Source organism: Actinopolymorpha sp. B11F2 (assembly GCF_040195635.1).
Taxonomy (GTDB): domain Bacteria; phylum Actinomycetota; class Actinomycetes; order Propionibacteriales; family Actinopolymorphaceae; genus Thermasporomyces.
In genome coordinates, this window is sequence record NZ_JBEFTX010000026.1 from 1 (window position 1) to 98,004 (window position 98,004).

The 98,004-nt window shown below is 66.9% G+C and carries 91 protein-coding genes and 2 pseudogenes; 43 read left to right on the plus strand and 50 right to left on the minus strand.

The annotated features are described in order from the left end of the window. Positions 1-655 precede the first annotated feature (655 nt). Positions 656-1,729 (plus strand): IS110 family RNA-guided transposase, encoded by a 1,074-nt coding sequence (locus ABN034_RS31740; RefSeq protein ID WP_349694653.1) that lies wholly within the window; start codon positions 656-658, stop codon positions 1,727-1,729. Positions 1,730-1,864: 135 nt separating this feature from the next. On the opposite strand, the gene ABN034_RS31745 is transcribed toward ABN034_RS31740, so the two are convergent. The 6 genes from ABN034_RS31745 to ABN034_RS31770 all read right to left on the minus strand — a co-directional run bounded on the left by ABN034_RS31745 (position 1,865) and on the right by ABN034_RS31770 (position 12,410). Then, positions 1,865-2,047 carry a hypothetical protein gene (locus ABN034_RS31745; RefSeq protein ID WP_349694654.1) on the minus strand — a complete coding sequence of 61 codons (183 nt, stop codon included), beginning with the start codon at positions 2,045-2,047 and terminating at the stop codon, positions 1,865-1,867. A gap of 767 nt (positions 2,048-2,814) precedes the next feature. Further along, positions 2,815-7,575 (minus strand): stalk domain-containing protein, encoded by a 4,761-nt coding sequence (locus ABN034_RS31750; protein WP_349694655.1) that lies wholly within the window; start codon positions 7,573-7,575, stop codon positions 2,815-2,817. 39 nt (positions 7,576-7,614) lie between these two features. Beyond that, a complete protein-coding gene (locus tag ABN034_RS31755) occupies positions 7,615-8,925 on the minus strand; it encodes an FAD-dependent oxidoreductase (RefSeq protein WP_349694656.1) in 1,311 nt (436 codons plus the stop codon). Continuing rightward, positions 8,922-10,544 (minus strand): extracellular solute-binding protein, encoded by a 1,623-nt coding sequence (locus tag ABN034_RS31760; RefSeq protein ID WP_349694657.1) that lies wholly within the window; start codon positions 10,542-10,544, stop codon positions 8,922-8,924. Before ABN034_RS31760 ends, ABN034_RS31755 begins: the two co-directional genes overlap by 4 nt. A gap of 76 nt (positions 10,545-10,620) precedes the next feature. Next, positions 10,621-11,514: a carbohydrate ABC transporter permease gene (locus ABN034_RS31765; protein WP_349694658.1), complete on the minus strand. Its 894-nt coding sequence runs from the start codon at positions 11,512-11,514 to the stop codon at positions 10,621-10,623. Next, a complete protein-coding gene (locus ABN034_RS31770; protein WP_349694659.1) occupies positions 11,511-12,410 on the minus strand; it encodes an ABC transporter permease subunit in 900 nt (299 codons plus the stop codon). The genes ABN034_RS31765 and ABN034_RS31770 overlap by 4 nt, the downstream gene beginning before the upstream one ends. Positions 12,411-12,708: 298 nt before the next feature. Here ABN034_RS31770 and ABN034_RS31775 point away from each other — a divergent pair, with 298 nt between their 5' ends. Next, the gene (locus ABN034_RS31775; RefSeq protein ID WP_349694660.1) at positions 12,709-13,740 is read left to right on the plus strand and encodes a LacI family DNA-binding transcriptional regulator; all 1,032 of its coding nucleotides are present in this window, start codon (positions 12,709-12,711) and stop codon (positions 13,738-13,740) included. A 55-nt stretch (positions 13,741-13,795) separates the two neighbouring features. Beyond that, positions 13,796-16,252, plus strand: a complete 2,457-nt coding sequence (locus ABN034_RS31780; RefSeq protein ID WP_349694661.1) for a family 78 glycoside hydrolase catalytic domain — start codon at positions 13,796-13,798, stop codon at positions 16,250-16,252. A gap of 890 nt (positions 16,253-17,142) precedes the next feature. On the opposite strand, the gene ABN034_RS31785 is transcribed toward ABN034_RS31780, so the two are convergent. Next, entirely contained in the window at positions 17,143-17,736 is a 594-nt protein-coding gene (locus ABN034_RS31785; RefSeq protein ID WP_349694662.1) for a dihydrofolate reductase family protein, read from the minus strand. 413 nt (positions 17,737-18,149) lie between these two features. Continuing rightward, positions 18,150-18,842, minus strand: a complete 693-nt coding sequence (locus ABN034_RS31790) for a DUF998 domain-containing protein (RefSeq protein WP_349694663.1) — start codon at positions 18,840-18,842, stop codon at positions 18,150-18,152. Positions 18,843-18,880: 38 nt separating this feature from the next. Here ABN034_RS31790 and ABN034_RS31795 point away from each other — a divergent pair, with 38 nt between their 5' ends. Beyond that, positions 18,881-19,465 carry a PadR family transcriptional regulator gene (locus ABN034_RS31795; RefSeq protein WP_349694664.1) on the plus strand — a complete coding sequence of 195 codons (585 nt, stop codon included), beginning with the start codon at positions 18,881-18,883 and terminating at the stop codon, positions 19,463-19,465. Between the two features lie 277 nt (positions 19,466-19,742). On the opposite strand, the gene ABN034_RS31800 is transcribed toward ABN034_RS31795, so the two are convergent. Both ABN034_RS31800 and ABN034_RS34700 read right to left on the minus strand, forming a co-directional pair. Further along, positions 19,743-20,057, minus strand: coding sequence for a hypothetical protein (locus ABN034_RS31800; protein ID WP_349694665.1), 315 nt, complete (start codon positions 20,055-20,057; stop codon positions 19,743-19,745). Further along, the gene (locus ABN034_RS34700) at positions 19,961-20,593 is read right to left on the minus strand and encodes a class I SAM-dependent methyltransferase (protein WP_502879128.1); all 633 of its coding nucleotides are present in this window, start codon (positions 20,591-20,593) and stop codon (positions 19,961-19,963) included. Before ABN034_RS34700 ends, ABN034_RS31800 begins: the two co-directional genes overlap by 97 nt. Before the next feature lie 315 nt (positions 20,594-20,908). Here ABN034_RS34700 and ABN034_RS31805 point away from each other — a divergent pair, with 315 nt between their 5' ends. Together ABN034_RS31805 and ABN034_RS34705 are read left to right on the plus strand one after the other, a co-directional pair. Beyond that, entirely contained in the window at positions 20,909-21,046 is a 138-nt protein-coding gene (locus tag ABN034_RS31805; RefSeq protein ID WP_349694666.1) for a hypothetical protein, read from the plus strand. Positions 21,047-21,082: 36 nt separating this feature from the next. Next, a complete protein-coding gene (locus ABN034_RS34705; RefSeq protein ID WP_502879129.1) occupies positions 21,083-21,313 on the plus strand; it encodes a VOC family protein in 231 nt (76 codons plus the stop codon). Positions 21,314-21,840: 527 nt separating this feature from the next. Here ABN034_RS34705 and ABN034_RS31810 read toward each other — a convergent pair. From ABN034_RS31810 to ABN034_RS31840, 7 genes are all read right to left on the minus strand, one after another. Continuing rightward, the gene (locus tag ABN034_RS31810) at positions 21,841-22,116 is read right to left on the minus strand and encodes a DUF1905 domain-containing protein (RefSeq protein WP_349694667.1); all 276 of its coding nucleotides are present in this window, start codon (positions 22,114-22,116) and stop codon (positions 21,841-21,843) included. Beyond that, positions 22,113-22,490, minus strand: a complete 378-nt coding sequence (locus ABN034_RS31815) for a VOC family protein (RefSeq protein WP_349694668.1) — start codon at positions 22,488-22,490, stop codon at positions 22,113-22,115. The genes ABN034_RS31810 and ABN034_RS31815 overlap by 4 nt, the downstream gene beginning before the upstream one ends. A gap of 24 nt (positions 22,491-22,514) precedes the next feature. Next, a complete protein-coding gene (locus ABN034_RS31820; RefSeq protein ID WP_349694669.1) occupies positions 22,515-23,291 on the minus strand; it encodes an ArsR/SmtB family transcription factor in 777 nt (258 codons plus the stop codon). A 748-nt stretch (positions 23,292-24,039) separates the two neighbouring features. Beyond that, a complete protein-coding gene (locus ABN034_RS31825) occupies positions 24,040-24,276 on the minus strand; it encodes a hypothetical protein (RefSeq protein ID WP_349694670.1) in 237 nt (78 codons plus the stop codon). Between the two features lie 12 nt (positions 24,277-24,288). Then, entirely contained in the window at positions 24,289-24,534 is a 246-nt protein-coding gene (locus tag ABN034_RS31830; RefSeq protein WP_349694671.1) for a sortase family protein, read from the minus strand. Positions 24,535-24,987: 453 nt separating this feature from the next. Then, positions 24,988-26,844 carry a hypothetical protein gene (locus ABN034_RS31835; RefSeq protein ID WP_349694672.1) on the minus strand — a complete coding sequence of 619 codons (1,857 nt, stop codon included), beginning with the start codon at positions 26,842-26,844 and terminating at the stop codon, positions 24,988-24,990. 174 nt (positions 26,845-27,018) lie between these two features. After that, positions 27,019-27,276 (minus strand): hypothetical protein, encoded by a 258-nt coding sequence (locus ABN034_RS31840; RefSeq protein ID WP_349694673.1) that lies wholly within the window; start codon positions 27,274-27,276, stop codon positions 27,019-27,021. Between the two features lie 371 nt (positions 27,277-27,647). On the opposite strand from ABN034_RS31840, the gene ABN034_RS31845 reads away from it, so the two are divergent. The 4 genes from ABN034_RS31845 to ABN034_RS31860 all read left to right on the plus strand — a co-directional run bounded on the left by ABN034_RS31845 (position 27,648) and on the right by ABN034_RS31860 (position 29,278). After that, a complete protein-coding gene (locus ABN034_RS31845; RefSeq protein ID WP_349694674.1) occupies positions 27,648-27,908 on the plus strand; it encodes a metallothionein in 261 nt (86 codons plus the stop codon). Positions 27,909-28,423: 515 nt separating this feature from the next. Then, on the plus strand, positions 28,424-28,642 hold the full coding sequence (locus tag ABN034_RS31850) for a hypothetical protein (protein ID WP_349327343.1): 219 nt from the start codon (positions 28,424-28,426) through the stop codon (positions 28,640-28,642). Between the two features lie 13 nt (positions 28,643-28,655). Further along, positions 28,656-28,889 (plus strand): hypothetical protein, encoded by a 234-nt coding sequence (locus ABN034_RS31855; RefSeq protein WP_349694675.1) that lies wholly within the window; start codon positions 28,656-28,658, stop codon positions 28,887-28,889. A 248-nt stretch (positions 28,890-29,137) separates the two neighbouring features. After that, positions 29,138-29,278 (plus strand): hypothetical protein, encoded by a 141-nt coding sequence (locus ABN034_RS31860; RefSeq protein ID WP_349694676.1) that lies wholly within the window; start codon positions 29,138-29,140, stop codon positions 29,276-29,278. A gap of 680 nt (positions 29,279-29,958) precedes the next feature. On the opposite strand, the gene msrA is transcribed toward ABN034_RS31860, so the two are convergent. Both msrA and msrB read right to left on the minus strand, forming a co-directional pair. Continuing rightward, on the minus strand, positions 29,959-30,465 hold the full coding sequence (gene msrA / locus ABN034_RS31865) for a peptide-methionine (S)-S-oxide reductase MsrA (protein WP_349694677.1): 507 nt from the start codon (positions 30,463-30,465) through the stop codon (positions 29,959-29,961). Beyond that, the gene (gene msrB / locus ABN034_RS31870; RefSeq protein WP_349694678.1) at positions 30,462-30,953 is read right to left on the minus strand and encodes a peptide-methionine (R)-S-oxide reductase MsrB; all 492 of its coding nucleotides are present in this window, start codon (positions 30,951-30,953) and stop codon (positions 30,462-30,464) included. Before msrB ends, msrA begins: the two co-directional genes overlap by 4 nt. A gap of 474 nt (positions 30,954-31,427) precedes the next feature. Here msrB and tkt point away from each other — a divergent pair, with 474 nt between their 5' ends. The 5 genes from tkt to pgl all read left to right on the plus strand — a co-directional run bounded on the left by tkt (position 31,428) and on the right by pgl (position 38,074). Further along, entirely contained in the window at positions 31,428-33,566 is a 2,139-nt protein-coding gene (gene tkt / locus ABN034_RS31875) for a transketolase (RefSeq protein ID WP_349694679.1), read from the plus strand. Beyond that, positions 33,563-34,636 carry a transaldolase gene (gene tal / locus ABN034_RS31880; RefSeq protein ID WP_349694680.1) on the plus strand — a complete coding sequence of 358 codons (1,074 nt, stop codon included), beginning with the start codon at positions 33,563-33,565 and terminating at the stop codon, positions 34,634-34,636. Before tkt ends, tal begins: the two co-directional genes overlap by 4 nt. A gap of 78 nt (positions 34,637-34,714) precedes the next feature. Then, complete coding sequence (pgi, locus tag ABN034_RS31885; protein ID WP_349694681.1) at positions 34,715-36,343, plus strand: glucose-6-phosphate isomerase; 1,629 nt, start codon at positions 34,715-34,717, stop codon at positions 36,341-36,343. Positions 36,344-36,376: 33 nt separating this feature from the next. Continuing rightward, entirely contained in the window at positions 36,377-37,405 is a 1,029-nt protein-coding gene (gene gnd / locus ABN034_RS31890; protein ID WP_349694682.1) for a phosphogluconate dehydrogenase (NAD(+)-dependent, decarboxylating), read from the plus strand. Positions 37,406-37,411: 6 nt separating this feature from the next. Next, positions 37,412-38,074 (plus strand): 6-phosphogluconolactonase, encoded by a 663-nt coding sequence (gene pgl / locus ABN034_RS31895; RefSeq protein ID WP_349694683.1) that lies wholly within the window; start codon positions 37,412-37,414, stop codon positions 38,072-38,074. A 59-nt stretch (positions 38,075-38,133) separates the two neighbouring features. Here pgl and rpiA read toward each other — a convergent pair whose 3' ends face one another. After that, positions 38,134-38,826 carry a ribose 5-phosphate isomerase A gene (rpiA, locus tag ABN034_RS31900; protein WP_349694684.1) on the minus strand — a complete coding sequence of 231 codons (693 nt, stop codon included), beginning with the start codon at positions 38,824-38,826 and terminating at the stop codon, positions 38,134-38,136. A gap of 90 nt (positions 38,827-38,916) precedes the next feature. Here rpiA and ABN034_RS31905 point away from each other — a divergent pair, with 90 nt between their 5' ends. From ABN034_RS31905 to ABN034_RS31920, 4 genes are all read left to right on the plus strand, one after another. Further along, positions 38,917-39,855: a 2-deoxy-5-keto-D-gluconate 6-phosphate aldolase domain-containing protein gene (locus tag ABN034_RS31905; RefSeq protein ID WP_349694685.1), complete on the plus strand. Its 939-nt coding sequence runs from the start codon at positions 38,917-38,919 to the stop codon at positions 39,853-39,855. Further along, a complete protein-coding gene (locus tag ABN034_RS31910) occupies positions 39,852-40,742 on the plus strand; it encodes a Cof-type HAD-IIB family hydrolase (protein ID WP_349694686.1) in 891 nt (296 codons plus the stop codon). Before ABN034_RS31905 ends, ABN034_RS31910 begins: the two co-directional genes overlap by 4 nt. Then, entirely contained in the window at positions 40,732-42,108 is a 1,377-nt protein-coding gene (gene zwf / locus ABN034_RS31915; protein WP_349694687.1) for a glucose-6-phosphate dehydrogenase, read from the plus strand. Before ABN034_RS31910 ends, zwf begins: the two co-directional genes overlap by 11 nt. Positions 42,109-42,206: 98 nt before the next feature. Continuing rightward, the gene (locus ABN034_RS31920) at positions 42,207-43,718 is read left to right on the plus strand and encodes an NAD(P)/FAD-dependent oxidoreductase (RefSeq protein ID WP_349694688.1); all 1,512 of its coding nucleotides are present in this window, start codon (positions 42,207-42,209) and stop codon (positions 43,716-43,718) included. A gap of 294 nt (positions 43,719-44,012) precedes the next feature. Here the strand turns inward: ABN034_RS31920 and ABN034_RS31925 are convergent, their stop codons facing one another. Genes ABN034_RS31925 through ABN034_RS31935 form a run of 3 tightly spaced genes read right to left on the minus strand, consistent with a single transcriptional unit; the run spans position 44,013 to position 45,995 of the window. Continuing rightward, positions 44,013-44,222 (minus strand): hypothetical protein, encoded by a 210-nt coding sequence (locus ABN034_RS31925; protein WP_349694689.1) that lies wholly within the window; start codon positions 44,220-44,222, stop codon positions 44,013-44,015. Beyond that, positions 44,219-45,160, minus strand: coding sequence for an IS3 family transposase (locus ABN034_RS31930; RefSeq protein WP_349694690.1), 942 nt, complete (start codon positions 45,158-45,160; stop codon positions 44,219-44,221). Before ABN034_RS31930 ends, ABN034_RS31925 begins: the two co-directional genes overlap by 4 nt. After that, positions 45,153-45,995, minus strand: coding sequence for a transposase (locus tag ABN034_RS31935; RefSeq protein ID WP_349694691.1), 843 nt, complete (start codon positions 45,993-45,995; stop codon positions 45,153-45,155). The genes ABN034_RS31930 and ABN034_RS31935 overlap by 8 nt, the downstream gene beginning before the upstream one ends. Positions 45,996-46,014: 19 nt before the next feature. Between ABN034_RS31935 and ABN034_RS31940 the strand changes: the two genes are divergently transcribed. The 4 genes from ABN034_RS31940 (at position 46,015) to ABN034_RS31955 (ending at position 49,373) form a co-directional block, all read left to right on the plus strand. Continuing rightward, positions 46,015-47,336, plus strand: a protein-coding gene (locus ABN034_RS31940; protein WP_349694692.1) for an IS3 family transposase whose coding sequence is annotated in 2 segments (ribosomal slippage) — positions 46,015-46,306 and positions 46,306-47,336 — 1,323 coding nt in all. Because the reading frame shifts where the segments join, the coding sequence is not laid out codon by codon here. A gap of 84 nt (positions 47,337-47,420) precedes the next feature. Then, on the plus strand, positions 47,421-47,666 hold the full coding sequence (locus ABN034_RS31945; RefSeq protein ID WP_349694693.1) for a hypothetical protein: 246 nt from the start codon (positions 47,421-47,423) through the stop codon (positions 47,664-47,666). 148 nt (positions 47,667-47,814) lie between these two features. Next, a complete protein-coding gene (locus ABN034_RS31950; RefSeq protein WP_349694733.1) occupies positions 47,815-48,846 on the plus strand; it encodes an alcohol dehydrogenase catalytic domain-containing protein in 1,032 nt (343 codons plus the stop codon). A gap of 398 nt (positions 48,847-49,244) precedes the next feature. Next, complete coding sequence (locus ABN034_RS31955) at positions 49,245-49,373, plus strand: hypothetical protein (RefSeq protein WP_349694694.1); 129 nt, start codon at positions 49,245-49,247, stop codon at positions 49,371-49,373. A gap of 254 nt (positions 49,374-49,627) precedes the next feature. Here ABN034_RS31955 and ABN034_RS31960 read toward each other — a convergent pair whose 3' ends face one another. Beyond that, positions 49,628-50,725, minus strand: a complete 1,098-nt coding sequence (locus ABN034_RS31960) for a glucose 1-dehydrogenase (protein ID WP_349694695.1) — start codon at positions 50,723-50,725, stop codon at positions 49,628-49,630. Between the two features lie 710 nt (positions 50,726-51,435). Here ABN034_RS31960 and ABN034_RS31965 point away from each other — a divergent pair. Then, entirely contained in the window at positions 51,436-53,262 is a 1,827-nt protein-coding gene (locus ABN034_RS31965) for a glycoside hydrolase family 15 protein (protein ID WP_349694696.1), read from the plus strand. Positions 53,263-53,382: 120 nt separating this feature from the next. Next, positions 53,383-53,691 carry a hypothetical protein gene (locus ABN034_RS31970; RefSeq protein WP_349694697.1) on the plus strand — a complete coding sequence of 103 codons (309 nt, stop codon included), beginning with the start codon at positions 53,383-53,385 and terminating at the stop codon, positions 53,689-53,691. Between the two features lie 124 nt (positions 53,692-53,815). Here the strand turns inward: ABN034_RS31970 and ABN034_RS31975 are convergent, their stop codons facing one another. Both ABN034_RS31975 and ABN034_RS31980 read right to left on the minus strand, forming a co-directional pair. Then, positions 53,816-54,733 carry an NADP-dependent oxidoreductase gene (locus ABN034_RS31975; RefSeq protein ID WP_349332364.1) on the minus strand — a complete coding sequence of 306 codons (918 nt, stop codon included), beginning with the start codon at positions 54,731-54,733 and terminating at the stop codon, positions 53,816-53,818. 63 nt (positions 54,734-54,796) lie between these two features. Further along, positions 54,797-55,054 carry a hypothetical protein gene (locus tag ABN034_RS31980; RefSeq protein ID WP_349694698.1) on the minus strand — a complete coding sequence of 86 codons (258 nt, stop codon included), beginning with the start codon at positions 55,052-55,054 and terminating at the stop codon, positions 54,797-54,799. A gap of 443 nt (positions 55,055-55,497) precedes the next feature. Here ABN034_RS31980 and ABN034_RS31985 point away from each other — a divergent pair. From ABN034_RS31985 to ABN034_RS32000, 4 genes and pseudogenes are all read left to right on the plus strand, one after another. After that, positions 55,498-55,653: pseudogene (locus tag ABN034_RS31985) on the plus strand (transposase domain-containing protein); the annotation flags it as partial. Between the two features lie 1,067 nt (positions 55,654-56,720). Continuing rightward, the gene (locus ABN034_RS31990) at positions 56,721-57,362 is read left to right on the plus strand and encodes an NAD(P)-dependent oxidoreductase (protein ID WP_349332366.1); all 642 of its coding nucleotides are present in this window, start codon (positions 56,721-56,723) and stop codon (positions 57,360-57,362) included. Between the two features lie 704 nt (positions 57,363-58,066). Continuing rightward, complete coding sequence (locus ABN034_RS31995; RefSeq protein WP_349332367.1) at positions 58,067-58,468, plus strand: cupin domain-containing protein; 402 nt, start codon at positions 58,067-58,069, stop codon at positions 58,466-58,468. Between the two features lie 331 nt (positions 58,469-58,799). Next, the gene (locus tag ABN034_RS32000) at positions 58,800-58,976 is read left to right on the plus strand and encodes a hypothetical protein (RefSeq protein WP_349694699.1); all 177 of its coding nucleotides are present in this window, start codon (positions 58,800-58,802) and stop codon (positions 58,974-58,976) included. Positions 58,977-59,497: 521 nt separating this feature from the next. Here ABN034_RS32000 and ABN034_RS32005 read toward each other — a convergent pair. The 4 genes from ABN034_RS32005 to ABN034_RS32020 form a co-directional block, all read right to left on the minus strand. Next, positions 59,498-59,845, minus strand: coding sequence for a hypothetical protein (locus ABN034_RS32005; protein WP_349694700.1), 348 nt, complete (start codon positions 59,843-59,845; stop codon positions 59,498-59,500). Between the two features lie 129 nt (positions 59,846-59,974). Further along, positions 59,975-60,235 (minus strand): DUF6510 family protein, encoded by a 261-nt coding sequence (locus ABN034_RS32010; protein WP_349694701.1) that lies wholly within the window; start codon positions 60,233-60,235, stop codon positions 59,975-59,977. Positions 60,236-60,278: 43 nt separating this feature from the next. Then, on the minus strand, positions 60,279-61,025 hold the full coding sequence (locus tag ABN034_RS32015) for a ferredoxin reductase (protein ID WP_349694702.1): 747 nt from the start codon (positions 61,023-61,025) through the stop codon (positions 60,279-60,281). Next, on the minus strand, positions 60,995-61,594 hold the full coding sequence (locus ABN034_RS32020; RefSeq protein ID WP_349332372.1) for a sulfite oxidase-like oxidoreductase: 600 nt from the start codon (positions 61,592-61,594) through the stop codon (positions 60,995-60,997). Before ABN034_RS32020 ends, ABN034_RS32015 begins: the two co-directional genes overlap by 31 nt. 55 nt (positions 61,595-61,649) lie before the next feature. On the opposite strand from ABN034_RS32020, the gene ABN034_RS32025 reads away from it, so the two are divergent. Next, positions 61,650-61,862, plus strand: a complete 213-nt coding sequence (locus tag ABN034_RS32025; protein ID WP_349694703.1) for a hypothetical protein — start codon at positions 61,650-61,652, stop codon at positions 61,860-61,862. Between the two features lie 414 nt (positions 61,863-62,276). Here the strand turns inward: ABN034_RS32025 and ABN034_RS32030 are convergent, their stop codons facing one another. Both ABN034_RS32030 and ABN034_RS32035 read right to left on the minus strand, forming a co-directional pair. Beyond that, positions 62,277-63,476: a cation:proton antiporter gene (locus tag ABN034_RS32030; protein WP_349694704.1), complete on the minus strand. Its 1,200-nt coding sequence runs from the start codon at positions 63,474-63,476 to the stop codon at positions 62,277-62,279. A gap of 202 nt (positions 63,477-63,678) precedes the next feature. Next, positions 63,679-65,151, minus strand: coding sequence for an FAD-dependent oxidoreductase (locus ABN034_RS32035; protein WP_349694705.1), 1,473 nt, complete (start codon positions 65,149-65,151; stop codon positions 63,679-63,681). A 411-nt stretch (positions 65,152-65,562) separates the two neighbouring features. On the opposite strand from ABN034_RS32035, the gene ABN034_RS32040 reads away from it, so the two are divergent. After that, positions 65,563-66,399, plus strand: a complete 837-nt coding sequence (locus ABN034_RS32040) for a GNAT family N-acetyltransferase (RefSeq protein ID WP_349694706.1) — start codon at positions 65,563-65,565, stop codon at positions 66,397-66,399. A gap of 73 nt (positions 66,400-66,472) precedes the next feature. Here the strand turns inward: ABN034_RS32040 and ABN034_RS32045 are convergent, their stop codons facing one another. The 4 genes from ABN034_RS32045 to ABN034_RS32060 all read right to left on the minus strand — a co-directional run bounded on the left by ABN034_RS32045 (position 66,473) and on the right by ABN034_RS32060 (position 71,054). Beyond that, on the minus strand, positions 66,473-67,879 hold the full coding sequence (locus tag ABN034_RS32045) for a sugar porter family MFS transporter (RefSeq protein WP_349694707.1): 1,407 nt from the start codon (positions 67,877-67,879) through the stop codon (positions 66,473-66,475). A gap of 145 nt (positions 67,880-68,024) precedes the next feature. Then, positions 68,025-68,408 (minus strand): NAD-binding protein, encoded by a 384-nt coding sequence (locus ABN034_RS32050; protein WP_349694708.1) that lies wholly within the window; start codon positions 68,406-68,408, stop codon positions 68,025-68,027. Between the two features lie 409 nt (positions 68,409-68,817). Continuing rightward, positions 68,818-69,771, minus strand: coding sequence for a glycoside hydrolase family 6 protein (locus tag ABN034_RS32055; RefSeq protein ID WP_349694709.1), 954 nt, complete (start codon positions 69,769-69,771; stop codon positions 68,818-68,820). Positions 69,772-70,643: 872 nt separating this feature from the next. Beyond that, positions 70,644-71,054, minus strand: coding sequence for an SAM-dependent methyltransferase (locus ABN034_RS32060; protein ID WP_349694710.1), 411 nt, complete (start codon positions 71,052-71,054; stop codon positions 70,644-70,646). 343 nt (positions 71,055-71,397) lie between these two features. On the opposite strand from ABN034_RS32060, the gene ABN034_RS32065 reads away from it, so the two are divergent. The 3 genes from ABN034_RS32065 (at position 71,398) to ABN034_RS32070 (ending at position 73,971) form a co-directional block, all read left to right on the plus strand. After that, positions 71,398-71,577, plus strand: coding sequence for a hypothetical protein (locus ABN034_RS32065; RefSeq protein WP_349694711.1), 180 nt, complete (start codon positions 71,398-71,400; stop codon positions 71,575-71,577). Between the two features lie 499 nt (positions 71,578-72,076). Then, on the plus strand, positions 72,077-72,676 hold the full coding sequence (locus ABN034_RS34710) for a circadian clock KaiB family protein (RefSeq protein WP_502879130.1): 600 nt from the start codon (positions 72,077-72,079) through the stop codon (positions 72,674-72,676). Between the two features lie 125 nt (positions 72,677-72,801). Then, complete coding sequence (locus tag ABN034_RS32070; RefSeq protein WP_349694712.1) at positions 72,802-73,971, plus strand: patatin-like phospholipase family protein; 1,170 nt, start codon at positions 72,802-72,804, stop codon at positions 73,969-73,971. Between the two features lie 408 nt (positions 73,972-74,379). Here ABN034_RS32070 and ABN034_RS32075 read toward each other — a convergent pair whose 3' ends face one another. Beyond that, positions 74,380-74,790, minus strand: a complete 411-nt coding sequence (locus ABN034_RS32075; protein WP_349694713.1) for a cupin domain-containing protein — start codon at positions 74,788-74,790, stop codon at positions 74,380-74,382. Positions 74,791-75,098: 308 nt separating this feature from the next. Here ABN034_RS32075 and ABN034_RS32080 point away from each other — a divergent pair, with 308 nt between their 5' ends. Both ABN034_RS32080 and ABN034_RS32085 read left to right on the plus strand, forming a co-directional pair. Continuing rightward, entirely contained in the window at positions 75,099-75,356 is a 258-nt protein-coding gene (locus ABN034_RS32080) for a hypothetical protein (RefSeq protein ID WP_349694714.1), read from the plus strand. A 675-nt stretch (positions 75,357-76,031) separates the two neighbouring features. Continuing rightward, positions 76,032-76,220, plus strand: coding sequence for a putative signal transducing protein (locus ABN034_RS32085; protein WP_349694715.1), 189 nt, complete (start codon positions 76,032-76,034; stop codon positions 76,218-76,220). A 1,128-nt stretch (positions 76,221-77,348) separates the two neighbouring features. On the opposite strand, the gene ABN034_RS32090 is transcribed toward ABN034_RS32085, so the two are convergent. The 9 genes and pseudogenes from ABN034_RS32090 to ABN034_RS32130 all read right to left on the minus strand — a co-directional run bounded on the left by ABN034_RS32090 (position 77,349) and on the right by ABN034_RS32130 (position 85,150). Continuing rightward, entirely contained in the window at positions 77,349-78,746 is a 1,398-nt protein-coding gene (locus ABN034_RS32090) for an LLM class flavin-dependent oxidoreductase (RefSeq protein ID WP_349694716.1), read from the minus strand. Next, positions 78,698-79,501, minus strand: coding sequence for an ABC transporter ATP-binding protein (locus tag ABN034_RS32095; RefSeq protein WP_349694717.1), 804 nt, complete (start codon positions 79,499-79,501; stop codon positions 78,698-78,700). Before ABN034_RS32095 ends, ABN034_RS32090 begins: the two co-directional genes overlap by 49 nt. Then, on the minus strand, positions 79,477-80,325 hold the full coding sequence (locus tag ABN034_RS32100; protein WP_349694718.1) for an ABC transporter permease: 849 nt from the start codon (positions 80,323-80,325) through the stop codon (positions 79,477-79,479). The genes ABN034_RS32095 and ABN034_RS32100 overlap by 25 nt, the downstream gene beginning before the upstream one ends. Beyond that, positions 80,322-81,413: an ABC transporter substrate-binding protein gene (locus tag ABN034_RS32105; RefSeq protein ID WP_349694719.1), complete on the minus strand. Its 1,092-nt coding sequence runs from the start codon at positions 81,411-81,413 to the stop codon at positions 80,322-80,324. The genes ABN034_RS32100 and ABN034_RS32105 overlap by 4 nt, the downstream gene beginning before the upstream one ends. Before the next feature lie 333 nt (positions 81,414-81,746). Then, entirely contained in the window at positions 81,747-81,926 is a 180-nt protein-coding gene (locus tag ABN034_RS32110) for a hypothetical protein (protein ID WP_349694735.1), read from the minus strand. A gap of 689 nt (positions 81,927-82,615) precedes the next feature. Then, positions 82,616-82,900: pseudogene (locus tag ABN034_RS32115) on the minus strand (LLM class flavin-dependent oxidoreductase); the annotation flags it as partial. Beyond that, the gene (locus tag ABN034_RS32120) at positions 82,830-83,558 is read right to left on the minus strand and encodes an ATP-binding cassette domain-containing protein (RefSeq protein WP_349694734.1); all 729 of its coding nucleotides are present in this window, start codon (positions 83,556-83,558) and stop codon (positions 82,830-82,832) included. The pseudogene ABN034_RS32115 and the gene ABN034_RS32120, both read right to left, overlap by 71 nt. 24 nt (positions 83,559-83,582) lie before the next feature. After that, positions 83,583-84,455: an ABC transporter ATP-binding protein gene (locus ABN034_RS32125; protein ID WP_349694720.1), complete on the minus strand. Its 873-nt coding sequence runs from the start codon at positions 84,453-84,455 to the stop codon at positions 83,583-83,585. 182 nt (positions 84,456-84,637) lie between these two features. Then, a complete protein-coding gene (locus ABN034_RS32130; RefSeq protein WP_349694721.1) occupies positions 84,638-85,150 on the minus strand; it encodes a flavin reductase family protein in 513 nt (170 codons plus the stop codon). A 517-nt stretch (positions 85,151-85,667) separates the two neighbouring features. On the opposite strand from ABN034_RS32130, the gene ABN034_RS32135 reads away from it, so the two are divergent. From ABN034_RS32135 to chrA, 5 genes are all read left to right on the plus strand, one after another. Beyond that, complete coding sequence (locus tag ABN034_RS32135) at positions 85,668-86,390, plus strand: LLM class flavin-dependent oxidoreductase (RefSeq protein WP_349694722.1); 723 nt, start codon at positions 85,668-85,670, stop codon at positions 86,388-86,390. Between the two features lie 82 nt (positions 86,391-86,472). Continuing rightward, a complete protein-coding gene (locus tag ABN034_RS32140; RefSeq protein WP_349694723.1) occupies positions 86,473-87,066 on the plus strand; it encodes an NADPH-dependent FMN reductase in 594 nt (197 codons plus the stop codon). Between the two features lie 85 nt (positions 87,067-87,151). Beyond that, positions 87,152-87,655, plus strand: a complete 504-nt coding sequence (locus tag ABN034_RS32145) for a Chromate resistance protein ChrB (RefSeq protein WP_349694724.1) — start codon at positions 87,152-87,154, stop codon at positions 87,653-87,655. Then, positions 87,652-88,101 (plus strand): chromate resistance protein ChrB domain-containing protein, encoded by a 450-nt coding sequence (locus ABN034_RS32150; protein ID WP_349694725.1) that lies wholly within the window; start codon positions 87,652-87,654, stop codon positions 88,099-88,101. The genes ABN034_RS32145 and ABN034_RS32150 overlap by 4 nt, the downstream gene beginning before the upstream one ends. After that, positions 88,098-89,531 (plus strand): chromate efflux transporter, encoded by a 1,434-nt coding sequence (gene chrA, locus ABN034_RS32155; protein ID WP_349694726.1) that lies wholly within the window; start codon positions 88,098-88,100, stop codon positions 89,529-89,531. The genes ABN034_RS32150 and chrA overlap by 4 nt, the downstream gene beginning before the upstream one ends. 358 nt (positions 89,532-89,889) lie before the next feature. Here chrA and ABN034_RS32160 read toward each other — a convergent pair whose 3' ends face one another. The 4 genes from ABN034_RS32160 to ABN034_RS32175 all read right to left on the minus strand — a co-directional run bounded on the left by ABN034_RS32160 (position 89,890) and on the right by ABN034_RS32175 (position 95,965). Continuing rightward, positions 89,890-92,049, minus strand: a complete 2,160-nt coding sequence (locus ABN034_RS32160) for a glycosyltransferase family 2 protein (RefSeq protein ID WP_349694727.1) — start codon at positions 92,047-92,049, stop codon at positions 89,890-89,892. Positions 92,050-92,342: 293 nt separating this feature from the next. After that, a complete protein-coding gene (locus tag ABN034_RS32165; protein ID WP_349694728.1) occupies positions 92,343-93,419 on the minus strand; it encodes an LLM class flavin-dependent oxidoreductase in 1,077 nt (358 codons plus the stop codon). A 923-nt stretch (positions 93,420-94,342) separates the two neighbouring features. Continuing rightward, positions 94,343-94,849 carry a GNAT family N-acetyltransferase gene (locus ABN034_RS32170; protein WP_349694729.1) on the minus strand — a complete coding sequence of 169 codons (507 nt, stop codon included), beginning with the start codon at positions 94,847-94,849 and terminating at the stop codon, positions 94,343-94,345. Between the two features lie 219 nt (positions 94,850-95,068). Continuing rightward, positions 95,069-95,965, minus strand: coding sequence for an aminoglycoside phosphotransferase family protein (locus ABN034_RS32175; protein ID WP_349694730.1), 897 nt, complete (start codon positions 95,963-95,965; stop codon positions 95,069-95,071). A 151-nt stretch (positions 95,966-96,116) separates the two neighbouring features. Here ABN034_RS32175 and ABN034_RS32180 point away from each other — a divergent pair, with 151 nt between their 5' ends. Together ABN034_RS32180 and ABN034_RS32185 are read left to right on the plus strand one after the other, a co-directional pair. Continuing rightward, positions 96,117-96,683, plus strand: coding sequence for a hypothetical protein (locus ABN034_RS32180; protein ID WP_349694731.1), 567 nt, complete (start codon positions 96,117-96,119; stop codon positions 96,681-96,683). Between the two features lie 638 nt (positions 96,684-97,321). Continuing rightward, complete coding sequence (locus tag ABN034_RS32185) at positions 97,322-97,894, plus strand: phosphotransferase (RefSeq protein ID WP_349694732.1); 573 nt, start codon at positions 97,322-97,324, stop codon at positions 97,892-97,894. The last annotated feature ends 110 nt before the right edge of the window (positions 97,895-98,004 follow it).

Here is a 98,004-nt window from a genome sequence, read left to right on the forward strand (position 1 = left end):
CGGTGATGAAATCACCCCGCGCCATCGCCTCCCAGAACCGCTGATGCACCTCCGGAACCATCCGCACAGAGAACCGCACCCACAACACCCCTCACCCATCGGGTGTTGCGATCACCGCTCGAACCCGCGGATCCCTATCCGTACGTGGCAGGTTCCCCTTTCGGAGCGCTGTCTCCAGCACATTCTTGGTGAACAACTTCAACAACCCGTCCGGCCCAGTCAACGCCAGGCCACGCTCCCGAGCCTGCGCCACCATCGCCGCAGCGGCGGCCTGCTCAGCAGACCGCCGCTGCACACCATCATCCGTCTTCGGCTGTCGAGACCCCATGGCCCCAGATGTCATCACTGTCCGTGCCCATCCCGCCGGACCCAGCCCGGCGTGTCGAGCCCGGAAACACCAATTTGTTCAATACCGGCAGGGAGCATGGTCTGCAGCCATGATCTTCCTAGGCGGTGGCCAGGTTTGGCTCGGGAAACACCTGTCGCCTCATGTTGGGTTGACTCGCGAACGGCTTGCGGCCCGGCCATCGCCGCCGGGTGTGGGAGTGGCTGAAGAGAGGCCTGCGTAGCCGATAGTTGGTGTGCCCTCCTCGCTCACATGGTCATCTCTAGAGGAGGTTTTCCTTTGGCACGCACGGCTTTGCGATCTGCCCCTGTGGTGATCGCGATCGATCCGCACAAGGCATCGTGGACCGCAGCTGCGGTGAACTCGAACTTGCAGCCGCTGGCGACGCTACGGGTCCCAGTCAGCCGGGACGGATACCGACAGTTGCGCCGTTTTGCCCGTCGCTGGCCAGCCGTGACATGGGCAATCGAGGGAGCCACCGGATTGGGAGCGCCGCTTTCCAACCGGCTCAGCGGCGACGGTATTGACCCCGTTGACGTACCGGCGAAACTGGCTGCCCGGGTGCGCGTGCTCTCGTCCGGCCATGGACGCAAGAACGACGACGCTGACGCGATCTCAGTCGGCATCGCAGCGCTGACCGCAGCAGGGTTGCTGTCGACCAGCATCGATGACGCCATCACCGCACTGCGTGCTGTCGTCGAGCACCGCGACGATCTGGTCAAGCAACGCACCCAGACCATCAACCGGCTACATGTGCTGCTCACCAAGCTCGTCCCGGCCGGCGCACCCACCCAGCTGAGCGCCGATGCCGCGGCCGGCGTGCTGCGCGGGGTGCGGCCTCGCGATGTCGCGGGAAGAACGTTCCGGCAGCTGGCGGTCGACCTGGTAGCCGAGGTTCGTCGTCTCGACCGCCGCATCTGCACTGCAGACGCCGACATCGCTACCGCACTCGACCACACCGGCAGCACCCTGACCGAGCTGTTCGGTATCGGCACCGGCCTGGCCGGCAAGATCCTGGCCCGCGTCGGCAACGTGCACAGGTTCCGATCCGCCGCAGCGTTCGCCGCCTACAACGGCACCGCACCCATCGAAGTCTCCTCCGGTGACGTGAAACGACACCGGCTGTCCCGGGCCGGGGACCGTCAGCTCAACCATGCGCTGCACATGATGGCGTTGACCCAGATCCGCCACGACACCGAAGGCCGCACCTACTACCAGCGCAAGCGAGCCGACGGTAAGAGCCACAAAGAAGCCATGCGATGCCTGAAACGGCGCCTATCCGACGCCGTCTACCGCCAGCTTCTCCACGACGCAGAACACAAGCTAACGGCAGGTCCAGGAGGACACTCGGGGACGGCTCAAACGTCCAGCGTGGCTGACTGAAACCCCGAACATCAGCTCTTCGGACAAGTCACTTCCCGGACCCACCAGGAACACCGTACAACGCCGAAAATCAAGATCAACTTGACACAGAGAGGCGCCGTTCAGTGCACAGTCCCCCGGTGCCAGTTCAGGTGATCACACGCAGCCGCCATTCGGACGGAAGTAGTCCTTGCCGTCGCCTAGCGCCGACAGCAGGGTGCACGTGGGTTCCTTTCCACGCGCTTGCTCGATGCGTATCAGATCATGAGCCTCAAGCCACTGCATTGCGTCGCGAACCCGTCGGTCACCGTTGGTCTCGGCTTCCGGCACGTCGAGCATCTGGGCCCAGCTCATCGGGGAGCGAGTGACGTCGTGGGGAGGGCTGAGGGCGACCAGGTGCATCGACATGAGCAGCTTGAGGCGAACCGCACCACCGCGACCACCGCAGAGAAGGCGCGGCAGGGTCGGGCCAGGCTCCGGCTCGTAGCGGACAAACTCGAGCGGGAAGAAAGGCGACGCCGGCCTTGCGCTTCGAGCGGCCAACGAACGACTCCAGCATGGTGAGTGCCCGGGCAGAGGGCTGTGGCGGAGAAAGTTGACCCTTTGCACAAAGGCTATGACCCACGGCTGCAACCGTCAGACCACCCCGCCGGCAAGGTCCTCTATAGGCGTAGCAACCGCGTCATGGCACCGGGGCAAGGGCCGGAACAAGACGGTGACTGTTTGCTCGACCAGTGCTCTACTTCGCTCGCAAATTTCGCCGCCCCTCTGGCTTCCATTTCCGTCCCTTGATCCGATGGCCCGGGCGTTCGCCGAGACCGAGGCGAAGGCCGGATTCCTCGGCGTGTTGACCGCACTCCCGGTGCTGTGGGTTAGCCATCCCGCGCGGGAAGCTGCCGCAACGAAGCCATACCAACTGCAGATCGCCCACGACGTGGGGCTGGAGCCGCCTCGCAGTCTGATCACCAACGACCTGGCGGCGGCGCGCCGGTTCGCCGACGAGCTCGGGCGACCGATCGTCTACAAGACACTCGGCACCACCAGGCTCGACGACGGGGAACGCGCGGGCTCCCAACAACGCCGGTGTGATGAAACTGCCGCTCTCGTCACGCTCCCACGTCGGCCCCAGATGCCGGGCGGTGACGACCGGTTGGGCCGATTGACCTGGCTAGGTCGAAAGCGACCCAGTCGGTTGCGACGGCGGTGCCCAACTTGTCCGAACCGGTGAGCGAGAGGACCCCGGGTCGGCTGTCGTCAAGGTAGACGGCGGTACCGGGGGGTAGTCCGGTGGCGTCTAGACCAGCGAGTTGGTAACGGCCAAGGATGCCGGTCCGCAGCACTCGGCCCTCATTTCCCGGGGGGATCTGCTCCAACGCAATTCCGTATGCGGCTCCGTTGTGACGCAATCGCACTCCGCCGACGGCGTTCTCCACCACTGCCCAGCGCGGGATGCCGGTGCTTCCGGCGTTGGCTGCTACCTGCTCCTTGTCGCCGACGGTCGGGTAGGTCTCACCGGCGCCGACGTCGTACTCCTCGGCAGTTGCTAGCCCCGCCAACGCGTCATCGATGATCGCGATGAGCTCAGCGTTGGGTGCCGCGGTGTAATCCTGATCGAAGGTGATCGTCACCTGCTCTTCGCCGACGGCGACCGTGAGTTCGGCTGGGCTATGAGTACGGTCGCCTAGGCGGCGCCCGATCGTGTTGGCAACGGTGACGTCGTTGCGGAGGCCGACGGCGATGCCGGAGATGTCCCACGTGCCGAAGAGATAGCTCGGCACTCCCCCGCCGCCAGCACGACGTACCGGTTCTTCTCCGAAGAGGAGCGATGCGGCCGGTCCAGAGACACCGATCGGGGTATCTGTATCGGCCTGCGAAGCTACGAGGCGCAGGGCGCGGCTACGAAGGTTGGGCAGGAACCCTAGTGGTGTGCTGCCCTGGAGCGAGATCTGGGTCTCGGCATGGTCGCTGAGCTGCGTTGCGGCAGCTTCAGAGATCCAGGGGCGGTCGTCGTGACGAAGTAGGACCCCGCCGTCGAAGGTGCAGTCGGTGAAGGTGACGGAATCGGTCCGGCCGGATCCCAGCGACTGAACGGTGACGGTCGGGGCTGTTTTGTCACCGGTGTGGCGGAAGGTGCATCCATGCAGCACGTTGATCGTGGGCGCCGAGAAGTCCTTGTTGGTATGGATGTACCAGGCCTCCTTCACGCCGACGAGCTCGCAGTCGGTCATCTCCAGCCGTAGGCCGCTCGCCGATCCATATCCCCATGGTCGGTCCGAGGCCCAAACCGTCTCGGGCGACATCCCAGCGGAGGGATTCTCACGGCGCCACTGGCGCGCTCCCTCGTTGCCTGAGTGGACGATGGTGCAGTTGCGGATGGTGTGGATGGCGTCGATGTTGCTCCCAGACTTCTCCGAATGCACCGCGTAGCGCGTGTTGACGGCAGTGATCGTCAGGTTCTCCAGCGTGGCAGTACCTTGGAGCCAGAGGGTGGACGTGACGCTGATCGCCGAGTCGGGGGCGTTGTCGGGTAGCGATCCCGCGAGGATGCAGGCGGCACGGTCGTCACCTCGTAGCGTGACGTGCGGCGGTACGATCCATTCCGTCTCGGTGTAGGTGCCAGGCGCGATCGTGATCACGTACTCCCGGTCAGGCCCGGAATCGGTGATAGCGCCAATCGCTTGGGCGGGTGAGAGGAAGTCGGCGCTACCGTCGGGATTCACACGCAGGTTCTGGCTCAGGGGTGCTACGTCGATCGAAAGGGTCTCGCTGGGCTCGTCCCAGGACCAGCCCAGGTCCAGTGCCGTCGCAAGGTCGTCGATCGAGAGGCGGACGGTGCCGTCGGTGTCGGCATAGGGCGCCTTGGTCAGCGCGTGGTCGGTCCCGTTGCGCTGAGCGGCCGTCTGTCCGATCTGACACTCGAGCGTGACCCGCCCGACGACGACGGCGAACTCGTGTCCGTCCGCTGACCGTTCGGCTCGGCCTCCGAGCCCACGTGCGACCGCCTCCAGCGGTACGTCGTATCCGCCGATGCCGTCGGCCGTGGCGGCCGGAGTCCGTGACAAGACGCCTGCGATCATCAGCCTGGGTGCGGGGAGAGGCACCTTCATGAGCCGTATGTGGTCGATCTCGAAACTGCCGGGCACGTGATTGATCGGGTCGAAGCGCAGTTTGCGGATCTTGCCGGTCCATGTGCCGCTGCGCCACAGTGGCAGTTCGACGGTCTGGAACTCGGTGGTGTCCGACTCCACGCGCACGGTGACGCAGCGGTTCGCGTGATAGTCGGCGTCGCCGTCGCGGATCCAGAACAACTGCGCTCCGACCGCCGGCTGCATCCGCAGCCGGACCTCGGCGTAGGGATACTCGGCGGCATGCAGGTCGAGCGTCGCCTCTTGCTCGATCACCGGGTCGCTGGTAGTGGAGCTGCCGATCAGAGCGCCGCCGATGGCCTGGAGTCCGTCGATCTCCTTCATGACGACCCACCCCTCGGTGTCGCCGTCGGTGTCGAACTCCCACGCGGGGGTGAAGTCGGTGCTGCGCTTAGGTCCGACCGTCACTGCCTCTGGAAAGGTTCGATCGGGCGGGTAGAGCCACTGCAGTCGGTCCAGCTGCGCGGTGGTGGGTGTGATGTTGGGGGCGCTGGACTGACCGAAGACATTGCGGACGGCGTTGAGGTAGCCGAACTCGTGCAGGGTTGAGGGCATGAGGAAGTGGCCCTCGCCGTACTCGTTCCAGTTGTCCAGAATCAGCAGCTTGCGACCGATCGCGTCGACATCCAGGGTGTTCAGGTAGTTGTCGCGCAGCCACTCCAGGAGGTCCTGGTAGTCGCCGGGGTCGACGAAAGCGCCGGGGTTGCCGGTCCATGGTTCGCCGTCCAGACCCATGCCGATGGTGGAGACGACTGGCACCGTCCCGGTGTCGCGCTGTCGCTCGAGGTCGAGCTTCTGCGTCGAGGGGTACACCGAGGTGCTGTATCGGTGCTCCCCCACCAGCCCCATGTCGTCAGCGTCGGCAGTTGCCAGGGCCGTGATGACGTGCACCCCGTCGAATCCGTGCTCCTGCAGTGCTTGGTCCAGGTAGTCGACCTCGGCGCGCACACCGGCGACGGTCCCAAAGGAATTCAGCAGCGCCGCAGCTCGGAAGACCGAGAGCACCGGCTTGTTGTCGATAACCAGGTAGCGAGGGTCGGTGAAGTAGTACTCCATCCAGAACGGGACGATGTTGGTGCGGAAGTCCTGGCTGTTGGTGCGGCCGCCGTTGACGTTCTCCCACATGATCGCGAACGACATCTGGTCGCTGTAGCGGGCGTTGAAGAAGCCGTCGTGCAAGGCGTGGTGCAGCCGCGGCAGCTTGATCGCCGTGCCGGTGCCGTCGTGCGGCCGGAACCAGCAGGCCATCCGGAAGGAGACGCCGTTCTCCACCATCCACTTGATCTCCCAGTCGGTCACCTCGACTGAGCCTTCGTCGTACCACCCGAGCAGGGGCTTTCGCTGCACTCGATAAGGGTTGAGGATGTCCCAGCCGAAGTGGTGGCCCTCTCGCCAGCCGGCGAACTCGGTCACTCCGACGGCGACGCCGGTCTGGTGCTGCACCGCTGGTGGTGCGGGGTAGTTCGCCGGGGTGGCGTCGTTGCGCTTGATGATCACGTCATCGACCAGTGCGCCGACGCCGCGCGGCATCGTGATGCTCACCCCGGTCGGGTCGGTGGTGCCGGAGACGGTGCCGGTGTCGAACCCGGACGCCGCGAGCTTGCCGTTGATGCGGATGTCGGCCATGCCGGTGGAAGAGTTCATCTCGGCGCGGATGTGCAGCCAGACGTTGCTGGTATAGGGCTGCAGGACGGTGGACTGTCCGTTGGCGTCCAGGGCTCGGAGGGAGTCTGAGGCGATATCCACGGTGAGATGGCGCTCCTCGTTGAGCCGGAACCGCACCGTGAGCCCGTTGGCGTTGCCGCCGACGAAACAGCGTGCCTCGCAGATCACCAGGTTGGTCACCGCCGGCGCGGGCACGGTGAGGGTGGCTGCCGCGGAGGCTTGCGTGGTGTCCACCCGCAGCGAATAAGGGTCTGCGTATCCCTGACTGAGCCGACGGGTGATGACTGATGTCGCTCCAGAGCCGGTCAAGGTCCACCGGTCGGGCTGCACTCCAGCAACTGCCGGTACGAAGGTCTCGCGCAGCAGGTAGCCGCGGTAGAGCCGCACCGGCCCGAAGTACATGTCGCTGGTCTGGTCTCGCCCGGAGGAGACCAGCAGGTTGTTAACGCATTTGACCAGCGCGACCTCGGCGTCCTGGACGACGCTCTGGCCGTTGATCTCGACCGAGACGCTCTGGTTGGGAATGTCGTGGACGACACGGACGCCGACTTCAATACCCACGGCACAGGTCGCGAGGTCCACTCTGGTGTCGTCGGCGAGTATGAGCCGCAGGTCCTCGCCCTCGACCACCAGCGCTACCGCTGTTGTGTCCTGCCAGCGGAGCTCCCACCGGCTGCCGTCCATCGGGCCCAGTGGTGTGAACCGGAACTCCAGAGTCAGGTCGGAGCTTCGCTGGGGGTGGAAGGCCCGGGTCATGGTCACTGGGAGGTGGACGTTGCTGTCGGCGACGCGGAACCACTTGCCGTAGGAGTAGCTGGTTGCTCCGCCGGCCTGGCGCACGTCCCACCCGCTGGGGTTGATGCCGTTGCGATCCAAGATCACGAAGAAGTCCTCGTCGATCAGATCGCACGCCAGCGGCTGCCGGCCGGTGAGCGGTGAGCTGCGGATCGCCTGGGCGGGCGAGTCGGCGAAGCCGGCTGCCGCGGCGGCCGCGCCGACTGCGCTGGCGACCTGGAGGAATGTGCGGCGGCGCATAGTGGGTTCGTCACTCGTCATTGAGCAAAGCCTTTCTGGGGAGGGACGTGCCGAACGGGTCTAGGGGTGGGCTGTCAATCTGTGGCGGTGGGGGACGATCGCTCCGTGCTCGCGCAGCACGCGATGAAACGTTTCGAGATCGACCTCGTCGATGCGTGTCGAGTGCCGGGCGGCCAGTGCAGCCAGCGCACCGGCTGCCTGACCAGTGGCCATGGCCGTGGCCTGGACGCGGAACGCGGAGTGGGCGGCTTGGTCTCCTGAGATCGCGCGCCCGGCGACGATCGCGTAGGGGTTGTCCCGGGGCACCATCGCACTACGCGGAATGGTGGGGATGATGCCCGGCTCGAGGTAGACCTTGTGGATGCCGTCCCCGTCGGGGCGGTGGATATCGATGGGATAGAAGCTCTGGCACACGGCGTCGTCGAAGTGGCGGCCGGCCAGGTACTCCTCAGCGGTGACCTGCCGTTGAGCCACGATGGTCATCGACTCGCGGATGCCGACCTCGGCGGCGCAGTAGTTCACGGTGACGCCCTCCAGGCCCGGCTGCTGCCGCAGGAAGCGCAGCACCCGCAGCATGGACTCACGCCCGGCGGCTTCTGCGGCGGATCTCCCCTCGCTGGTCGCGCCGTAGACGCCCGGCAGGTGCATGGCGGTGTCGCCGTACTTGCGCAGGAAGCCGCGTAGCGGCCGGTCGTGAGATCCGAAGTCGCTGGCCACGAGCGTGCCGGCAGCAACGGCCCGCTCGTACTCGGCGTCGAGGCGCTCGTAGTCGAGCTCGGACGGGTCGTAGCCGGCGAGCCGGTAGACCAGCGTGCCTGGCTGCAGCTCCCGATTTCGCACCCGAGGCAGACCGGCCAGCCCGATGGCGTCCGCGTCGCCGGTGCAGTCCACGAGCCTGGTCGCGCGCATCGGAGTCAGTCCCTCCTTACCGCAGACCTGCAGCTGCCAGGCGCTGCCATCCCACTGCGCCGCGGCGAGGATGGTGTGCAGTCTCAGCGTCACACCGGCCGCTGCCACCGATTCCATGAGCATGGCGCCGTAGATGTAGGGGTTGACCCGCACCTGGAGCAGGTAGTGGGGGCGGTCGAAGTCGGCGAAGTCGGGCAGCGTGTCGCCGCTCAGCTCGACGGCCTGCTTGAGGATCTCCCAGCCGATGCCGGCGATCACTTGCTCACCCCATGCGTGGAACAGCCCGGGCAGGCTCACTCCCGCGGTGGTGGTCGTTCCGCCCAGGCCACCGTTCTTCTCGATGAGAAGGACGCGTGACCCCAGTCTGGCGCCCTGGATGGCGGCAGGGACGCCGGCTGGTCCGCCTCCGACGACGACGAGATCGAATGTCGCTGGCGCCCTTGTCGCGTTCCCACAGCTCACTGGGACTGCTCGTAGGCCTGGTTGTACTCGTCCAGGATCGTCTGCAGCTCGCCGGCGAGCAGGCTGTCGATCTCGCTGGTCCAGTCCGTGACCGCCCTGCGACCACCGATGATGTCGGCCTCTAGGGCTTCGACGCTCTGCATGATGCCGGCGAGGTTGCGCGATCCGGTCTCCGAGTGCAGTCCGACGGTAGGGTCCGCGACGGCGTTGGGCAGCATGATGCGCTGGTGGTCCTGCGGCTCTCGGGAGATCTCGGCTGACCCGGGGTAGTAGAAGACGGTCGGGCCGGCGGACAGATAGATGTGTCCGAGCCCGAACTCTCCCAGGTGCTCGTCGAGCAGGACCGGATTGCCGTCGCGGATCTCGTGGTGGATGCCCTCCTTGCCGTATTTGTTGAGCAGGTACTCCTGGGTTCCGAACGGAGCAGCGAGCCAGTCAGCGATCTTCAGGATCGTCTCGATGCGGTCCTCACTGGCGGCGCTGATCGCGGAGACCGCGATGTTCGGGGCGCCCAGGACCGCCTGACCCTTGCCACCGTCGAAGCCAGGGACGGGCAGGCCCTGGACGCGGAAGCCCTCGACAGTGGAGTAGACATAGAACCCGGTCCACGCACTGTAGGTGTCCCACTTCAGCGCGGCGGTGCCAGCGTGGAACCACTCGTTGGTCTGCGACGGAGGCGCTGCGAGCACGTCAGGGTTGAGGTAGCCCGCCTCGTACAGTCCCCGGGCCGCCTCCAGAGCCTCCAGCTGCTCCTTACGTGTCCAGTTCAACACGATCGCGTCGCCATCGATGGCCCACGGGCCGGCGATGGCCAGCATCGAGCGCACGTACTCCAGCGGCAGGTTCGCCAGTGCCCATCGGTTGGACTGCGGTGCGCTGAGCTCGGCGCAGAGGCTCTCGAAGTCCGCGAAGTTGGTCACCTCGGAGTCGGCCCCAAGCGACTCGGCGATGTCGCGCCGCAGGTACATGAGCTTGGTGGTCTGCAGACCGCGCTCGATCGGCAGCGCACGGATCTTGCCCCCAAACACGCAGCCCTGCCAGCTGGCGGTCGGGATGTTCGCCAGCGACGGGTAGGCCGAGATCGCGTCACCGCTCAGGTACGGCGTCAGGTCGACGGCCTTGGCCTCCAGCAGCTGCGGGATGGCAGGCAGCGTCGGCAGGATCGTGAACATGTCAGGCAGGGTGTCCCCCGCTGTGACGGTCGCGAACTTGCTGGCGTACTCCGCCGCCGGCACCACGGTGATCTCGAGATCGGAGCCGAGCGCGGCATTCATCCCCTGCCAGTACAGGTTCTGCTCGAGGTCGGGACGCAGCGAGGCGTTGAAGTAGGACAGACCAGTCAGCGGCTGCCCGTCACCTGGTGCGTCGGCGTACATCTGGACCCGGGCGGCCGGGTAGTTCGCGTAGGCGTCGGTGAGCAGCCCGGACTCGCCGGGGAAGTCCGGGGTGACTCCGTCGTAGCGGATGTAGTCCGGAAGCGTGGCGGTGCTGCCGTCGCCGGTCGCTGTGCCGGACCCGCTGGGGCCGCTGTTGCAGCCTGTCAATGTGCCCAGGCCCAGCAGGGCTGCGCCGCCGAGGGAGGCATGAAGCAGGCCGCGGCGAGAGAGGGTGGGTCCCATATCGGTGGCTCCTTTGTCGATGTATGGGTGAGTGCGGGGATGTGCAGAAGCAGGGAGGCCCGCGACGGAGACGGGATCAGCCCTTGACGGCGCCGGTGAGCACGCCCTTGGTGAAGTGGCGTTGGAGGAAGGGGTAGACGAGCAGGATCGGGACCATGGCCAGGATGAGAATGGCCATCTGGACCGATGGCTGAGCCGGCAGAGTCTCGGTAGCGGCGAGATCCGACTGCCCGAGCTGGCCGTCGTTGACGACGTACATCCGCAGCACCATCTGCAGCGGCCACTTGGACGGGTCGTTGATGTAGAGCAGCGCGTTGAAGAAGGCGTTCCAGTACGAGACGGCGTAGAAGAGCCCGACCACAGCGGTCACGGCCTTGGACAGCGGGAGCACGATCCGGGAGAAGATCTGCCACTCGCTGGCACCGTCGATGCGGGCGGCGTCGGTGAGTTCGGCCGGCAGGTTCATGAAGAACGCCCGCAGCACGATGACGTTGAAGCTGGAGATCATCGACGGCAGGATCAGCGCCCAGATGGAGCTCAACAGGCCGACCTGCTTAACCACCAGGTACAGCGGAATCAGTCCGGGTGTGAACAGCAGGCTGAAGAGCACGAACAGCACCAGAAACCGCTGCCCGATGAGGTTGGGTCGCGAGAGGCCGTAGGCCAGCAAGGTGCTCGTGGTCAGACTAAGCGCCGTCCCCAGCACGGTGACCACCACGCTGATGCGCAGGGCCTGCGCCACCACACCGCCGGCGAGCACTGCCCGATAGGCCTCAAAGGTGATCTGCTCTGGAATCAGGACGAAGCCGCCCTCGGCCTGTACCTGCGACCGTGGTGCCAGGCTGGTCGAAACGATCCCCAGGAACGGCAGCACCACCAGCGCGCAGACCACGAGCAGGACCACACCCTTGAGCACCCGCATCGGCCACGACGGCAGCGCTTGGCCGTTGTGCATACGTATACCACTCATCGCTGGTACACCCCCGCCTCCCCGAGTGCGTGCGCTAGTCGGTTCGCACCGACGACCAGCACGACCCCGACGACACCTTTGACCAGGCCCACCGCCGCGGCGACGCTCCAGTTCCCCCCGACGACGCCGTTGTTGTAGACGTAGGTGTCCAGAACCTCGGAAGCACGCTGACCGACTGCGTTCTGCTGGAGCAGGATCTGCTCGAAGCCGACCGTCAGCGAGTCACCGAGCTTGAGGATCAGCAGCAGCACGATGATGCCGCGCATCGCCGGCAACGTGATGTGCCATCCCTGGCGCGTCCGTGAGGCGCCATCCACGCTCGACGCCTCGTACAGCTGGGAATCGATAGTCGACAGCACCGCCAGGAACAGGATCGTGGCCCAGCCGGCGTCCTTCCAGATCACCTGGGAGGTGATGAGCCCGATGAACGCATCAGGGTTGGTGATGATGTCGAGCGTCTCGTAGCCGCGCGCACGAAGCCAGCTATTGATCATCCCGCTGCCTCCCAGCACGTGCTGGAAGACGGCCACCACGACCACCCACGACAGGAAGTGCGGCAGATACGTGATCGACTGCACCACTCGCTTGACCCGCTCCGACAGCAGCGAGTTCAGCAACAGCGCGAACGCGATCGGGATCGGGAAGACGAAGACCGTCTGGACCAGCGTGATGATCAAGGTGTTGACCAGGGCGCGGACGAACGCCGGATCACCGTTGACAAGCACCTCGAAGTTCTCGAAACCCACCCACGGACTGCCCGAGATTCCCAGGAACGGCAGATAGTCCTGGAACGCGATCACGTTCCCGAGCAGTGGCAGGTAGTGGAACAGAAGCAGCGCGGCGATCCCCGGCAGCACGAACAGCGTCAGGATCCCGTCCCGGCGCAGTCGGCTCACCCATCCAGATGAGCGCGAGCCCGTCCCGCGACCTCCCCCACCGGTAGCGCTAGTCACCTGCTGGTGGGTGCGACTGGTGGAGGCGGGTCGGCCCGATGTGGGCGCCTGAGGGTCAGCCGCTAGCCGCTTCATCTGCACCCTTCCTGGTGATGCGTCGTTCCCGAAGATGTGAAGAACCGGTTGTTTGAACCGGTTCACGAGTGGTAGTTTGAACCGGTCCAAAGATGTTTGTCAACCTCATGGCTTCCGGCTAGCGTTCCGGAGCGCGGAGCCTTGTTCCGAGGCGCAGGAGAGAGGTATGGCCGCACCAACGATCCGCAGCGTTGCGGCGCGAGCCGGGGTGTCCGTCGGCACGGTGTCGAACGTCATCAACAACCCGAGCGCCGTGCGAGCGCCGCTACGTCAGCGGGTGCTCGTCGCGATCGACGAGCTGGGATTCGTCCCCGATCGCCGGGCCCGGGAGTTCAGCCAGGGCCGCAACCGCGTGATCGGGCTGATGTTCATCGACGTCCACGATCCGTTGTTCGTCAACTTCGTCGACGGATTGAGCACGGTCGCCGCCAAGCGCGACTACCTCATCACGCTTGCTCCACCCAGCGGTGATGTCGCCGACCAGCAACGATTCCTCCAGACCTTCGAGAGCTACCGTTACGCAGCCGTCGTCCTCTCCCCTGGACGAAGCCTGATCCATCTCACCGACCACATCCAGCGCCTCCAGCAGCGCGGCACCGCAGTGCTGCGGCTCGGCCACAAGCCCGACTTCCCGGGGATCTCCGCTGTGCGCATGGATGAGGTCAAGCTCGGCAAGCTCGCGGCTGAGCACCTCCTGGCAGCGGGGCACCGCGACCTGGCCATCGTCTCCGCCGGCGGCGCGATCCGACGGAGCAAGGACCGCAGCAAGGGGTTCCACTCAGCGGTCACGCGCGTATCTGGGGCCCGTGTCGTGGAGGTCGTCGCCGACGACCTCAGCCCCGAGGCCGGGGCTACCGCATACACCAGGATCCGCAACACCCGCCCGGAGACCACCGCGGCGTTCTGCGTCCACGACCTGCTCGCCTACGGCTACATGCTCGCCGCCCAGGCTGCCGGTCTGCGCATCCCCGAGGATCTGTCGATCATGGGCGCCGAAGACCTCCCGGCCTCTCGTCTGGTGAACCCGCAGCTCACCTCGATCACCTCTCCAGGGACGGAGATGGGCGAGGCGGCCGCAACGATGCTGATCAATCAGCTTGAGTCAGGCTCGGCAAGCTCGACCGACGACCGGCTGTTCGAGGGTCAGATCATGACGCGCGGCAGCACCCTGCCGATCCCCGATGACAGGGCGGGGTGACGGTGACTAGCGTCGCGGCGCTGAGGTCCAACCCTCACCTAAAGACGTCGTCACAGTGACGCTGCGCATCCTCGCGGTGGACGCGCGCCAACACCCCGTCGACGTCGACCCGACCGAACCGCTGCACCTGACGCTCGCCGAAATCAGCGACGACGCCCCAGCAGTCGACCTGAGCATCACCACGCTGGAGCACCTCGACCCGATCTGGCACCGCCAGGTCCGGCCAACCGACAGCCAGATCAGTATCGACGACCTCCGCCTGTCCGGTGAGCAGGCCTACCTGGCCACAGCCACGCTCCCCGGCCAGCCTGAAACCACGACGTCGCACGGCTTCCGAACCGCGCCGGACGGTCCCTGGTCAGACGCCCACAGCATCTGGGCACCTGGCCGTCCGACATGGTGCTTGCTGCGCCGAGAAATCCAGCTGCCCGACGAGCCCATCGCCTGGGCCACACTCTTCGCCACTGCGGCCTCCCCGGAGCCGTACCGCCAGTACGTCCACGTGACCTCCATCAACGGCAGCGTCATCGGGTCCGGACCCACCCGCAGCATCGCCGACGAGACTCGCTTCGACGGCTTTGACGCCACCCCCTACCTGTACCCGGGGGCCAACGCGATCAACGTCACCGCCTGCACCACCCAGGGCCATCAGTTCCTGGCACGGCTCGTGGTCGCCTACCACAACGGCCTGAGGGTCGAGATCGGCACCGATACCTCTTGGCGTGCGCACTCCGCCGGCCGCATGTTCCACGCCGCCGGCGACCTCGGCACCATCTGCTACCAGCTGCCCGCCGAGAACCTCGACCTGCGGCGTTATCCCTGGGGCTTCGAGCGGCCCGGATTCGATGACACCGCCTGGGCCGAGGCGGAGATCAGACCTCCCCTGAAGGACCTGACACCTACACCGACGCAAAAGGTCGAGCACCACGCCGTCCAGCCGCAGACCGTCACCCACCACGCCGACGGCCGCGTTGTCGTCGACTTCGGCAGAACCTGGCTGGGAGGCCTTCGCCTTCGCACCAACCATGCGACCGGACCGATCACGATCCGCTACTCCGAGCGGCTCCACAGCGACGGCACTGTCCGCCACCAGCTACACAGCGGGAACATCTACGAAGAGACCCTCATTGCAGACGGCACCGACCGCACCGTGCAGCCATGGGGCATGCGCGTGTTCCGTTACGCCGAGATCATCGGCCTGCCGGCTCCTCCTGAGTCCACAGACTTGGCCGCCGTCGCACAGATCTACCCGCTCTCCCCCACCCAGGCCGCTTTCACCAGCTCCGACCCGATCCTCAATGAGATCTGGCAGCTGTCGGCCCACAGCATCCGCGCACTCAACGGCAACCTCTACGTCGACTCCTGGACCCGCGAACGACTCGTCTACGAGGCAGACGTCTACCTGCAGCAGCGCGCCCACCTGTGCCTCGGCCCGGACCCGTCCCTTGGCCGATACAGCACCGCCTACGTCGCACACAACCGCACCTGGCCCACCGAGTGGCCCTTCTACACCGTTCTCGCCTGGCACGACAACTGGATGCGCACAGGCGACACCAGCCACGCCTCGCGCATGTTCGACCAGGTACTCGACCTCCTCCCCGACAGGTACCTCGACCCGGTCAAAGGGCTGGTCACCAAACTTCCAGGGGAGAACTCCGCACTCGACGGTGACCTCGTCGACTGGCCACCCGTCGAACGGCACGGATACCAGTTCGGCCACGTCAACACCGTCGTCAACGCGCTCGCCGCTGCGGCGTACCAGGCTGCGGCCGAGCTCGCTGCGGCCACCGGTCGAACCGAGGCCGCTCGGCTCGCCTCGACCGCCTCGACGCTCAAGGCGAGCATCGGCACCTACCTCTACGACCCAGAGCACGGAGCATTCGTCGATGGTCTGGATCAGCGCGGGAACCGACTGTGCCACCACAGTGTCCATGCCTCGGCCTTCGCCCTATGGTCAGGAGTCGTCCCCCAACACCACAGCGACCAGATCGCCGCCCACCTGCAACGGCACGGCCTCGCCTGCAGCGTCTACGCCGCCGCCTTCGTCATTGACGGCCTGTTCGCCCACGGGAATGGACAAACCGCACTCGATCTGCTCACCAGCACCGGTACCCGGAGCTGGGCGCGCATGCTCGAGCTCGGCGCAGGAGCGACGATGGAGGCGTGGAACGAAACGATCAAGCCAAACCTGAGCCACTCCCACCCATGGGGAGCCTCCCCCGCGTTCCTCGCCCTCGAGGGAGTGCTCGGGCTCCGGCCGCTGACCCCCGGATACCGCACCTTCTCCGCGCAACCGCAGCTCGGGCACCTCGACTACGCCTCAGGCGCACTACCAACAGTCGCCGGCACCATCGCAGTCGAAGCCCGACGGCGGGGTACCCACCTCCTCGTCGACCTCACAGTTCCCACCGGCCTAGAAGCGACGCTCCGGCACGAAGACGGCACCGAAGCCCTACGAGCTTCCGGTGGACATCACCAATGCCTCGTCCGCGCGGCCGCGCCACTGCGCTGAGACCATTCGTCCGCGGCGGGGACGGCGCCACGACCTCGAGCCAAGTAGCGTCCACCGCACGCAGCCAGACGACAAACACCGCGGTCACAGGCAGACAACGCACCAGAACGGAACATGCAGCACGTCCTGGTGGGTCGCCGCCGAACTCAATGACCGGCCCCGCAAAAGACACGACTACGCCAAGCCCGACGAACTCATCGGCCCGCTGCTGCAGGCATAACCCGTGGATACGCCACACGGGAGTGGCCGCCCGATAGCCAGCCGATCATAGGGGCAAGGGCTCGCAGTCAAGGGTGGGGCGCAGCCCAATCGCGTCAGCGACGCCGCAAGGCGCCCTTGACGGCGAGACCTTCCCCTCATCCTCCCCGATCGGGCGGCCACGGCCTTCTCCTTGACGCCCAAGCCTTTCTGACAGCGCACGCCCCAGATAGGTACGCGTGTCACCCACCAACCGGCGACCCAGCCCTTCCGTTCGCTACCCTCACCGCAACAAGCAGCCGTGTTGCGACCACCGCCAGAATCCGCCGATCTCCATACGGACACGGCCCGGTGGGAACGGTGCTCCTCTGATACGTCATCGCGGTGTTCGGGCGCCGTTCCCTACTGGACACCAGCGAACTCGGCCGATTGCCGAATAGCCTCTCTATGGATCAAGCCGCCGCTGACGCGGCACGACTGTTCAGGGACCCGTACTCATCGAAGACCTCCTGGGCAGGAGTCGCAAGGCCAGGCCGCAATCGTTCTCCGATGTCGAGCTTTGCAACCCTGCGACGGCACGAGATCCACCGGCAGGGCCTAGACCTTTGGTACGGACAAGCTGTCCGACCGACGGAAGGGGGCCCTCCAGCTACGGGTGCGATCTGCCACCTGCAACCACAGCCAGGTGATGTCTATCGCGTGGGCCGGTACTTCAGGTGCGTCACTGCCGGACCGGAGGCCACGTGGACGAGATCGAAGTCCAGGGCGCCAACTCCGTCGAACGGCCGTTCGCCGCCGCCTAGCGTTATCGGCGCGACGTGCAGCACCAGCTCATCCAGCAGCCCGGCCCTGAGGTATTGCCGCACGGTGCTAGCGCCACCGGCGACCTGCACGTCGCCGGCATCGGCCACCTTACGCGCCTGTTCCAGTGCCGCCTCAATGCCGTCAGTGACGAAGTGAAACGTCGTGCCGCCTTCCATCGGCAATGGCTCGCGCGCAGAGTGACTGAGCACGTACACCGGGGCGTGAAACGGCGGCTCCTCACCCCACCACCCGCGCCAGGACAGGTCCCACTCACCCCTGCCCGGGCCGAACATGTTCCGCCCCATCACGAACGCTCCAGTCGGGTTCGGGGTGCCGGTAAAGGGAGACGCGTCCAGTTCGGAGCCATGCCATGCCATCGTCCGCATCCCGCCCTCACCGAACGGGTTCTCCAGGCTCTGCCCCGGAGCCGCCATGCACCCATCAAGGGACACGGTGACATCGCACCTCACGATCCCCATCATTGCTCCCATCCTCGACGATCCTCGACGATTCCGGCCCTGAGCATGCCAGGCTCCGACCAAGCCCGAAACGAACCTCGAATCTAACGCCCCGGATCGACACAAGTTGATCTACAGCATGTCGCACAAGTACACGGAGTACGCATTAGAAGGGTTCAGCCCCGCCGGCTGCTGAAGACGCTCAGCTCGCAGCGAGCGACCGGTAACGTCGCGCCTCGGACTCGTCCGCATGGGGATCCTCCAGCGGAGGTACTCCAGTCGCAACGGTCGCCTTGGAGCCACCTTCCGTCGTGCCCGCCCGGCTTACTCGATCGGGTAGGCGACGTCACACACCTGGTCGTCGAGATGAGCAGTGCGTTGCCTGCCCCGTCCGCGCTGCACGCTCGGTGGCCGCGCCACCCCGTTCGGGATGCTGTCTAGCGCCGTCGGTACGCCAGCCATCCCATGGTGACGAACCACGCGTGCACCTGCACCGCGCCGATTCGCTGGACGAGGCCGGCGATGCCGTGTTCGGCGCCGTCGGCGGTGGGTTGGAACGTGATGAAGAATGCGACGAGTAGTGCCAGGGTGAGCGGGCTGCCGACCAGCAGCCAGGTCCCGAACCGCCGCCAGCCGGGGACGTGGCGGAAGTAGCGGCCAGCGATCAGGAAACCGACGATCGGGGTGCCCAGCGCCAGGAGGAAACCCAGCGTGTGCGGCATCATTGCTTCGAGGTTGAACAGGCCGCACATCACCTGACCTACACCGCTGCAGGCCAGCAGTATGAGGGCGGTCCGGCGCAGGTTGGTCCACTCCGCGGCGCTGGTGGTGCGGAACACGCCGATGAGGCCAGCGATCAGCATCAGACCGCTGAGGATGAATGCCGCGTTCATGTACGGGGCGGTGGCGCCCATGCCCAGCCCGCTGATCGGCTGGCTGATCGGCGAGTAATCGGTGAACCGGTGGTCGAACAGGGTGTAGCCGTTGCTCACGGAGCCGAGGACGAGCCAGGCCGCCGTGAAGAGAGCCGGACCGACCACGGCGCCGAGTGCGAGCCACCGCATCGGGGAAACGGATCGGTCGAGGATCTCATTGCGGGGCTCAGAAGTACCCATAAGTGGACTAGTCATGTTGTGACTATAGACCTCGCAGCAGCTACGCTCAATGGGTGTCCGCACCGCGCCGCTCTGTGCTTGCACTGGCCATGCTGTCGATGCTCAGCGAGGAGCCGATGCACGCGTACCGGATGCAGCAGCTGATCAAGGAGCGTCACAAGGACGACGTGGTCAACGTGAGCCAGCGCAACAGCGTCTACCAGACCATCCAGCGGCTGGTCCGCGACGGCCTCGTAGAGATCGCGTCCACCGAACGCGCCGAGAACCGACCGGAACGCACCACATACCGGATCACCGACGCCGGCCGGACGACAATGAGCGAGTGGCTGCGCACCATGCTGTCGACACCGGCGCCGGAGTACCCAGAGTTCCCCGCCGCACTCTCGTACCTGCCGAACCTCTCTCCCTCGGATGCGACCGCCGCGCTGACCGCTCGCATCGGCCGGCTAGAGCAACGACTGACCGTGCTCGACGGGGAGATCGCCAACGTCGCCAGGTTCCTGCCGCGCCTGTTCGCTGTCGAATCCGAGTACCAGCGCCAGGTGGTGGCGGCCGAGCTGACGTACGTCCGGAGCCTGGTGGAGGACCTGCGCGCCGAACGAATCACATGGCCGTTCGTGGACGGCGCGCCCGCCTGACCCGAACTCACCAGGCCGCGACCTGCAGGCGGCATTCGCATAAGCCCGACCACAGGACCGACTCGCCACGTCCGTGACCACGATGCCCAATCACCCTCATCTGCCGCGGAACGTGCGGGTCTCTCGTCTCGAGGGACGCCGACCTCCCCTCGTCGATGTCCGTATGGGGAACGGCGCCCGAACACCGCGATGACGCACAGAGGATCAGCGTTCCGACCGGGGCCGGGTTGTATGGGGATCCTTAACGACCAGACGACGACAGCCGGGACATTCGGCATCATGATCGGTTTGGCTTCTGCCAGATGGAGATGCTGGAGTAGCTCTCGCCGGTGAACTCTGCTTGGTCCCATCCGCCGTAGCGGTTCACCAGATCGAGCCCTGCCAGCTTGGCCATGACATCCATCTCGGAGGGCCAGACATAGCGGTGGTGACTCGTGCCTGAGCTGACCACCACGCCGTTCTCCAAGGCATAGTGGTGGCACAGTAGGCGTTGGGTTACGAGGTTGTAGCTGTTGAAGATGAGCTCGGTGGCGGTGGCGGTTGCGGTGGCGGTGGCGGTTGCGGTGGCGGTTGCGGTGGCGGTTGCGGGCACACGGTCTGACCTGGCGGGAGCTGACGCAGCTGTGGGACCCATACCTGGATCACGAAGTAGCCGCCTGGGCGCAGATGGCGCCCAGCGTTCTGGAAACAGGCGATCTGCTCGTCCTGGTGCAGCAGGCACGTGATCGCGTTGGCGATCAGGAAGACGAGCTGGTAGTCACGGCCGGGCGCGTCGGCCGTGGCCATGCTTCCCACGGTCACGGGCAGCTCGGCGGCAGGCATCGCGGCCTGGAGCACCTCGACCATCGCCGGCGACACATCGATACCGGCGACCGGAACGCCGCGTCGCGCAAGCGGAACCCCGATCCTCCCCGCGCCGATAGCGAACTCCAAGGCTGGACCGTTTCCCGCCAGCTGAGCGAGAAAGTCAATCATGGGAGCGGTGGATGCGGTCTCCACTGCCTCGTCCGGGCTCCAGTCGGCAGCGATACGGTCCCATCTCTCACGCTGTTCGGCACTCGATTCCATCACCTCGTTGGCCCCCTCGCCAGATCGCCATGATGGCGAGCGATACTCGCAAACGGGCATCCGGACTGGCCACTGAGTTTCGCGAACAGGTCAGAGGGTGTCCTAATCGGTGCGTCATATTGCGGGAATGCGTCACGATCTCGTTGATGTTGCGCGCCCGACGGTCGAGGCGACGGAGCGCGGTGACATCGCCGATTCCGTGGACCGTCCAGAATGCTCATGGCAGAGCAGCAGCCGCAGCGGCGCGTACGGGTGATGTTTGCCTGAAAGTGATGCGGCTCAAGATCTGATGGGCGCTCTTCCGCTCGCGGAGGTCAAGCAGCGGGATCATGCCGCCTAGTCACACGGCTACGGGCTTCGGAAGGAGCGACCCCGGTGGAACAGGTACACGCAGACAACGTGATCGAGTTCGGTGGCGTTTGTATCGACTGCGGACCGGATCAGTTTGAGAGCATGGTCGCGTTCTACGTTGCCGCGCTCGAGGCGGAGGTGGTCCACCACGAGGAGGACTAGGCTTCGCTCTGCGATCCACGCCGCACTTTCATCAACATTCAGGCCCAGGACTGGTACGTGCCACCTGTGTGGCCAGAACACGTGGCGGGGCAAACGAGGATGATCCACTTCGAGTGCGGCGGCGTTAGCGACATGGAGGCGGCGGTCGCGCTAGTGGTCCAGTCAGGTGGGATGGTCGCGCCGTACCAGCCCTACGACCGCGACCCAAGTCGGCTGGTCGTTGTGCTCGACCCAGCTGGCCATCCGTTCTGCCTCCTGGCCTCGTGAAGGTCGATCGGCGGTCGCCGGAGCATCCGAGCTGGGAGCCAAACCCGTCCGCCAACAGTGCGCGAATCCAGACATGCACGCACCCTGCACTGCCCGGCTGAGCATGGAACGGGCCGAGCAGGGCCCCGATCCACGGCTGAGCGAGACCTACGGAGCTGTGAGTGCCTCGGGTGGCAGTCCACCCAGACCAGGGTCAGGACATGGCGGCGCCTCCTTCCTTCCTACGCCACACGCTCGCCGAGCTGGGAACGTCCTGACCGGTCGTTCCCTCCGTCGCAGCGCCATGTTTCTGGTCGTGTTCCTCAGCGTCCTCCGCGGCTCGAACCTGCATGAAGACGCGCCACTTCTCGCTGGAGACACACTCCTCGGCCACGGCCGAAGCACGTCCGGATGGCCGGCGAGACAGGGTTAGACCGCCGCTGAAAGCAGCTGCCCGGACCGGTGGCGGGAGCAAAGGCGTGAGGTCGAGGTGGGTGTCCAGGTCGAGGAGGAACCGGCCGTAGGGGTTGATGTGTCCCGAGAGCAGATCAACGGCGTTTGGTGAGGTGGATGGTCACGGTGCTGCCAATCTCCTTGCCGAGGCGTTCGCGGAGTTCGGTCTTGATCGGGAGCTTGTGGGTTCCGTCTCCCATAGCCATGAACGACGCCTCGAACGGGTGGCCGTCCATGGTCCCGGCTACCTTGACGAGGCCGTGGGTGCCGAAGAACTCGGCGCTCCAGTTGGTGCGTACGTAGGTCCATCCGCCTTTGGCGTCGCTGCGTTCCACGACGGCGGTGAATGTGTGATCCAGTCGGGTGCTCATCGTGAATCCTCCTCGACCTGCTCTACGACCACGAACTGGTTTCCGTCGGGGTCGTCGAAGGTGAACATGGGTGGTACGCCGGGCCAGGCCAGCAGCTCGCCGACAGACACGCCGCCGGTACGCAGCGCGGCGTGCTCGGTGGTGGCGTCGGGTACCACGAACCTGATCCCGGTCTCCCGATTCGAGGTGGTCTCGCCGGTGGTCAGCGCCAGCGACACCCTGGCGCCAGGCGGTGCGACCTCGAGCCATCGCATGGCTCCGGCCATCCCGTCGAGGCGGACCTCGAAGCCCAGGGTTTCGCGGTAGAACTTCAGTGCCTGGTCCTGATCGGCGACAGCGATGCCGATCGTGCGTACGTCGGTGATGGTGGTCATGGGCTTTCTCCTTGTTCACATGGGTCATGCGGGGTTCGACGGATCGGTGCTCCCGTACATCAACGAACCGGGGGTGGTCAGCGTCCTGCCCGTCTCGAGCCACGTCTTCAGCCCGGAGAGGATCATCGGCCAGCCGCCGTAGAGCTCGGGTGGGGCGTTGCCAGCGAGCTGGTCGTGGGTCACGATGAGCCTGCACGCGTTGCCGACCGGCTCGATCTCCCACGTCACCCTGGTCGTGCCCTGTCTCTCGGCGTCGTCTGACCACAGCGTCCGCATGGACTGCACGAGTCGCCTCGGCGGATCCACCACGACGTTCTCACCTTCGGCCAGCGGGCGTTCCGCGCCGGGATGGTCGAGGGAGAATAACGAGCCCGTGGTCCAGTCCGAGTGGACCGAGGCACCGAAGTGGTACTTGGCCCGACTGGCCGGGTCGGTGATCGCGTGCCACAGCCGTTCGGGTGTGGTGTCGATGTAGATCTCGAACACCTTCTCCATGCCTTGCTCCAGGTCTCTCTTCAGGTCGGACAGGCCCGCCGACCATTCCTCGGTGTACTTGGTGATCCATCGGTCATGGACTTGCCGGATCGGCACGACGTTCAGGAAGTGGTGCTTCTCGCGGCCCCGCCGGCGGGCCACTACCAGACCAGCCTCCTCGAGGATGCCCAGGTGCTTGGCCACGGCCGGTCGGGTCATCTGGAACCGCGTCGACAGGGCAAGCAGGGTCTGCCCGTCCTGCTCAAGCAACGCGTCCAACAGAGCCCGCCGGGTCGGGTCGCCCAGCGCCTTGAACACAGGTTCCACCCCACCGAGGATAGGAAACCGTTTGGTTTCCTGTCAAGCCCGCACGCCCTGCCCCGGCAACCTCGCTGCGGACGTGAGAACCGGACCCAGGAACGCGTCGACACCACAGCCGTCCGCTGTAGACGAGTCCGCGGCCGGCCGGCTGCGGGGCGTCGATTCGCCGTCCAGCGGTGACTTCCGGTGCCACCAGGGTCGACGCAACATCTGCCAGCTGGTCTGGAAGACCGAGGTAGCGGAGAAGCGACCGGGATTAAGCCCTGCCCTGGGAGGTTGTCGCTGAACGCGTACCCGAATCGGCGGTCACCTGATCGAGAACCGGTGAGTCGCACCGCGGCGATGCTCGCCGACTGTGACCAGCGTCCGAGCGCTCTTTGCGCGGTCGCCCCGTATGCGGTCCTGGCGTGTAGACCGATCCATCAGAGCCGCGCTGCGATGCCGATGACAGGTCATCGATGCCCAGTCTCAGGCCATGGCCTTCGTCGGGTTCTCGTGTCGCCTGATCCAAAGGATGATGGATTCGTCGTCGGTTGTGAGCGTGAGCATGCCTTGATTCCCGGGGGGGTCCCCATCTGCGGCGGACAGATGCATCGTCGAAGACACCGCCGAAGTCACTTGCTCGCCACCACCTGAGTGGCCACGGTCGTTATCACCGATCATCTACTACGCGATGTCTTGGCCGGTGAGCGGCTGCGGCCCGGTGCCGACGTGCTGCTGCCCGTCCAGCTATCTGTTGGCTCGCCCAACAGGCCTAGTGTCCGGCCAGCTCAGCCACGACCGGCGCGAGCGCCTCGGCGAAGTCGGCGCCGAAGACGAAGTAGGAGAAGCCGATCTCCTCTCGTCGCCGCTGGATCTCCTCGGCGGCAAGGCGGAGACGCGTGTGGATGGCCGCTTCAGGGTCATCGGATTCGCGAACCCCGGCCACAACCGCCCCATCGCGCAATGGTCCCGCACCAGCGAGCCGGTCACCGAGGCGGGAGTGCCCCACCACTGACGGACATCAAGATACAACCACCACCATGCGGCGGTGCGGCGCCCGGTCATAGTGCCGGCACAGGTGACGAGCCGCAGCTCCCACGTGTTGGTCGCCTTCCGAATCTTGTCGTACGGCAGCTCGTCCTTGTTCGACCCGTTCCAGCCGCACAACCGTGAACCGGTACTTGGCGCCGGCCCGGTCGGTGACGGTGATGGCGTCGCCGGCGCGGAACTCGCGGAGCCAGCAGAACACGTCTGGCCCGGACTTCAAGTCGACGGGCGTCCGCGATCATCGCTGGGCCCCTCCGGGCGCCGACCTTCGGTGTACCAGCCGGCCTGGTTCGAGTCGTAGGCCGGCGTCTGAATCGACCCGTCCGGGTAGGTCCTCGAATCTGGTGGCGAGCACGGACATCGGCTCGCGCAGCCATATCGACAGAGTTACAACCTTGCTGATGTTGTTCAGACGTGCACTGACCGTCGAAACCGACGTGCGATGTGTCCTGGCCGCCTCTGGGACGCACGCGCAACGATCGCGTGCGAATAGGCGGAGCCGACGGTTCTACAGACCAACAGCACGACCCGCTCTGACCTCGCCCTACGCCTCTCCAGGCTCATACTGTGGGGCCGATTTGGAGGAGCTGCTCGCCCTCAGCGTCAGTGGACGTGTTCCCCAATCCCTCAAGAGCCTCGGCCGTACCAACGTCCGCGCCCTATGGGGTCCCCGTCAGAAGCCTGCGGTGTCCGACACCACCGGAGCCGGTCGCCGGGCCAGTGCGCGGGCGGACCAGATGCCTGATACCAGGCCGACGCCGGCCGCGCCGTTGACACCGAGCACGGCCCGTTCGGTCGCACTCGCCCGCGGGCCGCCCAGCGCCAGCAGCGCACCGGTCACGGATCCGTAAGCGGCGAGCTGGACACCGCGCCGGGATACCGTCGCGGCGGTGGCGATGGAGTCGAGCAGGAAACAGGCCTCGGCCAGGCCGGGGCCGCAGAGGACATGCGCACCCCACGGAGGTGTCCGGTCAGCCGCCAGGATGCCGATGCCGCAGTCCGCGGCGGCCAGCGCGGCTCCCGGTCCGGCCGAGACCAGCGCCACGACCCGTCCCTCGGCCTGGAGCTCCCGGATCTCCGCCGACAGACGGGTTCCGGACGAGATCATCCGCCCGGAGGAGAGTCGCCTGACCACTCCGGCGACGTTGCCCGCGATGAGGAGCTCACCTGCCGCCCGCGCGGCCGAGAGGAGGGCCCCCGCGAGCGGCGACATCCCTGGCTCGGCGGCGAGGATCGCCTGCAGGGTGCCGTGCCGGGTGAGCCCGAGCACGACCGAACCGGGTCGGCGTACCCGCCGGGCGGCCGTCTGTGCCGCCGCCGGGACGCCCGGTGCGACCGCGGCGAGCGGGCCGAGTGCCCAGACCCGACTGCGCCGTAGCACCCGTGGTGCTTCCGGTTCGAGTAGGACGCCGACCCTTTGACGTAGCCGGCCTTCGGTTTCGGTCGCGCCGTCCAGGGCGACGAGCGGCCCCGCGACGAACTGGGCGGTGTGGAGGACTCGAGCGTCGATCACCACGGTGTCGATCCGGTCGAGCCTGCGCAGCGCGTCGCCGTCGACGACGAGAACCCTGCGCTCACCGAGGACGCGGGTGAGTTCGGCCGCGAAGCATTCGCGGGTCAACCGCGCCGCTTTGGGCGCGCTGGCGGCCAGGAATGCGGCCGTCTGGCGTAGGTCGCCGGTCGCGGCGAATGCCGTACCGCCGGCAGCCAGACCGACCAGGCCTGCATGGTCGCCGTACCGTTCCACCGGTCCGCGCGGCAACGACGCCGGGCGCGGTGGCAGATGGATCGGCGCGCAGCGCTGCCGACCCGAGCAGAGCTCGGCCTCGCGCTCCTTCCAGACCCGGCGGCGAGCCTGGACCTCACCCACCAGTGCCATCCGGTGCGCGGCGTCGATGATCAGGCCGATCGGGCCCTGCGCAAGTCCCTGCGCGAGCGCGTTGACGAGCGCGAGGCTCATTTCGGCAGAGGTCCAGCCGAGCAGTGACTCGACCTGGCTACGCAGGCGAGGCGTGTGCTCGACAAGCGGAACGAGCGCCGCTATCTCGAGCGGCAGCCGCGCCGACCGGGCGATCTTGCCTGCCACGCTCACGCTGAGACCGGCCAGGTCGGCGCCGAGCATGATCAGCTGACGCTGCAGGGGTTCGACGTCGCCGGGGTGCTCGGGCCGCTCCAGGAACCTCTCGTCCGACATCTGGTGCCGGTCCTCGACGGCGTCGATGGTCGCGACTAGGGCTTCTATCGGTACGTCACCGCCGGCGAGGTCGACCACTACCCGGCCGAGGACCGCGTTGACGGCGGCCCAGTCGACTCCCGCCACCTTCCGGAGCGCCGTTTCGAGGTCCGAGACGAGAGCCTCGGCGTCGATCCGGTGCAGGCCGCGCACTTCGATGTGCGCGCGACCGCGCCGCACCCACCAGCGGCGGCTGTCCCGATTACGGCGTGCCGGCAGAGCGGGCAGCGGCGGCAGCGACGGGAAGGAGGGCAACGACGGTAAGGACGGGAGCAATCTCGACAGCGGACCGAACACCGACCACACCTCCTCGTCGTAGGCGCTGCCAGGCCGCCCGGCCGAGACCGCTACCTGTCTGCCTGAGAGAAACCCCGCGGAACGCCACAGCGAAACCACCCGGTCCGGGTGGTCCGTATGCTGGTCCGTCCCGAGTGGTCCGTCCGGGTCGCCGCCGTTCCGCGGTCAGGAAGCTCACGGTGTCGCGATCCGCGCGCGGCAGCGGCACCTCGAGCCGGTCGAGTAACCCACCGCCTCCCGGATGTCGTCGAGGAGCAACGACGCCAGATCGAGCGAGACGCCATTCCGGACGACGATTCGCATCACGATGGTGCCCTTCGGGTAGCGGTACGCCAGCACCAGCCAGCCGCGTTCCCGGTGCCGGTCGGACAGGTCGAACAGATCCCAACCCCGGCAGTCGTGGTCCGCGAGCCGCCAGACCACCACCAGCAACTCGGTGCGGCCACCACCTCGAAACGCCCCCCAAGGTCGGCAGGTACGACGCAACCCTGCGGCAGGCGCCCCGCACCCGAAGCCGCACCGACCCCGCCGCAGAGTTGTAGTACTGCAACAGCACATGGCCGCCCGGCCGGGAAAGTTGAGCGCGTACTCCGTCCGGATTCAGCACGCCGGCGGCCCGAGGCGCCGCCTCATCGCCTGTCCGAGGGATCTGACTGCGACACGGCCCTGGCTGATCCCCTCGTGTCCCTGCATCGGTGTGGCCGCGCTGTTGATGGGGGCACCTCCGGACGGGTCCGGCCTTCGCGGGCCGAACGCGGTGCGGGAGAGTCGAAGGTTTCGGGCAGATGAGGTAGGAGCCGTTGATGGCGACGTGTGAGGTGTGCGGGAACGACTACGCGGTGCCGTTCGAGGTGCACACCGCTGTCGGGAAGGGGTACGTCTTCGACTCGTTCGAGTGTGCCATCCACCTGCTCGCGCCGATCTGTGAGTACTGCGGGTGCCGGATTGTCGGCCACGGCGTCGAGGTCGACGGCCACTTCTTCTGCGGCGCGCACTGTGCCCGCTCATCCAGACTGCCGCACGCCGCGGAGATCCAAGACGCTGCCGGGACCCGACCCAACTGATCCGGGTCGACCCCAGACACCACACCACCGGGCTGAAGCAAGCCCACCACCGTCTCGATGCGCCGGGGCGACGCCGCTCCGTCGCTTCTTGGTGTCCTGCCTCCTGCCTGACGCGCTGTTGCCCAGGCGGAACCCCGCGGCGGGCCGCGTCGCGGGCCTCTACCCATGGCATCGGCGAGCGCGGGCACGCCAGCATGAAGTTTCATTCATGCCTAGACAAGCTGGTGGGAGTTGCTGCAGCTCGACGAAACGGCCGTTAACGTATTACATCACTGGTCATCGCCACACGGCGTTCTCGTGCAGTGACTCCGGCAAGGACGTTGGGCGGGCTTGCTATGGGTCTTTGGTCCGCACTCCCAGGGCCGGCACGTTTCCCGTGGCCCCACTCCAGCTCGATCCCTGGTGCTGGGCCGCGAACTGCACGGCACAGAAGGTCCGATAAAGGGGCGCCCGTGGGGATGGGACAGGACCGTCAGCGGTACGGTCGCAGGCACAACTCGGAACAGGGGTAAGAAGTGGAGGATTGGCCAGCTTCGACGTCCGGGTCGACGCTGCAGCCGGATGCGCAGCAGATGCTGGTCGAAACGGCTCGACGGGTGGTGGGGATGCTGGTTGCTGGCTTGGCGGGCTTTGATGCGGGCATCGCGCAACGCAACGCCTGGGAGGCGACGTGCGCTGATCTGCAACGCCTGCGGATTGACACTCACCCGAATGATGTGCGGCCGCCCGAGTGACCACTGCCTCGAGATGAGTGAGCTTCACGCGGCTCTGGTGGCCAGAGAACACGCGGAGTCTGATGTCCGCAAAGCCGTCGCCGCGCTGCTCGAACGTCCGCAGAACGTAGACGTGCAGGGGACCGTCAGGCTCAGCCAGATCAGGGAGAGGGTCGCCCGCATCCGCTACGCGACGGCGTTGCAGGCCGCCGGATGGGCGGTGCCGGAGGACTTGCTCGACGACGTACCCGACTGCCAGCGGCCGTAAGAAGGAAGTCTGCCTCCGGGTCTTACTCCGGCCCGGCCAACTACGCCGGCCACTGGTTCGGTCACCTCGCTGGCGCGCTACGCCCCTACGCTGTCCTGGATCTCGTCGGTGTTCTAACCCGGATGCACCACGGTTGCGGGGTGCATCCGGGCTTAATCAGAAGCATGTCCGCCGCGGGATTGCCGTCCCGCGGCGTGGCTCGTTACAGGCCTGCCTCGTGGTGACTTCTCACCCTGGGCCGAACCTCCGTGGCTGACTCCTACCGGAACGTGGTCGGGGTCGACACCCATGCTGCGACCCACAGCTACACCATCGTCGCCGCCCCGAACGGCGCCATGATCGACCGGGCCACCTTCCCGACGACCGCAGCCGGCCTGCGGCGCGCGTGACTGGATAGGACGCCGCACTGGCGGTGGCCTCGACGGCGCAGCTGCTCACCTTGACGAGCCTTGCCGCCAGCGCTTTCCAACCGAATGAGACGGCCCGCCCCCGGTGATGAGAAAGGGAAAGCGCTTCCGATGGATATGAAACTCGAAGTTGTCGTGATCCCGGTCGCTAGGTCAGCGAAAATCGGACCGTGAGTTGAGCCCGGTTGGCGGCCCAGCCCTCGCTACGGGGTGGCTGACGCGAAACCAGACTCCTCTTCACCCTTTACTGTATCCAGGCGCAGGCTGCCGGAGCGGACTTGAACACTCGTTCAGGAACTGCTCGGCCACTCCACGAGAGCGGTCACCGGCGACACCTACGCCCACGTCCTGCCGGACACGCCCGCGACACTGCCGAAGCCGCCGCCTTCATCGTGCCGCGCCGTCCCGTGAAGCCCACGCCGTCTGGCCTACCAGGGAAAGAGCGTCGCGCGGCGGGTCCACGCCAGATGCAGCGCTGCGGGCCGCGCACTTGAGGGCTGGAAGATTATGGAGGGCATGGCGTGGGGCATTCCACCGCCTCCGGCCATCGCCCGGAGCCGCCGCGGGACGGGCTCGAGGTGGCCGATCCCGGATCATCGCCTGGGGAAGTCACGCATGGGGCTCTCCTCGCCCACGCTTTTCCCGGATACGCGCCGGAGGTGTCAGGCTGTCGCCCGCTTCGGGAGCTTCCATCCGGGGCGGGGGAAGTGGCAGGTGTAGCCGTGGGGGTACTTCTGCAGGTAGTCCTGGTGCTCGGGCTCGGCCTCCCAGAAGTCGCCGGCCGAGGTGACCTCGGTGACGATTTTGCCTGGCCACAGGCCCGAGGCGTCGACGTCGGCGATCGTGTCCTCGGCGACCCGCTTCTGCTCGTCGCTGGCGTAGAAGATCGCCGAGCGGTAGCTGGTGCCGATGTCGTTGCCCTGCCGGTTCTTCGTCGAGGGGTCGTGCACCTGGAAGAAGAACTCGAGCAGCGCGCGGAAGTCGGTTTTCTCGGGGTCGTAGACGACTTCGATGGACTCCGCGTGGGTGCCGTGGTTGCGGTAGGTGGCGTTCGGGACGTCGCCGCCGCTGTAGCCGACGCGCGTGGACACGACGCCGGGCTGGTGGCGGAAAAGCTCCTCCATCCCCCAGAAGCAGCCGCCGGCGAGGATCGCCTTCTCGGTGGTCACGTCGGCTCCTTACTCTTCGTCGTGTCAGTGTTGGCATCACTCGTGAACAGGGTGCGGTATTCGGCGTACCCTGCGTTCTCCAGGTCGTCGAGGTGGATGAACCGCAACGACGCGGAGTTGATGCAGTAGCGCAGTCCACCCTTGTCGAGGGGACCGTCGTCGAAGACGTGGCCGAGGTGGCTGTCCCCGTGCAGCGACCGGACTTCCGTCCGGATCATCCCGTGGCCGACGTCTTCGCGCTCGACAACGTTCGTCTCGGCGATCGGCTTTGTGAAGCTCGGCCAGCCGGAGCGGCTGTCGTACTTGTCGACCGATGCGAACAGCGGCTCGCCGGACACGACGTCGACGTAGATGCCGGGCTCATGGTTGTCCCAGTAGGCGTTGGCGAACGGGCGTTCGGTGCCGTCCTTCTGGGTCACGCGGTACTGCTCCGGATCGAGCCGCGAAACGGCTTCCGGGTTCTTGTGGAACTGGGTCTGCTGGGGCACAGCTCTCCCTTCCCGGCCTTACGGCGCCAAGCTGGGACCAGGTGAAACGCACCTGGACGTGCAGACATACAGACACCCTACGGACCGGTTCTATTCCCCCGGCGGCCGCTTGCCGGCCGTTCTTCTTTGGTGAGGACCGGCTCTCGGTGATCAGGTCGAGCAGCGGCCGCAGGGCCCGGCTGAGGGTGTCGCGGCGTAGGTGACGATCGAGAGCGGCCCCGTCGGGCCGGGGTCGCGCAGCGGCACCTGGACGCACAAAGCCGGAACGCCAGGGTTTCGCTATACCGGGAGCCGGGTTGTCGCAAGAGACCATGTCGCAGACAGTGGCACCGCACTGACACGGTATCCGGAGATTCGGTGCCCTACGCGCGGTGACATGCCCGGGGACCCACAGGGGTCGTCGGGTCTTTGGCCCCGGGCGACGCGAGCCGGCGGGCCCCTGTTAGGTGGGGCCGAGCGGAACAGCCTGTCCGTATGACGGATTTCGACTCGCTGTCCATCAACACGATCCGTGGCCTGTGTATGGACGCGGTGCAGAAGGCGAAGTCGGGGCATCCTGGTACGCCGATGGGTATCGCGCCGGTCGCCTACACCCTGTGGCAGCAGTACCTGAGATTCGATCCCACTGATCCGATCTGGCCGAACCGGGACCGGTTCGTGCTCTCCGAGGGGCATGCGTCGGCGCTGCTCTGGTCGCTCCTGTACCTCACCGGCGTACGTGCGGTCGACCCCGACTACGAAGTGCTCGGCCCGGCGGTCACCCTCGAAGACCTCCGGACGTTCCGTCAGCTCGGCTCGCATTGTCCAGGTCATCCTGAATACCACCTGACGAGCGGGGTGGAGGCGACGACGGGACCGCTCGGCCAGGGCGTCTCCATGTCGGTCGGGATGGCGATCTCCGGCCAGTGGCTCGCCGCCCGGTACAACCGCAACGATGCCACGCTGTTCGACTTCGACGTCTACGCGCTGGCCGGGGACGGCTGCATGATGGAAGGCATCTCGTCCGAGGCGGCCTCCATCGCCGGGCACCAGCAGCTGTCGAACCTGTGCTGGATCTACGACTCCAACCGGGTGACGATTGAGGGGCACACCGACATCACGTTCACCGAGGATGTGGCTGCCCGTTTCCTCGCGTACGGCTGGAACGTCACGACCGTCGCTGATGCGAACAACCTGGACGCGATCAGGCGGGCCATCCAGTCGTTCAAGGCCGAAACCGCGCGGCCGACTCTGATCGTCGTCCACAGCCACATCGGGTACGGTTCGCCGCTCGAGGATTCACCGAAGGCCCACGGTGCGCCACTCGGTGCCGAGGCGGTGAAGGCGACCAAGCGAATGTTCGGGCTGCCCGACGACAAAGATTTCTACGTGCCGGACGGCGTACGCGACTGGTTCGAGGGCGGGATCGGCGCCCGTGGGCAGGCGACTCGGGCCGCTTGGGAGGCGACGTTCAAGGAGTACGCCAATGCCTACCCGGACCTGGCCGACGAGGTTGAGCGGATGCAGCGCCGCGAGCTGCCGGCCGGGTGGGACGCGGTACTTCCGGACTTCCCGGCCGACCCGAAGGGGCTCGCCACCCGGGACTCCTCCAGCCAGGTGCTCAACCAGCTCGCCGAGGCGGTGCCGTGGCTGCTCGGCGGTTCGGCCGACCTGGCGCCGTCGACGAAGACGTTGCTGCGCTTCGAAGGTGCTGGCGACTTCCAGCCCGACGAGCGCGGTGGCCGGAACCTCCACTTCGGCGTACGTGAACACGCGTCCGCCGCCATCGCGAACGGGATGGCGTTGACCAAGCTCCGGCCGTACTGGTCGGGATTCCTGATCTTCTCCGACTACGCCCGGGGCGCGATCCGGCTGTCGGCGTTGATGGAGGTGCCGGTCGTGCACATCTTCACGCACGACTCGATCGGGGTCGGCGAGGACGGGCCGACCCACCAGCCGGTCGAGCAGCTCGCGTCGTTGCGGGCGATGCCGGGGCTGTTCGTGTTCCGCCCGGCCGACGCGAACGAGGTGGTCGAGACTTGGCGGGTCGTCGGTGCGCTCCGCCACGAGCCGGCCGCCCTGGTCCTGTCCCGGCAGTCGCTGCCGACCCTCGACCGATCCGTGCTGCACGGGGCGGAGGGAGTCGAGCGCGGGGCGTACGTGCTCGCGGACCCGCCGTCAGGTGGTACGCCGGACGTCCTGCTGCTGGCCACCGGCTCGGAGGTGGCGCTCGCCCTCAGCGCACGGGACGAGCTGGCCGCCGACGGGATCGGCGCCCGGGTCGTGAGCATGCCGTGCTGGGAGCTGTTCGACCGACAGCCCCGGGAGTACCGCGACGAGGTTCTCCCACCGGCGGTCACGGCCAGGGTCGGGATCGAGCAGGCATCGACGCTGGGTTGGGACCGGTACGTCGGACCGGCCGGCGCCGTCATCGGCATGGACACGTTCGGTGCCTCGGCGCCATTGAAGCAGCTGCTGACGAAGTTCGGCTTCACCCCGGAACGGGTGACCGAGGTTGCCCGGGCACTCGTCGCCGAGCAGCCGCGCCGTGCCGGCACCCCTCAACCCACCGCGCCGCCACCCGCCGCGGGACCAGCCACCGCACCGCCGCCCACCGGAAAGGACCCCCAGTGACCGCAACCCAGCAGCTACACGCTCGCGGGCAGAGCCTGTGGCTGGACAACATCACCCGCCGGATGCTCGACGACGGCGAGATCCAGCACTACATCGACAGCTACTCGATCACCGGACTCACCTCGAATCCGTCGATCTTCGACAAGGCGATCGAGAGCGGCTACTACGACGACGCGATCCGCGCGTGCGCGGCACCGGACCGCTCCGACGAGGAGGTCTTCTTCGACCTGGCGATCGAGGACCTGCGGCGGGCCGCGGACCTGTTCCTTCCAATACACGAACGCACCGACGCCGTGGACGGCTGGGTGTCGCTCGAGGTGTCACCGCTCTTGGCGTACGACACCGACGCGACGATCGTGGCCGCCCAGAGTTTGCATGCGCGCGCGGCCCGCCCGAACCTGCTGATCAAGATCCCCGGTACTGCCGAAGGCCTGCCGGCGATCACCGAGACGGTCGCGGCCGGCATTCCCGTGAACGTCACCCTTCTGTTCTCCGCCGACCACTATCGCGCGGCCGCGCAGGCGTACCTCGACGGAGTGCAGCGGCGAGTCGACCTCAACCTTGACCCGGCGGTCGGTTCGGTCGCGTCGGTGTTCATGTCCCGGTGGGACGCGGCGGTGGCCGACCAGGTGTCCGCGCAGTTGAAGGACCAGCTCGGCCTGGCGGTCGGCCTCGACACCTACCGCGCGTACCGGCAGCTGCTCGACTCCGACGAGATGCAGCGGCTGCTGAATGCGGGCGCGCGGGCACAGCGCCTGCTGTGGGCGAGCACCCGGACGAAGGACCCGGCCGCGTCGGACACGTTGTACGTCCACGGGCTCGCGGCGACGTTCACTGTCAACACCATGCCGGACTCGACGCTGGAGGCGTTCCACGACCACGGCGAGGTCGGGGAGCCGATGCCCGCCGACGGCGGCGAGGGCGACCTGATGCTGGCCCGGTTCGCCGACGCCGGGGTCGACGTACACGCGCTCGCCGAGCGACTCCAGCGGGAGGGTGCGAAGGCGTTCGTGGCAGCCTGGAAGGACCTGCTGGAACGGATTTCCACCCAGCGCACCGCGCTCACCTGATGCACTGACAGCTCGACGCCGACACGTCGATTAGCGACACCCGCCGGCCGGCGTACACCATCACCGGAGGAGCGACCGATGCCGACCACTCCACTACGTGAACGACCCGCCTGGAAGGGGCTCGAGCAGCACCATGCCGAGATCGGCCCCCGGCACCTACGTGAGCTGTTCGAGATGGATCCGGATCGGGGCGAGCGGCTGACCGCCGAAGCCGCCGGCATCTACCTCGACTTTTCCAAGAATCGAGTCACCGACGAGACGCTGCGGCTGTTGATGCAGCTGGCGGAGGAGTCCGAGCTGGAACGCCGGCGCGACATGATGTTCGCCGGAGAGCCGATCAACACCTCCGAGCACCGGTCGGTGCTGCATGTCGCGCTGCGGATGCCGAAGGAAAGCTCGCTCGTCGTCGACGGGGTGGACGTCGTGGCGCAGGTGCACGAGGTATTCGACCGGATGGCCGAGTTCGCCCGGCGGATCCGCTCCGGCGAGTGGACGGGCCACACCGGCAGGCCGATCAGGAACATCGTCAACGTCGGCATCGGTGGCTCCGACCTCGGCCCGGTGATGGCGTACGAGGCGCTGCGCCACTACAGCAACCGCGAGTTGACGTTCCGGTTCGTGTCCAACGTCGACGCCACGGACTTCGTCGAGGCGACCCGCGACCTGACCGCGGAGGAGACGCTGTTCATCATCTCCTCGAAGACGTTCGGCACGCTGGAGACGCTGACCAACGCGCACAGCGCCCGGGACTGGGTGGTCCGCGAGCTCGGCTCCGAGGACGCGATCGCGAAGCACTTCGTCGCGGTGTCGACGAACGCGGAGAAGGTCGCGGCGTTCGGAATCGACACGCAGAACATGTTCGGCTTCTGGGACTGGGTGGGCGGTCGCTACTCAATGGACTCGGCGATCGGCCTGTCCACGATGGTGGCGATCGGCCCAGTGCAGTTCGCGGAGATGCTGGCCGGTTTCCACGAGATGGACGAGCACTTCCGGACGGCACCGCTCGAGCAGAACCTTCCGGTGCTGATGGGGCTGCTCACGTGCTGGTATGTCAACTTCTTCGGAGTGCAGAGCATCGGCGTGATGCCGTATGACCAGTACCTCAAGCGGTTTCCGGCCTACCTCCAGCAGCTCACCATGGAGTCCAACGGCAAGCATGTGACGCTCGATGGCCGGTCCGTCGACTACGACACCGGTCCGGTCTACTGGGGCGAGCCGGGCACGAATGGCCAGCACAGCTTCTACCAGCTGCTGCATCAGGGCACCCGACTGATCCCGGTCGACCTGATCGGCTTCGGCCGGAGCCTCAACCCGCTCCGGAACCACCATGACCTGCTGACCTCGAACGTATTCGCGCAGGCGCAGGCACTGGCGTTCGGCCGGACCGAGGAGGACGTACGCGCTGAGGGCACGCCGGCCGACGTCGTGCCCCACCGGGTGATGGAGGGGAACCGGCCGTCGAACGTCCTGCTGACCAAGGAGCTCACGCCCCAGCTGCTCGGAGCGTTGGTCGCGCTGTACGAACACAGCGTCTTCACCCAGGGGACGATCTGGGGCATCGACTCCTTCGACCAGTGGGGGGTCGAGCTCGGCAAGGTCCTGGCCACCCGGATCGCGCCGGAGCTGGAGAGCGACACCGAACCCGAGCTCACGCACGACTCGTCCACCAACGCCCTGATCCGCCGCTACCGCGCGATGCGCACCTGACCGAGCACCACCCGAGCCGAGGGGGGACCAACCATGGCCACGGACAGACCCATGCAACTGGGCATGATCGGGCTTGGCCGGATGGGGGCCAACCTCGTCCGCCGGCTGACCCGCGACGGCCACCATTGCGTGGCGTACGACCGCAACCCGGCCACCGTGGAAGCGCTGGTTGCCGAGGGCGCTCGCGGCGCCAGTTCCCTCGAGGATCTCGTGGCCCAGCTGGACCGGCCCCGGGCGGTCTGGATGATGGTCCCCGCCGGCGTCGTCCAAAACGTCCTCGACCAGCTGGTCGGTCAGCTCGACGGCGACGACATCGTCATCGACGGCGGGAACTCCTACTACCGCGACGACATCGCCCGGACGAGACAGCTGGCGGAGCGGCAGCTGCACTACGTGGACTGCGGGACCTCGGGTGGCGTGTGGGGCCTGGAGCGCGGCTACTGCCTGATGATCGGCGGCGAAAGTCGCACGGTGGAGTGGCTCGACCCGATCTTCGCCACCATCGCTCCCGGCAGCGGGAGCGCCGCACTCACACCGGGTCGGACCCGCGACGGGACCGCGCCGCAGGGCTATCTCCACTGTGGCCCGAGCGGTGCCGGGCACTTCGTGAAGATGGTTCACAACGGTGTGGAGTACGGCATGATGGCCGCAGTCGCCGAGGGACTGTCGATTCTGCGGCACGCGAACATCGGCGAGAAGGGCCGCCAGGTCGATGCAGAGACCGCCCCGTTGCGCGACCCGGAGGCCTACCAGTACGACCTCGACGTGGCCGAGGTTGCCGAGGTCTGGCGCCGTGGCTCGGTTATCCAGTCCTGGCTGATCGACCTGCTCGCCGAGGCTCTGGCCCGTTCCCCTCAGCTGGACGGTTTCGCCGGTCGGGTCTCCGACTCCGGTGAGGGACGGTGGACAGTGATCGCGGCGATCGAGGAGAGCGTTCCTGCCGCGACTATCACCGCCGCATTGAACGAGCGGTTTGAATCCCGCGGGCTCGGCCAGTTCGCCGACGCCGCGATGTCGGCAATGCGCGCCGAGTTCGGCGGCCACGCCGAGAAGAAAGACTAAAGGCCCATGCAGCACGAGCTCGAAGTCCTCACCACTCCGGACGCGGTGGCCGCAGCGGCCGCTGACATCGTGGTCCAACGCAGCCGGGCGGCGATCATCGACCACGAGCGGTTCACGTTCGCGGTGAGCGGCGGCCACACCCCGTGGGCGATGTTCGCCGAACTCACCACCCGGGACCTCCAGTGGGAACGGATCGTGATCTTCCAGGTCGACGAGAGGGTCGCCCCGGACGGCGACCCCGCCCGCAACCTGACCCACCTGCGCGCCAGCCTGGGACGGGCGCCGGCCGAGGTGGTCCCCATGCCGGTGACCGACCCCGACCTGGACGCCTCCGCCGACCGGTACGCCGGGCTGCTGCCGCACCGCTTTGACCTCATCCATCTCGGTCTCGGACCGGACGGGCATACTGCATCCCTCGTCCCCGACGACCCGGTGCTCAAGGTGACCGACCATCTGGTCGCGGTCACCGGCGACTACCAGGGCCATCCGCGGATGACGCTCACCTATCCGGCACTCGCTCGGGCCGACCAGCTGCTCTGGCTGGTGACCGGGGCGGAGAAACAACCGGCGTTGGCGAAGGTGCTCGCCGGTGACGAGTCCATCCCGGCCGGCCGGGTCGAGGCGCGGGAGTCACTCATCGTCGCCGACCGTGGAGCCTCGGGCTCATGACCGGGCAGGCGAGCCTGCGTGTACGGGGGAAACGGCCGCCGCGGAAGCCGGCACGGGTGTCAGCGGCTCGGTCCGCCGATCGTACGGTGCTCGACCGAGTCTCCGTGTCCGATGAGGATTTCTGCTACCAGGTCGGGCGGGAACAGTCCGTGTTCTACGAGTCCCGGTGTCGCGGCCAGCCGTGCCGCGAGCCGGGCGGGGTCTCCGACGTCGCCGTGGTAGTCGGCGATAACGCCGCCGTCGGGGCTGCGCGGCACGTCCCGGAGTGCCACCGGGGCAAGCCGGCGCAACGTGGTCGGCAGGCCGAACTCCAGCAGCTCGACCGGGATCGGGGGATGCAGTGCATCCACCGGCTTGCGCGAGTCGGCGATGACAACGAACCGGGTAGCCGCGGCGGCCACGATCTTCTCCCGGGTGTAGGCAGCGCCTCCCCCCTTGACCAGCCAGCCGCCGGGCGCGATCTGGTCGGCGCCGTCGATGGTGAGGTCGAGATGGTCGAGGGTGCCGAACGCCTCGACGGTGAGCCCCAGCTCCTCCGCGGCCTGCCGGGTACGCGGAGACGACGCAACGCAGCGGATCGACTGTCGGCGCCGGGCGAGCGCCGGAAGCAGGTAGGCCACCGTACTGCCAGTGCCCAGACCGACCGTCATGCCGCCGGCGACGAGCTCCGCGGCCGCCTCGGCCGCCAGCCGCTTCTCCCGCTCGGCACGCTCCCGCTCGGCGCGCACCCGTTCGGCCCGCTCAGCACTCACACCGGCAGAGTCTCCCCGATCCCGCAGTGCCACACACCCACGGTTGCGCCCGGACCGTCCACCAGGGGAGGACCGCCCACGAGAGGAGAGATGGCGATGACCCTCGGCTACCGCAGGCCCCTGTACCTCCTGGCGTTCGACCATCGAGGATCGTTCGAGCGTGACCTGTTCGGCGCCAGACCACCGATCCCGCCGGCCGTACGCGACGGGATCGTGGACGCCAAGAACATCATCTACGAGGGGTTCACCCGGGCCGTCGACCACGGGGCACCGCCCGACGCGGCCGGCGTCCTCGTCGACGAGGCGTTCGGCACAGAGGTGGCCACAGCTGCCCAGGCGGCCGGCCACCTGCTCGCGATGCCGGTGGAGAAGTCCGGCCAGGCCGAGTTCGACTTCGAGTACGGCAGCGAGTTCGGTGCGCACATCGAACGGTTCGACCCGACGTTTTCGAAGGTGCTCGTCCGCTATAACCCGGAAGGTGACCAGCAGGTCAACGCCCGCCAGAACGACCGGCTCGCCCAGCTCACCAGGTGGTTGCACGACAGCGGCCGGACGTTCCTGTTCGAGCTGCTGGTGCCCCCGACCGACGACCAGCTCGCCCGGTGCGATGACAGCCACGAGTGGTTCGACCGCGAGCTGCGACCCTCGCTCGTCGTCGCCACCATCGGCGCCCTGCAGGAGGCCGGAGTCGAACCGGACATCTGGAAGATCGAGGGACTGGAAACCCACGACGACTGCGCCCGGGTCGTGGAGCAGGCACGGTCCGGCGACCGCGATGACGTCAGCTGCGTCGTCCTCGGGCGCGGCGCCGACGAGGCCAAGGTTCGCGAGTGGATCCGCATCGCGGCCGGCGTACCCGGGTTCATCGGCTTCGCGGTCGGCCGGACCCTGTGGGAGGACCCGCTGCGGGCCTGGCTGGCCGCCACCGTCACCGCGGACCAGGCTGCGGCCACGATCGCCGACCGGTACCGCGAGCTGATCGACCTCGCAGTCACCACGTCCGGTGTCATGGCAGGGGTGCGGCCATGAACGCCGGTACTCCACCGATTCGGCTGCTGCTCGCCGACGTCGACGGCACCCTGGTCACGGGCGACAAGATCCTCACCGACCGGACAGTCGACGCGGTGGGACGGCTCTACGACGCGGACATCCTCTTCGCGATCACCAGCGGCCGCCCGCCGCGCGGCATGGCCATGCTTGTCGAGCCGCTTCGCGTCACAACGACCATCGCCGGGTTCAACGGCGGCATCTTCGTCCATCCGGACATGTCCGTCATCGAGCAGAGGACCATCCCGGACGAGCTCGTTGCACCCGTCACGGCGCTGCTGGAGGCATACCACCTGGACGTCTGGCTCTATCAGGGGACGGAATGGTACGTCCGTGACGCGAACGGCCCGCACGTAGCGCGCGAAGCCTGGACCGTGCGGTTCCCACCCACGGTCCTGGACCACTACGGCGACCAGCACGACGTCGCCAAGATTGTCGGCGTCAGCGACGACCTCGACGCGGTGGCCGCCGCCTCGAAGGCCGCCGACGCGGAGTACGGCGACCACGTGTCCGCGGCGCGTTCCCAGCCCTACTATCTCGACGTCACCCATCCCGAGGCCAACAAGGGCGGCGTGCTGGCGTTCCTGTCCCAGAAGTACGCGATACCGCCGCAGGAGATCGCCACCATCGGCGACATGCCCAACGACGTCCTCATGTTCGCCCATTCGGGTCTCTCCATCGCGATGGGCAACGCGAGCCTCGACGTGCAACGGGCCGCCCGCCGGTGCACCACAGCCAACTCCGATGAGGGCTTCGCGAACGCCGTCGAACGCTACGTGCTCCCGACGGCCGGCGGCGGTACCAGTCCTCGGTCGGACACCACGACCAGGGCCACGAGTAGGAAAGGCGGGCAATCAGATGGGACGTGAACGAATAGACGCAATGGTCATCTTCGGTCCGACCGGTGACTTGGCCAAGCTGCAGACCTACCCCGCCCTGGTCAGCCTGGTCGAGCGCGGGGCTCTCGATGTCCCGATCATCGGGGTGTCACACCGCAGCGGGTGGGGGGCCGAGCAGCTCCGTGAGTACGCCGCCGAATCGCTGCGGCACAACGGCATCGACCCACAGAGCCAGTCGGCGCAGCGGATGCTGGGGCTCCTCGAGTACGTCAACGGCGACCTCAACGACGACGCCACCTACCAGGAGATCGCCGACCGGCTCGGCTCCCGCCAGCGCACCCTCTTCTACCTGGAGGTCCCGCCGCAGCTGTTCGGCCGGATCGCGAACGGGATCGCGTCGGTCGGTCGTGACCGGGACGCTCGGGTCATGGTCGAGAAGCCGTTCGGCACCGACCTCCCAAGCGCGCAGGAGCTCAACGCCACGATGCACAAGGTGTTCCACGAGGACGCGATCTTCCGCGTCGACCACTGGCTCGGCCTCGAGCCGGTCGAGAACATTCTGTACGTACGGTTCGCCAACTCCATCATCGACCCGCTGCTCAACAACACATTTGTCGAGAGCATCCAGATCACGATGGCCGAGGACTTCGGCGTCGCGGACCGGGGCCGGTTCTATGACCGGGCCGGCGCGGTCCGCGACGTGCTGCAGAACCACCTGCTGCAGCTCCTGGTCAGCGTCATCGCCGAAGAACCGAGCCAGGGGGTCCGGACCTGGCGGCACGAGCGGACCCGGGCGATGAAGGCCCTGCATCCCCTGTCACCGAAGGACGTGGTGCGAGGCCAGTACGACGGCTACCGCGACGTAGACGGTGTGGCACCGGACTCCACGGTCGAGACGTTCTTCGCCGCCACACTGACCTCCGACTCGGAGCGGTGGGCCGGCGTGCCGATCTCGATCCGGGCCGGAAAGTGCCTCCCGGTGAGCGCGTCCGAGGTCACGATCAAGTTCCGCCAGCCGGAGCACAATGTTTGCGGCCTGGAGTCCTTCCACGCCATGAACGACCTGCGGTTCCGGGTACGCCCGGAGACGGCGGTCTCGCTCACGCTCGCCGGCAAGAAACCCGGCATCGCGGCGCAGGCCCAGACGGAGGAGCTCACTTTCGCCCAGCAGCCCGGCTCCGACCCGCGGCCGTACGACCGGCTGATCGGCGCCGCCCTCGAAGGAGAGGACTTCTACTTCGCCCGCGAGGACTCCGTGGAGGCCGCCTGGCGGATTGTCGACCCGATCCTTGGCGATGTCGTACCCCTGCATACGTACGCACCGAGCACCTGGGGACCGCAGGAGGCGGCCGACGTCCTCCCGGCCGGCACCCGGTGGCACGACCCGGCTGTCTAAGCCGGCCTCGGTCCGGCCGGTGGTTTGCGGAGAACGGTCCTGGCGGACGTCCTCGACACAAAGGCAGAAACAGAGAGAAACAGAGAGGAGACGGAGGCATGGACCCGGACAACCCACCCCGCCGCGTGGTGATCATCGGGGGTGGCTTCGCCGGCCTGGCCGCCGCCCGCGCCCTACGTCGCGCCCCGCTCTGGGTGACGGTGGTCGACCATCACCTGTTCCAACCGCTGCTCTACCAATGCGCCACCGGGATCCTGTCGGAGGGACAGATCGCCACCCCGCTGCGGGAGGTTCTCCGACGCCAACAGAACGTCGAGACCCTCCTCGCCGAGGTCGTCGACCTCGATCCCGCCCGGCGGCAGGTCATCGCACTGCGCCCCGGTGGGACCCAGATGGAGATCCCGTACGACGACCTCGTGGTCGCCGCCGGCGTCTGCCAGTCATACTTCGGCCACGACGAGTTTGCGGCTCACGCGCCCGGCATGAAGTCGATCGCGGACGCCCTCACGATCCGGCAGCGACTGTTCGGCGCGTTCGAGCAGGCAGAGTCGGCCCCTACCCCGGAGGAGCGCCAGCACCGCCTGACCTTCGCACTCGTCGGGGCCGGGCCGACGGGGGTGGAGCTAGCCGGCCAGATCCGTGAGCTCGCCACCCACACGTTGCGCAACGAGTTCCGTCTGAGCCACCCCGAGGATGCCCGCGTCCTGCTGTTCGACGGTGGGAGCGAGCCGCTCGCCTCGTTCGGCCCGAAGCTCTCCGCGCGGGCCAGGGACACCCTGCGGCGGCTCGGCGTCGAGCTGCACATGCGTGCCCTCGTCACCAGCGTCGACCAGGACGGCCTGACAGCGCGCAAGGAAGACGGCACGGAAGTCCGCCACGACGCGGGCACCGTGCTGTGGACTGCGGGCGTGGCCGCTCCGCCCCTCGCCCACGCGATCGCGCGGGCCACCGGAGCCGAGCAGGACCGCTCCGGGCGGATCAGGGTAGAGCGGGACCTCACCATCCGCGGGCATCCGGAAATCTCCGTGGTCGGCGACCTCATGAGCGTCGACCGACTGCCTGGCGTCGCGGAGACCGCCATGCAGGCCGGTCACTACACGGGTGCCCGCCTCCGTCGGCTGGCAGAAGGGCGCGCCGACAGTCGCCATCCGTTCCGGTATCGCGACCTCGGCTCGGCTGCCTACATCGCCCGTGGCCAAGCGGTGGTGGCGAGAGGGCGGCTACGCTGCGGTGGGTTCATCGGCTGGCTGCTATGGCTCGTCGTGCACATCGCCTTCCTCACTGGCTTTCGCAACCGCCTCATGGCGGTCGCGACCTGGCTGGTGGCGTTCACCCGGGAGGTACGCCCGGAGCGGGCCTTCACCACCCGCGAAATCGACGCGGCCCGCGACATATACGCGGTCATCGCGGCGAGCCAGGCGGGGAAGCCGGCGCCATCGGGCGCAGACGAGGAGCCCGGTCTGGGGACCGTGCCGCGCCAGGTGACGTCCGAGCACGGACGGGAAGGCAAACCGACTGGCGCCGCGAAACCCGATGCGGGAAAACATGATGGTCCACCGGGATCGTCCTTCGGACGGCGCGGAAGCTCCGGGCTGGACGCGGGTACCTGAGCGCTGTGCCGGCCCGCGCCTTCGACTTCCCTTCGGCCGGGTGGCAACCAACCGCCGGCGACGACGTCACCGACGGTTCCGGTCGGCGCGGCTCGATGTTCCAGTATGGCCAACTGGTGGTTCGCGCAGAGTTTGTGCGCCACGCCGTGTACCACCTGAGGACGAAACCCTGCTTGGCCGGGTCACATGCCTGCGCGGCAGAAGCCGGCAGGGCGGGATCGGTCAGGGTGCGCGGCGAGGCCTTGGACGCGGAACGGCCCAGGCCTCCAGCGCCTGATCGAGGGCGAAAAGTGGTCAGCGTTCGGAAACGTCGTTGACGAGGTGCACCGGCACAAAGCGCCCGGCAGCGCTCAGCACAGCGGCGTACCTCACCCGACTGACACGCGCCCGGACAAGCGCGACGCCCCTGCCCATCACCGCATCACGCCAAGCGGCACCAACTAGTGCCTCGTCAAGGAACTGAGGTGTGTCAAGGATTTTGGACAGGTCCTCGTTGTTGATCATGCAGCGGGTGCTGCGGTTTCGAACTCGGTGAGGGCTTCGTGTGGGGTGCGGTAGCCGAGCGTGGAGTGCAGCCGTTGCCGGTTGTAGAAGACTTCGATGTACTCGGCGACGGCGAAACGTGCCTTGGCCTTGGTGGTGAACTTTTGCCGGTGGTACATCTCGTTCTTCAGGGCAGCGAAGAACGACTCGGCGGCGGCGTTGTCCCAGCACACGCCGGTCCGTCCGACGCTGGTGCGGATGCTTTTGCCCTTGCAGTATTGGCGAAACTCGGCCGAGGTGTACTGGGCTCCGCGATCGGAGTGGAAGATCACTCCTGGTCGTGTGTGTCCGGCTTCTGCGGCCATCGCCAACGCGTCGGTGACCAGGCCGGTGCGCATGTGGTCGGCGATTTGCCAGCCGACCACCATCCGGGTGGCCAGGTCGATCACGGTGGCCAGGTACAGCCAGCCCTGGTCGGTGGCGAGGTAGGTGATGTCACCGACGAGCCGCTGCCCGGGCGCGGCGGCGGTGAAGTCCCTGCCGATCAGGTCCGGCGAGTCTTCAGGCTGCTCACCGGGCAGGGTGGTGCGTTTGTACGCACGTGGCTGCACAGCCCGCAGCCCGAGCTCGCGCATCAGGTCCGCGACCAGCCCGACCGAGCATTCATGGCCTTCCCGGTTCAACTGTGCGGCCACCCGACGGCAGCCCGAGGTCTGCCGCGAGTCATCGAAGATACGGCGTACTTCGACGGCCAGCTCGCGCCGACGGGCCTGGGTCGGGGTCTCGGTCCGGTTCCGCCACGCGTAGAGGCTGGACCTGGGCACGCCAAGCTGCCGGCACATCCACGCGATGGGGTAGGTGGCCTTCTCCGCCTCGATCAACGCACACCGCTCGGCTACTGCGGCGTCCGGGCGAAGAAGGCCGCGGCTGAGATGTGAATCCCCACCACCGTTAGCCACCGCAGGCGTGCAGGAATGGCGTCGGGGCTTGCCCTCGACGCCTCGTGTGCGCAGGTTTCTGGTCCGGAAAGCCGGGTCGGTCAGGTGGTGGCGGGTTCGATGTGGACGTTGACCCGAGGGCTTCGAGTTGCGCGACGAGCCGGTTCGTGCGGTGCTCGACCGAGTAACGGCGGGCTGCCCAGTCGGGGCCGAGCTCGAGGTAGGGCACCTGGTCGGTGACGATGTGCCAGAACGCGACGAGGATGTCGTGACGGGTCGCGCCGATCGCCTTGGCCGAGCCACGCCGTCCACGGATCTGGGCGTGGTGGGCGGCCAGATAGGTGCCCTTGCTACGGGCAGCAGCCTGCGCCGCCTGGGTCAGCGCTTTGCGCAGCCACTTGGAGCCGGGTCGAGTCGCGCCGGCGAACTGTTTGCCGCCGGAGGAGTTGTTGCCAGGACAGATGCCCGCCCACGACGCCAGATGCGCAGACGTGGGAAACACGCTCATGTCCCAGCCGCACTCGGCCAACAGCACGTGCGCGGTGTTTGGTGCCACCCCGGGGATCGTGCACACCAGCTCCACCAGGCCGGCGATCGGTTCGAGGACGGCGACGATCTTGGCGTCGAGGGCGGCGAGCTGCTCCTCCAGGGTGTCGATGTGAGCGAGCAGCCTGGCGACGAGGACGCCGTGATGGTCGATCCGGAACCGGTTCGCCACTGCCTCGACCAGCCGGTCGGTCTTCGACCGCAGCCGTCCCTTGGCCAGCCCGGCCAGCTGCACCGGATCGGTGATGCCGGCCAGCAGCGCGGACAGGATCGCCCTCTGAATCGCCCCGGGTCTGATGGAGGCTCTCAATCCATGGAGGATGAGAGTCATGGCAGCACCTAGGAAGTACCCGGACGAGTTGCGTGAGCGCGCGACCCGGATGGCGGTCGACGCGAGGAACGACCCGGCCACGCGGGCGGGTGCGATCCCGCGGATCGCTGAGCAGTTGGGCATGCACCCGGAGACCCTGCGGGGCTGGGTGCGGCAGGCTGAGATCGACGACGGCACGCGGCCTGGCACGACGACCGCGGACGCTGAGCGGATCAGCCAGTTGGAGCGGGAGGTCCGCGAGCTGCGGCGGACCAACGAGATCCTGAAGACGTCCGCGGCGTTTTTCGCCGCAGCGGAGCTCGACCGCAAGATCAAGTAGTTCGCGACGTTCCGGTCGCGGTGGTCGTCGACTACATCGATGGCCATCGCGACCGTGTCGTTGAGGGCAAGAAGCTCGGAGTCGAGCCGATCTGCGCCGCCTTGGGTGAGGCGGGCGTGCAGATCGCTCCGAGCAGCTACTACGCCGCCAAGACCCGGCCACCCTCGCCGCGGGCGGTGCGTGATGCTGAGCTGGTCGCCGACATCAAGGTCGCCCACAAGGCCAACCTGGGTGTCTATGGCGCGAGGAAGGTCCACGCCGAGCTCAACCGCGAAGGCATCCCGGTCGCCCGCTGCACTGTGGAACGACTCATGCGGGCAGAGGGCCTGCGTGGCATCCCGCGGGAGAAGACCCGCAAGACCACCATCGGCGATGGGGCTGAGACCGAGCGGCCCGAGGACCTGGTCAAGCGGAAGTTCGTCGCCACCGCCCCGAACCAGATCTGGGTGGCGGACCTGACCTACGTCCGAACTCATGCCGGCTGGACCTACGTCGCGTTCGTGCTGGATGTCTTCAGCCGGCTCGTCGTTGGCTGGCAGGTATCCACGTCGCTGCGCACTGACCTCGCCCTGGACGCCCTCGACATGGGGCTGTGGGCTCGGCAGCGGGCCGGCCAAGACGTCACCGGCCTGGTCCATCACAGCGATAGGGGCGTGCAATATCGAGCGATTCGCTACACCGAGCGGCTCGCCGAAGCCGAGGCGGTCGCATCGATTGGGAGCAAGGGTGACAGCTACGACAATGCGATGGCCGAGGCGTTCAACTCGCTGTTCAAGGCCGAGTGCACCCGCAACCCGATCATGCGGCCCAAGGGCGGCTGGAAGTCCGTGACTGACGTCGAGATCGCGGTCGCCGAATACATCGACTGGTTCAACCATCGACGCCTTCACGGCGAGATCGGGCTCGTCCCACCCGCCGAGTTCGAGACCAACCACTGGACCCAGATAACGGCCGAGAACTACCCTGAGCGACCCATCCCGACCAGAGCTGGTTCCAAGTAACCGAGCCTCCACGAAACCCGGGGCGATTCACTACCTGGTCTGCGACAACTATGGTCCCCACGCCAAGGCAGAGGTCACCTCCTGGTGCACCGACCACGCCATCGACCTCGTTTAACCCCGACCAACGCGTCTTGGCTGAACTGGATCGAGTCCGAGTTCACCGCGATCCGTTACTTCACCCTCGACGGCAGCGACTACCCCAGCCACGCCGCTCAGGAAACCGCGATCGCCAGCTACCTCCGCTGGCACAACAAGCAAGCACGACCAAAGCAACGATTCGCGACCGACTCCAAAATCCGCCGCCCCGATTACCTACCCAACGTTGCTTGACGCGGCACTTGATGCCAGACCAAGATCCACCGTTAATCGGACACCCCCTTTAGAGCGCTGCCGCGTTTCCGCCCGGATGCAGTGCGGAAGTGATGAATTGGGACGACTGGTAGGTGATCCAACTCGAGGAGGTCGGTCAGTGACCAAGATGATCCGCGCGGTTCAGGTCAGTCAGGTCAATGCACCGCTACGTGTCGTTGACGTCCCGGAGCCCAGCCCCGGCGAGGGGGAGGTCCGAATCGCTGTCGAGGCGTGCGGTATGTGCGGGACCGACATCAGCATGGTGCGTGGCGCGTTCGGCGTCGGACCGTTCCCGCTCACACTCGGCCACGAGGTCGCCGGCCGAATCGACATGCTCGGCGACGGCATCGTCGACTGGCAGATCGGCGACCGTGTGGCCGTCGGCTGGTTCGGTGGCAACGACGGAACCTGTCAGTCGTGCCGCGAGGGTGACGCGATCAACTGCGTGAACCTCCAGGTGCCCGGGCTTGCCTATCCGGGCGGGTACGCCGAGTCGACCGTCGTACCGACCAGCGCGCTTGCCCGTATCCCCGAGGAGCTGACGTTTGCCGATGCCGCACCGATGGGCTGCGCAGGCGTGACAGTATTCAATGCGCTGCGCCGCACCTCGGCATGGCCCGGCGATCTGGTCGCGGTCCTCGGGCTTGGCGGGCTGGGGCATCTGGCGGTCCAGTTCGCTGACAAGATGGGCTTCGACACAGTCGTCATCAACCGCGGCGGCAAAAAGGAAGCGACCGCCAGGCAACTCGGCGCCCACCACTACCTCGACAGCACGGCGCAAGATGTGCCCGAGGCGCTGAAAGCACTCGGTGGCGCCAAGGTCATCCTGGCCACCGTGCCGCAGCCGGCGGCAATGACGACGGCCATCGATGGCCTACGTCCCCACGGCGAGCTGATCGTCATCGGATTCTCCCTGGAAAAGATCGAAGTTAGTCCGGCGCAGCTTATTACCGGGCAGAAGACGCTGCGCGGTCATGCCTCCGGCACTTCACAGGAGGTAGAGGAGACGATGCGATTCGCCGCTCAATCCGGGGTCCGGGCCATCACCGAGCAGGCGTCGCTGGAGGATGCGCCACAAGCCTTCGACAAGATGCTCGCCGGAGCAATGCGATTCCGGGGAGTTCTCATACCTGATCGCAGCCAAAACGCCGTCCCGTAAGGGCTGTTAAGATTTCGGCGTGTCTTGTACGTAGGGCCCGCGCCGGTCGATCATTGCCTCGGATGCAGGTGATCAATACTGAGTCAGATAGCTGGATCCAGGTGTTCGCTGGGTCTTCGGTGCTCCAGTCTGGCAGGCTTGGGCGTCGTGCGACTTCGAGGTGCAGAACCAGACCGGCCCGGGACCACGGTGGATCCATCCGTTGGATGATCGGGTGCTGCTTGTCGCGGTGTACTACCGCAACGAATGTGACTCTGCGGCCAGTCGGGTTGCTGTTCGGATCCCTAAGTCCCCCGCCGGCGGGTGGTCGACCACCTCGCCTGGGACAGTCAGGAATTTCGTGGGTGAGCCGGTGATCCGGAATGCTGGGGCCTTCCTCCGGCAGGAGAGGATCATCAGTGTCTGAAGCGGAGAAGGCGACCGTAGATGCGGCAGGGATCCAGGAGTCGGCGGTTCGCGGGTTGGATGTGCAGATCGCGCAGGAGCCGGTGTACGTCCGTGGGGTGGCAGAGGAGTTCATATGCTGATCCTCTTCACCGAGCCCGAGTCGGCGGGAAGGAAGCTGTCGTGGCTCGCTGGCTCACCATCCCAGCGGATGCGAATTCCAGCGACTTTGCCCCAGCATGTAGGCGGACTCTCAATCTCGGTGATCGTGCCCTGGTAGCTACGGCCGCGTAGTCCTCTCAGCGACGCTCTCAGCGACACACGGTCCGCCGACGAGCGCGTGCCGCCGGCGTCCGGACAGCTCGCGCCACCACGTCCGCCACCGCACGGCGTCTCCTCAGGAGCTGACCTCGACGTAGACCTTGATGGCGCCGGGCGCACTGAGCTGGTCGAGCGCGTCGCTGAAGTGGTCGAGCCCGCGGACCGCGTGGGTGAGGAGGCGGGAGAGCCAGCCCGGATGCTGGAGCTCGGCCACGGCGAGATCACGGACGCCCGCGTCGAAGTGCTCCCGATTGGCGTTCACCGTGCCGAACATCGCTTTGTTGCCCAGGACAAAATCCAGGTTGATCGCGTCGGAGGGAATCTCGGTCCGCCGGGTGCCGCCGGTGACGCTGGACAGGACGAGCACACCGTTCTTGGCGAGCAGGTGGGACATCGCGTCGAAGACGATCGGTGAGTAGCCAGTGGCCTCGAAGACGAGATCGAAGCCGTGTTCGCCGGCCACGTCCGCCAACGGCGTCGCTCTGGTGCTGGCGTAGCGCGCACCGAACGCCTCCACCAGGTCGGAGTTGAGGTACGGCGCCTCGCGCTGTCCGAGCGTGGTGACCTGCAGGCCGCGGTTCCGCAGGATCATCGTGGCGAGGAGGCCGATCGTGCCAGCGCCCAGGACGGCTGCCCGGCGGGGTCGCCACACCTTGAGGCGGCGTTGGATCTCGTCCGCCTGGAGCACGCCCTTCTCGACGATACTGGTCGGCTCCAGCAGCACCGCGACGTGCGAGAGGTGCTTCGGGATCTGGATGAGGTACCGCGGCTCCTCGACGTAGTACTCCGTGAGGAACCCGTGGACGCGACTGATGCCGTGCTCGAAGTAGGCGTCGTCGGTCGTCATGTCGGGCATGTCCAGCATGTCGTATTGACTCGAACCCGCCCGGCGGACGCGAGCGACTACGTGGTCGCCAGGGGCCAGCTCGGTGACGGCGGGGCCCACCTGCTCGACCACGCCGAGGCTCTCGTGCCCCGTGATCAGGACGTCCTCGCCTGGTGGTGCCGCACCATACACGCCGGCGTTGATCTCCTTGTCCGTCCCGTCCAAGCCGACCTGGAGAACCCGGACCATGACGCCACGTCCGCCGGGAACGTCGTCGACCGACGGCTTCCGGACCTCGGTCAGATGCGCACTACCCGCCTGCCTGGGCACGACCGCAATAGCCTTCATGATCACCCTCCGGTCGTCTGCCCTTTCACTGCACCTGTCAGACCACCACCTCACCAGGGTCTTGAGACACCCACCGGGCGAGGACAAAGGCGACGATCCTCCCGCGACTGCGACGAGGTCGCGGGGTATCACGCAGGCATGAGCGAGCAGTTCGATGCGGTCGTCGTCGGCCTGGGGCCGGTCGGGAGGCGGTGGCCAAGGGGAGGCCGAGGGCCGGCGCGACGTCCATTGGCTCGACCAGGTGCCGGTGTGGACCAATCGCGAGGTCACCAGCCTCAAGGAGACCCCGAACGCGTCGTCATCATCGGCCGCGGCGCAGTCGGCGTGGAGCTCAGCACGTACCGCGACGACATGGCGACCATCGCGTTCTTCGCCTCCAGAGGCGCCGGGCACGTCACGTCAATCCGACCCTCGGTGTGAGGCGACCACATCACCTCGGACCCCCATTGTCCCGTGGCCGCAGACATGGTCTGGTGCTACGACAGACAGGACGCCATTCGGTACAAACAACAATGTCTCGTACGTGGCGGCTCCATTGCCACCAACGGCAACACAAGCTGACCAATCCATGTTATTTCGGCTTCACGGAAGGATCAGAATTCGTGCGGTGGCCATCGAGTGCCAGGCCGGGCACCCGCCTTCGGTAGGAGTCACCTACCGGGAGGGTCGTCGTCCGACGCACCATGAAGTGGTAGAGGAAGGTTTCCACGATGGCTGAAACATCCACGTACCAAGGCTCGGCCGCCCGCTACCTCCCCGTCGCCGATCATGGGCTGGTCGGTGATCTTCGCACGGTGGCCTTGGTGGGTACGGACGGCACCATCGACTGGTACTGCTGTCCGTCGTTCGACGCGCCCAGTGTTTTCGCCGCGATCCTCGACGCGGATCGGGGTGGGGCGTTCGAGCTGTGCGCGATCGCGCCGGCCAGGACCAAGCAGTTCTACTTCCCCGATACGAACGTGTTGATCACCCGGTTCTTCACCGAGGACGGGGTGGGCGAGATCCAGGACTTCATGCCGGTCAGCGAATCCAGCGAGGCCGACCGGCACCGGCTGATCCGGCGGGTCGTGTGCGTACGCGGAACGATCCCGTTCCGGGCCCGGGTCGCTCCCCGGTTCGGGTACGCCGCCCAGCAGCACACCCTACGGATGCTCGACCCCATGGCGCTCTTCGAGTCCGAGGCGCTCTCGCTCGCGCTGACCGCCACGGTGCCGTTGGAGTGCGATGGCCTGGACGTGCGGGCGGAGTTCAGGCTCACCCAGGGCGAGTCGGAGGTGTTCGCCCTGGACCGGGTCAGCGGCGAGGTGCCACCGCGCGGCTGCCCACACGCCGAGGCCGAACGGGAGTTCACCGCCACGGTGGCGTTCTGGCGGCGCTGGCTCTCAGCCTCGCGATACCGCGGCCGCTGGCGGGAGATGGTGCACCGCTCCGCACTGACGTTGAAACTGCTCACCTACGCACCCACTGGTGCGATCGTCGCCGCGCCGACCACGAGCCTGCCCGAGCACATCGGCGGTGAGCGAAACTGGGACTACCGCTACCTCTGGGTCCGTGATGCTGCGTTCTGCGTCTACGCCCTGCTCAGGCTCGGCTTCACCGAGGAGGCCGCGCAGTTCATGAGCTTCCTGACCGAGCGGATCGACCTGCACGCCGACCGGCCGTCCGGACCTCTGCAGATCATGTACGGCATCGACGGGCGTACCGACCTGCCCGAACGGAAACTGCCCGACCTGGAGGGCTACCAGGGTTCGGCGCCGGTGCGAGTCGGCAACGCCGCCGCGGACCAGCTCCAGCTTGACATCTACGGCGCGCTCATCGACTCCATCTACCTCTACAACAAGTGGGGCGAGCCAATCTCCAGCGACCTCTGGGACACGGTGTCCAATCTGGTCGGATGGGTCTGCGAGCACTGGAACCAGCCCGACGAGGGCGTCTGGGAGACCCGTGGCGGCAGGAAGAACTTCCTGTACTCCCGGCTCATGTGCTGGGTGGCCATCGAACGCGCCATCCGGATGGCCCGGGCTCGCGGTCTGCCGGCCGATCTGTCCCACTGGGGCATGGTCCGTGACACGATCTACCAGGAGATCATGCGCCATGGTTGGTCCGACACGCGGCAGGCGTTCGTCCAACATGAGGGCGACGACGTCCTGGACGCCGCTGTCCTGATGATGCCGCTGGCGAAGTTCGTCTCCCCCACCGACCCTAAGTGGCTCGCGACCCTCAACGCGCTGACCGAGGACCTGGTGTCCGACTCGCTCGTCTACCGTTACGACCCGCAAGCGAGTCCGGACGGCCTCCGGGGTGTAGAGGGCACGTTCTCCATCTGCTCGTTCTGGTACGTCGAGGCGCTCACCCGCGCCGGACGCGTGGAGGAGGCCCGCCTCGCCTTCGAGAAGATGCTGACGTACGCCAACCACCTTGGTTTGTACGCAGAGCAGATCAGTCATACCGGAGAACAACAGGGCAACTTCCCGCAGGCGTTCACCCATCTGGCACTGATCAGCGCCGCGTTCAACCTCGACCGCGCACTGGGCTGACCAGCTGCAAAACCGCCGGCTCCGCGTCCGAGGTCGCATGGTCACCAGGGCTCGGCGAGTCACCCCTGCCGCAGGGTGAGGTCAGGCATCTGGGGGCATGACCGGTACCTTTGCCGATCCATGATCACCGCCTACCTCAACGAATCCGCCCGCTCCCGCCTTGACGGGCGCGTTCATGCGTTGGCGGCCGTGATCGTCGACCCGCAGTCACTGTCTGACAGGACTCCTTGCGAATCTGCCCGGCCGCAGGCTCGGGGAGACGATCTTGGAGTCAAGGGGGCGGACGTTGGACCACAACCAACCCACCGACCAGCCACAACCAACCCTACCGAGCCGTTCACCTGGACCGCCGCAGCCGACGAGATCCTCGCCAAAGTTCAACTCGTCCAGACCGACATCAAGAAACTCGTGGACAACAACGCCAAGTAAACTCATCAGAGTCACGCAACACTAGCTGGCTATATATTGGCGACGAGCTTGATCTCACCAGTTGCTCAGGGAACGCCAGCCTGGCTGTGCCGACCTACAGCCCGACAATCGCGTCTCCGAGTCCTCACGGACGGACGCTGATGATCGTTTTCCCCTTTCGGCGCTCGGTCGGATTGAGGGCCGCAAAGGCGTCGTCGAGGGTCGCGACGTTGCCGATGTTCGTCCGCAGTCGTCGGTCCCGCACCCGCTGGACGATCTCGCCCAGTTGGCCACGATCGGACTCGACAACGAAGTCGACCGCCAGGCCGTCGGCGGGCCGCGCCCCCGGCGGCCCGACGACACTCACCAGCGTTCCTGCGGCGCGAATCAGGCCTGCGGACCGCCTCCCGATGTCTCCGCCGATGACATCGAAAACCAGATCGACACCGCCGACGTCTTCCAGAGCGTCGTTGTCGAGGTCGACGAACTCCTGCGCGCCGAAGTCGAGTGCCTTCTGACGGTCGGCACCGCGCCCCGTACCGATGACATACGCGCCAGCCTCGCGCGCGAGTTGCGTCACCATCGTCCCGACTGCGCCGGCCGCGCCGTGCGCGAGGACGCTCTGCCCCGCCCGAAGGCGGCCGTGGTCGAACAGCCCTTGCCACGCGGTCAGGCCCGAGATTGGCAGGCTCGCGCCCACCGTGAAGTCGACGTCGCCTGGCAGGGGCGCGAGGTTGCGTGCCTCGACGGCCACGTACTCCGCCAGGGTGCCGTCGCGATGCCAGTCCGTGAGGCCGAACACCCGCTGTCCCACAGACAGACCGGTCGTGCCGTACCCGAGAGCGGTGACCACTCCGGCCATCTCGTGCCCAGGGATCGACGGTGTTCGGTCACGGTCCATGCGATCGGTCCAGGTCGAGGGCCACTCCAGCTCAGTCGGGACGAATCCCGACGCATGTATCTGAACGATGACGTCGTTTATCGCTGCCGGCGGCTCGGGGCGCTCCACCAGCGTCATCCCGGCCGTTCCCGCAGCCTGGTCCGTCACCACGATCGCCTTCATGGGAATTGTCTCCTCAGGCATTGTCTCTTTGATGGAAATGTTGCATCAATGGGCGCGAGTCGCTCACGGACGAATGCGGATGATCGTCTGCCCGCTGATCCGCTCGGTCGGATTGAAGGCGGCGACGGCGTCGTCGAGGGTTGCGACGTTGCCGATGTTCGTCCGCAATCGCCGGTCCCGCACCCGGTGGACAATCTCACCCAGCTCACCCGAGGTGAACCCCGACGCATGAACCTGAACGACGACGTCGTTTGTCGCCGGTTCCGGCTCGGGCCGATCTACCAGTGTCATCCCGGCCGTTCCCGCTGCCTCATCTGTCACAACAATCGCCTTCATCCGGCACCCCCCCCCGTATCTAGTTCCTGGCTTGCACGACACCTTCGTTCCGCCAGTATTAGCGGTGTCGGAGCGCGGCGTCTTACCCCGCAGATCGACCACATTGAGGCGCGCTACAGCGCCACTCTCTGCCCATCGACCGTACACCGCTGATGGCGCATTCGACGCATGCGAGAGCCCCCGTAACGAGGGGTCCTTGACCGTTGCCCCCGTTCCCCGATAGATGCCGCCCTGCACACCACAGACCTCCGTCAGGGGTGCGGCGCAGCCGTATCACGCAGCAATGCCCCGTAGTTAAGGCGACCGCGGGAAGGTCAATACATGGTTGATCACCCTTGGTCGAAGGTTGCGCGACGATGAAATGTACACGGAGCTCCGATAGATCATGGGATTGTGAAGATTACCTTGTTTCACAGGAGCTCCGTCGCATGTCCGAGTCTCCCACCGTCCATGTCTCGCGGTTCATCACGGTCGTCGCGGACGTCTTCGCGCCGGGCCATCTGGGCGAGTTGACTTCGTACCTGCCGTTCGAAGCGGTCGATGACGTCCTGGAGCAGACCAAAACTGTGCAGCACAGACTGCGTTCGCCGAGGGGCTACTTCCCGATCTGTCTCAAATTCCGTGAAGAGGTCAGCACGTAGAGATGTGCGTTGGGCGACTTCGACAACTTCTTGTAATTACCAAGTCTTGACGTGTCGGTGGATGTTCTGCAGGAGAAGACCTTCTCTTCTCATGCAGGTTCGGTTTCGACCGAGAAATCCGGCTCCACAAGAATCGCGGTTTTGAGTGGACCTTTCGTTGTCGCTGCTGCTGTTACCACATCCGAGGAATGTCATCGCTACTGATGTCCCGCTCACATCCGTGGTGGTGGTGTCTGCGCGGACCCGCAGCACCCTCTTTGTCAGGCTGAGGAGAGACACCGGGAGTCAGTCCTCGGATACCTGATCGAGGGCGGGATCGGAGATCCTTGTGCACGTGTCCACCCCATCTGATGACCGGTCCGTTCCTTCGACCTCGGGGCCGACCCGGGGCCACGCCCCTTCCGGCGGGTGTTCAGCCGGGAGTACAAGTTGGCGATCGTCGCAGAATACGAGAGCGCTCCTAACGGTCAGAAGGGCGCGATCCTGCGCCGGGAGGGCCTGTCTTCGTCCCTCGCGACGCTCGCTTCTAGAGTGCCTCGTCAGGAAACGTTGGCGCTGTAATGGTGTCGGCTTGTGCTGGGGGTGGCTGGTGCTGGGAGGCTGTGGCTGGGGGTAAGTCATGGCCCGGGCGCCTGAGGTGTGTTGTCCGGGACTTGGAGCCGGCCGAGGCTCAGCAGCTGGTGCAGATCACGCGGCGGGTCGTAACGCGCCGGCGAGGTGTTCTGGGAACCGGGTGGGAGACGGTCATCCAGTGTCAGGACGGCGACACCGCGACGGTTCGGCAATCGGTCCGATATCGCAGCTATTACATGCTTCGTCCTCAGCCCTCACCCTGGCACGGGGATGGGGCGATCGGCAACCAGCTGAGGCATACGTCTCCGTACGGAGGGTTTGCCGGGAAGCCGCCTGGGAAAGGGCACCGTGACGCTTCAGGGCGTACGGCGGTCGAATTGTGATCACGGGTCCGGCTCATCCCAACTACATGCGCGCAAGAGATGCAGGAACACCCCATGAAGATCGTGTTGTTCGGTGCCACAGGCATGGTAGGCAGCGCTATCGCGGCCGAGGCCGTGCGCCGTGGCCACGAGGTCGTGGCTGTCTCCCGCTCCGGACGCGCCCCCGTGGACAGCCCACTCCTGACCGCAGTGGCGGCCGAGGCCGGGTCGGCCGAAAGAGTTGCCGAACTGGTCAAGGGCGCCGACGTGGTGGCCTCGGCGCTGGTGCCGCCGCGTGATGGCTCCGATCCGCGCGCCCCGTTCGTCGCCCTGTACCACGCTTTGCTCGTCGGTGTGCGCGCCAGCGGTGTGCGCCGTGTCGTCATCGTTGGCGGTGCTGGCTCACTCCGAGTGGCGCCGGACACGGTTCTGTTGGACACGCCCGGTTTCCCGGCCGCAGTCAAGCCTGAGGCCCAGGCACACGCCGATCTGCTCGCCGGACTGCGCAAGGTCGACGACCTCGACTGGACCTACATCTGCCCGGCCGCGAGCATCGCCCCCGGCGAACGCACCGGAAACTTCCGCGTCGGCGGTGACGCCCTGCTGACCGACGGCGAAGGCAACAGCCACATCAGTACCGAGGACTACGCCGTCGCGTTCATCGGCGAGATCGAGAGGGCTGAGCATCCGAGGTCCCGTATCAGCGTCGCCTACTGACCGGAGCCGATCGAGAGGCACAGCCCGCCCGTGCGGCTTCTCCAACGCCAGCATCACCGGCTGCGACGACGCATGCGCGATCACACTCGCCATCCGTGACCTCCCCCGTGAGATCGCCCGCACCGTCAATCCGCGGGCCCTGCACCTCTTCATGGCCGTGCCTGCGGGGGCTACCTCGTAAACGGTGATTCGGCGAGCTCCTGACATAGGAGCCAAGCATGCATGTGGCCGTTTGCCGGCGCATCCGGGAACATCGGGTCCCTCGCCGTTGCCGCCTTCACCGCCACGGGCACGACCCTGTTCCGATCAGCCGGTCGCACGGCGTTGACCTATTGACCGGTCGAGGGCTGGACGAGGCTTTCGTCGGCGTCGATGTTGCTGTCGATGCGATCAGCTCGCCGCCCGCTTACGTGAGGCCGCAACGACATACTTCGCCACCGCCGCGCAAATCTACTGGAAGCCGATCAGCAAACGGATTTCGGCACCACGTGTTGCTCTCGATCGTCCAAGTACATCACATCCAGCGACTTCCCGACTATTCCGGCAAGCGGGAGCAGGAGCGCCTGGTACCTGCCGGACAGGTGCCGTGGACCATCGTGACCGACTCGACCCCATCCTGCGCACCCGCAACGGCCCAGAGAACCTCTTGTGCAGGCATGCATTGAACAGCAGCAGGGCTGGACCAGAGGAGCTAATCTTCTTGTATGCCTCTTGTTTCAAACCTGGTAGAGAAGGATCTGTTGGAGGTCGTGCCGCCGTTTGTCGTGCAGGGTTCCTCCGCGATGGTCCGACTCCTTGAGCTACCTCCGGGAGATCCAGGTATCGCTCCTCACCGTCACTCCGGTCCCGTTTTCGGCTACATGCTCGAAGGGGAGATGTTGTTCGAGCTCGAGGGTGAGGCACCTTATCCGGTCAAGGCCGGAGAAGCTTTCTGGGAACCGGGCGGCGCTGTCATCCACTACACGATCTCGAACCTGCTTGCAGATAGGACGAGCCGGCTCGTCGTAGTGATGCTGTGCGCTCCTGGAGTCGAGATGATCACATTCGTCGATGACGAAGAGCTTGCGGCCAAGGCGAGCAAGCGGATTCCCGCGCCGACGCGGTAGTCGTCGGATCCTCCGGTCCACATGATCGACGATCCGCCGTCGCCGCACCACTGCGATTGCAGGGTGACGTCACCGTGGGGCTTTGCCGGACATGCGGATGGGGGTAGACCCCTCGGCAGCCTCGACGAATCACAAGCGCCGCGTCAGCGAGGTGGGTAAGGCAAGGTTCGCAGCCGGGAAGGCTCTTCTCCATCTCCCAGCCCTTTGTGTCGATGTCGGTCGGGCGACTATCCCAACGTCTGGGGCCTTGTGCGCACTGTTCCCGCCGGTGAAACGGAGCGGCACTTCACCGTTCATCTGAAGCATTGACAGCCGGTCCGAACCGATCGCAGTGGAAGCGCGCTATGGGCCCGAGCCGCGGGCTGTGCTCCCCGACCCAGGAGTCTTCGACGTACGCCGGCGCATCGGCAGTGTCGTCCCCGAACGTGGCCCGAAACTGCCGGCCGTCCTCGCCGGTCTGACGGGTACGCCTGGAGGGGTCGGCCAGCGACGACGTGGTGACGAGTGAGACCGCCCCTCCCCAGACCACCTCGCCGAGGCTCGCGGCTTGACACAAGATGACTGGCAGCCGAGGTAGCGGGTTATCGGTGCCGCCCACGGACCCGTCTACCTCGACGAGCTTGGCCGACCGAGCCCAGATCCTGCGGCGTGAGGGAAACCGCGACTCTGACGACGCCGAGACCTAACTGCGCAAGAGTGTTTAGGTCGGACCGCCTGTGGGGATCAGGTTTGATGCCTCTCACGCGGTTCCGGCCCAACCGAAGAGAGCCCCGGCCCCCGCGTGTCTGACGGCGCGAGGGCCGGGCCTTGTTTGTAGAAGCGGGCACTACCAGCCGGGTGCTCTGGTCCTGAGTCCGCACCCCCAGGACCCGCCCGCCCTCCTGCGGCCCCGCGGCGGCTCGACGCCGGTGTGGGGCCGCTGTTGGGAGGCGACCCGGGCGCTGACCTACAACGGCCCGCAATGACACCGATACCGATACCGATGGTGCCAACGCACCTCAGGACCACCGGCTCGACATGAGTGAAGCTTCACACGGCGTTCCGGCGAGAGTGCGCACGGAGTCCGCGGTACGCAAGGGCACCCTTTGCGTACGCGGCGGCGGCGAGCTCGCGGCCGATGCCGATGGCGGCGGTGAGTTCGGGTGCGATCTGGTTCACCAGCCCGGTGATCTGGGTGTGGCGCAGCTGGTCGCGTAGTTCGGCGGCGGCTTCGACGATGCCGTTGTGCAACGCCTGGAGCCCGGCGCGGCGGGACTTGACCGCTGACCCGCGGGTGGCGCGTAGTACCCGGAGGGCTTCGACCATGCCGGCCATCACGTCGGCGTGTGGGTGCGTTGCCCGGTCAACGCGGCGCGAGCGGCGGTAGCCCGTGAGCACCCGGCGAGGCACTCCATAGCCGGCCTGCGGAGCGGAGGAAGCACTCGCATGCTCGTTGCCCTGATCGTCACCTCAGCATGCCGACCCGCTACCAGAGCCATGGCTGCGGCGTCGAATGCCGCGGCGGCGTCACAGGGGTACGCGCAGGAACACAGTGCCGCGCAGGTCGAGCCACGCACTTTCGGGGCCGCGGACCAGCCGCAGCACCACCCCATCGCATCCCGGGCAGCGGCCAACCAGGCCGGGCGCATGCGTGTACACGTGCAGGGTCGCCACCGGGCCGGTTCGGCCGCAGCTGGCGCAGCGGCTGGTGGCCCCGGTGACATCCACCGCAAAGACCTCCTGGAGCGGGCCGGCGAGCGCGTTGCCATCCACGTACTGATCGGTCATCTCAACCTCACTGTGTCTCCCGGTTCGCTGGGGCGTCTGCCGGTTAGTTTGGGCCGAAGCGTTCGGTCCTAACCCGCCGCGGGTCGTGGCCGAGCGCGACGAGGATGTCGGCGACCGTCTCGACGAAGCCGGTCGACCCACAGACAAAGCACGCCGGTGCGAAGTCGGCCGGCCAGCCGGCGGTGTTGACGTCGGCGACGCCGATCCGGCGCGGCGGCACGGGCCAGCTGTCCGGGGCGGCGCGCGTATAGGCGTACGTCACGTCGAGGCCGCCGTCGTCGCGGGCGAGGCGACGCAGCTCGTCGGCGTAGTAGACGTCGGCCGGCGTCCGCACAGAGTAGAGCAGGCGGAAGGGGATGCGGCTGCCCGCCGCCCGCCGGGCCCGGACCATCGCCATCAGCGGCACGATGCCGGAGCCGCCGCCGACCAGCAGCACCGGGTCGGTGGCATCCGGGCGCCACACGAACCAGCCGCCGACCGGTCCGCGCACCTCCACCGGGTCGCCGATCGTGAAGACGTCAACGAGGTACGGCGACACCTCGCCGCCGGGCACGCTCTGGACGGTCAGCTCGACCCGGTCGCCGTCGGCGGGCGCGGCGATCGAGTAGCTGCGCTGGGCCGAGTAGCCGTCCTCGGCGGTGAGCCTGACGTCGACGTGTTGTCCCGGCAAGTGTCGGGGCCAGCCGGGCACGTCGAGGACCAGCGTGCGGGCCGTCGCGGTCTCCCGGTGGGCCTCGACCAGCCGACCCACCCGCCAGGTCAGTCGCCCTGATACCGCTGCTCGCGCCACGGGTCACCGTAGTCGTGGTAGCCGGCGCTCTCCCAGAATCCGGGCTCGTCGTCGAGCCGCAGCTGGATGCCGCGGACCCACTTGGCCGACTTCCAGAAGTACAGGTGCGGAAGGAGCAGCCGGGCCGGCCCGCCGTGCTCCGGTGCGAGGTCGTCGCCATCGTACTTGTAAGCGATCCATGCCTGGCCGTCGAGGAGGTCTTCGAGCGGCAGGTTGGTGGTGTAGCCGCCGTAGGAGTGGACGAGCGCGAAGTCGGCGACGGTCTCCACATCGGACAGCAGCACGTCCAGCGACACGCCCTCCCATGTGGTGTCTAGCTTGGACCACTTCGTGACGCAGTGGATGTCGACCGTCGGCTCCTCGCTAGGCAGGTCCATCAGATCGGCCCATGACCAACGGTGCTTCTGCCCAGACTCCGTCGTGACGACGAACTCCCATTGATCCGGCAAGACCCGCGGTGTCGGGCCGGCCGAGAGCACCGGGAAGTCCTCGGTCAGGTACTGGCCGGGCGGTAGCTGCGGCCCGGACGAGCGTGGCCGGCCATGGAAACCGGGAGACTTGATCCCCACCGGAACAGTCTTCCCGGTACGGCTCCCCCAAACACCTCATCGAGATGAGGGACCCGTGACAGACCTGGATCCGGCCACCAAGACCTTCGGCCAGCTCGAACGACCTGACCCGCAACCAGGCTCGGCTCGGGTCGCGTCGGGTCGGGTCGTCGCACGCTACGAACGAGCTGTCGTCGACATCGACATCGGCGCCGACCGCTCCCACCCTGACCGGCGGCGCTTGTGCCCTCCCGGAACGAGTGGGACACAAGAAGAACGGGAGAGGTAGGGCGGAAACGGCCAACTGGGCACCTGATCGCACACGTCCTTACAGACGAGACCTTCGGCTCTGGCCAGCTCAACTATCCGACAGGCGGCGTCTTGGCCAGTGAGGCCCTTTGCCTGGGCGACTTCGAGACGAGAGCAACTGATACTCCAAGCAGAACGCTCAAATGCTCGAGACTGGACCGAGCCTGCTGCGCGCTCGGCGCCGTCCCTGCCGGACGACGGTAGCTCTCCGGCGGCCGTGTATAGGGGGTGGCCCAGCAGGGGGAGCAGCTTGTTGTGGCTCCGCATGATTACGCCGATGCGCTCGCGCCATCGAATGAGATCTCGGCCATGGTTGGGCTGGTTCGGGCGCTGCTTGCCCAAACGGCTGGATCGATGGCTGGATCAAGACCACGATCGTGGCGTGAATGACCCATTACGAGCGGCGGAGCAAAGCAAGCGCGGCCGCGGGGAAGATCAGCGTGGACAGCAGACCGGCCCCGACCAGCGCCGCCGCGTTGACCGGCGACAGTAGATCCTGCACCACCCCGATCTCTGCCGCGACGACTATCAGTGGAAGCGAGGTGGCCTGCAACAGGCCCGCCGCGATCGAGGCCCGCGTGCCAACGGCCCGAACGTAGAGTGCGGCCGGTACACCGTGGACGATCAGCAGTGCGAGCAGGAACGCGGGCACTCGCAGTAGCGCCGAGGGGCTGGCAACTAGTCCACGCAGGTCCAACTGCAACCCGCTGGTGATGAAGAAGACCGGGACCAGGAACCCGTAGCCAATTGCCTCGAGCTTCGCCCGGAATCTCGGGTGGGTGGTGGTGTCATGATCGACGATGCCGACAATGACGCCGGCCACGAACGCGCCGAGAATGGTCTCCAGGCCGAACATCTGGGCCAGCACCACGAAACCGATCAGCAGCACCACCGCCGCCCGGACGCGGAGCTCGGCAGTGGTGTCCTGCAAGCGCCGAAGCACGCCGCCGAGCCGCATCGAACGGCCGGCCAGGGACACCGCGACACCGACGGCCGCGACCAGGGCTGCGAACACGACCAGCATGACGATCCGCTCGCCGATGCTTCCGCCCGACGTGGAGAACAGCAGGGACAGCATCAGCACGCCGCCGAACTCTGCCACCGAGGCCGCGGCGAGCACCCTCAGGCCGGTTGCACCCTCCGCCTCCCCGGCATCGGTGAGCACCGGAACGACCAGGCCCAGCGAGGTCGCCGACAGCGTGACCGCGAGCAGTAGCGGGCTGCGCACCCAGTCCAGTGCGTCGAACAGCAACCCGGCAAGGACACTGAGCACCAACGTCAAGCCATAGCCAGCCAGCACCGCGCGCAACAGATGGCCTCGCATGCGGCGTACGTCGATCTCGAGGCCGGCCAGAAATAGCAGCAACGCCAGCCCAAGTAGGGCCAGAATCTCGAGCGGGCTGTCCACCCTGATCAGCTTCAGCCCGGCAGGGCCCAGCACGACACCCGCCGCGATCGCCACGACAACTGACGGAATACCCGAGCGGGGAAAGAACCCCAGGACGGTGGGCGCGCACAGGGCGATCAGCGAGACAAAGAACAGGTTCGCGAACGACACCTCGGGCACGCCCGCCCCCTCCCTCGGGCTCAGCACCCACCACCGGACGCCTGTCGTCCGCCATACCGCGCCTTAAGCGGCGCCGCCCCAAGGCCCCAGCGCCGGGCGGAGCCTCTACGCGGTTCTCCGCGAGCTCCAAATCGTGCTCGCGCTCCTAGCCGACACCTGCCCTACCTGCCAACAACCCGGTCGCCATCGAAGCACTCACACCGACCTGGCAACGTCTTCCTACACGGCCTCACCGCGGGTGTGGGACTGCGACCTTTTGGGGTTTGGCGTGCTGTAGTGCGATCCGTTGGAAGACCTCGGCCTGCGTTGGGTAGCAGTGCACCGTGTTGGCCAGCGCCTCCAGTGGCAGCTGGTTTGTGATCGCCAGCGTTAGCTCGCTGATCATCTCACCGGCGTGTGCCGCCACAAGCGTCGCTCCTACGATCTCGCCGCTGCCGCTGCGGGTGTAGATCGCCCCGAACCCCTCCTCCTCGCCGTCGATGAAGGCCCGCTCCACCTTGGCCAGCTCGAGCCGGTAAGCGTCGATCTCGACACCTTCATCGCGGGCTCGGCGCGGGGTCAGGCCCACCTCGGCCACCTCGGGATCGGTGTAGGTGCAGTGGGGAATGACAAGCTCCCGGGCCGGGCGACGCGCTCCATCCAGCGTGTTCGCAATAGACAGCCGCGCTGTCGCCATGGCCGCGTGGGTGAACTTCTGTGGGAAGGCCGCATCGCCAACGGCATAGATGTTGGCGTTGCCGGAGCACAGGTACTCGTCCACCTCCACGCCATACCTGGCGACGTGCACGCCTGCCGCGCCCAGGTCCAGGTGTTCCACGTTCGGCTTGCGACCGGCGGCGAGCAGCAGCGCATCATAAGCCAGCTCGCGCGTCCCGTCGGGGCCCTGCACCAGCAAACTGCCGTCGCCTGCCCGTACTGCCGTGAACCCCAGATGGAGCCTTAGCCCTTCCTGCTCGAACCGGCGACCGATCAGCTCACCGACCTCCGGCTCATCCCTGGGCAGCAGGGTCCTGGGACGGCTGACCAAATCCACCTCGCTGCCGAGACGGCGGAAAGCCTGGGCCAACTCGCATCCCAGCGGACCGCCGCCGATGACGACCATCCTGGCCGGCAGCTCGGTCAGGGAGAAGACGGTCTCGTTGGTCAGGTACTCACCCGTCCGCAGTCCCTCGATGGGCGGCACCACGGGATCCGATCCGGTGGCGATCACAGCCTTCTGAAATCGCAGCGGCCGGCCATCGACCTCCACGGCATTCGGCGCGGTGAAGCGCGTGTGCCCAAGGTAGACCTCCACCCCCGCCTGCTCGGCCACCTCGACCGCATCGCCTGAGCTGCTCATGGAACGTATCCTGCGGACCCGCTCCATGACCGACCCGAAATCAACTCGAGGTGGGGTGTCAAGCCGAAAGCCAAACTCTCCCCCGCGACCCGCATCGTGCACCGCGCGTGCACAGCGAATCAGCGCCTTGCTCGGCGTACAGCCAAAGTTGACACAGGTACCGCCAGTCAGTCGCTGCTCCGTCATCGCGACACGGAGCCCGCCTGCGGCAGCAGTCGTGGCGGCGATGAGCCCGCCCGGTCCGCCACCGAGCACCACCAGGTCATAGTCACCACCTTCCCGGTTGACCCAGTCAGGCGGGTGACCCTGACGGATCGTCCGCTGGTTATGAACGTCATCGGGGTACAACTCGACAGTCGCCATTACGCATCCTCCGTGGACTGGCCTTCCATCCTTAGGCAGATCCTCACCGCGCAGCCGGTGCGGCCCGTTGCCACAGACCCTTCACCACGCCAGCAGTCGGTATCGCCATACCCATCCCTGCCGATCCACACGCCGCACAGCCAAGCCCGCGGGCACGCCAAGGACGACGGCCGCTGACAAAGCCCAGGCACATGTTCCGTCGAGCCCCACCTCCTCCCCCACCCGCCGCCCACCAGGGCAGGAGGGCGCGCCCCGCCGTATCAGGATCACTCCAGGCTCGGCCGCCCAGGATCACCCGTTGGTCCTCGGATGGGGGGACGTCCGTGCTGGCCCAGGCCAGGGAGCTGACCGAGGAGACCTGGCTGGAAACTCGCCCAGATCGAAACGCAGATCGCCTACTGGAGGTGGGAGTTGGACGGAGCGGTACGCCGAGAGGTGGACTATCTCGTCACCGTCACCGTCACCGTCACCGACAACGACCGGCTGCGCGACATCGTCGCCAAGGCCGTACGGATGCGGCTCACTGAACGGCTCCGGCTCGAGCCGGTCGAGCCTTCACACACCGACGATCTTGCCCGCCCCCACGACGACGACACAGTGGCGTTCTGGTACGCCGGCCGATGGAGCACCGACGAGGCTCGCCGCAACGCGCCCCGACCCGCATGGGCACAGCGTGGGAGGCGGACGGTGTGTCCAAGTGGATGCGTACGACCGGTCTGGTGGTGGGCTTGTCGGTCTGGGTTGGCTGGCCGGTCGGGGTGGCCTGTCCCGGATGGCCGCCGACGCCGAGGTGACGCGTCGAATCGAGGGACGCTGGGCGACCGGGGTCATGCATGGGTCCGGCCCCGGCTCGAACTCGGGCTGGGCGATCCTTCCTCGGCGTTGGGACGCGGGCTGGCGACGGAGCTGGGTCGGGCCGGGCTGGCGTACGCCTTCGACACGGTCGGCTCGGGCGAGGTCGTCGCGTTCACCGAACGCCACAACACTCGGTCGCGTGCGGTGATGGAGCGACTGGGAATGACCTACGTAGGCCGTCTACCAGCTGGTGGGGTGTGCGTCGAGCCGGCGGGCGCTCAGCAGGATGTGGCCCACGATCACGTCGTCGACGGTGGCGACGTAGGACAGTGGAGCGATCGGGGCCTGCTGCCCGTAGCGCCTCGACGAGCCGGGGAACGACCCCGTCCCCGCCGAATGCCTCGACGTGGACGCACGCACCTCCCGTTGATCATCGTCGCGCTCCGGCTGTAGCAGCGCAGGAGTGAGCGGCGTGGGTGGCGTGACCGAGGAGGCTGCTGTCATGCCGGGCGAGGCCGCCAGGACGTTACATTTCTTCCAGCTCCCGTCCCTTCGTCTCCCGGATGCGCCTCACCACGAACACCAGGGAGAGTGCCGCGAAGAACGTGTAGATGCCGTACGCGAATCCGAGACCGATCGCCTGCAACGTCGGGAACGTCGTCGAGACGGTGAAGTTCGCCAGCCACTGTGCGGCGGCGGCGACCGCAAGAGCCTGGGCACGGATCTGGTTGGGGAACATCTCGCCGAGCAGGACCCACACCACGGGTCCCCAGCTCAGACCGAAGAACACGACATAGAGGTTCGCGGCGACCAGGGCCACCGGCGCCATGATCCCCTGCAGCACCGGTTCGCCGCCGATGACCGGAGCGGTCCCGAAAGCGAACGCCAACGTGCCCAAGGTGAGCATCATGCCCGTCGACCCGATGATGAGCAGCGGCTTGCGCCCGAACTTGTCGATGGTCGCGATCGCGATCAACGTGGTGAGAATGTTGGTCACTGACGTGATCACCGTGATGATCAGGGAGTCCGCCTCGCTGAACCCGACCGCCTGCCACAGGACGGACGAGTAGTAGAAGATCACGTTGATGCCGACGAACTGCTGGAACACCGACAACAAGATGCCGACCCAGACGATCGGCAACAGGCCGAGCCGGGGGCCGCGCAGGTCCGACAGCCGCATCCTGCGATCCGCGGCGAGGGTCTGGTCGATCTCGGCGATCTTCGCCTCGACGTCACCGCCGAGGTACTTCCGGAGGACCTTTCGCGCCTCTGCGGTGCGTTCCTTCGCCACGAGGAAGCGCGGTGACTCGGGCAGGCGGGACGCGAGCGCACCGTAGGTGAGCGCCGGGACCAGCAACGACAGGAACATCCACCGCCACGCGTCGAGGCCGAGCCAGAGCTCCTCGCGGGCACCTCCGGCCAGTGTGGCCAGTACGTAGTCGACGAGGAGGGCGACGAAGATCCCGGTCACGATCGCCAACTGCTGCAGCGAACCCAGGCGGCCGCGGATCCGGGCCGGCGAGATCTCGGCGATGTACGCCGGAGCGATCACCGAGGCGGCACCCACACCCATCCCGCCGACGAAGCGCCACAGCGCGAGGTCCCAGATGGCGAACGCGAATCCGGAACCGAGCGCGCTCACAGCGAACAACGCCGCGGCGATCAACATCACCCGGACCCGGCCGAGGCGGTTGGCGAGCGGACCGGCGGACCAGGCGCCCAGCGCCGACCCCAGCAGCGCCGCCGCCACCGCCAGGCCGAGAACGAACGGGTTGACGGCGAAGGTGTCGCGCACCGCACCGACCGCGCCGTTGACGACAGCCGTGTCATAACCGAACAGAAAGCCGCCGAGCGCCGCCGCCGCGGCGACCGGCGCGACCCTGCCGGTCGGCCCCGCAGGTGCGCCCGGAGGTTCGGTCAGCTGCCTGGTCATGGGATCTCCTTCGTCGGCCCCATGACCAAAGTGCTGTGCTGATTGGCGTCCTCACTCCGTTCGGTCATGCCAGGACTTCTCCCCGACGGGGGTGGATCGCACGCCTGCAGCGCGCCGGGCCTACCGTCTGGCCTACCCGCCTGACCTACCGTCGGCCGCGCAGCAGTTCGATCACGGCCGAGTCGTCGAGTCGGCCGAGCCCTGCCCGACGGCCCGCGAGGTAGAGCTGTTCGGCCGTGGTGGCGAGCGGTGTCGGGTAGTCGGCCGCCCGTGCCGCGTCGGTGACGAGGCCCATGTCCTTGACGAAGATGTCCAGCGCACTCCTGGGCTGGTCGAACGGCCCGTGCAGCATGCGTTCGCCCCGGTCGTCGAGGATGAACGACGCCGCCGCGCCGTGTCGGATGATCTCCCAGCACGCGCCGGCGTCGAGCCCGATCGCCTCGGCGAACGCCAACGCCTCGGCCGCGACGGCAATGTGCACGCCACAGAGCAGCTGGTTGACCAGCTTCACCTTCTGCCCGTCACCCACGGCCGGTCCCACCACCGGTGCCCGGCTGGATCCGCTGCCACTGGGGCCCCCGGGTCGGGAACTCGCCTGGCCGCGAAGCCATCGCGTCGACCACGGCTAGGCTAGGGAGCAGGCGCTTCCCGGGTCCTGGCCCCGCTCAGCGAGCCCGGCGATTAGCTCGAAGAGCGTCTCCGCCCAGCCTCGGGGGCGGCCCCGGTGAGTGCCGGGACGCCGAAGAGTTCGCGAGCAAGTGAGCACGGCAGTACCCATGGCGAGGTGCTCACCCGGTCGGACGGCGACGGCTGGGAGCCGACTTTGAGTGGGGTTGGTGACCCGGAGCGAGAGGCGCCAGAGACGGACCGGCCGGGGCCCCGGGCGGCGTCGCCCGGAGACCCCGACCGGTCACGTCGGATCGACGGTGGACCGCCGGTCAGCGACCCTGGATAAGGCCGGCCGCCAGGTCCGGAGAAAACTCCCCGGCCGTCGTCGTGGCACCGGCACCACACGTGCCGTCGGACTCACCCGGCGCCTTGATCCAGAGCTCGAACTCCTTGGGCTCGCCGAGGCCGGCCAGCCGGGCAGGAGTGCCCAGCTTGCGGCCAGCCGGGTTGCACCATTCGCCGTTCGCTGAGCCGTTGCCGTTCCGGCTCGTGTCGACGACGTACGACTTGGTAAGGCCGTATTTGGATGCCAGGGCCTTACGGATCGCTCCGCCGTAGGTATCGCTCTCGGCCGTCGAGTAGAAGTTGGAGACGTTGACACTAAAGCCGCGGGCCTTGCCCACACCCGCCGCGGCCAGTCGGTCGGCCATCGTCGCGGGCGGGATCCAGTTGGCGTTGCCGCCATCGATGTACGTCATTGCCTGGGGTGCGTGCTCGGCCAGCTGGTCCACGCCGAACTTGATGAGATCGAGCCGGGTCTTCTTGCCGGCCTCGTCGGGAATGCAGTCGATCTGCGCCAGCGTGTCGGGCTCGAGGATGACCACGGCGGGGTGCGATCCGATGCCCTTGGCAAACGACGTGATCCAGGTGCGGTAGTCGTCCGGGCTCTCGACGCCACCGGCACTGTGCGACCCGCAGTCGCGCCCGTAGATGTTGTAGGCGACGAGTACCGGGAGGCTGCCGGCGTCGGCGGCCGCCTCGACGTACTCGCTCGTCTCCGCCGTGATGCGTTTGTTCCAGTCGCCGAACCAGCGCGCCGCGGGCTTGTTGGCGATGGTTTCCTCGATGGTCTTGGCGCGCTCGTCGGAAGGATTCTTCTTGGCCCACAGAGTGGACTGCTGGGTGGGATCGACGTACAAACGCTCGGGCAGGACCCCCGACGCGGTACGTGGCGGACGGTCATGGAGTTGGCGTGGCGCGGACGCGTTCTGGGACAGTTCCATCCAAGGCGCCTCGGAGCAACCGACCAGTAAGCCGACTCCTGCAATGAGGCTGACACCGCATACGCCAGCTTTCACAACTTTGTTCCGCATCGTCTAGGCTCTCCGATCTTCCCGCCGATAGTGAAATTAGTGCGGCTAACTACCTGTGAGGTATTCGCAGGCATCGACAGAGGTTCGCTGATCTCTTCACGACTTGTCAAAAAAGGGCGCCGGAATTGCCCTCAAGGTCGAGGATGTCAAAAAGGAGCGACATGCCCCCTCGCCCCTCGGCGTAGGATGCGGGGCTACGCGTGCGAAGCCGCGTCAATCTAGCCTTGCTAGTGATATCGCTTCACCTTAAAAATAAGGGGCAACTCGCCGGTGACGCCCTTGGTCGCAAGGCCTCTGCGAGCGACCCAAAGACGAAAACTACTTTATCTTTAAGGAGATTTCACAGTCAGGCCAGTCTTGACCGTGCGGCAATGGCGAGTTTCCCTTGCACGCAAAGGGATGCTAACGCTGTATGGCTAGCCGTAAACACGCGCGTATTACATGTTGCGGGCGCCAACCGAGAGGCTGGCAGATAGGCGGGGCCGGCCTTTGGGGGATTTCCCGCCGAGCACCGCAGGGCGGAGCCGAGCCCAACAAACCATCTCATAACGTTCGTATCGCTTCGTTTTGTTCATATTGATATGAAACGAAGCCTAGATTGGCCTCATGGCAGACCAGCAGAGACCGGGCGGTGGGCTAGGGTCTCCGGCGGTTCGACGCATCAGGGGAACCGACGCGTGTCCGGCACGCACCCCCGACACGCACGTCGTCAGATGACGGACCGTGTACGACGTTGGCGGCGTGGGAGAGGGCGAGGTGGCTGCCGGAGGGCAGCGGTGCCATCAGCTCGCCGAGGTTCGCCTTGGCTTGGGGGTGTCGGCTACGTGGTGCAGGATCCCCATGAGCGTGACGGCGACCGGCTGGTCGAGGTCGAGCGTTGCCACGGGCGGCGTCGAGGATGCCGCGGGGTCGCGGCGGTCGCCTTCGACGTACGCGGTTGCGTCCTCTGTCGTGCATACGAGCAATGCCCGCTCGTGCACGAGCACCAGGGAATCGTTGTCGACGCAAACGACACGCGATTCCGGTGCGATCGCGTGTGCTACTTCGTGGGTGTTGTTGGCCGTCAGCAGCCCGGTGCCGATGTCGAAGAACTGGCGCACGCCGGACTCGGCGAGAAACGCGACCGACCGCCGAAACCGGCTGGTCCCACCACGTGCGTTGACCCCTGGCATACGCCTGGTGGAGACGGTCACGGATCCGGACCTGGCGCGCCCCGGCGTCGGTCTCGTCATCCCCACGGAACAAGCGCCGCAACCGCGTTGCCGGCGTCGACGCGGCGACCACGGCGCTCGTCGGTGTCTACAGCCGACGGCGACCTGAAACAAGGTCATCGTTCGCGCTAATCGCTGTACCGATCTTCCTCAACACTGGTGTCGCGGTCCAGACACGCCGAGGTCGACCCACCCCCACACCGCGCCCGGGAGCGGATTGCGGAGAGCGGAGAGCGGAGAGCGGAGAGCGGAGAGCGGAGAGCGGAGAAGGAAGATACTCGGTCGGGCGGCGGCGGGGTGCCTTGCCTGTGGTTTCGGTGGTCGGTTGGGGGAATCGTTCGCGGAGGTCGTCGAGCTTTGTGGCGTGTTCAGTGCGGAGATCGTCGAGTCGTTGTTGCGCGGCGGTGCGGTCGGCTTGGGCGCGGGCGGCGGCCAGGTCGGCGCGGACCTGGAGAGTTCGGTCTGGAGCGCCTCCCGGTTTGCAGTGGCATCGCGGAGTTGGTAACGCTGCTCGGCGGTCTGTGTGGTGAGTTGTTCGACGGAAAATTCTGCTCGGCTGACGGCCCGCTCGGCGGTCTCGGCACGTTGGAGCGATGGCCTGCCGCCGCTCGAGCTGGACGGCGAGCTAGTCGCGTTCACGCGCCAGGTCGGCGGTTTCTGCCTGGCGGCGGTCAGTTGCTGGGCCAGGTCGTCGCGTGCGGTGGTGGCAGCGATCAGCTGGTCGCGGGTCGCCTCCAGCTGGGCTGCGGTCTGTCGCAGCTGTTCGGCGGCCTGGTCCCGGTCGGCGCCGGTCTGCTCGAGCTCGCGGGCCTGTTCAAGCTGTTCGCCGAGTTGCTCGGCGCGCGCATTGGCTGTATCGGGCCTGGGATGTCTGGCAGGCCGAACGGTACCGACGCGGCGAGATCGGCCAACGAGCTGCCCACAGCGACAACCCGTTCCGACCACGCTGACGACCGGAACGGAAGTCCGGCCTGTTCAGCAAACTGGACACCGTAACGGTGTTCATGGAGGCGTTGTTACCAACACCCCGGCCCTTAGCGTGTCAATCCTGTTCCGGTCTTCCCCGGATCCCAAGATCGGCTACGCCCGGGTCTCGACCGTCGATCAAGACCTCACCGCGCAGCGCGAGGCGCTCGTCGCGCTCGCGCTACCAGATCCAGATCATCGATCTCGGGCGGCAGCCCAACCACGCCGAGCATGATTACATCAGTACGGTTCCCACCGTGCTGTGGTGCGCGCCACTTCCGCCGCGTCGGGCGGTTGGCGACCTATCCGACGAGGAGCAGACGGCGGCTGCGCTCGGCCTGGGCGAACCTGGTGGGAAGGGTATCGATACCGGTTTTGGGTCGTGCGGTTTGGGCATGAACCCACTGGCTGCTGCGCCAGTCTCCGACGTCTTGTCGGAGTACCCCTCCGGTGCGCAGGCATGGGTGGAGAGCCGTGGTGGCTCCAGGATCAGGTCGTCGTTCCGGTTTCCCTCACGGTTGCGGGGCCACCACCGACCGTGCCGTCTTGAGATCGGTTCTGCGACAGCTGCTCTGGCCTTACGCCGCTGCAGGCCGCCGTCCCGGGATGTCGCGATCCTGGTCGGACTGGGTATCTGAGAACGGGGTAGATGTGCGAGGGGCGTCGGGCGGGACTGGGGGGAGTCTCCTAGTAGGAGCTGCTGAACGGCCCTACGCCGCCACAGTGCTGATTGAGCCGCGGCCGAGGCGGATGGGGGAAGAAGATGGCCGAAGCCAGGAAGGCCGACCTTGTGCTGGAAGGTGGGGGCGTCAAAGGTATTGGCCTGGTCGGAGCGCTCCACGAGCTGGACCGGGCAGGGTATGAGTTTCCGCGGGTGGCCGGCACCTCCGCAGGCGCGGTGGCCGGAGCCTTGGTGGCCGCCGGCATGCCGATGGACGAGCTGCAGAAGATCATGCTCGAGGTGGACTACCGCAAGTTCTGTGACAAGTCGCCCCTGGACCGCATTCCCGTCGTCGGCAAGAGCCTTTCAATGCTCGTCCAACGCGGCATCTACGAAGGCGATTACCTCCAGGAATGGCTGGGCCGACAGCTGGAAAAGCAGGGCGTGAAGACGTTCGCGGATTTGCAGATCGACGACCCAGACGCCACTCTGGCAGAAGACCAGCGGTTCAGCTTGGTGGTGATGGCCACCGACCTCACCTTGGGCCAGCTGGTCCGCCTGCCGTGGGACTACCGCCGGATCTACGGACTGGATCCACGGACACAGCCGGTCGTCGACGCGGTCCGCGCCTCCATGTCGATCCCGTTCTTCTTCGAACCGTTCACCCTCACCAACCCCAAAACCGGGATGGCCTCGACCCTGGTCGACGGCGGGGTACTGTCCAACTTCCCCATCGACGCCTTCGACCGTACCGACGGACAGCCCCCACGGTGGCCCACGTTCGGAATCAAGCTGTTGCCCACGCTGCCCAAAGACAACACGCAGCTGCTTCCGGTCCTCGGCCAGGGCTTCCGCAAAGTCATGACTTTCCCAAGGCCGTGGGTCCTCGGCATTCCGCAGCTACCGCCGATACGCCTGCTGACCTCCCTGGTCGCCACGACCATCGCCGGCCACGACCAGACCCGCCTCAACCTGCCCTGGGTAGATGCGCGAACCATCCGCGTCGACACCACCCCCGCCGGCATCGTCGAGTTCGACCTCGACGGCAGGCAGCTCCAGCGCCTGTACGACAACGGACGCAAGGCTGCCAAGACGTTCCTACGCCACTGGAACTGGCAGGACTACCTCACACGCTACCGCCAACCTGCCGCTGCCCCCGCCGGCCCGGTCCCGGCCGGAGTCCCGGACCAGCGGGAGCACGGTCACCCCCGTGCAGGCAAGGTGACGCCCGCTCGGAACGGACGAACCCGGCGAGCACCTCCGCAGACGTAGCGCGCCACGGTGATAATCACAGCGGAGCCGGCTGCCGCGGCGGCCGATGTCGACACCGTCCGGCAGCAACGCGAGCTGGTCCGGATGCACGGGCTCAGGAAACGACCCGGGAGCCCTGGTGATGCTCACGCCCGTCGAGTACCCCTTCTTCACGCCGGAGAAGTTGGGCGGGGAGGGCCCGTACCGAGAGATCTGCCAGCACCTCGGGCAACCCGCAACGCCGAACAGATACGGCCTCCTGCATTGCAAGAATACCGAGACCGGAGCGACCGTCCGGGGAGGCTGCTGACCCGGCCACGTCCAGCTAGCCATCTCGCAGCTTGATGAACAGCCACGGCCGCCCGTTCATAAGACGCTGACGTTGGAGGTCCACATCCACAACCTCGCTGCGAGGACCTCGGCTAGGGCTCAGGCGGGTGACCGCCGAACCCAACCGCTCTGCTTGAGCTCTTCGTCGTCTAAGAAGACGAGCATCGGCTGACCGGGAGCCATGATCATCGTCACGACGAAGCGCAGCGGGATGTCGGTGCGGTTGTTGGCGTCCTGATAGTGGATGACGTCCACGCCCGGTTCCCAGAATGCCTCGTCGGCCTTCACCACCCGCGGCGGTTCGCCCTGCACCTCGAAGACCATTTCGCCCTCCAGTATGTAGCCGAAACAAGGCCCACCGGGGTGGCGATGCGGCGGGACGCCGGGATCGCCGGGGGGATACTCGACCCGCACGGTCATCACTTGCCCGTCCGCAGCCAGAAAGGGCGGGGCGATGCTCTGAAGCTCGGTCAGTGTGGTCCGTACCTTCTCATAAGGGTCCTGCGACATCGCTTTCTCCTATCTCGCGCCAGCCGGCAGCCACTGGTCAACGTCGTCGGGGCGATGCGGGCGTTGACCCCTCGGCGGTTCGACGCCCCGGGCCGTCGACTCGCAGGCCCGTTGATCGAGTAGTCGTATTCCAGCGCCCGAGGCTGTAGATGTCACTAGCTGTGGTCGCCGGGGGCGTAGCGGTTCAAGATGCCCCCGGCGCACGCCTTGGCGCATCGCGTCGGCATACAGCTGGTCGGTCGTAGCTGCGAACGCTGGCGTCGAGGCGGGTCACTGGTCCGTCGGCGGCTGATCAACCGGCGGCTCAGGTGCTGGCTGATCCGGCTCCGGTGCTGGCTGATCCGGCTCCGGTGCTGGCTGATCCGGCTCCGGTGCTGGCTGATCCGGCTCCGGTGGTGGTGCTGGCTGATCCGGCTCCGGTGCTGGCTGATCCGGCTCCGGTGGTGGCGCCGGCTGATCCGGCTCCGGTGCTGGCTGATCCGGCTCCGGTGGTGGCGCCGGCTGATCCGGCTCCGGTGCTGGCTGATCCGGCGGTGCAGGATCTGGCCCAGGATCCGCGGGATTGATTCCAGATGGAGCCGATGTTCGGGTGAGGCTGATCGGTTCGCCGTAGGCAAATCCGGTGCTCAGCTGGAATGCCACAACTGCAATTGTCGCGATGACTGCGAGCCATCTGATTGTCGAACGCATAAGACCTCCAGCTTTGTTACGATCGTCAGGTAGCCCCCGATTTGGCGCTTCCTTGGGTCTGTCCTTTTCATTTGCCGTCCCATGAGTCTCCGTCGCACCTCGGGCGAAGGCCTCCCCGAAATGGCATAAAGGGCCTCCCTCTTAGTCAAGGTCCGGGGCATCGGCCATCCAAAAACCGCCAGTTTGGGAGCGTACATCTGTGACGTCATGAGCCGGATCACCCCGCACAGTGTGACCGGATCGATGGAGAATGACCCATTTGAGCGTTGTGCAAATATGCCCGGGGGGCCGTGGGTCCTCGGCGTTCCGCAGCCGCCGCCGGCGCTGGGTGGTGGGCCTGCGTGTCGTCGCGAATGTTGGCCCGGGTCGGGGGAGGGAGGTGACATTGTGAACGAAGTTCAGGAGGAACTGAGGCCCCAGGAGAGCCGAGTTGGTCGGTCCACTCCGGAGAGCTCCTCCAGCAGACCCATGCCTGGTACCGGAGGTGCTCACTCCGCGTTCACCGAAGGTGTCGCGCATGGCTGAGTTGGTCCGGACAGACGACCCTCGGCGTGATCTGGGTCATCGACAAGCTGCTTGGCGGGGCCGACATCCCGTACGAGGTCACCGACCGCAATATGAGTGTCCTCGAGGGCTCGATCAGCGCGATCCAGATCAGGATCCTGGTGCCGGACGAGCACGAGGCAGACGCCCGCGAACTGCTCATCTACGCCGACCTCGGCAATTGGCCGCGTCCCTAGTCTCCGCCGCACGCGAACAGCAGTGCCGGGATCAGCCGCTGTTCGCCACGGCGACGCGTTTGCAGGCCGCGATCAGCCTGTTGGCGGCGGTCTCCCCGCCTGGCCCCATTCCGATCACGATCGCATCGAACCGCTCGCTGATGACTACGGGATGCCCCAGTCATGAGCCACACCTCCACGCCCAAGGGTGGTCTGCCGCGCGGAGGACAGACCTTGACGAGGACGGAGAAGGCCCCATGGCCTGGCTGGATCGGAAGTTTCGCCTGCCATTGCCGCCTCGTCACGGAAGTGGGACACCTAGTCAGCCGTCGGCACACCTGGCAGGCAAATGTAGTTCGTCGGCGCGTGACACCGGTCATGACACCAAACGGGGTCACGTAAAGCACGCTCAGTACAACCAGTCACCACCTACTGCACGCGAATGCCCAGGTAGAGCGTGTGATGCATCCGAAGTAGGCCCCTCTTAATCCGCGGGTTCGGGGTTCGAGTCCCTGGCGGCGCACCCGTTCTGACCTGGGCAAACGCCCAGGTCGTTTCATTTGGCCAGATGATCGTGACACCGATCGGCTATCTTTCGGTGTCATGGCTAGGTCGAGCAGACCCCGCAAGCGGCAGCGTGGGTCCATCGACGTGCTCCCTAGCGGCGCCCTTCGAGTGCGCGTGTTCGCTGGCCGCGACCCGCTGACTGGGCGCCGACACAGCCTCACCGAAATCATCGATCCGGGTCCGCGGGCGGCCGACCTCGCCGAGCGGGCGAGGACACGATTGCTCAACCAGGTCGACGAACGGCGGAATCCGAAGACGAACGCAACCCTGGATCAGCTCCTTGACAAGCACCTGGACCTGATCGATGTCGAGGGAACGACGTTGCGGACCTGCCGCGGGTACGTCGACATGCACATCCCACCGCTCGTCGGCTCCATCAAGGTGGGCGCCTTCGACGCCGATCTGCTGGACTCCTTCTACGCCGCGCTCCGCCGGTGCCGAGCGCACTGCGGTCACCGCCCCGGTACGTCAGCGTCCATGCGTACACTCCCGCGCTCACCGCCATGCCCTCGAGGATGCGCTCAGGGCTCGACTGGTGGGCATCGCTTCGTTGTCGTTCACACGCCAGAGAGTGGGAGCGGTTCAGGTCGTCGCGGGCAGCGGGTGGGCCTGCCTGGACAGGCGGTTGGCGGGCCGGGTCAGGCCGTAGTGGTCGCGCAGTGTCCTCCCGATGTACTCGTGACGGAAGAGCCCGCGCTTACGCAGGATCGGCACCACGTGATCGACGAACTCCTCCAGGCCTGACGGCAACACCGCGGGCATGACGTTGAAGCCGTCGGCCGCACCGCCAGCCGCCCAGTCCTGCAGGGCGTCGGCGACCTGCTCGGGCGTACCGCTGAACGTCCGGTGTCCCCGTCCACCGCCGAGCCGCCCGATCAACTGCCGCACGGTCAGACGTTCCCGCCGGGCCAGCGTGACGATCAGCGTGTACCGGCTCTTGGCCCCCTCGATCTCATCCTCTGCAGGTAGGTCGGCCGGCAGCTCGCGGTCGAGCGGCAGGTCCTCGGGGGCGACGCGGAGGGTTCGGGCGAGCTGAGCCCGGGCGTACTCCGGCACGATCAGCCGGTCCAGCTCCTCCTCCCGGGCCAGCGCCTCGGCCTCGGTAGACCCCAGGATGGGGACGACCCCCGGAAGGACCCTCACGCCATCGGGATCCCGCCCTGCCTGGGCGACCCGATACTTGATGTCGGCGTAGAACGCCTGGGCGTCGGCCAGGGTCTGCTGCGCGGTGAAGATCGCCTCGGCGTACGTCGCGGCGAACTCCTTGCCATCCTCGGACGAACCCGCCTGGACGAGCACGGGATACGCTTGCGGCGACCGCGGGATGTTCAGCGGTCCTTGCACCCGGAACGCTGCGCCGGCGTGGTCGATCCGCTGCACACGGGTGGAGTCGCCCCAGACTCCGCGGTCCTTGTCGGCGAGGATCGCGTCGTCGTCCCAGCTGTCCCACAGCTTCTGCGCTGCGTCGACGAACTCCGCCGCACGCTCGTAGCGGTCCCGGTGACTCGGCATCTCGTCGAGGCCGAAGTTGCGGGCCGCGTCGACCGACGCGGTGGTGACGATGTTCCACCCGGCCCGCCCACCGCTCACGTGGTCGACCGACGCGAACCGCCGCGCCAGATTGAACGGATCGTTGTAGGTCGTCGACGCCGTCGCGATCAGCCCGATCCTGGTGGTGACCGCGGCGATCGAGGTCAACAGCACGGTCGGTTCGAGCGAGCCCGACGGCCGGCGTCCCACGTCGGGAAAGAGCGCGGGACTGTCAGCGAAGAACACCGAGTCGAACCTTCCACGCTCGGCTATTCGAGCGAGATTCTGGTAGTGGGTGACGTTGGTGTTGGCGTACGGATCGCTCGACGGCAGTCGCCACGACGCCTCGTGGTGCCCGGTGCTCATGAGAAACGCGTTCAGATGAAGGGGTTTCGGCGTACTCATCGGCTGGCCCCCACGCTCTGTTCGACCGTCCGAAAGTCGACGCATGGGTCGATGCCGAGCCGGGAAAGCAGGTAGCGCCGCAGTTCGGCGAACCGCGGGTCCGTGGGGTCCCGGGGTGAGTCGAGATCGACCTCGACCTCGACACCGATCCGGCCGGCATCGATGATGAGGATGCGGTCGGCCAGCACGATCGCCTCGTCCACGTCGTGCGTCACCAGCAGGACAGCGGGCTTGTGCCGGTCGCACAGCTGCCGGAGCAACCCGTGCATCCGGATCCGGGTGAGGGCGTCCAAGCTGCCGAAGGGCTCGTCGGCAAGGAGTAGTTCGGGTTCTCGGACGAGCGACCGGGCCAGTGCGACGCGCTGCTGCTCCCCGCCGGACAACTGGTTCGGCCAGGCCCGCTCCCTGCCCGCGAGTCCCACCTCGGCGAGGCTCTCCCGCCCGTGTGCGAGGGCGTCGGGTCCGCTCAGACCGAGAACCACGTTGTCGAGAACGCGTTGCCACGGCAGCAGCCGGGAGTCCTGGAAGACGACGGAGAGCCTGCTAGGGGCGTCGATCTCGCCGGACCCCGCGACGTCGTAGTCGAGTCCGGCGAGTGCCCTTAGCAAGGTGCTCTTGCCGGAGCCACTGCGACCGAGCAGGGCGACGAACTCTCCGCCCCCGATGGAGAGGTCGAGTCCGGCGAGGATCTGTCTGTCGCCGAACCGGCGTACGAGGTCGTGTACGCGTACGACCGACTCGGCGCCGCGGGCGGTCTGCGTCCCGGCGCGCTCTGTCAGTCCGCGAGCGTGCGTCGCCATGACAACGCCCTCCTCTGCACGAGCCGGACAGCGCCGTCGGACAGCAGGCCGAGGACGCCATACAATACAAGGCCGACGATGATGATCTCGGTCTGGCCGTACGTACGAGCGAGTTCCATCATGTAGCCGATTCCGCTGGTGGCGTTGATCTGCTCGACAACTACCAGCGACAGCCACGCCCCGACGACGGCAAAACGCAGGCCGAGCAGGAATCCGGGCAGTGCGCCTGGCAGTACGACGCGGTGGATGAACGCGACGTAGCCCAGGCCCACGGTCTCTGCAAGCTCGACGTAGCGGCTGTCGATGCTGCGCAGGCCGTTGTGGGTGTGGATGTAGACCGGAACGAACACACCCAGTGTGATCGTCGTGACCTTCATCGTCTCGCCGATGCCGAACCACAGGATGAGCAATGGCAGCAGCGCGAGCGAGGGGATCGCGCGTTTGATCTGGATCGGGCCGTCCAGCACCGCCTCGCCCCACCGGCTGAGCCCGGAGATCAGGGCGAGCACGGCGCCGGCGGCGATTCCGATGGCGAGGCCGAGGAAGGCCCGCTGGGTGGAGACGGCAAGGTTGGACTGGAGCCGACCATCGGCCATCAGCTCTCCCGCCGTCGTCACGACGGTCCAGGGTGCGGAGAGGATCCGTGGATCAATCAGGCCGGCAACCGAACCCGCCGACCACATCGCCAGCAGTAGCGCCGGGCCGACCACCAGACCGAACCGGATCGGCCGTCCAGGACCGAGCTTGTGCCGTCCGCGTAGCCGCGAGGCCGGACCGGATTCGACCTCCGCGGCCCGCGCCGGCCTGGTCAGTGTCGTTGTCACGGTGCTTCACCTCCTCCTGACGCATCGTCCGCGATCACGTCGGCGGCCACGGACTCGAACCGCCAGTCGTAGAGATCCTTGGCGTCGATGACGTCGTTGCCGGTTTCCTTGGCAAGCAGGTCGATGGTGTTCTGGTGCCGCGCGGCGACGTCGGTCCAGTCGCCGGGGATGTCGAGCTCTCCGGCGGCATCGATGAGGTACTCCCCGTCCTCCGCGGACAGGCCTTGGTCCTTGACGTAGTAGCCCTCGATCCATTCCTGAGGGTGCTCGTGGATCCAGACCTGCGCTCGGGCCCAGTGCTGGACGTACTCCTGGATCGCGGCCGCCTTGGCGGAATCGGCAAGGCTCGATGTCAGGGTGTAGAGATGGCTGGGGTCGTCGCGCAAGCCGTGCGGGATCGCCGTGGCCCCGTCCTTGCCGTATTTCGCGAGGTACCGCTTGACGTTGACACCCCCGATGGGTGCTACGTCGACCTGGCCGTTGGCAAGGGCGTTCGGATAGACGTCCCCGGTGCTCGGCAGCTCGATCGGTTCGACATCAGTCTTGGCCAGCCCAGCCTTCGCGAGGACCCGAAGGATCAGCGCGCCCTGAGCCTGACCCGGGCTGTAAGCGATCTTCTTGCCACGCAGGTCGTCAATGCTGTCGACCATGACACCAGGTGCCACACCGAGCTGGTAGATCGGATGGTGCACCGGGTCCTTGCGGAACTGTGCCGCCACGATCCGGACGTCGAGTCCGGTCCATGTCGCGTGGATCGGCGGGATGTCTGCCACGGCGCCGATGTCAAGTGCACCTGCGCGGAACGCCTCGGTGGTCTGCGGACCGCCGGAGATGTTGGCCCACTCGATCTCGAACGAGACCCTCTCACTCTCACCCGAGAGCTCCATGGCTACTTTCGTGGCCGGGTCTCCGACGATCAGCTTGGTGCCCTCGGGAACGGATGCGGCAAGCGGTTTGGTGAGTGCCGCGTTCTCGGCTTTCGGCTCGGCTGCGCCTGGACCACAGGCGCCGAGGGACGCCAGGCCAGCAAGCAGAGCGGCAACGACGGCAGCACGTCGCGCACTGGGCGAAGAATGTCGTACGAACATGTGGTGTCACTCCTTTGAAACCGGATCTCTGGCTGCTTGACCGTGGTGCTCGTCGCCTCACGCGGAGCTCGTCGCATCAGATGCTGGCAACGAGAAACGCAGGCAGAGCTGAGCTTCCGCGAGAGAAGCGGAGATTCCGGGAGAGAAGCGGGGGTTGGTACGCGTGCAGGAGACGCTGGCGTGCGTCAGCAGTGACACACGGCGCTGGCAACCCGCATCTGGTCGACCTCGCGCCTCTCCGTCAGCAGGAGCAGCGTAAACATGGTGCCGAGATTACCTACTTCTCCCATATGATTACTAGATAATCCGATGGGTGAGACGGAATCCTCGGCCTCAGCCGGACTCCGCCCACGTCTTCGCCAGCAGGTCGTACGAACGCAGCCGGTCGGCATGGTCATGGGTGATCGTGGTGATGAGCAGCTCGTCCGCAGCCGTCGCCCGCTGGAGCACTTGCAGCTTCTCGACAACGGTCGCGGGCGAGCCGACGAACTGGGTGGCGACCCGGTCTGCCACCAACCACCAGGGCGCGCTCGTCGTCGGTCCAGGCGTACAACGCGGCCTCGGCTGGCGACGGGAACGCCATCGCGCCGTAGCCGCTGCGGATCGACAGCACCCAGCGGGCGTAGGGACTGGCGAGCTCTGCGGCCCACAGTGTCGTCGTCGGCCACCACGATGTCGGCGGAGACCATGACGTACGGAGTCGCCAGCGTAGCCGAGGGCTGGAACGCCTCGCGGTAGGCCGCGACGGACTCGAGGACGGCGGCCGAAGCGTGGTAGTTGGCGGTGTAGGGCAGTCCTAGCTCACCGGCCGCCCGTGCACTCGGTCCCGCGCTCGAGCCGAGGACCCACAGGGCGAGGTCGGCGCCTTCGGCTGTTGGTGCATGGAGCTCGGTGTCGTCGACCGAGCGGTAGTCACCGCAGAGGAACGCCGCGATGTCGCACAGTTGGGCGACATGGCCATCGCCATCGGCGTCGCGGATCCCCAGCAATCTGGCCTGGATCTGCAACGGGCCGGGATCGAACCTGACGTGGGGTGGCGGTGGCAGCAGAAGTCCGTCGACGACCGAGTACGCATCGGGCCGGTGGCGCTGCCCGGCAATCGGTTCGACCCGCGCCCGTGCGAGGCGTTGCTTCAGTCGGCGCGCGCTCGACCTGGCCAGACCGAGGTCGATCCGGCCGGGATGAAAGTGCGCGATCGTCCCGAACTGCTCGACGGCCTGGAGCGGTGTGGTCGCGCCCAGCAGAACCGCGCCGGAGCCGACCCTGATCTGGTTCGTCCGCTCGGCGATGAGGGCGACCAGCACAGCCGGCGCTGCCGCCGCGACTCCGGGGGCCAGGTGGTGCTCGGCGACCCAGTAACGGCGGTAGCCGAAAGCCTCCGCCCGTCGCGCGAGATCGAGGGAGTTGGCAAGCGCGTCAGCTGCCGTACCGTTCGAGGGCACGGGTGAGAGGTCGAGGACCGACAGGGGCGTCCTGTTCGCGGGCATCCTCCGTGCGTCTGCCGGAAATCGCGTCGAGCTGCTCACGCGTGTATGGGTCCTGCGGCTGGATGAAGATCTCGTCGACGGTGCCGATCTCCACGAGCTTTCCGTGGCGCATCAAACCCACGCGGTCGCAGATCTGGCGTGCGACGGCCAGATCATGAGAGATGAAGAGGTACGACAGGAAGAGCTCGTCCTGCAGTCGGACAAGGAGTTCCAGAATCTGCCTCTGCTCTGAGATGTCGAGCGCCGAAACGGGTTCGTCCAGGACGACCAGTTCGGGTTCGAGAGCGAGCGCCCGGGCGATCGCCACCCGTTGCCGCTGCCCGCCGGAGAGTTCGGCGGGACGGCGGTCGAGCACTGTGGCCGGCAGGGCCACCTGGTCGAGCAGCTCGCCGACCCGCTGACGTCGGGCCTGCCGGTCGCCGGTCCCGTACGCCCGCAGCGGCTCCGCGACGATCTGCCCGATCCGCTTCCCAGCGTCGAGCGAGGCGTACGGGTCCTGGTAGACGAGCTGCATCCGTCGCCGGAGCCGGCGCAGCTCGGTGCCCTGCAGGCGCAGAATGTCCTCACCGTCGAATAGCACCTGCCCGGAGGTCGCGCCCTCGGGTCGGAGTAGAAGCCGAGCGGTAGTGGTCTTCCCCGAGCCGGACTCCCCTACCAGGCCGAACGTCTCCCTCTTCCTGACCTAGAAGCTCACGCCGTCAACCGCACGGACAGTTCGCGCGCGCCCGGGCAGGGGGAACTCCTTGCTGAGCGCGGTGACCTGCACGAGGTCGCCGTCTCGCGTCACGGAATCGGGCGCGACGTTGAGGGCGAAGCCAGCGCTGCACCGCGCGTGGTAGCGGCGGTCCAGCGGGACCGCGCGGGTGATCGGCACCATCCGGGCTCTCGTGAGGCTGGGGGCCGCCTCGATGAGCGCCCGGGTGTACGGATGCCGCGGTGAGTCCTGGATCTGCGCCGTGGTGCCCGTCTCGACCACCCGCCCACCCCGCATGACCACGATCCGCTGCGCCCGGTCCGCCGCTACCCCAAGGTCATGGGTGATGAACAGCGACGCCGTCCCGAGCGCTCGGCACAGCTCGTCCAGTTGGCCGAGCACCCTGCGCTGGACCGTCACGTCGAGCGCACTGGTGGGTTCGTCGGCGATGACAAGCTGCGGCCGGCAGGCCAGGGCGATGCCGATCAGGACCCGCTGGCGCATGCCGCCAGAGACTTCGTGCGGATACTGCCGTGCGCGTACGCCTGGATCGGAAAGCCCTGCCTGGGCGATGACCTCGACCGCCCGCGCGGCAGCGTCCCGCCTCGTGGCCTGCCCGTGCCGCCGGAGCACCTTGGCCACCTGGTCGCCGATCCGGCGTACCGGATTGAGGGACACTCCTGGATCCTGTGGGATCAGTCCGATCCGGGCGCCACGGATGGTCCGCATCCTCCGGTCCAAACAGCCGGCGATGTCGCTGCCAGCGAGCCGGATCTGCCCTCGATCAAGGACACCGCCGCGCGGCAGCAGGCCGACGACGGCGTGTGCCATGGTCGACTTGCCCGAGCCGGACTCCCCCACGACGGCGACGATCTCGCGGGAGCGACTGTCAAGCTGAGGTTGCGTACGGCAGGTATCTCCTGCCCACGCAGGCGATACGACACGTCGAGGTCACGGATCTCCAGCAGCGGGAGGGCGCCACTCACCCGCGCGCTCCCGTCAGCACGTGCGCAGCATCCATCATGACTCCTCTCAGGGGGGTGTCAGCCGGAACCCAGGTTGGTGACCGTGCTGTAGGCGCCCGCGTGGTAGACGAGGGGTGAGTGCGGACGGGTTGCAATGTCGGTGATTTCGGCGACCACTAGGTGGTGGTCGCCGACCGGGAAGCGCGCTTCGACCCGGCCACGCAGGTACCCCGCGGCGTCGTCCAGCATGGGTTCACCAGTCGGGAGCCGGGACCACCTCGTCGGGGCGGCGAACCGGTCGATGCCACTGGTCGCGAACCGGTCCGCCAGTGTGCGCTGCTCGGCATCGAGGAAGTTGACGACGATGCCCTCGGCGACGGCGATGGCCGGCCAGCTCGATGCCGCGGTCGACAACGCGAACGACACCAGCGGCGGTCGCAGCGAGATGGAGGCGAGCGACGTGGCCGTGAAGCCGACCGGGCCGAAGCCTGCATCCGCCGTGACGACGACGACACCGGCGGCGTAGCGGCGGAAGACCGCGCGGTAGAGATCGGGGGTGATGCCCGTAGGAACTTCCACAGAGCTGGTCAAGACGACACCTCCTGGGCGGCCGCCAGCTCCGCGGCACGAGACGGATGGGCACCTCTCGTGCCGCGGAGGTCGCGAAGGGGCGGATGGGTACGCGGAAGGTCGACGCTGACCCCCGTGTGAACGCAAGCGGAGAACCCGCATCCGGCGGACCAGATTGCCGTGTCACGTGGCGTCAACCGCGGAAGCACTGGCAGACGTCGGAGTCAGCCGGTGTCAGCAACACCGGCCACTGGCCACGCGCATCTGGTCGATGACGCGGCGGGTTGTGAGAATGAATCCCCGACACATAATCCCTACTATCGCTGTAGGAGATTGCGCCGACCAGGGTCGTCCCATGCATTGGACACGCCTGGCCGAAAAGTCCATTGGCGGCCACCGCCGGGAATGCTGGTCCAGATTCTCTAGTTGCCCTATGTGATTTGTGTCCATAGCGTGGCCTCGCCATGGGCCCCATGCCTACGACCGAGCCAGGACGACCGCGACCGAGAACATGCGTACGACCGAGAAGGAGGCGAAGATGCCCGTCGAGTTCCTCGGCATCGCCGGTACCAACGACGGGTCGGAGACCGCAGCCCGCTCCGGCCCGAGCTTCCAGATCGTCAAGCAGGCCTGGACGAGCCACGAGCCGTTCGACCACGGGGGCACCCACTATCGGTTCGCCGACTTCGCGAACGACGTTTTCCCCGTCCGGCAACCCAGGCCGCGCGTCTCGTTCGGCGGTTCGTCACCAGCGGCCTACGCGGCGGGTGCTTCCGAGGCCGACATCTACTGTTTGTGGGGCGAGCCGTTGCTGCAGACCGCGGAGCCGATCGAGTCGGTCAAGGCGGCCGCCCGGGCCGCGGGACGCTGCGACGTACCGAAGTTCCAGGTCGCGTTCCGCCCGATCATCGCGCCGATCGAGGAACTAGCCTGGGACAAGGCGTACCGGATCGTCGACGCGATCACGTCCCGTACCGCCGGAGGAACCCGACCACTCACCCGCCGGCACCGGTTGACCGGTCCCGAGAACTCCGGGTCACAGCGGCTGCTCTCGGTCGCCGAACAGGGCGAGCGGTTCGATCGGGCACTGTGGACCCGGACGGCGGCCGTCACCTGCGGCGCGGGGAACTCCAACGCCCTGGTCGGTACGCCCGAGGTGGTCACCCAGGCCCTGCTCGACTACTACGACCTCGGCGTCGAGATCATCTCGGCCGGGGATACGACATCTTGGGTGACGCCATCGACTTCGGCCGGTACGTGATTCCGATCGTCCGTGAAGAGGTCGCCAAGCGCGATGCCGAACGCGAGCACGACCGGCTCGCCGAGACGGTCGGGAGGCCGTGATGACCCACCAGCCCAGTGCCGCATTCGACGGCTCGAACCCCGGGATCGTCGTCGTGTGCGGCAACCCGAAGTCACAGTCGCGGACTCTCACGGTCGCCCAACGACTCGCCGGACGACTGTCCGAACGACTCCCCGGACTGCTCGCCGAACGACTTACCGACGAAGCGGACCTTGCCGGATCGGCAACCATCGACCTGGCCACGTTGGGTGGCGCGGTGATCGACGGCAGCCCGGACGTGGACGAGGCACTCGCGACCGCCAGATCGGCGCGGGTGCTCGTGGTGGCGACACCGATCTACAAAGCCAGCTACACAGGGCTGCTCAAGGCGTTCCTCGACCGGTTCGGCGGCGGCGCGCTCACGGGGATCATCGCCGTACCGCTGACCGTGTCAGCTTCCCCTATCCACCGCCTCGCCGTCGACGTCCATCTACGGCCCTTGCTGGTAGAACTCGGCGCGAGCGTGCCCACCAGGGCTCTCGCGATCGAGGAGAGCCAGCTGGCGGCGATCCACGACGCCGTCGAGTCGTGGATCGCGTCGGAGGCACCGCTCATAGGCGACGTACTCCCGGGTCTCGCCGCGGTGCGCGCGTAGGCCGTTGGCACCGCACGTCCTACAGCCTTGCTCGCCCCTGCAGGGGCCTCTCGCCAGGCCATGCAACCATGGTTACACTACCTCCATGGATGTCGGGCAATGGGTGCTGCTCTGTTACCACCTGCCGCGGGAGCCGTCGACGCCGAGGATCACCGTGTGGCGCAAGCTGAAGCGCCTCGGGGTCGCCCAGCTCGGTGATGGCCTGGTCGCGCTGCCCGCGGATGCACGGACCCGGGAGCAGCTCGAATGGATCGCCGAGGAGATCGTCGAGGCCGGTGGCGACGCGGGCATCTGGCTGGCGCATCCGGCCACCGCAGGGCAGGAGCGAGCCCTCGCCACCGGTTTGGCCGGGGCAAGGGCGGCGGAGTATGCCGCCATCGCTGCTGAAGCCCAACGCGCCTCTGACCTCGGTGAGGCGGCACGGCGCCGCACCGCGAAGAAACTCCAGGCCGAGCTGCGTCGAATCAGCCGGCGCGACTATTACCCACCCCCAGAACGAGAAACCGCGCACCGCGCAGTCCGCACTCTCCTGGAGCACGTGCCCACCCTCCCCTCACCGCGAGCCGCAGCCGGGCGAACGGCGCGATGAGGTGGGCGACACGCGCTGGCGTGCACATCGACCGTGCCGCCTGCGCCTGGCTGATCAGCCGGTTCATCGATCCCGCCGCCGAGTTCGCCTTCGTCACCGACCCAGCTGAGGTACCACCGGGTGCCACCGGCTTCGACATGCGGTCGGTGGACCTGTCACACCACACTCGCCCAGACGGAAGCGGCGTCGACTGCAGCTTCGAGACAATCCTTCGCCACTACGGCCTCACCGACCCGGTGCTGTGGCGCATCGCGGCCATCGTCCACGAAGCCGACCTCGACGACGACACCTACGACGCCCCCGAAGCTCCCGGACTCGACGTCGTCCTGCGCGGCCTGTCGATGACCTGTGACGACCACCGGGTGGTCGAGCTCACCCGCCCGATGTTCGACGGCCTGTACGAGTACTACCGGCGAGCCACCCTGCTCGGAAGGGAACCCTCGTGAATCCTGCAGCCGATGAGTCCGCGGCCGAGTCACCCGGCCACCGATCGGACACCGGCGAACACGTGGACGCGCCGCGGACCGTCCGAGACGTTGTGCCGTTCGCCTCGGCCGTCCGCACCTGGTTCGCGATCTCCCTCCAGACCTTCGGCGGGCCGGCCGGGCAGATTGCTGTCATGCAGCGCACCCTCGTCGACGAGAAGCGATGGATCGGCCAGCGCCGGTTCCTGCATGCGCTCAACTACTGCATGCTGCTCCCAGGCCCCGAAGCCCAGCAGCTGGCCATCTACATCGGCTGGCTGCTCAACGGCATCAGAGGCGGCCTGGTCGCCGGCACCCTCTTCGTCCTCCCAGGTGTCGTCGCCCTGCTCGTCCTCTCCGGCATCTACGTCGCCTACGGCGACACGGCCGCAGTCACCGCGATATTCGCCGGCCTCGCACCCGCCGTCCTCGCCGTCGTCGCCCAGGCGGTCTGGCGGGTCGGCCGGCGATCACTCGGACACCCCGCCCTGGTGGCGATCGCCATCGCCGCCTTTCTCGCCCTGGCCGTGTTCGGTGTCCCGTTCCCCATCGTCATCGCGGCAGCCGCTGCCGCTGGCTGGCTCCTCCACAAGTTCAACCCAGCCGTGTTCACCGCCAGTTCAGACAATGGTGCCGCCAACGGTGAACCACCGCTGATCCCCGACGACGCGTTGCACACCGAAGCCCCCACAGCCGGCCGGGCCGCGCGGGTCCTCGCCATCGGTGTGGTGGCATGGGGGCTGCCGATGCTGCTGGTGGTCCTCCTCACCGGCGCTCAGAGCGTCTTCACCACGCAGGGACTCTTCTTCTCCGGCACCGCACTCGTGACCTTCGGTGGCGCCTACGCCGTCCTCGCCTACGTCGCCCAGCGCGCCGTTGAGGTCTACGGTTGGCTCGGCCCTGGCGAGATGGTCCGCGGCCTCGCGCTCGCCGAAACCACCCCGGGCCCGCTGATCATGGTCGTCCAGTTCGTCGCATTCCTCGGCGCCTACCGCGACCCCGGCACCCTCAACCCCTGGATCGCCGGCCTGAGCGGCGCCCTGCTCACCACCTGGGTGACCTTCGTTCCCTGCTTCCTGTTCATCTTCCTCGGCGCGCCGTATGTCGAACGGCTCCGGAACAACCACACCATCTCCGCCGCACTCTCCGGCATCACCGCCGCAGTCGTCGGCGTCATCGCCAACCTCGCCCTCTACTTCGCGATCCACACCCTGTTCACCGCGACCGGCAACGCGTCCTGGGGGCCCGTCCACCTCGAGGTACCTGACCTCGCCAGCCTGAATCCGATACCCGCCGCCCTCACAGTCGTCGCACTCGTCCTCATCTTCCGACTGCGCTGGTCAGTTCTACGCACCCTCGGCACCTGCGCCCTCTTCGGCCTCCTCGCCACAGCCGCGGGCTCGATGGCGTGAAATCGGGTATCGGCCGACGTCGCGACTGGCCGCTGCCGAGCATTCACCCGTGGGCCACCGAAAAGCTCTGCACGAGAGCCGCCTGCTTGGGCAGGATGTCGGCTCACGACTGATGTATCCCGGCGGCGCATGCTCGCCGGTGCCCTGGGCGGCGCCGCCGCTCCTCCACTACGATCCGTCGCCCACGATGGCAAGCCGACGGTCATCTGCGCCCTCCACGACCGCACGCTGGCCGCCCGATTCGCCGACCACTCCATCGCCTCGAGACCGGCCGTGTCGTGGGCGGACAGGTCGAGGATGCGCTGGCTCTCGCGCGGTGTGACGACCAGGATATGGCTGGCAAAAGCCCTGGCAAGCCTCATGTGCGACCTCTACGAGACACGGGCGGGAGGCCCAGCGTTTTGCGAACTCGGCGCGCCAGCCGGCGCCTGGTCCGCAGGAAGCGCGCCATCAGCTCGGCATGACCGGTGAGGAAACCGTCGGGGTCTCCAGGCGGGGCGAGCACGTCGACCACCGGCATGCCGGCATCTTCGGGAACAGTCAGCGTGGCAGTGAGGCCGATGAAACCGGCATCAATCGTCGCAGCGGACAGGCTCGCCGTACCGTCGCCCGCACGCGCCGGTGTCGCCGATGTCGGCGGTGTCGCCGGCTTCGTGGTCGTCCCGGCGAGCCGGATCGCCACCGAGTAGCGGCCGGGGTCAAGCCGATCAGTAACCTTCACCGTCAGCGTGGAGTTGCTCGCGCCCCCCGCGACGGCCGACGAGAGCTCCGCGGGCAGGTCGATGGTCCTGTCCGTGCCCTCGTGCAGCAGTCTCATGACCGCACCAGACCGTGCCTGTGTGGTGAGTATGCGCAGCGGGAGTGTGACCACGAAGCCCGGGTGCGGGCCTACCAGTACAGGCTCGGCGGGCACGAGCATGTCCCGTTTCACGGTGCACTGCTCGCCGACCTCGATCGAGAGATTCCCGCGGTCGGTCCAGTGTGGCGTCACCATCCGTGCTGGTTCGCCGACGATCGCGGGTATGCAACGCTCGGCCGCCTTGACGGTCTTCACGGCACCGATCCTCGCGTCCTTTGTCCAGCCGCAGCAGGAGATCCGAGCGACGACATCCCAGATGCCGCTGGATAGAGGCGTGGAGGCGACGACAGAAGGGATGTCGATGTGGGCCTCGCACGTCACAACCGGACGGAACGTTTCTCCGCTTACGGGCTCGGTGTCAGTGCTGTCGGTCATGGTGGCCGCGTAGGCCCGAACATCGGACGCGCCGACCGGGTATCGCGCGATGGCGGAGGTCGCCGGCACGAAGTGCTCGGCTGAGGTGGACTTCGCCCGGAGAACCACATCGACCTTCGTCTGGGCCAGCCGCATCGTGCTGTCGAGGTCGTCCGGGGACAGGGCCGCGAGCGCCTCGGCGGTGAGCGGTGGCGTCAGGAGGTCGCGGCCGCCCCGATGGGTGAAGGTCATCGGCTCACCGGTGGTGCGCAGCTCAGCGGTGACGGCGAACTGAAGAGCCCCGTCGTGCCAGCCCAGATCGTCGAGGCGGACGTGATTGTGGATGTCCTCCTCCCACTCCGCCAAACGGATCAGGTCGTCGAGGCGGCCCGCCTGGACGAGGCGGCTGACGATACGTTGCGCGGGTGCCATACCCGCGGCCACGCCAGGGGCGAAGCGCTCGGCGGAGAGGCGGTGGACCTCATCGAACAGCGCGCGCCGGTCGACCTCCGGCATCCGTAGCAGCCGGCTACCGCGCAGACGCTCGATCATCTCCACGCGGTACCACCGGCGGTGAAGCTTGTCGCGCAGCGGGCCAGGCTCGGTGTTGGCCTCGACGATGTCGAGCGCTTCGCTGAGGTTGGCGAAGTACTTTCTCCAGTCGATCTGCTGGTAGGCGGCGTTGCTGGAGTCGTCGCGACGTACGTGGTAGTAGCAGATGTAGTTGCTGAGCACCGAGACTTTCTGCGCCGCGAAATATGCCGCCGTGACGAAGACGTGGTCTTCCAGGCGGCGCCGGCCTTCGGGGAACCTCAACCCGTGCGCGTCGAGGAACGCCTTGCGGAACATCTTGTGCGGGGTGAGGCTGTCGATCAGCGGCGTCTTGCCGAGAGTCGCGTCGGGGTGATTCTTGCGGAACAGCTCGCGTGGGACGCCTCTGCCCTTGCCAGCCATCTTGCCGACGACGACGTCGGAGCCGTGCTCCTTGGCGTACTTATACATGCGCTCCAGGGCTTCGTCGCCGAGATAGTCGTCGTTGTCGACAAAGAAGACGTACTCCCCACACGCGTGGGCAACGCCGACGTTGCGAGGCTTGCCCGACCACCCAGAGTTCCCCTGGTGGATGACGCGCATGTGCGGGTGCTCGGCGGCGAGAGCGTCAAGCCGGGCCGGGCTGTCATCGGTCGAGCCGTCGTCGACGAAGATCGCCTCGAACTCCTCCGGCGGGAGGCTCTGGCGCAGCAGCGAGTCGATGCAATCCTGCAGGTAGGGCCCCGGATTGTAGACCGGAATGACGACCGTCACCTTGACGCCTGTCGACGGAGCGTTACCTGTCGCGGGACTCGGGGTGGGATCGCCCGACGATCCAGGGCCGGCATGCGCAGACGAACTGTTTGTCGCCGCTGCCGAAAGTGTCATGTGTACCCCTTGGTTTGTGTCGATCTGGGTGTGTCGATCCACGGCGGCCAGGCTGCACGTGACGAACAGCACAGGTATCCGGGCGGGTCAGTCGGCGCAGTGCCAGTCAGGGCCATAACCAGCTCGCCTGCTGCCGCCGCTGGCGGCGCATGGCGTGGCACCCCTCCCGCCTGCCGCCGTCAGGCGACTGCACGGTCGTTCAATCGGCTCAGCAACAGATCGCCGATTCTGACGACCTCCTGCTTGTAGGGAGTGTCCGAGAGGATGAAGTGGGTGAGGCCCAGCTCCTGGTACTTGCGCAGTGCGTCTGCGACGTCGGTGGGTGAGCCGACCAGCCAGGTGGTACCAGCTCCACCGCCTCCGAACTTGCCTGGCGCCGTGTAGAGGCAGGAGTCGAGCACCTCGCCCCGCGCGGCGAGGGCGATGAGGCGTTGCTGGCCAACCGCCTGGCGCCGCAGGCTGTCGGTAGGGGACACCCGCTGTTCGTCGGACATCTTGGCGACCTTCGCCTCAGCATCGCGCCACGCTTCCTCAGTGGTGTCACGCACCAACGTGGTGATCCGTAGCCCGTACTCGAGGGGGGCGTGCGTACGCCCGAGCGACTGGCTCAGCCCCCTGAGCCGGTCGATCCGCTCGGCAATTCCGGCGAGCGGCTCGCCCCAGAAGAGCTGGACGTCCGCCTCAGCGGCCGACACCCGCTCGGCCGCGGCGGAGGCGCCGCCGAAGTAGAGGCGCGGGTGTTTGCGTTGCCCGATGCGAAACGGGCGCGGGGCAACCGTGGACCCGTCAACGGTGAAGTAGTCGCCCTTGAACGTGACGTTCTCCTCGGTCCACAGGAGCCGGACGAGCTGAAGAAACTCCTTGGTCCGGGCGTAGCGGTGGCTCTGGTCGCCCTCGGTGTCGCCGTAGGCGGCGAGATTGTCGCGGCCGCTGACGATGTTGACAAGGAGGCGTCCGCCGCTGAGCTGGTCGAGGGTGGCCGCAGCGCTGGCGAAATGTGCAGGCTGCCAGTAGCCGGGCCGGATCGCCACGAGCGGCTTGAACGTTCTGGTGCGGGCGGCCAGGGAGGTGGCGACGGTGAAGGTGTCGGGGCGGCCCCAGCCGGTGCCGATCAGAGCGCCTCCCCAGCCGTGCTCCTCGGCTGCGCGAGCGAGCTTGGTGGAGAAGTCAAGGGTTCCCCACCCGTCCTTCGTGTCGTCGCCCCGGTGCCCCGGCTCGACAGTGTTCGGGATGTACCACAGGAACTCGAGGCTCATTTCGTCCCTTCGCCGGGATCGCGACTACAAGCTATCCTACTTACTCGATCGGGTTAGTAGATAATAGGCATCTGCAGGCCATCAGATCCAGCGTCGCTACGTGGCGGAATATGCAGAGGATGGCGCGAGGGAGCTATACACCTCGGCACCGCCGACACTGACGCCGTTGCGATCTAGTCGCCATGTGGCCCGGGCAACCAACGCCTACCAACCGGGCCTTCTCCCGCTTCTATGACGTGGCAGCCGTTGTCGAGCGAGCGCTGTCCTCTGGCATCCTGACCATCGGCGGGGCCGCCAGAACGCTGTGTACCGGCTGCGGGCGGCTGTAGACTGCCCATCCTCCGCAGCCACGTCCCACCAGCCCGCCACTGGCGTGCCGGGTAGTCAGCTTGTCAGCGTTGCTCCGCTCACCGACGTGCCCGCCGCCCGCAAGCGCGTGACACCGGTTGTGACACCAACCAGTGTCGTGCAAGTCACGCTCAGTAAGCAAGTCACGGCTCTGCACGCGGATGCCCAGGTAGAGCGCATGATCTACCCGACGTAGGCCCCTCTCAATCCGCAGGTTCGAGTTCGAGTCCCTGGCGGCGCGCCCGCAAACCGGCTGGTCAAGCGAGGCGTCTCCGGTTCGGTCCGCCACGGCCGGCCCTCCCGAGCAGCAAGGCGGGCAACTCCTCGGCCACCTGCAGCCCCTAGCTGGCGGAGGCCACCTGAACTGGCAGCTTGGAAACGTATGTCTACGGCGCTCGCGATCTTCGGTGCGAACGACATGCTGGAACGGCCTGGACTAACCTCTGGTCGTCCTCGGCTAATTGCCCGGCGGTACGGGGCCGGTGACCACTGCCTTGACCTTCCACCCGCGTCCATCGACGTCCGTCGCGATGGCGCTAAGGCAAGGACCCCCGAGTCCGCGGCGTCCCCGCGCATCAGTCGGTCAGGTCCTTGCGGAGCAGTACGCAAGTCGTCTCGATTCGAGTGACAGTACCGTCGGCAAGCTCGTCGTCCCACGAGCTGACCTTGTTGCCATACGCGACATAGCCAAGCCGCTCATATAGCAAGCTTGCGCGAGGATTGTCTTCCTCCACATCGACCTCGGTCCGGCGCAACCCGCGGGCCCGGATACGGCGCTCGCACTCGCGGATCAGCGCCGACCCGATACCGCACGACCGCAATGGCTCGAGCACGGCGAACTGCCACAACACGCCGGCACCCGGAATGTGCTCGTAGTCGACACCACACTTACCGATCACCTGACCAGACGGCAGACAGGCCACTAGGTAATCCGCCACCCCCGCCCGCACCCGAGCCAACTGGTCGACAAGCTGCTTCACGTGTCCTGGCGTCCCGGACCATCCCATCCCTGATAGGTCGCCGTTGTGCATGTCGCGAATCGCCACGTCAAGTGTCATCAGGACGGGTGTGGTCGTCGGCATCGCCGGATGCTAGCAACCGCGGGTGAGGAATATCAGTGCCGCGTCGCCGCCTGTTTGCCCACATCCTGATACCGCACTGCGCCGAGCGTCCGCGCCTGAGGCTTCACCTGGGGCACGCGGAGAGCACGCGACTCATTGACTCCTCGGACCCTCGGTGCGCTCACGATGTCGCGGCGATGCTCATGTTGTCGCTACATGAGGCGAGTGGTCCATGCCGTCTCACCGCGCTGCTGCGTCGGTGAGTATCTCTTGAAAGAGCGCTTGGCATTCGGTGACGAAGGCGGGCCAGGTCCGCCCGTAGTACAAGATGATGGCGATCGCCCAGGCACGAGCACGGGTCCAGGTCAGGTCGTCGAGGTTCAGGGTGTTCCAGTAGGCCTGTCGTGCCTCCGGCGGCAGGCCCCAGACGGTGGCGTGCTCGGCGTCGGGGTGACCGACCGTGAGGCTTCCAAAGTCAATGACAGCATGCAGCATGCCGTCCCGCGCTAACAGGTTGCTGGGTCTGAGGTCACCGTGGAGCCACACGTACTGTCCGCATGGCTCGGGAAGGGCCAGAGCGGCTCGCCACAACTGCTCCAACGTCTCAACGTCCAGCTGGGATCCCAGAGTGGTTCGGCACTCGTCAAAGCAGCTGCTAACCCACTCGAGTTCCTGCAAGTAGCCACCGCGGTACCAGCTGAGGTCGCCTGTGCGAGTTGATCCCATCAGGTCGATGCTGTGCAACTCCCGAACGAACCCTGCCAGGTCCGCGCCCAACCTTGCCCAGTCTCGCACGCTGTCTGCGCCGACAAACTCACCGTCTATCCAGCGGTAGATCGACCAGACGAGCGGGAACGTGCTGGTAGGGGTTCCGGCGTAGACCGGCTCAGGGACCGAGTAGGCAAGCAGGGGCGCCAGGCGAGGGAGCCACTCCTGCTCCTTCTGCACCGAGCGGGCGTTGTCGGCGGTTCTTGGAAGCCGCACGACCAGCTCGTCGCCGAGCCGGTACATGACGTTCTCCTTGCCCGCGCCCGCTGCGGCCAATGGCAGATCAGCCCACTCAGGGCGTTGTTCCCTCAGGAGCGCCCGGACAACAGTGTCGTCGACCGCGACCTCGTTCTCGTAAAGCACCACCATGGAGAGTCTCCCCTTCGTAGAGCATGGGCAGCCAACGGTTTTCGGTCAGGCAGTCATGATGAGCCGCTGCTATCGCTCAATGCCGACGGGTTGACGGAGTGGCTCCCCAAGTCAACCTTCGAATGCTTCGTGGCGGGCCTAGGATGCGTGCGTGGCGACCAAGTGGCTGATCGGGACGGCACTGGTTCTCGTTCTGATCGGTGGCTGCCCAGCTACCACGGATCTGGAAGGTGCACGGGACCTGTCCTGGCGGAACGGCCGGCGCGCACAAGCCAGCATCCAGGCTGTGGGAGAGGCGGTGGCCGACGAGTTCGGCGAGTCTGCGAAGGAGGCACCCGGTGGCCCGCTTTCGCGAGGCTACGTCGGCACCGCGCTCGACGACGCGGCAAGGAGTCTTGTGATTGTCGTCGATCCAGCGATGGTCGATGTGGAGCGGCTCGCCAGCAAGCTGACTGCGGCGTCCGGGCCCGGCGGTGTGGCCGTTCGAGTCGAGGCAACGAAGGTCAGCATCGCCGACTTGCTCGCCGCGGAGGAAGTATTGCGTGCACGAGATTGGCATCCGAATGCCTCAACAGTTGGTATGTCATTCGGCCTTGACCCCGCGGCATGTCGGTACGAGGTCACTCTCAGTAGGACTCACGAGGACGTTGCTCTTGCCCTCAAGGACCGGCTAGGCGAGCTCGTCGACATCCGCTGGGGAACGCCGCAACGGCGGTGAGGTGTAGGGCGTCGTGGACACCGGGGGCGACCTCGATGCAGGTGCCATTGGAAGTGGAATAGCTGGACTCGCGTGAGCGAGAACGGCTGACCGCACGGCGGCATCAGGATGCGACGCCGTCCGCGAACTGCCAGCCGCGTACCAGAGGGATAGCGGCGTCGCGTACGCCGGCCTGTCGGCGGCACTGGCTGCCCAAGACCATCCTGAGGCCGCCGCCTCACCGGGCCCTTAGCGATGGCGCGGGCACGAAATAGGCTGCCCGTCACGTGGCGGGGAGGGTGGACGATGCGGCAGAAGATCGACACGGAGCCGATCCGTGAGCCCTGAGGAGGGTACGGGGCACGAGTGGGGATCGAGGCTCTGGCGCGACGCCGCCGAGAACTGGGCTCATCTGCAGCTCGACCGGCTTGGTTTCCGTCCAGCCGGCGATGTCCGACCTGTCAGACCAGCGCTGGTCGTGGGTTTGGCGCATTCCGACGAATCGGGGCGACGTGCTGCTCAAGCAAACGACGAGTGCCAGGGACGTCGAAGGATCCGTTCACGCATTCTGTGCCGACGCCGCGCCCGAATACGTGGACCGGCCGCTCGCTTACGATCCTGAGGCAGCGCGCATCCTGTTCACTGACGGTGGGCCCACGATGGGAGAGGCGGGTCAGTCGCCAGAAGGTCCTACTCCCGAAGCCATCGCCTCGATGGTTACCGCCTACGCCCACCTGCAGCACGCCACTATCGGCCGTCAACGCCAAGCCGAGGCAGCCGGCCTACCGGCTTGGGATCCGGCCGGTGCGGCCCATGAGGCCGAGCAACTGGCCGGCATCCTGCATGCGCTGCGCAGATCGGACCCACGCCGCATCACCGCCCTGCAAAAGCATCTGCTGCTCACGAACCTCGACGCTCTCGCTGAGTCCGGGACAGTCCTCGTCAACTCGCCCATCCCGTCCTGCGTCGACCACGGCGATCTCTGGCCAGGCAACGTCCTGATCGCCCGTACCGCCGGCGGCCACCACCGCTTCATCGACTTCGGCGATGCTGCCTGGACCCATCCGTTCCTGTCCCTCATGGCGCCGCTCTTCGAATGTCACCGTCGATGGTCACTGCCAGGTCCTTTCAGCGACAGTCTCAACCATCCTTCGCTGCAGATGATCATCGACGCATACCTTCAGGCCTGGAGTGACTACGCCAGCCTCCCGGAACTAAGAGCCTGTTCCTGAACCTGGTTCTCTGGTGTGAGCTTCGTCTCTGTTGATCATGGTGGCCGTGTCTTCGCTGGTAATGGAAGGAACTCCTGGTAGATCGAGCGGTGCTTGAAGTCGCCGATATA

Bases quoted from the DNA above. Each gene is read 5' to 3' on its own strand.
- ABN034_RS31925 (WP_349694689.1), bottom strand. From the start codon at position 44,222: ATGATCAACAACGAGGACCTGTCCAAAATCCTTGACACACCTCAGTTC.
- ABN034_RS34700 (WP_502879128.1), bottom strand. From the start codon at position 20,593: ATGCCCGTTTGCGAGTATCGCTCGCCATCATGGCGATCTGGCGAGGGG.
- pgl (WP_349694683.1), top strand. From the start codon at position 37,412: ATGCAGCACGAGCTCGAAGTCCTCACCACTCCGGACGCGGTGGCCGCA.
- ABN034_RS31745 (WP_349694654.1), bottom strand. From the start codon at position 2,047: ATGCTCGACGTGCCGGAAGCCGAGACCAACGGTGACCGACGGGTTCGC.
- ABN034_RS32165 (WP_349694728.1), bottom strand. From the start codon at position 93,419: ATGAGCCTCGAGTTCCTGTGGTACATCCCGAACACTGTCGAGCCGGGG.
- ABN034_RS32090 (WP_349694716.1), bottom strand. From the start codon at position 78,746: ATGCGTCGACTTTCGGACGGTCGAACAGAGCGTGGGGGCCAGCCGATG.
- ABN034_RS32070 (WP_349694712.1), top strand. From the start codon at position 72,802: ATGGCCGAAGCCAGGAAGGCCGACCTTGTGCTGGAAGGTGGGGGCGTC.
- ABN034_RS32035 (WP_349694705.1), bottom strand. From the start codon at position 65,151: ATGGCGACTGTCGAGTTGTACCCCGATGACGTTCATAACCAGCGGACG.
- ABN034_RS32045 (WP_349694707.1), bottom strand. From the start codon at position 67,879: ATGACCAGGCAGCTGACCGAACCTCCGGGCGCACCTGCGGGGCCGACC.
- ABN034_RS31975 (WP_349332364.1), bottom strand. From the start codon at position 54,733: ATGAAGGCGATCGTGGTGACGGACCAGGCTGCGGGAACGGCCGGGATG.
- ABN034_RS31765 (WP_349694658.1), bottom strand. From the start codon at position 11,514: ATGAGTGGTATACGTATGCACAACGGCCAAGCGCTGCCGTCGTGGCCG.
- ABN034_RS31810 (WP_349694667.1), bottom strand. From the start codon at position 22,116: ATGAGCACCCGACTGGATCACACATTCACCGCCGTCGTGGAACGCAGC.
- ABN034_RS32185 (WP_349694732.1), top strand. From the start codon at position 97,322: ATGGGAGAGGCGGGTCAGTCGCCAGAAGGTCCTACTCCCGAAGCCATC.
- ABN034_RS31790 (WP_349694663.1), bottom strand. From the start codon at position 18,842: ATGACTAGTCCACTTATGGGTACTTCTGAGCCCCGCAATGAGATCCTC.
- ABN034_RS31965 (WP_349694696.1), top strand. From the start codon at position 51,436: ATGGCTGAAACATCCACGTACCAAGGCTCGGCCGCCCGCTACCTCCCC.
- ABN034_RS32105 (WP_349694719.1), bottom strand. From the start codon at position 81,413: ATGTTCGTACGACATTCTTCGCCCAGTGCGCGACGTGCTGCCGTCGTT.
- ABN034_RS32095 (WP_349694717.1), bottom strand. From the start codon at position 79,501: ATGGCGACGCACGCTCGCGGACTGACAGAGCGCGCCGGGACGCAGACC.
- pgi (WP_349694681.1), top strand. From the start codon at position 34,715: ATGCCGACCACTCCACTACGTGAACGACCCGCCTGGAAGGGGCTCGAG.
- ABN034_RS31910 (WP_349694686.1), top strand. From the start codon at position 39,852: ATGAACGCCGGTACTCCACCGATTCGGCTGCTGCTCGCCGACGTCGAC.
- ABN034_RS32150 (WP_349694725.1), top strand. From the start codon at position 87,652: ATGAGGTGGGCGACACGCGCTGGCGTGCACATCGACCGTGCCGCCTGC.
- ABN034_RS34710 (WP_502879130.1), top strand. From the start codon at position 72,077: ATGGAGGCGTTGTTACCAACACCCCGGCCCTTAGCGTGTCAATCCTGT.
- ABN034_RS31760 (WP_349694657.1), bottom strand. From the start codon at position 10,544: ATGGGACCCACCCTCTCTCGCCGCGGCCTGCTTCATGCCTCCCTCGGC.
- ABN034_RS31920 (WP_349694688.1), top strand. From the start codon at position 42,207: ATGGACCCGGACAACCCACCCCGCCGCGTGGTGATCATCGGGGGTGGC.
- ABN034_RS31990 (WP_349332366.1), top strand. From the start codon at position 56,721: ATGAAGATCGTGTTGTTCGGTGCCACAGGCATGGTAGGCAGCGCTATC.
- tkt (WP_349694679.1), top strand. From the start codon at position 31,428: ATGACGGATTTCGACTCGCTGTCCATCAACACGATCCGTGGCCTGTGT.
- ABN034_RS32145 (WP_349694724.1), top strand. From the start codon at position 87,152: ATGGATGTCGGGCAATGGGTGCTGCTCTGTTACCACCTGCCGCGGGAG.
- ABN034_RS31785 (WP_349694662.1), bottom strand. From the start codon at position 17,736: ATGATGGGGATCGTGAGGTGCGATGTCACCGTGTCCCTTGATGGGTGC.
- gnd (WP_349694682.1), top strand. From the start codon at position 36,377: ATGGCCACGGACAGACCCATGCAACTGGGCATGATCGGGCTTGGCCGG.
- ABN034_RS31775 (WP_349694660.1), top strand. From the start codon at position 12,709: ATGGCCGCACCAACGATCCGCAGCGTTGCGGCGCGAGCCGGGGTGTCC.
- ABN034_RS31855 (WP_349694675.1), top strand. From the start codon at position 28,656: ATGAGTGAGCTTCACGCGGCTCTGGTGGCCAGAGAACACGCGGAGTCT.
- ABN034_RS32010 (WP_349694701.1), bottom strand. From the start codon at position 60,235: ATGACCGATCAGTACGTGGATGGCAACGCGCTCGCCGGCCCGCTCCAG.
- ABN034_RS31960 (WP_349694695.1), bottom strand. From the start codon at position 50,725: ATGAAGGCTATTGCGGTCGTGCCCAGGCAGGCGGGTAGTGCGCATCTG.
- ABN034_RS31815 (WP_349694668.1), bottom strand. From the start codon at position 22,490: ATGACCACCATCACCGACGTACGCACGATCGGCATCGCTGTCGCCGAT.
- ABN034_RS31750 (WP_349694655.1), bottom strand. From the start codon at position 7,575: ATGACGAGTGACGAACCCACTATGCGCCGCCGCACATTCCTCCAGGTC.
- ABN034_RS31970 (WP_349694697.1), top strand. From the start codon at position 53,383: ATGATCACCGCCTACCTCAACGAATCCGCCCGCTCCCGCCTTGACGGG.
- ABN034_RS31845 (WP_349694674.1), top strand. From the start codon at position 27,648: ATGGCGACGTGTGAGGTGTGCGGGAACGACTACGCGGTGCCGTTCGAG.
- ABN034_RS31995 (WP_349332367.1), top strand. From the start codon at position 58,067: ATGCCTCTTGTTTCAAACCTGGTAGAGAAGGATCTGTTGGAGGTCGTG.
- ABN034_RS31950 (WP_349694733.1), top strand. From the start codon at position 47,815: ATGATCCGCGCGGTTCAGGTCAGTCAGGTCAATGCACCGCTACGTGTC.
- zwf (WP_349694687.1), top strand. From the start codon at position 40,732: ATGGGACGTGAACGAATAGACGCAATGGTCATCTTCGGTCCGACCGGT.
- ABN034_RS32055 (WP_349694709.1), bottom strand. From the start codon at position 69,771: ATGGAACTGTCCCAGAACGCGTCCGCGCCACGCCAACTCCATGACCGT.
- ABN034_RS32075 (WP_349694713.1), bottom strand. From the start codon at position 74,790: ATGTCGCAGGACCCTTATGAGAAGGTACGGACCACACTGACCGAGCTT.
- ABN034_RS31905 (WP_349694685.1), top strand. From the start codon at position 38,917: ATGGCGATGACCCTCGGCTACCGCAGGCCCCTGTACCTCCTGGCGTTC.
- ABN034_RS32135 (WP_349694722.1), top strand. From the start codon at position 85,668: ATGCCCGTCGAGTTCCTCGGCATCGCCGGTACCAACGACGGGTCGGAG.
- ABN034_RS32140 (WP_349694723.1), top strand. From the start codon at position 86,473: ATGACCCACCAGCCCAGTGCCGCATTCGACGGCTCGAACCCCGGGATC.
- ABN034_RS32175 (WP_349694730.1), bottom strand. From the start codon at position 95,965: ATGGTGGTGCTTTACGAGAACGAGGTCGCGGTCGACGACACTGTTGTC.
- ABN034_RS32170 (WP_349694729.1), bottom strand. From the start codon at position 94,849: ATGCCGACGACCACACCCGTCCTGATGACACTTGACGTGGCGATTCGC.